Annotated in this window: 114 protein-coding genes and 1 tRNA gene (2 of these 115 cut by a window edge); 44 read left to right on the top strand and 71 right to left on the bottom strand. The window is 67.6% G+C overall.

Translation table 11 applies throughout. The annotated features are described in order from the left end of the window. Positions 1–305, bottom strand: the 5' portion of a protein-coding gene (locus DSHI_RS04000; protein ID WP_245533045.1) for a tetratricopeptide repeat protein. It extends 259 nt beyond the left edge of the window; 305 of the gene's 564 nt are visible here — the first part of the coding sequence; the start codon lies at positions 303–305; its stop codon lies beyond the left edge, outside the window. Between the two features lie 76 nt (positions 306–381). Here DSHI_RS04000 and DSHI_RS03995 point away from each other — a divergent pair, with 76 nt between their 5' ends. Both DSHI_RS03995 and DSHI_RS03990 read left to right on the top strand, forming a co-directional pair. Then, positions 382–669, top strand: a complete 288-nt coding sequence (locus DSHI_RS03995) for an SCP2 sterol-binding domain-containing protein (protein WP_012177458.1) — start codon at positions 382–384, stop codon at positions 667–669. 4 nt (positions 670–673) lie between these two features. Next, positions 674–1,618: an alpha/beta fold hydrolase gene (locus tag DSHI_RS03990; protein ID WP_012177457.1), complete on the top strand. Its 945-nt coding sequence runs from the start codon at positions 674–676 to the stop codon at positions 1,616–1,618. An 18-nt stretch (positions 1,619–1,636) separates the two neighbouring features. Here DSHI_RS03990 and DSHI_RS03985 read toward each other — a convergent pair. Beyond that, positions 1,637–1,713 (bottom strand) — tRNA-His (locus tag DSHI_RS03985). Positions 1,714–1,788: 75 nt separating this feature from the next. Further along, positions 1,789–2,745: a GNAT family N-acetyltransferase gene (locus DSHI_RS03980; protein WP_012177456.1), complete on the bottom strand. Its 957-nt coding sequence runs from the start codon at positions 2,743–2,745 to the stop codon at positions 1,789–1,791. A 120-nt stretch (positions 2,746–2,865) separates the two neighbouring features. On the opposite strand from DSHI_RS03980, the gene DSHI_RS03975 reads away from it, so the two are divergent. Beyond that, positions 2,866–3,054: a DUF6324 family protein gene (locus DSHI_RS03975; RefSeq protein ID WP_012177455.1), complete on the top strand. Its 189-nt coding sequence runs from the start codon at positions 2,866–2,868 to the stop codon at positions 3,052–3,054. 128 nt (positions 3,055–3,182) lie between these two features. Continuing rightward, positions 3,183–5,147, top strand: a complete 1,965-nt coding sequence (gene thrS / locus DSHI_RS03970; RefSeq protein WP_012177454.1) for a threonine--tRNA ligase — start codon at positions 3,183–3,185, stop codon at positions 5,145–5,147. Here the strand turns inward: thrS and DSHI_RS03965 are convergent. Both DSHI_RS03965 and DSHI_RS03960 read right to left on the bottom strand, forming a co-directional pair. Further along, positions 5,132–5,917: a cobalamin B12-binding domain-containing protein gene (locus DSHI_RS03965; protein ID WP_012177453.1), complete on the bottom strand. Its 786-nt coding sequence runs from the start codon at positions 5,915–5,917 to the stop codon at positions 5,132–5,134. The two genes, thrS and DSHI_RS03965, sit on opposite strands and share 16 nt — an antisense overlap. A 278-nt stretch (positions 5,918–6,195) precedes the next feature. After that, entirely contained in the window at positions 6,196–7,275 is a 1,080-nt protein-coding gene (locus tag DSHI_RS03960; RefSeq protein ID WP_012177452.1) for a tartrate dehydrogenase, read from the bottom strand. Between the two features lie 548 nt (positions 7,276–7,823). Here DSHI_RS03960 and DSHI_RS03955 point away from each other — a divergent pair. The 4 genes from DSHI_RS03955 to DSHI_RS03940 all read left to right on the top strand — a co-directional run bounded on the left by DSHI_RS03955 (position 7,824) and on the right by DSHI_RS03940 (position 10,407). Further along, positions 7,824–8,111, top strand: coding sequence for a BufA1 family periplasmic bufferin-type metallophore (locus DSHI_RS03955; protein ID WP_012177451.1), 288 nt, complete (start codon positions 7,824–7,826; stop codon positions 8,109–8,111). Between the two features lie 126 nt (positions 8,112–8,237). After that, positions 8,238–9,104 carry an MNIO family bufferin maturase gene (bufB, locus tag DSHI_RS03950; RefSeq protein ID WP_044027626.1) on the top strand — a complete coding sequence of 289 codons (867 nt, stop codon included), beginning with the start codon at positions 8,238–8,240 and terminating at the stop codon, positions 9,102–9,104. Further along, entirely contained in the window at positions 9,101–9,847 is a 747-nt protein-coding gene (locus DSHI_RS03945) for an HvfC/BufC N-terminal domain-containing protein (RefSeq protein WP_012177449.1), read from the top strand. Before bufB ends, DSHI_RS03945 begins: the two co-directional genes overlap by 4 nt. After that, a complete protein-coding gene (locus tag DSHI_RS03940) occupies positions 9,841–10,407 on the top strand; it encodes a DoxX family protein (RefSeq protein WP_012177448.1) in 567 nt (188 codons plus the stop codon). The genes DSHI_RS03945 and DSHI_RS03940 overlap by 7 nt, the downstream gene beginning before the upstream one ends. On the opposite strand, the gene DSHI_RS03935 is transcribed toward DSHI_RS03940, so the two are convergent. Beyond that, positions 10,365–10,676: an ArsC/Spx/MgsR family protein gene (locus tag DSHI_RS03935; protein WP_012177447.1), complete on the bottom strand. Its 312-nt coding sequence runs from the start codon at positions 10,674–10,676 to the stop codon at positions 10,365–10,367. The two genes, DSHI_RS03940 and DSHI_RS03935, sit on opposite strands and share 43 nt — an antisense overlap. Before the next feature lie 220 nt (positions 10,677–10,896). Here DSHI_RS03935 and DSHI_RS03930 point away from each other — a divergent pair, with 220 nt between their 5' ends. Next, a complete protein-coding gene (locus DSHI_RS03930; RefSeq protein ID WP_012177446.1) occupies positions 10,897–11,106 on the top strand; it encodes a cold-shock protein in 210 nt (69 codons plus the stop codon). Positions 11,107–11,193: 87 nt separating this feature from the next. On the opposite strand, the gene thyX is transcribed toward DSHI_RS03930, so the two are convergent. Then, positions 11,194–12,111, bottom strand: coding sequence for an FAD-dependent thymidylate synthase (gene thyX / locus DSHI_RS03925; RefSeq protein ID WP_012177445.1), 918 nt, complete (start codon positions 12,109–12,111; stop codon positions 11,194–11,196). A gap of 176 nt (positions 12,112–12,287) precedes the next feature. On the opposite strand from thyX, the gene DSHI_RS03920 reads away from it, so the two are divergent. Together DSHI_RS03920 and DSHI_RS03915 are read left to right on the top strand one after the other, a co-directional pair. Continuing rightward, positions 12,288–12,716, top strand: coding sequence for a VOC family protein (locus tag DSHI_RS03920; protein ID WP_012177444.1), 429 nt, complete (start codon positions 12,288–12,290; stop codon positions 12,714–12,716). A gap of 4 nt (positions 12,717–12,720) precedes the next feature. Further along, positions 12,721–13,455 carry a DUF1194 domain-containing protein gene (locus DSHI_RS03915; RefSeq protein ID WP_050757874.1) on the top strand — a complete coding sequence of 245 codons (735 nt, stop codon included), beginning with the start codon at positions 12,721–12,723 and terminating at the stop codon, positions 13,453–13,455. A gap of 77 nt (positions 13,456–13,532) precedes the next feature. Here the strand turns inward: DSHI_RS03915 and DSHI_RS03910 are convergent, their stop codons facing one another. The 3 genes from DSHI_RS03910 to DSHI_RS03900 form a co-directional block, all read right to left on the bottom strand. Beyond that, positions 13,533–14,030, bottom strand: a complete 498-nt coding sequence (locus tag DSHI_RS03910; RefSeq protein ID WP_012177442.1) for a MarR family winged helix-turn-helix transcriptional regulator — start codon at positions 14,028–14,030, stop codon at positions 13,533–13,535. A gap of 112 nt (positions 14,031–14,142) precedes the next feature. Beyond that, a complete protein-coding gene (locus DSHI_RS03905) occupies positions 14,143–14,442 on the bottom strand; it encodes a succinate dehydrogenase assembly factor 2 (RefSeq protein WP_012177441.1) in 300 nt (99 codons plus the stop codon). After that, positions 14,439–14,831: a helix-turn-helix domain-containing protein gene (locus DSHI_RS03900; protein ID WP_012177440.1), complete on the bottom strand. Its 393-nt coding sequence runs from the start codon at positions 14,829–14,831 to the stop codon at positions 14,439–14,441. The genes DSHI_RS03905 and DSHI_RS03900 overlap by 4 nt, the downstream gene beginning before the upstream one ends. 90 nt (positions 14,832–14,921) lie before the next feature. Between DSHI_RS03900 and DSHI_RS03895 the strand changes: the two genes are divergently transcribed. The 3 genes from DSHI_RS03895 to DSHI_RS03885 are packed head-to-tail and all read left to right on the top strand — an operon-like array spanning position 14,922 to position 17,057. After that, positions 14,922–16,124, top strand: a complete 1,203-nt coding sequence (locus tag DSHI_RS03895) for a pyridoxal phosphate-dependent aminotransferase (RefSeq protein WP_012177439.1) — start codon at positions 14,922–14,924, stop codon at positions 16,122–16,124. 7 nt (positions 16,125–16,131) lie between these two features. Beyond that, positions 16,132–16,548 carry a hypothetical protein gene (locus tag DSHI_RS03890; protein WP_012177438.1) on the top strand — a complete coding sequence of 139 codons (417 nt, stop codon included), beginning with the start codon at positions 16,132–16,134 and terminating at the stop codon, positions 16,546–16,548. 26 nt (positions 16,549–16,574) lie between these two features. Then, positions 16,575–17,057 (top strand): hypothetical protein, encoded by a 483-nt coding sequence (locus DSHI_RS03885; protein WP_012177437.1) that lies wholly within the window; start codon positions 16,575–16,577, stop codon positions 17,055–17,057. A 501-nt stretch (positions 17,058–17,558) separates the two neighbouring features. Here DSHI_RS03885 and DSHI_RS03880 read toward each other — a convergent pair. Continuing rightward, the gene (locus tag DSHI_RS03880) at positions 17,559–17,927 is read right to left on the bottom strand and encodes a hypothetical protein (RefSeq protein ID WP_012177436.1); all 369 of its coding nucleotides are present in this window, start codon (positions 17,925–17,927) and stop codon (positions 17,559–17,561) included. 118 nt (positions 17,928–18,045) lie between these two features. On the opposite strand from DSHI_RS03880, the gene DSHI_RS03875 reads away from it, so the two are divergent. From DSHI_RS03875 to DSHI_RS03865, 3 genes are all read left to right on the top strand, one after another. Further along, the gene (locus DSHI_RS03875) at positions 18,046–18,498 is read left to right on the top strand and encodes a MarR family winged helix-turn-helix transcriptional regulator (RefSeq protein WP_044027625.1); all 453 of its coding nucleotides are present in this window, start codon (positions 18,046–18,048) and stop codon (positions 18,496–18,498) included. Positions 18,499–18,662: 164 nt separating this feature from the next. After that, the gene (locus tag DSHI_RS03870; RefSeq protein ID WP_012177434.1) at positions 18,663–20,063 is read left to right on the top strand and encodes a selenium-binding protein SBP56-related protein; all 1,401 of its coding nucleotides are present in this window, start codon (positions 18,663–18,665) and stop codon (positions 20,061–20,063) included. Between the two features lie 3 nt (positions 20,064–20,066). Further along, positions 20,067–20,726: a hypothetical protein gene (locus DSHI_RS03865; RefSeq protein WP_012177433.1), complete on the top strand. Its 660-nt coding sequence runs from the start codon at positions 20,067–20,069 to the stop codon at positions 20,724–20,726. On the opposite strand, the gene DSHI_RS03860 is transcribed toward DSHI_RS03865, so the two are convergent. The 6 genes from DSHI_RS03860 to DSHI_RS03835 form a co-directional block, all read right to left on the bottom strand. After that, on the bottom strand, positions 20,712–22,082 hold the full coding sequence (locus DSHI_RS03860) for an MATE family efflux transporter (RefSeq protein WP_012177432.1): 1,371 nt from the start codon (positions 22,080–22,082) through the stop codon (positions 20,712–20,714). The two genes, DSHI_RS03865 and DSHI_RS03860, sit on opposite strands and share 15 nt — an antisense overlap. Positions 22,083–22,123: 41 nt before the next feature. After that, positions 22,124–22,720: an SAM-dependent methyltransferase gene (locus DSHI_RS03855; RefSeq protein WP_012177431.1), complete on the bottom strand. Its 597-nt coding sequence runs from the start codon at positions 22,718–22,720 to the stop codon at positions 22,124–22,126. Between the two features lie 9 nt (positions 22,721–22,729). Next, positions 22,730–23,686 (bottom strand): nickel/cobalt transporter, encoded by a 957-nt coding sequence (locus DSHI_RS03850; protein WP_012177430.1) that lies wholly within the window; start codon positions 23,684–23,686, stop codon positions 22,730–22,732. Beyond that, positions 23,674–24,354, bottom strand: coding sequence for a DUF1007 family protein (locus DSHI_RS03845; RefSeq protein ID WP_012177429.1), 681 nt, complete (start codon positions 24,352–24,354; stop codon positions 23,674–23,676). The genes DSHI_RS03850 and DSHI_RS03845 overlap by 13 nt, the downstream gene beginning before the upstream one ends. A gap of 42 nt (positions 24,355–24,396) precedes the next feature. Further along, the gene (ppk2, locus tag DSHI_RS03840; protein ID WP_012177428.1) at positions 24,397–25,341 is read right to left on the bottom strand and encodes a polyphosphate kinase 2; all 945 of its coding nucleotides are present in this window, start codon (positions 25,339–25,341) and stop codon (positions 24,397–24,399) included. A gap of 180 nt (positions 25,342–25,521) precedes the next feature. Then, the gene (locus tag DSHI_RS03835; protein ID WP_012177427.1) at positions 25,522–26,316 is read right to left on the bottom strand and encodes a hypothetical protein; all 795 of its coding nucleotides are present in this window, start codon (positions 26,314–26,316) and stop codon (positions 25,522–25,524) included. 658 nt (positions 26,317–26,974) lie between these two features. Between DSHI_RS03835 and parE the strand changes: the two genes are divergently transcribed. Beyond that, a complete protein-coding gene (gene parE / locus DSHI_RS03830; protein WP_012177426.1) occupies positions 26,975–28,939 on the top strand; it encodes a DNA topoisomerase IV subunit B in 1,965 nt (654 codons plus the stop codon). A gap of 1,293 nt (positions 28,940–30,232) precedes the next feature. Here parE and DSHI_RS03825 read toward each other — a convergent pair. The 6 genes from DSHI_RS03825 to DSHI_RS03800 all read right to left on the bottom strand — a co-directional run bounded on the left by DSHI_RS03825 (position 30,233) and on the right by DSHI_RS03800 (position 36,637). After that, positions 30,233–30,916, bottom strand: coding sequence for an ABC transporter ATP-binding protein (locus DSHI_RS03825; protein ID WP_012177425.1), 684 nt, complete (start codon positions 30,914–30,916; stop codon positions 30,233–30,235). Beyond that, positions 30,909–32,195 carry a lipoprotein-releasing ABC transporter permease subunit gene (locus tag DSHI_RS03820; RefSeq protein WP_012177424.1) on the bottom strand — a complete coding sequence of 429 codons (1,287 nt, stop codon included), beginning with the start codon at positions 32,193–32,195 and terminating at the stop codon, positions 30,909–30,911. The genes DSHI_RS03825 and DSHI_RS03820 overlap by 8 nt, the downstream gene beginning before the upstream one ends. 92 nt (positions 32,196–32,287) lie before the next feature. Next, complete coding sequence (gene aqpZ / locus DSHI_RS03815; protein ID WP_012177423.1) at positions 32,288–32,974, bottom strand: aquaporin Z; 687 nt, start codon at positions 32,972–32,974, stop codon at positions 32,288–32,290. A gap of 97 nt (positions 32,975–33,071) precedes the next feature. After that, complete coding sequence (locus DSHI_RS03810; protein ID WP_012177422.1) at positions 33,072–33,647, bottom strand: peroxiredoxin; 576 nt, start codon at positions 33,645–33,647, stop codon at positions 33,072–33,074. 188 nt (positions 33,648–33,835) lie between these two features. Further along, a complete protein-coding gene (gene proS / locus DSHI_RS03805) occupies positions 33,836–35,173 on the bottom strand; it encodes a proline--tRNA ligase (protein ID WP_012177421.1) in 1,338 nt (445 codons plus the stop codon). A gap of 81 nt (positions 35,174–35,254) precedes the next feature. Next, a complete protein-coding gene (locus DSHI_RS03800) occupies positions 35,255–36,637 on the bottom strand; it encodes a mechanosensitive ion channel family protein (protein WP_012177420.1) in 1,383 nt (460 codons plus the stop codon). A 162-nt stretch (positions 36,638–36,799) separates the two neighbouring features. Here DSHI_RS03800 and DSHI_RS03795 point away from each other — a divergent pair, with 162 nt between their 5' ends. The 4 genes from DSHI_RS03795 to DSHI_RS03780 all read left to right on the top strand — a co-directional run bounded on the left by DSHI_RS03795 (position 36,800) and on the right by DSHI_RS03780 (position 42,399). Next, positions 36,800–37,885, top strand: coding sequence for an AI-2E family transporter (locus DSHI_RS03795; RefSeq protein WP_012177419.1), 1,086 nt, complete (start codon positions 36,800–36,802; stop codon positions 37,883–37,885). After that, positions 37,882–38,571, top strand: a complete 690-nt coding sequence (locus DSHI_RS03790; RefSeq protein WP_012177418.1) for a P-loop NTPase family protein — start codon at positions 37,882–37,884, stop codon at positions 38,569–38,571. Before DSHI_RS03795 ends, DSHI_RS03790 begins: the two co-directional genes overlap by 4 nt. Before the next feature lie 39 nt (positions 38,572–38,610). Continuing rightward, positions 38,611–40,785, top strand: a complete 2,175-nt coding sequence (locus tag DSHI_RS03785; RefSeq protein WP_012177417.1) for an RNA degradosome polyphosphate kinase — start codon at positions 38,611–38,613, stop codon at positions 40,783–40,785. 93 nt (positions 40,786–40,878) lie between these two features. Next, on the top strand, positions 40,879–42,399 hold the full coding sequence (locus DSHI_RS03780) for a Ppx/GppA family phosphatase (RefSeq protein ID WP_012177416.1): 1,521 nt from the start codon (positions 40,879–40,881) through the stop codon (positions 42,397–42,399). Positions 42,400–42,415: 16 nt separating this feature from the next. On the opposite strand, the gene DSHI_RS03775 is transcribed toward DSHI_RS03780, so the two are convergent. The 11 genes from DSHI_RS03775 to mbhE all read right to left on the bottom strand — a co-directional run bounded on the left by DSHI_RS03775 (position 42,416) and on the right by mbhE (position 50,271). After that, positions 42,416–42,733 (bottom strand): hypothetical protein, encoded by a 318-nt coding sequence (locus DSHI_RS03775; RefSeq protein ID WP_012177415.1) that lies wholly within the window; start codon positions 42,731–42,733, stop codon positions 42,416–42,418. A gap of 60 nt (positions 42,734–42,793) precedes the next feature. Further along, positions 42,794–43,477, bottom strand: coding sequence for a molecular chaperone DjiA (locus DSHI_RS03770; protein WP_012177414.1), 684 nt, complete (start codon positions 43,475–43,477; stop codon positions 42,794–42,796). Between the two features lie 63 nt (positions 43,478–43,540). Continuing rightward, entirely contained in the window at positions 43,541–44,026 is a 486-nt protein-coding gene (locus DSHI_RS03765) for a GNAT family N-acetyltransferase (protein WP_012177413.1), read from the bottom strand. Then, positions 44,023–44,637, bottom strand: a complete 615-nt coding sequence (locus tag DSHI_RS03760; RefSeq protein ID WP_012177412.1) for a VOC family protein — start codon at positions 44,635–44,637, stop codon at positions 44,023–44,025. Before DSHI_RS03760 ends, DSHI_RS03765 begins: the two co-directional genes overlap by 4 nt. Beyond that, complete coding sequence (gene mnhG, locus DSHI_RS03755; protein WP_012177411.1) at positions 44,624–44,971, bottom strand: monovalent cation/H(+) antiporter subunit G; 348 nt, start codon at positions 44,969–44,971, stop codon at positions 44,624–44,626. The genes DSHI_RS03760 and mnhG overlap by 14 nt, the downstream gene beginning before the upstream one ends. Further along, positions 44,968–45,324 carry an MrpF/PhaF family protein gene (locus DSHI_RS03750; RefSeq protein WP_012177410.1) on the bottom strand — a complete coding sequence of 119 codons (357 nt, stop codon included), beginning with the start codon at positions 45,322–45,324 and terminating at the stop codon, positions 44,968–44,970. Before DSHI_RS03750 ends, mnhG begins: the two co-directional genes overlap by 4 nt. Next, entirely contained in the window at positions 45,317–45,670 is a 354-nt protein-coding gene (locus DSHI_RS03745; protein ID WP_012177409.1) for a Na+/H+ antiporter subunit E, read from the bottom strand. The genes DSHI_RS03750 and DSHI_RS03745 overlap by 8 nt, the downstream gene beginning before the upstream one ends. Continuing rightward, positions 45,667–47,202 (bottom strand): Na+/H+ antiporter subunit D, encoded by a 1,536-nt coding sequence (locus tag DSHI_RS03740; RefSeq protein ID WP_012177408.1) that lies wholly within the window; start codon positions 47,200–47,202, stop codon positions 45,667–45,669. The genes DSHI_RS03745 and DSHI_RS03740 overlap by 4 nt, the downstream gene beginning before the upstream one ends. After that, complete coding sequence (locus DSHI_RS03735) at positions 47,199–47,618, bottom strand: Na+/H+ antiporter subunit C (protein WP_012177407.1); 420 nt, start codon at positions 47,616–47,618, stop codon at positions 47,199–47,201. Before DSHI_RS03735 ends, DSHI_RS03740 begins: the two co-directional genes overlap by 4 nt. Next, entirely contained in the window at positions 47,618–48,070 is a 453-nt protein-coding gene (locus tag DSHI_RS03730) for an MnhB domain-containing protein (protein ID WP_012177406.1), read from the bottom strand. The genes DSHI_RS03735 and DSHI_RS03730 overlap by 1 nt, the downstream gene beginning before the upstream one ends. Next, positions 48,067–50,271 (bottom strand): hydrogen gas-evolving membrane-bound hydrogenase subunit E, encoded by a 2,205-nt coding sequence (gene mbhE / locus DSHI_RS03725; RefSeq protein WP_157865240.1) that lies wholly within the window; start codon positions 50,269–50,271, stop codon positions 48,067–48,069. Before mbhE ends, DSHI_RS03730 begins: the two co-directional genes overlap by 4 nt. 389 nt (positions 50,272–50,660) lie before the next feature. Here mbhE and DSHI_RS03720 point away from each other — a divergent pair, with 389 nt between their 5' ends. Further along, positions 50,661–51,590, top strand: a complete 930-nt coding sequence (locus DSHI_RS03720) for a hydrogen peroxide-inducible genes activator (protein WP_012177404.1) — start codon at positions 50,661–50,663, stop codon at positions 51,588–51,590. 178 nt (positions 51,591–51,768) lie between these two features. On the opposite strand, the gene scpA is transcribed toward DSHI_RS03720, so the two are convergent. After that, complete coding sequence (gene scpA / locus DSHI_RS03715; RefSeq protein ID WP_012177403.1) at positions 51,769–53,907, bottom strand: methylmalonyl-CoA mutase; 2,139 nt, start codon at positions 53,905–53,907, stop codon at positions 51,769–51,771. Then, complete coding sequence (locus tag DSHI_RS03710) at positions 53,879–54,811, bottom strand: hypothetical protein (protein WP_044027624.1); 933 nt, start codon at positions 54,809–54,811, stop codon at positions 53,879–53,881. The genes scpA and DSHI_RS03710 overlap by 29 nt, the downstream gene beginning before the upstream one ends. Before the next feature lie 171 nt (positions 54,812–54,982). Between DSHI_RS03710 and DSHI_RS03705 the strand changes: the two genes are divergently transcribed. Next, on the top strand, positions 54,983–55,432 hold the full coding sequence (locus DSHI_RS03705) for a DUF4174 domain-containing protein (protein ID WP_012177401.1): 450 nt from the start codon (positions 54,983–54,985) through the stop codon (positions 55,430–55,432). Positions 55,433–55,496: 64 nt separating this feature from the next. Here the strand turns inward: DSHI_RS03705 and DSHI_RS03700 are convergent, their stop codons facing one another. The 6 genes from DSHI_RS03700 to DSHI_RS03675 all read right to left on the bottom strand — a co-directional run bounded on the left by DSHI_RS03700 (position 55,497) and on the right by DSHI_RS03675 (position 61,055). Next, positions 55,497–57,542, bottom strand: coding sequence for an acetyl-CoA carboxylase biotin carboxylase subunit (locus DSHI_RS03700; RefSeq protein WP_012177400.1), 2,046 nt, complete (start codon positions 57,540–57,542; stop codon positions 55,497–55,499). Positions 57,543–57,900: 358 nt separating this feature from the next. Further along, complete coding sequence (locus DSHI_RS03695) at positions 57,901–58,275, bottom strand: hypothetical protein (RefSeq protein WP_044027623.1); 375 nt, start codon at positions 58,273–58,275, stop codon at positions 57,901–57,903. Further along, entirely contained in the window at positions 58,275–58,646 is a 372-nt protein-coding gene (locus tag DSHI_RS21270) for a DUF6497 family protein (RefSeq protein ID WP_012177398.1), read from the bottom strand. Before DSHI_RS21270 ends, DSHI_RS03695 begins: the two co-directional genes overlap by 1 nt. Next, the gene (locus DSHI_RS03685; protein ID WP_012177397.1) at positions 58,643–59,032 is read right to left on the bottom strand and encodes a RidA family protein; all 390 of its coding nucleotides are present in this window, start codon (positions 59,030–59,032) and stop codon (positions 58,643–58,645) included. Before DSHI_RS03685 ends, DSHI_RS21270 begins: the two co-directional genes overlap by 4 nt. Continuing rightward, positions 59,025–59,501 carry a hypothetical protein gene (locus DSHI_RS03680; RefSeq protein WP_340213945.1) on the bottom strand — a complete coding sequence of 159 codons (477 nt, stop codon included), beginning with the start codon at positions 59,499–59,501 and terminating at the stop codon, positions 59,025–59,027. Before DSHI_RS03680 ends, DSHI_RS03685 begins: the two co-directional genes overlap by 8 nt. Positions 59,502–59,522: 21 nt before the next feature. Next, positions 59,523–61,055, bottom strand: a complete 1,533-nt coding sequence (locus tag DSHI_RS03675; protein WP_012177395.1) for an acyl-CoA carboxylase subunit beta — start codon at positions 61,053–61,055, stop codon at positions 59,523–59,525. A 349-nt stretch (positions 61,056–61,404) separates the two neighbouring features. On the opposite strand from DSHI_RS03675, the gene DSHI_RS03670 reads away from it, so the two are divergent. Together DSHI_RS03670 and DSHI_RS03665 are read left to right on the top strand one after the other, a co-directional pair. Then, on the top strand, positions 61,405–62,631 hold the full coding sequence (locus DSHI_RS03670; RefSeq protein ID WP_012177394.1) for a multidrug effflux MFS transporter: 1,227 nt from the start codon (positions 61,405–61,407) through the stop codon (positions 62,629–62,631). 60 nt (positions 62,632–62,691) lie between these two features. Continuing rightward, positions 62,692–64,086, top strand: a complete 1,395-nt coding sequence (locus tag DSHI_RS03665) for a helix-turn-helix domain-containing protein (RefSeq protein WP_012177393.1) — start codon at positions 62,692–62,694, stop codon at positions 64,084–64,086. 13 nt (positions 64,087–64,099) lie between these two features. Here the strand turns inward: DSHI_RS03665 and DSHI_RS03660 are convergent, their stop codons facing one another. From DSHI_RS03660 to DSHI_RS03645, 4 genes are all read right to left on the bottom strand, one after another. Then, complete coding sequence (locus DSHI_RS03660) at positions 64,100–64,342, bottom strand: HP1242/YdcH family protein (protein ID WP_012177392.1); 243 nt, start codon at positions 64,340–64,342, stop codon at positions 64,100–64,102. A gap of 84 nt (positions 64,343–64,426) precedes the next feature. Continuing rightward, positions 64,427–65,329: a DMT family transporter gene (locus DSHI_RS03655; RefSeq protein WP_044027622.1), complete on the bottom strand. Its 903-nt coding sequence runs from the start codon at positions 65,327–65,329 to the stop codon at positions 64,427–64,429. A 46-nt stretch (positions 65,330–65,375) separates the two neighbouring features. Further along, the gene (locus DSHI_RS03650; protein ID WP_012177390.1) at positions 65,376–66,239 is read right to left on the bottom strand and encodes a CE1 family esterase; all 864 of its coding nucleotides are present in this window, start codon (positions 66,237–66,239) and stop codon (positions 65,376–65,378) included. Between the two features lie 105 nt (positions 66,240–66,344). Continuing rightward, positions 66,345–66,971, bottom strand: a complete 627-nt coding sequence (locus tag DSHI_RS03645) for a LysE/ArgO family amino acid transporter (protein ID WP_012177389.1) — start codon at positions 66,969–66,971, stop codon at positions 66,345–66,347. 90 nt (positions 66,972–67,061) lie between these two features. Between DSHI_RS03645 and DSHI_RS03640 the strand changes: the two genes are divergently transcribed. Further along, positions 67,062–67,988 (top strand): LysR family transcriptional regulator ArgP, encoded by a 927-nt coding sequence (locus DSHI_RS03640; RefSeq protein ID WP_012177388.1) that lies wholly within the window; start codon positions 67,062–67,064, stop codon positions 67,986–67,988. Here the strand turns inward: DSHI_RS03640 and DSHI_RS03635 are convergent. Next, positions 67,934–68,581 carry a DUF2306 domain-containing protein gene (locus DSHI_RS03635; protein ID WP_012177387.1) on the bottom strand — a complete coding sequence of 216 codons (648 nt, stop codon included), beginning with the start codon at positions 68,579–68,581 and terminating at the stop codon, positions 67,934–67,936. The two genes, DSHI_RS03640 and DSHI_RS03635, sit on opposite strands and share 55 nt — an antisense overlap. Positions 68,582–68,646: 65 nt before the next feature. Continuing rightward, positions 68,647–70,593 carry an acyl CoA:acetate/3-ketoacid CoA transferase gene (locus DSHI_RS03630; protein ID WP_012177386.1) on the bottom strand — a complete coding sequence of 649 codons (1,947 nt, stop codon included), beginning with the start codon at positions 70,591–70,593 and terminating at the stop codon, positions 68,647–68,649. A gap of 212 nt (positions 70,594–70,805) precedes the next feature. Here DSHI_RS03630 and DSHI_RS03625 point away from each other — a divergent pair, with 212 nt between their 5' ends. Beyond that, positions 70,806–71,018: a hypothetical protein gene (locus tag DSHI_RS03625; protein ID WP_044027621.1), complete on the top strand. Its 213-nt coding sequence runs from the start codon at positions 70,806–70,808 to the stop codon at positions 71,016–71,018. 46 nt (positions 71,019–71,064) lie between these two features. Here the strand turns inward: DSHI_RS03625 and DSHI_RS03620 are convergent, their stop codons facing one another. From DSHI_RS03620 to DSHI_RS03600, 6 genes are read right to left on the bottom strand one after another with little or no spacing between them, the layout of a single operon-like run. Beyond that, entirely contained in the window at positions 71,065–72,045 is a 981-nt protein-coding gene (locus DSHI_RS03620) for a glycoside hydrolase family protein (protein WP_044027620.1), read from the bottom strand. Further along, on the bottom strand, positions 72,042–72,710 hold the full coding sequence (locus tag DSHI_RS03615; RefSeq protein ID WP_012177384.1) for an acetyltransferase: 669 nt from the start codon (positions 72,708–72,710) through the stop codon (positions 72,042–72,044). The genes DSHI_RS03620 and DSHI_RS03615 overlap by 4 nt, the downstream gene beginning before the upstream one ends. Beyond that, positions 72,707–72,877, bottom strand: a complete 171-nt coding sequence (locus tag DSHI_RS03610; protein WP_157865237.1) for a hypothetical protein — start codon at positions 72,875–72,877, stop codon at positions 72,707–72,709. Before DSHI_RS03610 ends, DSHI_RS03615 begins: the two co-directional genes overlap by 4 nt. Next, positions 72,877–74,058 carry a glycosyltransferase family 61 protein gene (locus DSHI_RS21265; protein WP_050757810.1) on the bottom strand — a complete coding sequence of 394 codons (1,182 nt, stop codon included), beginning with the start codon at positions 74,056–74,058 and terminating at the stop codon, positions 72,877–72,879. Before DSHI_RS21265 ends, DSHI_RS03610 begins: the two co-directional genes overlap by 1 nt. Continuing rightward, positions 74,055–75,485, bottom strand: coding sequence for a glycosyltransferase family 61 protein (locus DSHI_RS03605; RefSeq protein ID WP_012177383.1), 1,431 nt, complete (start codon positions 75,483–75,485; stop codon positions 74,055–74,057). The genes DSHI_RS21265 and DSHI_RS03605 overlap by 4 nt, the downstream gene beginning before the upstream one ends. Beyond that, on the bottom strand, positions 75,482–76,633 hold the full coding sequence (locus tag DSHI_RS03600; RefSeq protein WP_157865234.1) for a DegT/DnrJ/EryC1/StrS family aminotransferase: 1,152 nt from the start codon (positions 76,631–76,633) through the stop codon (positions 75,482–75,484). The genes DSHI_RS03605 and DSHI_RS03600 overlap by 4 nt, the downstream gene beginning before the upstream one ends. Before the next feature lie 291 nt (positions 76,634–76,924). Here DSHI_RS03600 and DSHI_RS03595 point away from each other — a divergent pair, with 291 nt between their 5' ends. From DSHI_RS03595 to DSHI_RS03585, 3 genes are read left to right on the top strand one after another with little or no spacing between them, the layout of a single operon-like run. Then, positions 76,925–77,845, top strand: coding sequence for a glycosyltransferase family 2 protein (locus tag DSHI_RS03595; RefSeq protein WP_012177381.1), 921 nt, complete (start codon positions 76,925–76,927; stop codon positions 77,843–77,845). Then, positions 77,845–78,492, top strand: coding sequence for a WbqC family protein (locus DSHI_RS03590; RefSeq protein ID WP_012177380.1), 648 nt, complete (start codon positions 77,845–77,847; stop codon positions 78,490–78,492). Before DSHI_RS03595 ends, DSHI_RS03590 begins: the two co-directional genes overlap by 1 nt. Next, positions 78,489–79,142: a class I SAM-dependent methyltransferase gene (locus tag DSHI_RS03585; RefSeq protein WP_012177379.1), complete on the top strand. Its 654-nt coding sequence runs from the start codon at positions 78,489–78,491 to the stop codon at positions 79,140–79,142. The genes DSHI_RS03590 and DSHI_RS03585 overlap by 4 nt, the downstream gene beginning before the upstream one ends. A 52-nt stretch (positions 79,143–79,194) precedes the next feature. Here the strand turns inward: DSHI_RS03585 and DSHI_RS03580 are convergent, their stop codons facing one another. The 7 genes from DSHI_RS03580 to DSHI_RS03550 are packed head-to-tail and all read right to left on the bottom strand — an operon-like array spanning position 79,195 to position 86,509. Beyond that, entirely contained in the window at positions 79,195–80,712 is a 1,518-nt protein-coding gene (locus tag DSHI_RS03580) for an AMP-binding protein (protein ID WP_012177378.1), read from the bottom strand. Between the two features lie 59 nt (positions 80,713–80,771). Continuing rightward, positions 80,772–82,085, bottom strand: a complete 1,314-nt coding sequence (locus DSHI_RS03575) for a TRAP transporter large permease (protein WP_012177377.1) — start codon at positions 82,083–82,085, stop codon at positions 80,772–80,774. Then, a complete protein-coding gene (locus tag DSHI_RS03570; protein ID WP_012177376.1) occupies positions 82,086–82,592 on the bottom strand; it encodes a TRAP transporter small permease in 507 nt (168 codons plus the stop codon). Positions 82,593–82,635: 43 nt separating this feature from the next. Further along, complete coding sequence (gene dctP / locus DSHI_RS03565; protein WP_012177375.1) at positions 82,636–83,646, bottom strand: TRAP transporter substrate-binding protein DctP; 1,011 nt, start codon at positions 83,644–83,646, stop codon at positions 82,636–82,638. Between the two features lie 15 nt (positions 83,647–83,661). Further along, the gene (gene leuD / locus DSHI_RS03560) at positions 83,662–84,321 is read right to left on the bottom strand and encodes a 3-isopropylmalate dehydratase small subunit (RefSeq protein WP_012177374.1); all 660 of its coding nucleotides are present in this window, start codon (positions 84,319–84,321) and stop codon (positions 83,662–83,664) included. Further along, positions 84,318–85,712 (bottom strand): 3-isopropylmalate dehydratase large subunit, encoded by a 1,395-nt coding sequence (gene leuC / locus DSHI_RS03555; protein WP_012177373.1) that lies wholly within the window; start codon positions 85,710–85,712, stop codon positions 84,318–84,320. The genes leuD and leuC overlap by 4 nt, the downstream gene beginning before the upstream one ends. Beyond that, positions 85,709–86,509 (bottom strand): GntR family transcriptional regulator, encoded by an 801-nt coding sequence (locus DSHI_RS03550; protein ID WP_012177372.1) that lies wholly within the window; start codon positions 86,507–86,509, stop codon positions 85,709–85,711. Before DSHI_RS03550 ends, leuC begins: the two co-directional genes overlap by 4 nt. 157 nt (positions 86,510–86,666) lie before the next feature. On the opposite strand from DSHI_RS03550, the gene DSHI_RS03545 reads away from it, so the two are divergent. The 6 genes from DSHI_RS03545 to DSHI_RS03520 are packed head-to-tail and all read left to right on the top strand — an operon-like array spanning position 86,667 to position 93,837. Next, entirely contained in the window at positions 86,667–87,242 is a 576-nt protein-coding gene (locus tag DSHI_RS03545) for a nuclear transport factor 2 family protein (RefSeq protein WP_012177371.1), read from the top strand. Beyond that, positions 87,239–88,936: a hydantoinase B/oxoprolinase family protein gene (locus DSHI_RS03540; protein WP_012177370.1), complete on the top strand. Its 1,698-nt coding sequence runs from the start codon at positions 87,239–87,241 to the stop codon at positions 88,934–88,936. Before DSHI_RS03545 ends, DSHI_RS03540 begins: the two co-directional genes overlap by 4 nt. Beyond that, entirely contained in the window at positions 88,933–91,002 is a 2,070-nt protein-coding gene (locus DSHI_RS03535; protein WP_012177369.1) for a hydantoinase/oxoprolinase family protein, read from the top strand. Before DSHI_RS03540 ends, DSHI_RS03535 begins: the two co-directional genes overlap by 4 nt. Then, the gene (locus tag DSHI_RS03530) at positions 90,999–91,601 is read left to right on the top strand and encodes a cysteine hydrolase family protein (protein WP_012177368.1); all 603 of its coding nucleotides are present in this window, start codon (positions 90,999–91,001) and stop codon (positions 91,599–91,601) included. Before DSHI_RS03535 ends, DSHI_RS03530 begins: the two co-directional genes overlap by 4 nt. 47 nt (positions 91,602–91,648) lie before the next feature. Further along, positions 91,649–92,476 carry an isocitrate lyase/PEP mutase family protein gene (locus DSHI_RS03525; RefSeq protein WP_050757872.1) on the top strand — a complete coding sequence of 276 codons (828 nt, stop codon included), beginning with the start codon at positions 91,649–91,651 and terminating at the stop codon, positions 92,474–92,476. After that, the gene (locus tag DSHI_RS03520; protein ID WP_012177366.1) at positions 92,473–93,837 is read left to right on the top strand and encodes an FAD-dependent oxidoreductase; all 1,365 of its coding nucleotides are present in this window, start codon (positions 92,473–92,475) and stop codon (positions 93,835–93,837) included. The genes DSHI_RS03525 and DSHI_RS03520 overlap by 4 nt, the downstream gene beginning before the upstream one ends. A gap of 141 nt (positions 93,838–93,978) precedes the next feature. Here DSHI_RS03520 and DSHI_RS03515 read toward each other — a convergent pair whose 3' ends face one another. Further along, complete coding sequence (locus DSHI_RS03515; protein ID WP_012177365.1) at positions 93,979–94,755, bottom strand: ABC transporter permease; 777 nt, start codon at positions 94,753–94,755, stop codon at positions 93,979–93,981. Between the two features lie 107 nt (positions 94,756–94,862). Here DSHI_RS03515 and DSHI_RS03510 point away from each other — a divergent pair, with 107 nt between their 5' ends. Both DSHI_RS03510 and DSHI_RS03505 read left to right on the top strand, forming a co-directional pair. Next, on the top strand, positions 94,863–96,953 hold the full coding sequence (locus DSHI_RS03510) for a 4Fe-4S binding protein (protein WP_012177364.1): 2,091 nt from the start codon (positions 94,863–94,865) through the stop codon (positions 96,951–96,953). After that, positions 96,950–97,846, top strand: a complete 897-nt coding sequence (locus DSHI_RS03505) for an FAD:protein FMN transferase (RefSeq protein WP_012177363.1) — start codon at positions 96,950–96,952, stop codon at positions 97,844–97,846. The genes DSHI_RS03510 and DSHI_RS03505 overlap by 4 nt, the downstream gene beginning before the upstream one ends. A gap of 7 nt (positions 97,847–97,853) precedes the next feature. Here DSHI_RS03505 and DSHI_RS03500 read toward each other — a convergent pair whose 3' ends face one another. Together DSHI_RS03500 and DSHI_RS03495 are read right to left on the bottom strand one after the other, a co-directional pair. After that, the gene (locus DSHI_RS03500) at positions 97,854–98,081 is read right to left on the bottom strand and encodes a DUF1150 family protein (RefSeq protein ID WP_012177362.1); all 228 of its coding nucleotides are present in this window, start codon (positions 98,079–98,081) and stop codon (positions 97,854–97,856) included. Beyond that, positions 98,078–98,521, bottom strand: coding sequence for an Hsp20 family protein (locus tag DSHI_RS03495; RefSeq protein ID WP_012177361.1), 444 nt, complete (start codon positions 98,519–98,521; stop codon positions 98,078–98,080). The genes DSHI_RS03500 and DSHI_RS03495 overlap by 4 nt, the downstream gene beginning before the upstream one ends. Positions 98,522–98,703: 182 nt before the next feature. On the opposite strand from DSHI_RS03495, the gene DSHI_RS03490 reads away from it, so the two are divergent. The 3 genes from DSHI_RS03490 to DSHI_RS03480 all read left to right on the top strand — a co-directional run bounded on the left by DSHI_RS03490 (position 98,704) and on the right by DSHI_RS03480 (position 100,550). Next, complete coding sequence (locus DSHI_RS03490; protein WP_044028304.1) at positions 98,704–98,922, top strand: YdcH family protein; 219 nt, start codon at positions 98,704–98,706, stop codon at positions 98,920–98,922. Positions 98,923–98,998: 76 nt separating this feature from the next. Next, positions 98,999–99,484 carry a 5-(carboxyamino)imidazole ribonucleotide mutase gene (gene purE / locus DSHI_RS03485; RefSeq protein ID WP_012177359.1) on the top strand — a complete coding sequence of 162 codons (486 nt, stop codon included), beginning with the start codon at positions 98,999–99,001 and terminating at the stop codon, positions 99,482–99,484. Next, the gene (locus DSHI_RS03480) at positions 99,477–100,550 is read left to right on the top strand and encodes a 5-(carboxyamino)imidazole ribonucleotide synthase (RefSeq protein ID WP_012177358.1); all 1,074 of its coding nucleotides are present in this window, start codon (positions 99,477–99,479) and stop codon (positions 100,548–100,550) included. Before purE ends, DSHI_RS03480 begins: the two co-directional genes overlap by 8 nt. A 119-nt stretch (positions 100,551–100,669) precedes the next feature. On the opposite strand, the gene DSHI_RS03475 is transcribed toward DSHI_RS03480, so the two are convergent. Together DSHI_RS03475 and DSHI_RS03470 are read right to left on the bottom strand one after the other, a co-directional pair. Next, positions 100,670–101,041, bottom strand: a complete 372-nt coding sequence (locus DSHI_RS03475) for a histidine triad nucleotide-binding protein (RefSeq protein ID WP_012177357.1) — start codon at positions 101,039–101,041, stop codon at positions 100,670–100,672. Between the two features lie 8 nt (positions 101,042–101,049). Beyond that, positions 101,050–102,627, bottom strand: coding sequence for a DUF5928 domain-containing protein (locus DSHI_RS03470; protein WP_012177356.1), 1,578 nt, complete (start codon positions 102,625–102,627; stop codon positions 101,050–101,052). A 113-nt stretch (positions 102,628–102,740) separates the two neighbouring features. Here DSHI_RS03470 and DSHI_RS03465 point away from each other — a divergent pair, with 113 nt between their 5' ends. After that, positions 102,741–103,556 (top strand): sulfotransferase family protein, encoded by an 816-nt coding sequence (locus DSHI_RS03465; RefSeq protein ID WP_012177355.1) that lies wholly within the window; start codon positions 102,741–102,743, stop codon positions 103,554–103,556. A gap of 12 nt (positions 103,557–103,568) precedes the next feature. On the opposite strand, the gene DSHI_RS03460 is transcribed toward DSHI_RS03465, so the two are convergent. The 3 genes from DSHI_RS03460 to hemF all read right to left on the bottom strand — a co-directional run bounded on the left by DSHI_RS03460 (position 103,569) and on the right by hemF (position 108,645). After that, positions 103,569–105,668, bottom strand: a complete 2,100-nt coding sequence (locus DSHI_RS03460; RefSeq protein ID WP_012177354.1) for a serine hydrolase domain-containing protein — start codon at positions 105,666–105,668, stop codon at positions 103,569–103,571. 138 nt (positions 105,669–105,806) lie between these two features. Further along, positions 105,807–107,597 carry a gamma-glutamyltransferase gene (ggt, locus tag DSHI_RS03455; RefSeq protein ID WP_012177353.1) on the bottom strand — a complete coding sequence of 597 codons (1,791 nt, stop codon included), beginning with the start codon at positions 107,595–107,597 and terminating at the stop codon, positions 105,807–105,809. Between the two features lie 154 nt (positions 107,598–107,751). Next, complete coding sequence (gene hemF, locus DSHI_RS03450; protein WP_012177352.1) at positions 107,752–108,645, bottom strand: oxygen-dependent coproporphyrinogen oxidase; 894 nt, start codon at positions 108,643–108,645, stop codon at positions 107,752–107,754. Positions 108,646–108,704: 59 nt separating this feature from the next. On the opposite strand from hemF, the gene DSHI_RS03445 reads away from it, so the two are divergent. Beyond that, a complete protein-coding gene (locus DSHI_RS03445; RefSeq protein ID WP_012177351.1) occupies positions 108,705–109,082 on the top strand; it encodes a hypothetical protein in 378 nt (125 codons plus the stop codon). On the opposite strand, the gene DSHI_RS03440 is transcribed toward DSHI_RS03445, so the two are convergent. Together DSHI_RS03440 and DSHI_RS03435 are read right to left on the bottom strand one after the other, a co-directional pair. After that, the gene (locus tag DSHI_RS03440; RefSeq protein ID WP_012177350.1) at positions 109,063–109,869 is read right to left on the bottom strand and encodes an SDR family NAD(P)-dependent oxidoreductase; all 807 of its coding nucleotides are present in this window, start codon (positions 109,867–109,869) and stop codon (positions 109,063–109,065) included. The genes DSHI_RS03445 and DSHI_RS03440 overlap by 20 nt on opposite strands. 30 nt (positions 109,870–109,899) lie before the next feature. Further along, positions 109,900–110,125: the end of a class I SAM-dependent methyltransferase gene (locus tag DSHI_RS03435; RefSeq protein WP_012177349.1), read on the bottom strand. It continues 776 nt past the right edge of the window; the window shows 226 of its 1,002 coding nt (coding positions 777–1,002); its start codon lies off the right edge, out of view — the gene reads right to left on this strand; its stop codon occupies positions 109,900–109,902.

The following is a 110,125-nucleotide window of genomic DNA, read 5'->3' as shown; positions in this document are numbered from 1 at the left end:
TCGGCGAAATCGGGCGCATGATCGGTCAGCGCGGTCAGATGCTCGATGGCCGCATCGTAATTCTGGGCCTCCATCGCATCGCGCCCCCGGTCCAGCAGCAGGTCCGCCGCCGGAGAGCCGGATTGCGACCAGGCGTCGTAGATGCGCCGCTCCACCGCCTCCCAGTTCTGCAGGTCCGGCGCCTGGAGCCGCTCCATCAGCGTCTCGACATCGGCCGATTGGGCCTGCACCGCACCGCCCGCCAGTGCGACGCAGAGAAAACCTGCCGCGAAGGCAGCGTTGAGGCGTTGAACAATCCCGGTCATCATGGCTCTTATGGTAACGCAGCCGCCGGAAAAAGCGAGAGCCCGGCAGTCACAACTTGGAGCGACAGGGAAATCCATGAGCGAAGTGATCGAGAAGGCCGTCGAGGCCCTGCAGCAACGTCTACCTGACGGGTTCGATGGCACGGTGAAATTCGTCATCGAAGACGAAGGCGCCGTGATGGTGGACGAAAACGGCGTGCGCGCCGGCGACGAGGACGCCGAATGCATCCTGACCGCCAGTTCGGACACTTTCCAGGGGATCATGTCCGGCGACGTCAATCCCACGGCGGCTTTCATGACCGGCAAGCTGAAGCTGGACGGTGACATGGGGATGGCGATGAAACTCGGCAGCGCGCTGAGCTGATCGCTTGACGGACCCTGCCCCCTATCGCGCGGACCTCGCACGGGCCCCGCAGGACGCGCGCGCCGTCTGGGTGCGCGCCGATGACGGCGTGCGCTTGCGGGTGGCGCTCCATGCCACGGGCGACAAGGGCACGGTCCTGATCTTCCCCGGTCGCACCGAGTGGGTCGAGAAATACGGGCGGGTCGCCGGGGATCTGGCGTCCGCGGGCTACAGCGCGCTGGTTATCGACTGGCGCGGACAGGGTCTGTCGGACCGCCTGCTGGATGATCCGCTCAAGGGCCATGTGGCCGATTTTCCGGACTACCAGATGGATGTGCAGGCCGCGCTGGATTGCGCCCGGGATGCAGGGTTGCCGGAGCCCTATTTCCTGATCGCGCATTCCATGGGCGGCGCCATCGGCCTGCGTGCGGTGATGCAGGACCTGCCGGTGCGCGGCGCGGTGTTCTCCGGGCCGCTCTGGGGGGTGAAATTCCCGCTCTGGGCGCGGCCCGTGGCGGGGCTTCTGGGCACGCTGTCTTCGTGGTTCGGGCTCGGCGAGGGATACGCGCCCAGCACCAGCCCGGAGCCCTATATCCTGACCGCCCCCTTTCACGACAACCTGCTGACCACCGACCGGGCCGAGTATCAGGACATGGCCGACCAGATGCGGGCCGAGCCGGGCTTTGCCCTGGCCGGGCCGACGATGATCTGGGTGCACGAGGCCAATTGCGAATGCAAATGGCTCGCGACGCAGCCCTCCCCCGCCCTGCCCTGCCTGACCTTGCTGGGCACGAACGAGCGGATCGTGGATGTGGGCGTGATCCACGAGCGCATGGCGCGCTGGCCCGGCGGCGAGCTGGTCTTGGTCGAGGGCGGCGAACACGAGGTGCTGATGGAATCACCCGACAAGCGCGACCCGCTGATCGCGCGGATGATCGCGTTCTTCGACGCGCATCGCGGCACCGCGTAGACTGGCAAAGGAGGGGGGTGGTACCACCGCCCCGGCTCGAACGGGGGACCTCCTGATCCACAATCAGGCGCTCTAACCAACTGAGCTACGGCGGCACGCTGCGAGGGTTTAGCCCCGAGATTTCCCGAATGCAAGAGGCGGAACCGGCCCGCGCCGTGCTTTTTCGACCCTCAGAGCGTCATCTCCCAGTGCTGTTCTACCACATCCCGCCCGAAGTTTCGAGTTGGCTTGGTCCCGGTGATCTCGAACCCGGCGGCGGCGTAGAGGCGCCCGGCCGCTGCATGGCTTTCATGGGTCCAGAGCGCGGCGCGCCGGTACCCGACCGCGCGGGCGAAGCCGAGCCAGTCGGCCAGCATCCGCCGCCCCAGCCCGGTGCCGCGCAGGGACGGCTCCAGCCAGAACAGGCGCAGCTGTGCCATGTTCGGCGCGGGCCCCTGGACGCAGAACACCGAGCCCAAGGGCAGACCGTCGCGCACCGGGATGAACGCGCGCTCCCGCGCCGGGTCGCGGGTCTTGAGGTACTCCACGAGGACTTCCGCCACGAGCCGCTCGAAACTCGCATCGAAACCCGCCTCGATCCGGTAAAGCTCTGCGTGACGCTGGATCAGCCAGCCGAGATTCCCCGGCGCCATGTCCCGGATCGTGATCGCGGAGGCCGCGAGCCCAGGATCGCCCAGCGCCGTCCGTACCCGCGCGATGGCCCGGTCGAGCGCGGGGCGCTCGGCATCGCTCAGGCCCGCAAGGCTGTCGCGGACCTGGCGCCGCGCCACCTCTTCATGGGCCGCACGGCGGGCCGCCCCGGTCTCGGTCAACTCCAGCAGGGCGACGCGCCCATCGTCCGGGCTCGCCGTCCGGCGCAGCCAGCCCTGCGCGGCGAACCGTTTCAACACCCGGCTGACATGGCCCTCGTCGAGCGCGAGGTGCCGGGCAAGCTGCCGCGCGGTCCAGGTCGCCAGCCCCAACTCATGCAGGATCCGCATCTCGGTCAGGCTCATGTCGCCGTCCGAAGCCGTGCGCCTAAGCACGCCCGACGCCCGCGTCACGATGCGATTGAGCGCCCGCATGTTCTCGACCGTTTCCGGCGGCAGGGCCGCTGCGGCGGTGCCGGGGGACGGATCATGCGGCATGTTGGCCTCCCATTTACTTGCATGTTGCAAGCTATTTCCATGCTTGTGTCAAGCGATCTGCATCTTGCCCCCTCGCCCGTGGCGGAGTACCTGCGGGCCGCGCAACCTCAGGAGCTTCCCATGGGCATCGACAAGCAAAGCGACATTGCCGCCAATCTTCAGATCGGCCCGACCTCGCTCGGGATGGTGCGGATCTATGTGGAGGCCGAAGGCGTCGACCTGCCCCTGGATTTCGACCCCGACGAGGCCCTGGAGATCGCCGAGGAACTCAGGGCCGCCGCCGAGCGCGCGCGCCGGGTCAAGCCCTGAGCCGGGGCCTGCGGCCCCCCGCCGCCCGACTGCGCCCTTGACGCGCCCGCCCCCGGGCGGCATGTGAGCGGCACACATATTCCCGCAACCGGGCGTTCCGTGGGCGCCAAACCGACGAGGCAGCCGATATGGCCCAGATCTCTCTCACCTTTCCCGATGGCAATGCACGCGATTTCGACGCAGGGGTCACACCGGCGGAGGTCGCCGCCAGCATCTCCACCTCCCTTGGCAAGAAGGCCATCTCCGCCACCGTGAACGGCGCGCATCACGACCTGCAATGGCCCATCGACGCCGATGCCAGCATCGCGATCCACACGCTCAAGGACGACGCCCAGGCGCTGGAGCTGATCCGCCACGACTGCGCCCATATCATGGCCCGCGCCGTGCAGGAGATCTGGCCCGATGTGAAAGTCACCATCGGCCCGGTGATCGAGAACGGCTTCTATTACGATTTCGACCGGGCGGAGCCCTTCACCCCCGAGGATCTCGGCGCAATCGAGGCCAAGATGAAAGAGATCATCAACGCCCGCGATCCCGTCCGCACAGAGGTCTGGGACCGTCCCCGCGCCATCGCCCATTACGAGGCGAATGGCGAGCCCTACAAGGTCGAGTTGATCGAGGCGATCCCGGGCAACGAGCCGCTGCGCATGTACTGGCATGGCGATTGGCAGGATCTCTGCCGCGGCCCGCACCTGCAACATACCGGGCAAGTGCCCGCGGACAGCTTCAAGCTGATGTCCGTCGCGGGGGCCTATTGGCGCGGGGACAGCTCCCGTCCGATGCTGCAACGGATCTACGGCGTGGCGTTCCAGAACCGCGACGCCCTGAAAAAACACCTCCACATGCTGGAGGAAGCCGCCAAGCGCGATCACCGCAAGCTCGGCCGCGAGATGAACCTGTTTCACATGCAGGAAGAGGCCCCCGGGCAGGTCTTCTGGCACCCTAACGGCTGGACCGTCTACACCACGTTGCAGGACTACATGCGCCGCCGTCAGCGCGAGAATGGCTATGTGGAGGTCAACACCCCGCAGGTCGTCGACCGCAAGCTGTGGGAGGCCTCCGGCCACTGGGACAAGTACCAGGAAAACATGTTCATCGTCGAAGTGGACGAAGAACATGCCCGCGAAAAGGCGATCAATGCCCTGAAACCGATGAACTGCCCCTGCCATGTGCAGGTCTACAACCAGGGCCTGAAATCCTACCGCGACCTGCCCCTGCGCATGGCCGAATTCGGCGCCTGCAACCGCTATGAGCCCTCGGGCGCGCTGCACGGGCTCATGCGGGTGCGCGGCTTCACCCAGGACGACGCCCATATCTTCTGCACCGAGGACCAGATCCAGGACGAGACCGCCCGCTTCATCCGGATGCTGAGCACGATCTATCGCGACCTGGGTTTCGAGAGCTTCGACATCAAGTTCTCCACCCGCCCCGAGGTCCGCGCAGGCTCCGACGCGGTCTGGGACAAGGCCGAGGCCGCGCTGGAGGCCGCGATCCGCACGGTGACGGACGATTTCGAACTCGATCCGGGCGAAGGCGCGTTCTACGGGCCGAAGCTCGACTTCAAGCTCACCGACGCCATCGGCCGCGAATGGCAGCTGGGCACCTTCCAGGCCGATTTCGTGCTGCCGGAACGGCTCGATGCCACCTATATCGGCGAGGACGGCGCGAAACACCGCCCCGTCATGCTGCACCGCGCGATCCTGGGCTCCTTCGAGCGGTTCCTCGGCATCCTGATCGAGAACTTCGCAGGCAAGCTGCCCTTCTGGCTCGCCCCGCGCCAGGTGGTCGTCGCCTCGATCATCTCCGAGGCCGATGATTACGTGCGCGAGGTGGTGGCGGCCCTCACCCGGGCGGGCATCCGCGCCGAGGCCGACATCCGCAACGAGAAGATCAACTACAAGGTGCGCGAGCACAGCGTCGGCAAGGTGCCCGTGATCCTCGCCGTGGGCCGCCGCGAGATGGAGGAACGCACCGTCACCCTGCGGCGGCTGGGCGAAAAGCAGACCTCGGTCGTGGGCCTCGATGCGCTGGTGGCGGATCTTGCCGCCGAAGCGACCCCGCCGGACCAGCGCCCGGATCAACCCGCCGTCTGAACCGCGCGCAGGGCCGAGTCGATATCGTGCACGACCTGCACGGGCGTTCCGGGCTGGAGCGTCCCGTGCAGGTCCGCCGCCCCGGCCCCGCCCAGCAGGATCGGGACATTGAAAGGCAGTTTCTGGATCTGACCGATCAGCAGTCTTAGCGGCTGAACCGGGTCGAACTTGCTGGCCGTGAGCCCGACCGCGTCGGGTCGCAACCGCCGGATACGGTCGACGATCTCCTTGGGCAGCATCTCGAGCTGCAGGTCCACCTGCCAGCCTGCCTGCCGGAACGCCTCCGCGGCGAGGATGATCCCGAACGTGTGGGTCTGCCGCGGCAGCGTGGCGAAGACCGCGTGGGACTCGTCCGCCTTCCGGATCAGCGGCACGTACCGCCGCCCGACCCGCTGGTGCAGCCTGTGCAACTCCGTCACGGCGATCGCTACGTCCGCAAAGGACAACCTGTCCTCCTCCCACCGGGTTCCGAGACGACGCGCACAGGCGGCGAAAATCCCGTCGGCGAGATCCGCATAGCCCTGGCGCTGCCCGATCCGGCTCCGCACCATCGCCTCGGAGGCCTCGATGTCGCGCGCCACGAGCAGGGTACACAGGCTTTCGATGAAATCTTCGGAGGCGGGCACCTCCGGTCGGGCCACGCGGGTGGCGACGTTCTCAAGCGCGAGCTTGACCACCGTCATCAGCGTGTCTTCCGAAGGGGACGCCCCGATGCCTGTCTCTGTCTCGGTCTCGGTTTTGCGGGGCTCGGCGTCGTCCGATGCAGGCATGTCCCGGCCCTTTCATGCAGTTCCTCAGACAGATGGTCTGGGCCTCCCAACTGTCAAGAAAATCTGACAGGATGATCCCCGACGGACGAGACATTCCGCCTCCATGCGCGAGAAACCCGCCCGGTCCGGTCTCCCGAGGGCCCGCGGCCCCGCGAAGCGCCACGCCGCCACGGCGTTCGGCCTCACCCGGACAAGACGGACCGCGGGGCAGAGCCGCGCCCAGGCGGGAACGCGCCAGCAGGCTCACACCGCCCCGTCACACCACGCCGGATCGCGGTTCACAGCCTTTCGAGGGCCGCGACGATCGCATCACCACAGGCCACCGTTCCCGCCTGTCCACCGAGATCGGCGGTCCGACGCACCGGGTCCGCGAGCACCTCTTCGAGGGCCGCGACGATCGCGGCGGCGGCCTCGCCCTGCCCGAGATGATCCAGCATCATCGCCCCCGCCCAGACCTGGCCCACCGGATTGGCGATGCCCTTGCCCGCGATATCCGGGGCAGAGCCGTGGACCGGTTCGAACAGCGACGGGAAATCGCGCTCCGGGTTGATGTTGCCGGAGGGCGCGATGCCGATGGTCCCCGTGCAGGCCGGGCCGAGGTCCGACAGGATGTCTCCGAACAGGTTCGAGGCGACGACCACGTCGAACCAGTCGGGGTGCAACACGAAGTGCGCGGTCAGGATATCGATATGATACTTGTCGACCGCGACCTCCGGATATCCCTTCGCCATCTCGACCACCCGCTCGTCCCAATAGGGCATGGTGATGGAAATGCCGTTCGACTTGGTGGCCGAGGTCAGGTGCTTCTTCGGCCGGCTCTGCGCCAGTTCGAAGGCAAAGCGCAGGACGCGGTCCACACCGACACGGGTCATCACCGTTTCCTGCATCACGGTTTCCCGCTCTGTGCCCTCGAAGATGCGCCCACCGATGGACGAGTATTCTCCTTCGGTATTTTCGCGCACCACCCAGAAGTCGATCTCACCCGGCGCGCGACCCGCGAGAGGCGAGGTCACCCCGGGCATGAGCCGCACGGGGCGCAGGTTGACATACTGGTCGAACTCCCGCCGGAACTTCAGCAGGGATCCCCAGAGCGACACATGATCCGGCACCATGTCGGGCCAACCCACAGCCCCGAAATAGAGCGCATCGCTGTCGCCGATCCGGGATTTCCAGTCATCGGGCATCATCTGGCCATGGGCCTGGTAATAGGCCGCGGACGCGAAATCATGGGTCTCGAACTCGAGCCCGATATCGAACTTGCGCGCCGCCGCCGTCAGAACCTTCAGCCCCTCGGGCACGACCTCGGTCCCGATCCCGTCGCCGGGAATGACTGCGATGCGGTAGGCGTTGCGGCTCATGCGGGGTGATCCTCCGGTTGCGGGCCATGGCGCGCGGCGGCGCGTGTCGATGCGCGGCGGATCGCCCTGAGACAGAGCGCAGTATCCGCGACGCCTTGCCCGACGATGGCATGGGCACGGGGGAATGGCCACGGCCCATGATAAGGGCCCTGACGCGGTCCTTGTGTGGGAGACCAAAATCCCACGCGTCCACCGAGGGGTACAGGGCGCAGCGCTCACATGTCCTCACGACCCGCCCCATGGTGCGCCACGGGACGGCAGCGCCCCTTTTGTCTTTGTTTCAGCCGCAGCGCAGCAATCCCGCGGGCCTCCTCACGAAAAGCCCCAACCCGCTCGCGCGCCCAAACATCCCCGTGAACAGACCACGCGAAACCGGGGGCATTTTTGAAACAATGTTTCTCCGCAACACGGCTCCGTGACACACGCGCCGGTGAGTAGGGCGTGAGCGCCCCCTTGGCCTACGGTCAGGGCATCGCAAGACGCGAGCCCCGCATCCCCGGACACAGACCGGAGCGGGGGATGGACAACCCAAAACGAAAGAGAAATCCATGTCGAAATCCATTACCGCCGTCGCTCTCGCCGGGGCCGTTGCCGCCGCTCTGACCGGTCACGCCACCACCGCCGAGGCCCAGGCACAAGAGAAATGCTTCGGCGTGTCCCTGGCGGGCGAGAACGACTGCGCTGCCGGCCCCGGCACCACCTGCGCGGGCAGTTCCACCGTGGACTACCAAGGCAACGCCTGGACCCTCGTGCCCGCTGGCACCTGCGAGACCATGGAAGTGCCCGGCGACCGCATGGGCTCCCTCGAAGCCCTCGACCGCGACCTGCCGGCCTGAGCGCGCCGCACCACGCGCCCGGTCTCCGCGGGGACCGGATGCGTGCAGCCGGGGTGCCGGACGGGGGTCGATCCCCCGACCGGCACCCATGCCTTTCTTCCCTGCCCGAGACCTGAAAGACGCGCCATGTTCGACCACTCTCCCGACCGCCCCCTGCCCGCCGCCCCCGGCGTCGGCTACAAGGCGCAGCACTTTCAGGACATCCTCGACGCCCCCGCCCCCGTCGCCTGGCTGGAGATCCACGCCGAGAACTACATGGGCGCCGGCGGACGCCCCATCGCCCAGCTCAAGGCCTTGGCCGACCGCTTCCCGATCTCGGTCCATGGCGTCGGGCTGTCCATCGGCGGCGAGGGCCCGCTCAACGCCGACCACCTCGCCCGGCTCAAGCACCTGGTGAAATGGCTCAACCCCGCCAGCTTCTCCGAACATCTCGCCTGGTCCACCCATGACAGCCACTTCCTCAACGACCTGCTGCCCCTGCCCTACACGCAGGCCACCCTCGCCCGGGTCTGCGCCCATATCGACCAGGTCCAGACGACACTGGGCCGCCGGATGCTGCTGGAAAACCCCTCCACCTACGTGGCCTTCACCGACAGCGAGATGTCCGAGATCGACTTTCTGACCGAGATTACCCGGCGCACGGGCTGCGGCCTGCTGCTCGACGTCAACAACGTCTTCGTCTCCGCCACGAACCAGAACTGGGACCCCCGCGCCTATATCGACGCCTTCCCGCTCGCCGCCGTGGGCGAGATCCATCTCGGCGGCCATGAAGAGGACGCCGACGAGTACGGCGCGCCCCTGCTGATCGACAGCCACGGGGCAGAGGTCGTGGACCCGGTCTGGGCGCTCTACGCCCACACCCTGGCGCGTTCCGGGCCCCGCCCGACCCTGATCGAATGGGACACAGATGTGCCGGACTGGCCGGTGCTCGCCGCCGAGGCCCGCCGGGCCGCCGACCTCTTGGCCCCGCTGGCATCCCCGGTCGCACCATGAGCCAGACCGCCTTCACCGACGCCCTGCTGCGCCCCGACGCTCCGGTCCCCACGGGCATCACCGACCCGCAGGGCCGCATCTCGACCAAACGCTTCAATATCTACCGCAACAACGTCGCGGCCTCTCTCACCGAGGCGCTGGAAACCGGCTTCCCGGTGATCCGCAAACTCGTCGGCGACGCGTTCTTCAAGGCCATGGCGGGCGTGTTTCTGCGCGCACACCCGCCGCGCTCCCCGGTGATCAGCGGCTATGGCACCGCCCTGCCCGCGTTTCTCGAAACCTTCCCGCCAGTGGCCCACCTGCCCTATCTCGCCGATGTCGCGCGGCTGGAGCTTGCCCTGCGCATCAGCTACCACGCCGCCGACCACCGGACCCTGCCGCCCGCGCGCTTCGCCGCGCTGCCGCCCGACACCCTGGTGCAGACGCGCTTTGCCCTCGCCCCGTCCCTGATCCTGCTGCGCAGCCCCCTTGCGGCTTTCGACATTTGGCGTGCCAACACCGCGGCCGACGCGCCGCCCCCGGGCCCGGGTCCACAGGATATCGCGGTCACGCGCCCGGGCTTCGATCCCGCGCCGCAAACCCTCGCCCCCGGCGCCTTCACCTTCCTCAAGACCCTGCAAGCAGGCGAGCCGTTCGGCACGGCCCTGACCGCCGCCACCGCCGAGGCCCCCGCTTTCGATCTGACCACAACCCTGTCGCTCGCCTTTTCCGAGCAACTCTTCTCGGAGGAGACCCCATGCTGACGCTCTACGCCCGTGTCACCGATGTTCTCGACGACATCGCCCACTGGCTGACCCCGACCGCCGCGCGCCTGCTCTTCGCGGCCGTGCTCTTCGTCTATTACTGGAATTCCGGCCTGACCAAGCTCGGCGACGGAGTCTTCGGCTTCCTCTTCCCCTCCACCGGCGCCTATATCCAGATCTTCCCCAAAACCGTCGAGGCACTCGGCTACGACACCTCGCAACTGGGCGTCTTCCACTGGGCCGTCGCCGTGGCGGGCACCTGGGCCGAATTCATCCTGCCCGTCCTGATCGTGCTCGGCCTCTTCACCCGTCTGGCCGCGCTCGGCATGATCGGCTTCGTGGTGGTGCAAAGCTGGGTCGACGTGACCGGTCACGGGCTCGGGCCGAAAGATATCGGCGCGTTTTTCGACGGCGACCCCTCGTCGCTGATCCTGGATCAACGGGCGTTCTGGGTCTTCGTGCTGGGCTACCTCGTGCTGCGCGGCGCCGGACCGGTCTCGGTCGACGCGCTCTTGCGTCAGAGCAGCCGCGCCTTCACATCCGCCCCCCAGCCGAGGTGAAGCGTGCCGTCCGGGGTCTCGATCACCGGGCGTTTCATCAAGGTTGGATGCGCCGCCAGCAACGCCTCGGGCGCCTGCGCCCGCGCCGCCTCGTCCAGCCCCCGCCAGGTGGTCGAGCGGGTGTTGACCAGCGCGTCACCGAAGGCCGCCAGGAACCTGTCGATCTCCGCCGCCGTCAGGCGCTCGGCGCGGATATCGCGCAGTTCCGCGCCCAGCGCACCCACGGCTTTCCGGCACGTGTCGCATGTCTTGATCCCGTAAACCCGCATCCAGTCCTCCCCGGTTCCTCGCAGAAATGAACACCGCCGGACCGCGCGGCTCAAGCCCAAATTTTCTTTGACTTATGAAACGGGCGACCCACGTGTAATTTTGTAAATGACCTTGGTTTCAAGGCGCATTTGCACCCTGCCCGGGGCGCGGACCCGGATACGAAAACCAGCAAAACGATGCCTTCGGCATCTGAGGACTACCGAGAAGGGAGACGCGGACATGCCGACTGGCACCGTGAAGTGGTTCAATACAACCAAGGGTTACGGGTTCATCGCACCCGACGAAGGCGGCAAGGATGTGTTCGTGCATATCTCGGCCGTGGAACGGGCCGGCCTGACGGGCCTGGCCGACAATACCAAGATCGAATATGAGCTCAGGGAAGGCCGAGACGGCAGGTCCTCCGCGACCGAATTGAAGGTCGTGGGCTGACACGACCCTCCCCCTCCAGCCCCGCATGCACCAAGACCCGAAGCGTCCGCGCTTCGGCCCAAGCACCTGTCCAGATCGCCGGCGGGCTCAGCCCCAGACGGCCTCGAACTCGCGCCACTCACCCTTGCTCATGCCGGAATTCTCCTGGGTGACGGTTTCGCCTGCAAGCCGCCGCTTCAGGCAATCGACGCCCCTGGCGCTCAGCTGCACCGCGCCCATCCGGTAATCCTCGAACGCGGCATAGGCCGCCGGGACCCAGTCCTTCACCATCTCGCAAATCGCATCCGCATAGACCCGTATCTCGTACTGCGCATGGGCATCGGCCCGCAGCCGCAGGAAATGGAACAGGTTGTGCAGGTCCACCTTCCAGTACCACTGGGTATAGACATTGGCCGGCAGGTTCATCCGCGCCAACTCCCGCGCCAGGCCCTGCTGGCCGTCCTGGCTCAGCATTTCTTCGTAATGGTCATAGGCCCGCATGCTGTCTTCCTTCAGAAGCCGCAGCACCCGCTCGGCCTCCGCGCCCTGCAGGGTCTCGCCGCGCCCCTGGTTGTTCACCCGGGACTGGGCGGCGAGCTGTTCCGGCGCGGGGATGTAGAACTCCCGGTCAAGCACCGAATACCGCGCGGAATACTCGTTCACATTCGCCGTGCGGTGCCGGATCCACTGGCGCGCCACGAAGACCGGCAGCTTCACATGCAGCTTGATCTCGCACATTTCGAACGGCGTCGAATGCCAGTGCCGCATCAGGTACCGGATCAGCCCGCTGTCGTCGCGCGCCTTCTTGGTGCCCGCGCCGTAGCTGACCCGCGCCGCCTGCACGATCGCCGCGTCGTCGCCCATGTAATCCACCACCCGCACGAAGCCGTGGTCCAGCACCGGCTGCGGCGTATAGAGATGCGCCTCCATCCCCGGGGCGACCGCCCGAAGGGTCGGCTGCGGGTTGGAGCGCAGGGCCGCGATCTCGGCCTCGGGTGTCTGGGGCGTGTCGGCCTGGTCGTTCATGGGAAGCGCCTCTTTTCCTGACATATCTACATTCTGTGGATTCGGGCCGGGATTTCTACCACAAAATGTGTTCGTGCGGGCCGCACCCCACAGAATCTTGTGGATAACCCGGGTCCGGCTTGCTCCGCCCCCGGTTCCGGCTACCTGTTGGGCACCGGAACTAACGGACAAGACTCATGCTGGAATTCTATCACACCATGGTCCGCGTAAAGGACCTGGACACCTCCCTCGCCTTCTACAAGCTGCTCGGCCTCGAAGAGGTCCGCCGCCGCGACAGCGAACAGGGCCGCTTCACCCTGGTGTTCCTGAAGGCCCCGGGCGACACCGGCGCGCCGCCGCTGGAGCTGACCTATAACTGGGACGGGGATGAGGGCCTGCCGAGCGACAGCCGTCATTTCGGGCATCTCGCCTTCCTGACCGACGACATCTACGGGCTGTGCCAGCGCCTGATGGACGCGGGCGTGACCATCAACCGCCCGCCGCGGGACGGGCACATGGCCTTCGTGCGCTCGCCCGACAACGTCTCGATCGAGCTTCTGCAGAAAGGCGATGCCCTGCCCCCGGCCGAGCCCTGGGCGCAAATGGAAAACACCGGGCACTGGTAGGATGATGCGCGCGGTGGCCCTGGCGCTCGCCGCCCTTGTCGGGCTCGGGCCGGGCCTGGCCCGGGCCGAGACCCCCTGTCGGCAGGCGTTGGCGCTCGGGATGGATGTGTCGGCCTCGGTCGACGCCGCCGAATACCGCCTGCAACGGGATGGCCTCGCCCATGCCCTGCTCGACCCGGCGGTGGTCGCGGCCTTCACCGCCCTGCCCGATGCCCCCGTGACGCTGATGATCTTCGAGTGGAGCGGCTATCGCAGCCAGACGGTCCTGCTGCCCTGGACCCCGATCCGGTCCCGGGACGATCTGCGCGCGGCGGCCTCGGTGCTGGCCGGTCCCTCCGGGCCGCGCAACGAGAACGCCACGGCGATCGGCGGGGCCGCGCTCTTTGCCGCCCGCGCCTTCGGGCAGGTGGGCGATTGCTGGCGCAAGACGCTGGATCTGTCGGGGGATGGTAAGAACAATGACGGGCCGACCCCGGGCATGCTGGCGCAGGATCCGCGCCTCGACGGGATCACCATCAACGGTTTGGTCATCGGCGCGGGGTCCGGCACCGACGCCACCCGGCGCAATGCCCATATCGGGGAGATGGTCGCCTATTTCCAGCGCCACGTGATCCGGGGTCCGGGCGCGTTTACCGAGGTTGCCCTGGGCTTCGAAGGGTTCGAGATGGCGATGCGTCGCAAGCTGCTGCGCGAGATACGCGTATTGCAATTCTCGGAGCTGGCCTCCGGGCCGCGCTGAGCGCGAGGGCAGCCCCGAGGCACGCAACCGCGCCCAGCCAGAGCACACCGGTCATCACCAGGTCCATTCCGCGCCCCTCAGTAGATGTAGCGGATCTGGTCGGCCCAGTACCGCTCCATCCGCCGCAGGGCGGTGTTGATCTCTTCGAGACTTTCGCGCCCCAGAACGCCCTTGCTTTCCAACCCGCTTGCATGGCGCGCGAACAGGTCGCCGACCACCCGGCGCACCTTGTGCCCCTCCTCGGTCAGGCGCACCCGGACGGACCGACGGTCGATCTCGCTGCGCTGGTGATGCATGTAGCCCATCTCCACAAGCTTCTTGAGGTTGTACGAAACGTTGGAGCCCTGATAATAGCCGCGGGATTTCAGCTCCCCCGCCGTGACCTCGTTATCGCCGATATTGTAGAGCAGCAGCGCCTGCACCGCGTTGATCTCCAGCACACCGACCCGCTCGAACTCGTCCTTGATCACATCGAGCAGCAGACGATGGAGACGTTCCACAAGCGACAAGCTTTCGAGATACCCGGTCAGAACACCGAGATCGGGGGCGTCTTCCAGTCGCGCGTGCAAGCTCATGTCATTCTCCGAGTATCAGTACCTGAGGCCGACACTCGGGGAATTTCCCCAACAATCCCTTAATGCAAACGCATCTATTGTCGGATAAATCGAAAAAACCTGTCCGGGTCCGTCAACGGCCGGTCTGCCCCAACCGCGTCACCAGTGCCGCGAACCGCTCCGGTGGCGCGGCCTGCCCGGAGACCCATTGATAGAGATCCTGGTCGTTTTCCTTCAGCAGCGCGTCGAACGCGTCGAGCTCGGCCTCGCTCATCCCGGCGAGGTGCGTGTCCGCGTAAGGCCCGAGGATCAGGTCCATTTCCTTGATCCCCCGGCGCCAGGCGCGGATCTTCATGCGCTTGATCCGGGCCTCCGGGGTCTCGTTGGGGGTGACGACCCCCATGGCGGCTTCGGTCAGGTGAAATTCGCTCATGGCGCATTCTCCAGGCTCTTGCGCAGCCGTTTTTCCAGCCGGGCCATGCGCCCGCTCAGGCGCGTCATCTCCGCCTGCACCTGGCGCAGCTCGGTCAGGGCGGCGCGCACATCCCCGGGCATGTCGCTGCCGAGATCGGGCGCGTCGATCCCCTCGCCCTCTCCGGTCATCAGCCAGCTCAGGGACACGTTGAGCAGCCCCGAGAGCATCTGGATCCGGTTCGCCCTCGGCTCCGACAGATCCTCTTCCCAGTCGCGCAGGGTCTTGGCCTTCACGCCCAGCCGCTTGGCCAGTTGCGCCTGGGTCAGCCCCACCGCCTCCCGGGCCCCGGCGAGCCTGTCCCCGAAGGTGGCCGTCGCTTCGGAATACCAGTCCTGGTCTTCGGGCATTGCGCTCCGCTCCCTTGCGTTTCAGCTTGATTGGCAGATGCCGCAAGCCTAAGACATGGACCCGGGTTATGCAAACCGGAGTCCCCTGAAATGTCCTTCCTTTCGACCTCTCTCGCCCGTGTCAAACCGTCGCCGACCATCGCGGTGACCAACATGGCAAACGAGCTCAAGGCCGCCGGGCGGGACGTGATCGGTCTCGGCGCCGGTGAACCCGATTTTGACACGCCCCAGAACATCAAGGATGCCGGAAAAGCGGCCATCGATGCCGGGAAAACGAAATACACCGCAGTGGACGGCATCCCCGAGCTGAAAAAGGCGATCGTCGCGAAGTTCAAGCGCGACAATGGCCTGGACTATGACACCACGCAAGTGACCGTGGCCAATGGCGGCAAGCAGATCCTGATCAACGCGCTGATGGCGACCATGAACCCCGGCGACGAGGTGATCATCCCCGCGCCCTACTGGGTGAGCTACCCGGACATGGTGCTCCTGGCGGGCGGCGAGCCGGTGATCGCGGAGGCCTCGATCCAGACCGGCTTCAAGCTGACCGCCGACCAGCTGGAGGCGGCGATCACGCCCCGCACCAAGTGGTTCATCTTCAACTCGCCGTCGAACCCCACCGGGGCGGGCTACACCGCCGCCGAGCTCAAGGAACTGACCGATGTGCTGCTGCGCCACCCCCATGTCTGGGTGATGACCGACGACATGTACGAGCACCTGGTCTATGACGATTTCGAGTTTGCCACCCCCGCCCAGGTGGAGCCGAAACTCTACAACCGCACCCTGACCTGCAACGGGGTCTCCAAGGCCTATGCCATGACCGGCTGGCGGATCGGCTATGCCGCGGGCCCCAAGGAGCTGATCGGCGCGATGCGCAAGATCCAGTCCCAGTCCACCTCCAACCCCTGCTCGATCAGCCAATGGGCCGCGGTCGAGGCCCTCGACGGCACCCAGGACTACATCCCCGAGAATAACAAGACCTTCAAACGCCGCCGCGACCTGGTGGTCGGCATGCTCAACGACGCCCAGGGGATCAGCTGCCCGAAACCCGAGGGCGCGTTCTACGTCTATCCCTCCATCGCGGGCTGCATCGGCAAGACTTCCGCCGGGGGCACCAAGATCACCGATGACGAGGCCTTCGCCAAGGCCCTGCTGGAGGAAAAAGGCGTCGCCGTGGTCTTCGGCGCGGCCTTCGGGCTCAGCCCCAATTTCCGGGTCAGCTACGCCACCTCCGACGACGCCCTGACCGAAGCCTGCACCCGCATCCAGGACTTCTGCGCAGGGCTCAGCTGAGGCGGCGGTGTCCCTGTCCCTACCCAACCTCTTCTTCCGGGTGAAGGAGAACGGCGCGACGGTGTTTCGGGTGACCGCCGAAACCCGTCAGAACCGGCTCGACATGACGCAGGTCGCCACGGTGAACATCCGCAATGGCGACATCAAGGTGCAGAACAACAAGGACATCTCCGACACCGAGCGCACCGAGATCGAAGCCTGGATCGAGACCCGCCGCGCCGTGCTCGATGCGCGCCACATGGACGACGTGCACCGAACGGTGGATTTTCTCAACCACACTGCGCAATGGGTCCAGTCCCGCGCCACGGATGACCAGCTCGAAGAGATCACCGACATCCTGCTGCTGACCATGCACGACCTGCGCAGCCTGCTGGTGCGCAAGAAGGCCGACCGGGTGATGGCGGCACGTCCCAAGGACGACTGACACCGCCCCCGCCGAAGGAGACCGCCATGTCCACCCCGCCAGCCCCGGCACCCGCCGCAAGCCCCCGCAAACTCGTGGCCGGCATGATGGCCCTGAGCAGCGCGCTGCTCTTCATCGTCTTTCTGGCCGAGGATTTCGGCGGTCTCATGGCAACGCTGCAGGCCGAACTGCCCTGGGGGCTGGTGCTGCGCTACCTGGTGGCGATGGCGGCGGGCGGCGCGCTCTGCGGGGCGCTGCTGTCGGGGCTGTTCGGGCGGCAGGGGCTCGGCGGCTGGCTGCTGGCCGGGCTCGGCGGGATCGTCACCGCAACCATCGCCGGGATGCTGGGCAGCCTTCTGGGCCTGCTGCCGGACCTGTTGGCCGATGGCTGGCAGACCCGCGACCTGGTCGCGGTCGGGGCCGGTGCGCTGGTCCTGCCCCTGGCCGCAACCGGCTGGACACCGCTGCTGGCGCTCTGGGCCGCCGTGGTCGGCGGCACCCATATCCGGGTCCGACGACTGCGCAGCTAGAAGCCAGCGCGTGCCAACCCTCCACCCGGTGGCGCGCACATGTCCCACCACGCCGCACGGGGGGCAACAATTCCGCCCTCTCCCGAGACTGGCGCCTTATCCGTGACATCCTCACCTGTGTCTGACGCGTCTCCCAAGGGCCGCCATGAACGCATTCTGACAGGCGCCGTGATCGCGGGTGTCCTTCGCAGCCAGCGGCGCGGCACCGACGACGCCAAGTTCGTCGAGATCGGCGCCGTCAGCACCATTGACCCGACCTCCGGCGACGGATTCGACATCGGCTCCGTGCGTGTCACGGCCCTGCGTTCGGCCCTGCCGCCGCGGGGACCACCACCGGCGAGCGCCCTTTTGCCGGGCTCCGGCCTTCTGGGTGCGGCCGCGCTGCGCCGCCGCAAGCGCAAGAGCCGATCTCGCCCAACACCTGCATGTCAAAGGCCGATGCAAGCGCATCGGCCTTTTTCATGGTCCCGCTTCGAAGGCACCGCGGCGACCCGGGCCGGCTCAGGCCCAGCGTTCGATCGCCGCCCTGGAATCGGTCGGCCCGGTGTTGAAGGCGATCCGGGCTTGCGGCGCATGCTCATGCACCACGTTCACTAGGGTCTCGAATACCAGGAAATGTTCGTCATCCCGGCGCACGCCCGCCCCGATCATCACCACGTCATAGGCTGTTTCGCGCAGCTGCGTGGCCACCTGGTCGGTGGCAGTCTCACCACTCCGGATAAATCCGATCTCCGTCTCATACCCGGCCGCCTCCAACGCCGCCGCATCGGCCCGCAACCCGGCTTCGAGCTTCTCCGGCGTCAAGCCCGGCCACTTGTCATACGCCACCACGCTCGGGTGCCAGCCCACCATCAGAACCTTCTTTGCCATCCATGTCTCCTCCGTGCCTTGTGCCGCCCCCGGACCGGTCGAGGCAAACCAGGATTGCTCCCGGATCCGAGGCGGCCTATGAATGTTTACGCGTAAACTAAAACACAGAATAATTTACATGGCAAACAAAAATCCGAACCCGCCCTCCCTCGGGCGCCAACTGAACTTCACCACGGGCCAGATGAACGCGCTCTGCCAGGCCTGGCTGGCGCCCCACGGGCTGTCCTTGCCGCAATGGGTGGTGCTCTCGTGCCTGTGGCGGGAAGGCGAGATCAGCATCGGCCTGCTGGCCGAGCGGGTCGGCACCGGCCTGCCAGCGACCTCGCGGATCGTCGATCGCATGGAAGACCGCGGCCTGCTGGTCAAGCGCAAGGACCCCGAAGACCGGCGCAGCGTCCTGATTGCCGTGACCGCGGCGGGGCAGGCTCTGGACCCCCTCGCGCGCTTCTACGACCATATCAACGAGGCCCTGCTGGCCGGGTTTACCCCCACGGAGCGCAGCCTCGCCTTCGACCTGCTGGCCCGGATGGAACACAACGCCCGCGCCGCCCAGGAGCGCGACGGCCCCTGACCGGACCAATATTGCGCCAGACCGCAGAAAACCGGAACAACGGCCCGATCCGCGCCCTGATACAAAACTGTTTCCCAGAATCCCCCATCCATGGCACGCTTTTGGCCTGATGCGGAAGTAACGGTCAAGACTTGCACCGCATCCGGACATGGGAGGAGACACATATGAACCTGAGACCGGACCCGACATTCCACGCCACCCCCAAGCTCGCCATGGAGGCGCCGCCCGAAACCCTGGCCTTCACCCTGATGCTCAGTCCCGATGGCGCGCAACCGGACGGGCTCGCGGTGGTCGACGTGAACCCCGCCTCCGAAACCTACGGTCAGATCGTCCACCAGGTGATCATGCCCAATACAGGCGACGAGTTTCACCATTTCGGCTGGAACGCCTGTTCCTCGTCGCTCTCCCCGCTCAGCGGGCACGCCTTCCTCGAACGGCGCTACCTGATCATCCCGGGCATCCGCTCCAGCCGGATCTACATCATCGACGTCAAGGAGCCGCTGAAGGCCAAGATCCACAAGATCATCGAACCCGAAGAGGTCTTCGCCAAGACCGGCTATTCCCGCCCCCACACCATCCATTGCGGCCCCGAAGGCATCTATGTCTCGACCCTGGGCGGCGGCGGCGCGGACGGCATGGACGGCCCGCCGGGCATCTTCATCATGGATTGCGAAACCTTCGAGATCCTCGGCCGCTACGAGATGGACCGGGGCAAGCAGGACAAGCACTATGATTTCTGGTGGAACCTGCCGCGCGACTACATGGTCAGCTCCGAATGGGGTCTGCCGCCGCAATTCGAGAACGGCATCGTCGCCGAGGACCTGCTGGCCAACAAGTACGGCCATTCCATCCATTTCTGGAACCTGCGCCAACGAAAGAATGTCCAGACCATCGACCTGGGCGCCAATCACCAGATGGCGCTGGAAATCCGCCCCGCCCACGACCCGTCCCGCGATTACGGCTTCTGCGGCGTGGTGGTGGACACCACCAACCTGCAAGGCGCGATCTTCACCTGGTGGCAGAAGGACGACGGCAGTTTCGAGGCGAAGAAAACCCTCACCATCGACCCCCGCCCCGAGGACGCAGCGAACCTGCCGCCGCTCCTGCAAGGCTTCGGCGCGGTCCCGCCGCTGATCACCGACATCGACCTGAGCCTCGATGACAAGTACCTCTACGTCTCCTGCTGGGGCCTGGGCGAGATGCACCAATACGACGTCTCCGACCCGATGCACCCCAAGCTCGCGGGCAAGGTCGCACTGGGCGGCATCGGGCGCGGGACCACCCACCCGAACGGCAAACCCTTCGTCTTCGGCCCGCAGATGGTCGAGATCAGCCGCGACGGCAAGCGCGTCTACTGGACGAACTCGCTCTATTCCACATGGGACGAGCAGTTCTACCCGGGCGAGGAGGGCGGCCAGATGGTCATGGCCCATGTGGGCGAGAACGGCGGGCTGACGCTGGACAAGGATTTCTACGTGGAGTTCCCCAAGGGCTACCGCAGCCACCAGATCCGCCTCGAAGGCGGGGACTGCTCCACCGACAGCTTCTGCTACCCCTCCGTCTGAGGCGTGGACGCGCTGACCACCGCAACGGCCCTCTGGGGGGCCGTTGTCGCTTCGGGCCTCTACCACGGGATCAACCCGGGCATGGGCTGGCCGCTGGCGGTGTCCGCCGCCCTGATGGACCGCACGCCCGGCGCTTTGTTCAGAGCGCTGGTCGCCCTCGCGCTCGGCCACCTGGTGGCCATGGTCGCGGTGCTCTTTCCCTTCGCGGTGCTGATGTTTCTCGTGGACTGGCAGCGCCAGATCCAGATCGGTGCCGCCTGCCTCGTGATCGGGCTCGGGATCTACCTGCTGATCAACCGCCGCCATCCGCGCTTTCTCGCCCGCGTCCCGCCCAGCCGCCTGGCGCTGTGGTCCTTCCTCGCGGCCATGGCCCACGGGGCGGGCCTGATGCTGGTGCCGATCTATCTCGGCATCTGCCAGACCCTCGACAGCGATGCAGGCCACGCCGCCGCCGCCACGCTGATGCAGGGCAACCTCGCCGTCGCCGCATCCGTCGCCGTTGCCCACACGCTGGCCATGACACTCGCGGGCGGCGCGCTCGCCCTCGGGGTCTATCACTGGCTGGGGCTGAAATTCTTGTCGCGCAGCTGGTTCAACCTCGACGTGGTCTGGGCGCTGAGCCTGATCCTCGTGGGCGGCCTGTCCCTGCTACTCCCGCACTAGGCCCCGCGCCTGCCAGCCGCGACGCCCCCAGAACCGCCACATCAACAACATCGCCGCCAGCGCCAGCCCGACCACCAGCCCGGCCCAGATCCCGACCCCGGCCAGCGGCGTGTAGAACCCCAGGACAAACCCCACGGGCAAGCCCACCCCCCAATAGGCCAGCGCCGCGATCACCATGGGCACCCGCGTGTCCTGCACCCCGCGCAACAGGCCCAGCGCCATGATCTGCGCCCCGTCCGCGAACTGGAACAGGGCCGCCATGAACAGCAACGCAATCCCGATGCCCAGGATCTCGGCCCGCGCGGGCTCATCCGGCGACAGGAAAGCCCCGATCAGAACCTCCGGCATGGTCACGAACACCACCACCGTGCACAGAGAGAACCCCGCCGACAGGGCGATCGCCACCGCCCCGCCGCGCTTGAGTGCGGCCGCATCCCCGAGCCCCAGCGCCCGGCCCGCCCGCACGGTCGCGGCCTGGCTTAGGCCGACATGCACCATGAAGGTGATCGCCACCATCTGCAGCGCGATGCCATGGGCCGCCAGGTGCAGGGTCCCGATGGCGCCCATCATCATGGCCGAGGCCGCGAACATCCCGCTCTCGGCGAAACTCGTGACGCTGATTGGCCAGCCCAGCCGGTACACCGCCCGGAACGCCGACCAGTCCGGCACCCAGAGCCGCCGGAACAGGTCATGCTCGGGCAGCTTGCGCCGGGCATAGATCACCAGCGCCACCAGCGACACCAGATGCAGGCTCAGGGACGCCAGCGCTGCACCCCGGATCCCCAGCTCCGGCATCCCCAGCCGCCCGAAGATCAGCACGTAATTCAGCCCCGCGTTCAGCACCGCCGCCCCGATCGTGACCCAGAGAACGACCTGCGTCCGCTCCAGCGCCGAGAGATATCCCTTCAGCACCATGACCAGCAGCCCCGGACCCAGCGCCAGCCCCGCGATCCGCAGGTACTCCTGGGTCAGCTGCGCAGTGCCCGGGTCCTGCCCCAGCGCGACCAGCCAGGGCGCCGACCACAGCATCGGCGGCGTGACCACCGCGGCAAAGATCAGCACCAGCCAGAAGCCCATCCGCGTCACCCGCCGGATCTGCACCTCGTCGCCCTCGCTCGCGGCCTTGGCCACCATGGGCATCACCGCCCAGGCAAAGCCCGAGCCCACGATCAGCAACGCAAAGAAGATCGAGGACGAACCCAGCACCACCGCCGCCAGCGCCTCGGCGGAATACCAGCCGAGCATCACCGTATCCGTGGCCGAAATCGCGATCTGCGCCATGTGACTGCCGATCAACGGCAGACCCAGTTTCAGGATCGCGCGGGCATGGCCGAAGGAGGTGAGCGTCTGCGACATGATCCGGCCTTAGATCACGGCGCCCCCCCGGGCAAGGCCGCTCAGCCCGGCTTGCGCGCCACGAAGTCGATCAGCCCCGAGCGCCCGGAATGGCCCGGCCCCTCGTCGATCTCCGCGTCGTAATCGGCCGCGTGCAGCACCGCGTAGCCCGGGAAGGCCGCGCGCAGCATCTCCAGCTCGTACATGTTCGCCTCCGCCGGGGGCCCGCCGGTGCCGTAGCCCACCTGCCTCGGCGCATAGCCATGCAGCAAGAGCACCCCGCCCGGCTTGAGCGCCGCATCGAGCCCGGCGAACACCTCTGCCCGCGGCCCCGGCCCCATGAACTGGATGAAGATCGCGACCACCGCATCCACCGGCGCCGCCGCCCAGTCCCAGGCGAAGATGTCCGCCTCGTGGAAATCCACCGCCACGCCCTTCTCGGCGGCCAGCTTGCGCGCCTTGTCCACCGCGTTGGGCGCCGCATCGAAGGCGGTCACCTCATGGCCCAACCCGGCCAGGTGCACCGAATTGCGCCCCTCGCCATCGGCCACCACCAGCACCCGCGACGCGTCCGGGATATGGCCCGCCTGGGCCACCAGAAACGCCGCCGGGTCGCGCCCGAACAGGTAATCGGGCCGGTCGTAGCGCGCGTTCCACATGGGCCTCTCCTACATCCCCGCCTGCAACAGGCCCCAGGCCAGCAGCGCCACCAGCACCCCCGCCCCGATCTCCAGCACGCTGCCCAGGTGCCGCGCCTGGCTCCAGCCGCCGGAGGCCAGCGCGCTGCTCTCGCGCAGCCCCGTCGCCGCCACGGCCACCGCCACGGTCACGCTCGCCGTGCCCAGCGCCATGGCGACCACACCGGCCACCGCCGCCGCCTCGATCTGCAACCGCAGCCCCAGGATCAGCACGAAGAGCGCGCCGGTACAGGGCCGGATCGCCACCGCCCCGATCAGGGCCAGGATCTCCCGCGGGCCCCGCGCCGCCAGCACCGCGCTCGCGTCGGGCGCATGGGCATGACCGCAGGTCTCGCAAGCCCCGTCGCCGTGGCCATGGTCGTGATCGTGGTCGTGATCGTGGTCGTGCCCATGGTGATGGTCGTGATGGTCATGGTGATGGGCCTCGACCCGCCGCGCCGCGCGCAACCGCGCCACCCCGCGCCAGACCAGCCACAGGCCCAGCACCAGGATCGCCGCCGCACTCGCCGGCGCGAACCAGTCGTCGGCCACGCCCGTCAACTGCGCCGTGCTCGCCTGGAACACCCAGGCGCCCACGCCCACCAGAACGATCGCCGTGGCCGCCTGCCCGAGGCTCGCGATCAACGCCACCCCCGACAGCCGCAGCATCGAGATCCGCCGCGCCACGCCGTAGCCGCCGATCACCACCTTGCCGTGCCCCGGCCCAGCCGCATGAAAGAAACCATAGGCGAAACAGACCCCCAGGAACCCCGCAAGCGCGCCCGCCTCGCCGACCCGCAGCGCGCGCAACTGCCCCGCCAGCGCGTCCTGCACCTCGCGCTGCTGGCTCGCGGCCCAGCGCGCGATCCCGTCGCCGCCCCCGCCCCAGAGCAGGAAGGCCAGACCCCCCAGCAGCAGCAGCGCCGCGCCCGCGCCTAGGGCCCGCATGTGACACGCACCTCATGGGCAAAGAGATCCCCGACCGCCGGAAAATCGTCCTCGAACAGCGGATCGTCGCTGCCCGCGAATTCCTGCAAGGCCGCCACCAGCTGCTCCGACGCCGCCTCCGGGTCGGGCACGTAAACCTCCGCCACGCAACCCTCCGGCGCGTTCTCCAGCCGCACGGGCAGGTCGATCTCGTAGGACGTGTAATAGGTCGGATCGTAGATCTGCAAAATCACCGGCTCCGCCCCCACCGCGACCCGCGTCTCCAGCGCGCGCAGATGGGTGGACACGACCCGCCCCTCCTCATAGGCCGCGTCATACTCCAACGGTCGGGTCAGCGGCACCTCCGCGCCCCCGGCCAGCAGATAGCTGTCCCCGGCAAAACCCTCGATCCAGTTCATGTCGAAGCCCGACAGCTGCTCCGCCTCGCCGGGCTCCAGCACACCGTCGAAATCCGGGTCGAGGCCCCGCTCCTCCACCACCACCAGCGAGAACAGCGAATCGTAGGCCCACACGATCCGCACGGCCCCCAACCGGCCTTCCTCGTCGAACACGAGCGTCGCGCCCGCATCGATGAAGATATGCGGATGGGCAAACGCAGGAAGGCTCGCCGCTGCAACCCAGGCAGGGGCGAGCCAGGACACCGCACAAAAGGCGCGCAAAGCTTTCATGGGGCGAAGATAGTCGCTCCACCCCGCAACCTCAATCGCCGCTCAACTGCTGCGGCGGGTATCGGGATGCAGCGAGGCGCCGAGGATATGCTCGGCCGAATGCACCACATGCCCCGCCCCGCCCACGATCAGCGGATCGGCCGGGGTCACGATGTCGTAATCCTTGTCCGGATAGTCCAGCGTCGACAGGAAATGCCGCATGCAGTTGAGCCGCGCGCGCTTCTTGTCGTTCGACTTCACGATGGTCCAGGGCGCGTCGGCGGTGTTGGTGTAGAAGAACATCGCCTCCTTGGCCTCGGTGTACTCGTCCCACTTGCTCAGGCTCGCCTTGTCGATCGGCGACAGCTTCCAACGCTTCAGCGGATCGGTCGCGCGACTGTCGAACCGGCGCTTCTGCTCGGCCTGGGTGACCGAGAACCAGTACTTGTAAAGCCGGATGCCCGACCGGGTGAGCATGCGCTCGAATTCCGGGGTCTGGCGCATGAATTCCAGGTATTCCGTGGGCGAGCAGAACCCCATCACCCGCTCCACACCGGCGCGGTTGTACCAGGACCGGTCATAGAACACCATTTCGCCCGCGGTCGGCAGATGCTCGATATAGCGCTGGTAATACCACTGGCCGCGCTCTTCGTCCGTGGGCTTGTTCAGCGCCACGACCCGGGCCGCACGCGGGTTCAGGTGCTCGGTGAACCGCTTGATCGTGCCGCCCTTGCCGGCGGCATCGCGCCCCTCGAACAGCATCACGAATTTCTGTCCGGTCTCCTGCGCCCAGAGCTGCACCTTCAGCAACTCCGCCTGCAATTGCGCCTTCTCGGCCTCGTAGGCCCGGCGCGCCATCTTCCGGCGATAGGGATATCGCCCGGTCTCGAAGGCCTGCCGCACGGCCTCGGGGCTCGGCGACGGGCTCCGCGCGGGCGCCGCGGCACTCTGACCGTTGGACTTGGTCTCGGACTTGGGAAGATCGGCGATCGGGGTCTGGTCGGTCATAGGCGCTCCTTGAGGTTCCCCGACGGCCTAGCAGGTTCGCGCAGCGCCGACTTTGACACGAGTCAAGAACTCCTGCCACGCCCTGACAAGGCGCGCAGGTCCCCCGACCACGGGGCACAAGACATGAAAAAGCCGCCCACATCCCTGTGAGCGGCTCTATATTTTTCAAAAGGCCGAAGCTCAGCCGCGGGCTTTGCGTGCCCGCAAGGCCACCGCTCCAAGCGCCCCGATCAGCAACAGACCAGACGCCGGCAACGGAACCGGCGCGGGCGGCGCCCCGAAGCCCGGACCACCGATGCCCACTCTCATACCGTCAAGCGAGAAACCGTCGTCTTCGCGAAAGGTCACGCCATCCGACTCGAAGTTGAAGAAATCGATATCCGCAGCGGTCACTGCGCTACTGAATTCGATCACGACGATGCTGGAATTCCCATCGGGCAGTTTTCCACCGACGCGTTGCTCGAACGTGTTGCCGCCACCCGCGTCGATCCGAAGGAATGCGCCCTGGTCGCTACCATCGGTCAGGGTGAAAAAGATCGCGTCGAAGGAAGCTCCCCCGAGGGACACATCCCACTCGATCCCGTGGGTATCGTTGCTGTCGAGGAACCACGTCCCGGTCGTGGGAATCTTGTTGGTACGTCCGAACACGGTCCCGTCGCGCAGGGCGAGCCCGGTCCCGTCATTCGGAAAGCCGCTTCCCGTCACGGTCCCGCCACCGCCTGTGCCGCCGACCGTTTCGAAGTTGCCCACGGCGGTGGACAATGGCGAGCCCTGGAAGCCGACCTGACCCTCGACGGTCGCTCCACCGCCCGGCCCGAGGTTCTCGAAGTCCTCTTCGGTGAACGTGCCGAGCCCCTCGATGAAACCAAAGTTGGTCGCGTCGAATTCCTGCACCGAAATCGAAACCGCCCAGACCGGTGCCGCCCCGAGGGCCAGCGCCGTTGCGGTCGCCAGTAGTCCTGTCTTGAATGTCATCGTCACACTTCCACTCGTTGTAGTCCAAATACCAAATTTCACTATCACATCTGCGCCCGCGGAAGTCAAACTTTGTAAAGATTGTCTTAACACCGCGCCAAATCGGCAGTCTTCACGCGCAGGCGGTCGAAAGTTGCACAAATAAGCAGCAGTCTCGACCGCGTTCCCAGCGCAGGGCGCGTTAGCGGCCCGCGCGAACCGCCGCCCTCGCACCAGCCTGGAGGCCGTGCTTCGTCCCCTCCGGCCCTGCGCCCCGCGCCCTGCACGCCCCGCCCGGCCCGGGCTTTACGTGGCCGGCACGGACTTGTCGCGACCAATCGCACATGCGGCGGGCACGCCACCCCGCGCACGCGATTGCCCCGCCAGCGGCACCTGAACTCGGCGTCCACCGCCACACCCGGCGCGCAAACCGCAGACCGCCCCTGGTCGCGCACCGCGTCACGACCGGCGGACTCACCGCTCTCGCTCCGGGCGGCGATCATCGCCCCCGCGACGAATGATGCCCCCGCGCTCACCCGACGCACCGGCCTCAGCCCCCAAGGTCGTGCGCCTGCCCGCCCGGGCGGCGACATCCCCGCCCCCCTTCGCCCCTCGCGGCCACTTCCCACCTCCCCCCCGCCCTGCCATACTGGCGCAAACACCAAGAATGAGCAGTCCCATGGCCAACGACCTTCTCTCGGGCGCGCGCGCCGACACCGCCGCCACCTATGACGCCTCCTCGATCCAGGTGCTGGAAGACATGGAACATGTCCGCCTCCGCCCCGGCATGTATATCGGCGGCAAGGACGACCGCGCGCTCCACCACATGGTGGCCGAGATCATCGACAACTCCATGGACGAGGCGGTCGCGGGCCACGCCACCTGGATCGAGGTCGAGCTGCACGCCAACGGCCATGTCTCCGTACGCGACAACGGCCGCGGCATCCCCACCGACCCGCACCCGAAAACCCCCGACAAATCCGCGCTGGAGGTGATCTTCTGCACCCTCAACGCGGGCGGCAAGTTCTCCGGCGACAGCTACGAGACCTCGGGCGGCCTGCACGGCGTCGGCTCCTCGGTGGTCAACGCGCTCAGCGACCACCTCCGCGTGGAAGTCGCCCGCAACCGCGAGCTTTACGCCATGGAATTCTCCCGCGGCGTCCCCCAGGGCAAACTGGCGAAAATCGGCGCCGCCCCCAACCGCCGCGGCACCGCCGTCACCTTCCACCCGGACCCGGAGATCTTCGGCTCCCTCGCCCTCAAACCAGCGCGCCTGTTCAAGATGGCCCGCTCCAAGGCCTACCTCTTCTCCGGGGTCGAGATCCGCTGGAAAACCGCCATCGACGACGGCGACACGCCCGAGGAGGCCACCTTCCACTTCCCCGGCGGGCTCAGCGACTACCTCAACGAAACACTCGGCCAGGCCGCCACCTATGCCGACGCGCCGTTCTCCGGCACCGTGTCGTTCGAGAAATTCGGCCGCCCCGGCAAGGTCGAATGGGCCATCAACTGGACCCCGGCCCGCGACGGCTTCATCCAGTCCTACTGCAACACCGTCCCCACGCCGGAGGGCGGCACCCACGAGGCGGGCTTCTGGGCCGCCATCCTCAAGGGCATCAAGGCTTACGGCGAGCTTGTCTCGAACCGCAAGGCCAGCACCATCACCCGCGAGGACCTGATCACCGGCGCGGGCGCGCTCGTGTCCTGCTTCATCCGGGAGCCGGAATTCGTCGGCCAGACCAAGGACCGCCTCGCCACCGTCGAGGCCCAGCGCATGGTCGAGAACGCCGTGCGCGACCACTTCGACAACTGGCTCGCCGCCGACACCAAATCCGCCGGCGCCATCCTCGACTTCCTCGTCCTGCGCGCCGAGGAACGCCTCCGCCGCCGCCAGGAAAAGGAAACCGCCCGCAAATCAGCCACCAAGCGCCTGCGCCTGCCCGGCAAGCTGGTGGACTGCTCCGCCACCAACCGCGCGGGTACGGAACTGTTCATCGTCGAGGGCGACAGCGCGGGCGGCTCCGCCAAGATGGCCCGCGACCGCAAGACCCAAGCCCTCCTACCCCTGCGCGGCAAGATCCTCAACGTCCTCGGTGCCGCGTCCTCGAAACTCGGCTCCAACCAGGAGATCAGCGATCTGACCCAGGCCCTCGGCGTCGGGCTCGGCAGCAAATTCAACATCGAGGATCTGCGCTACGACAAGATCATCATCATGACCGACGCCGACGTGGACGGCGCCCATATCGCGTCCCTGCTGATGACCTTCTTCTTCACCCAGATGCGCCCGATGATCGACGCAGGCCACCTCTATCTGGCCTGCCCGCCCCTCTTCCGCCTGACCCAAGGCGCGAAACGGGTCTATTGCCTCGACGAGGCCGAACGCGACGCCTGGCTGGAAAAAGGCCTCGGCGGCAAAGGCAAGATCGACGTGAGCCGCTTCAAGGGCCTGGGGGAGATGGACGCCAAGGACCTCAAGGACACCACCATGAACCCCGAAACCCGGAAGCTGATCCGGGTGTCCATCGACGAGGACGAGCCGGGTGAGACGGGGGATCTGGTCGAGCGGCTGATGGGGAAGAAACCGGAGAAGCGCTTCGAGTATATCCAGGAGAACGCCCGGTTCGTGGAGGAGTTGGATGTTTGATTTGATAAAGAAACTGAGATATCCGCAAAACACGGTCGCGTGCGCGGCCGCTTTATTCGTCTTAACAGCTTGCGACCCAATACTTTACACTAGCTATAGCACCCTGATCGAGGACACCTCCCAAGAACAGATTGATGAGTTGCGCCGATTACCAACCTTCAAAGAAGCTTCCGCTTTTGATGCAACACTCTGCGAGTATTTGAGGAACCAGAAACGGATCGGTCTGTCTCCCGGAACATCCAGATTTCTCAGGCAAGAACTCGCCTCTAGAAAGGCATTCAATAGCAGAGACTTAGAAATCCTCACTGATCCAAGCTCAAACCTCGGAACAGGAATGTCTCTAAACGGTCTAAAGTGTTCATATGGTAGTGATATACGGATAGTGAGCAGATCATTTTATGGCCGTACACACAATTGGCAGGTACAGTTGTCAGAAGACTATTTATACACAAAAAACTTTGCCTATCTCGAAGGGAATGGGCAGGAGGCTGGGATGAGAGTAGTTTCCTGGAACTGACGATTGAATTGCAAATCTGCTCGGTCGCCAGACCGGGCCGCGTCCGATCCGCCCCCACGGGCGGACGCGCTGCGCGCTAACCGCCCTCGGATCGGCCGCAGCCCTTCACCAGCCGTTCCACAAGCGTCCTCTCCGCCAAACGCCAAGCCGCGCGCTCGCCGACCCGCGGGGTGGCGATCAGCGGTCGAGCGGCGCGCTTTATGGCAGCCAAGCACACGCCCCGCTCCGATCTCAGCACCAACCCCAACCAATCGCCGCCCCGGGGGGCGGGTCGGCGATCGCGCGGCGGCCTCCGGCCTTGATTCCGCGCTAGGGGATAAGCTGAAATGAGGGAATGTCGGCCCCTCTCGGGCATTGCTGCGCAATACCCTGCCGGGCTACGCGCGCGCCAAAGGCGCACGCTTGGATCACGCGGCGGCCTGCGGCCTTGTCCCGCGCTGGGGCGCTTGGCGCCACCGGAGCAATGTCGGCCCCTCCCGCACGGTGCATTGCATCGTGCAACCGACCTGCGCACGCCTGCGGTGCACGCCCCGATGCCGGGGTGAAACCCCGGCCTGCACCTGCGCAGGAACCCCCGCACCAAGCGGCGCGCGGAGCACACCGCCCGCACCGCCCGTAGGCCGTGGGTCCACCCCGGCGCGCCCCGAAGCGGCCTCCCCAGGCCCCACCCTCAAAGATAAACCAATCCCTAACCTACCGTGCGAAGGTGCCCGACACTTGCCCGACACATAGCCGACGTAAGGCCGACGCCGATCCGACCCCTGTCGGGCGCCCCTCTAGCCCTCCGACAGGACCCCGTTTTCCATCCGCACCACCCGGTCCATCCGGCCCGCCAGCGCCATGTTGTGGGTCGCGATCACCGCACTCAGCCCGGTCTCCCGCACCTGCGCCATCATCGCGTCGAACACCGTGTCCGAGGTCGCGGGATCGAGGTTCCCCGTCGGCTCGTCGGCCAGCAGAACCTTGGGTGCATTGGCCAGCGCGCGGCAGAACGCGACCCGCTGCTGCTCCCCCCCCGACAGCGCCGCGGGACGGTGCGTCAGCCGCGCGCCAAGGCCCACGGAGGCCAGCAATCCCTCGGCCCGTGCCCGTGCGTCGGCCTCCGGCACCCCGTCTGCAAGCTGCGGCAGGATCACGTTCTCGGCGGCATCGAATTCCGGCAGAAGATGATGAAATTGATAGATAAATCCCACCTCGCGACGGCGCAGCGCGGTGCGCGTCCGGTCCGGCAAACCCGCGACCGCCGTACCCGCCAGCGTCACCGTCCCCGCATCCGGCACATCCAGCAGCCCCGCGATATGCAAGAGCGTCGACTTGCCCGACCCCGAGGGCGCAACGAGCGCCACGACCTCCCCCGGCGCCACGCTCAGGGACGCGCCGCGCAGCACTGCGATCTCCCCCGGCGTGCCTGCGTTGTAGGTCTTGGTGATCCCGTCGAGGACCAGCACCGGCTCACTCATAGCGCAGCGCCTCCACCGGGTTCATCCGCGCCGCCCGCCGCGCCGGAAAGAGCGTCACCACGAACGACAGCCCCAGCGACAGCGCCACCGCCGAGGCGACATCCCCAAACTCCAGCTTGGCCGGCACATTGTAGATCCCCCGGATGCTCGGATCCCAGACACCACCCCCCAAGGCCCAGTTCACAAAGGAAAAAACCTGGTCGATATAGATCGCGAAGAGGCAGCCGAGCACCACGCCAAGCGCGGTTCCGATCACCCCCGTGGCCGCGCCACACAGGAAAAACACCCGCAGCACCGCGCCCTCGCTCAGCCCCATGGTGCGCAGGATCCCGATATCGCGGCCCTTGTTCTTCACCAGCATCACGAGGCCCGAAATGATGTTCATTGCCGCGATCAGCACGAGGATCGACATGATGATGAACATCACGTTGTCCTCGATTTCCAGCGCCCGCAGGAACCCGCCCGACGCGTCCTGCCAGGTCCACAGGAGCGCCCCCTGCCCCGCCGCCTGCATCAGCCCCAGCGTATAGCGGTCGAGGTTTTCGGGATCGGCCACCATCACCTCGATCTCGTCCGCCCCGCCCTCGCGGTTGAAAAACGCCTGAGCTTCGGCGAAGGGCATGTAGACCCGGGTCCGGTCGATGTCGAACCGGCCGAGCGAAAACACGTAGACCACCTCATAGGCCTTGACCCGCGGGCTGGTGCCGAAGGGTGTCTTCACCCCGTCGGGCGAGATCAGGCGGATCATGTCGCCTACTCCCGCGCCCAGCTCCCGCGCCACGCCGGAGCCGATGGCGATCCCGTCGGAGAACCGGTCGAGGTCGCCCCGCGCGGTCTCATCCGCCGCGATCCCGGGCAGGGAACGCAGGTCGCCCTCGGACAGCCCGAACACCTCCACCCCGGAGGTGCGGCCCTCGTGGGTGGTGATGACCTGCCCCCGGATCAGCGGCGCGGCCCGGGTCACGCCGGGCACTGCCGCCAGCGCCTCGGTCCGCGCCGCGTACTCGGTCAGCAGACGGGAGGTCGCCCCGGTCTCGGCGTCATAGATCGCGCCGTAAACCGTGACATGGGCGTTGGCGCCGAGGATCGTGTCGACGAACTCCGCCCGGAACCCGCTGCGCACGGCAAGCGTCGCGATCAGGGCGAAGACCGCGAGCGTGATGCCCACCAGGCTGATCCAGGTCATCACGCTGACGCCCCCTTCGGAGCGGCGCGCGCGCAGGTAGCGCCAGGCGATCAGCCATTCGAAGCGGGCGAAGGGCGGCGGGGAACGGACCACGGGCGGGCTCCTGTCTGGGTGCCCGCCCGGTTTAGCCTGCCCACGGGCAGGGTCAATCGCCAGCGGCCCGAGCGGCGCCTTTCCGTCTTCGCTCAGTCCTCGTCGAGCGCCGCCCAGATCAGCGCCCCGATCACCGCGCCCGCGAGGGGTGCGGCCCAGAAGAGCCAGAGCTGGCCCAGGGCCGGGCCGTCCGCATAGATCGCCATGGCGGTGGAGCGTGCCGGGTTCACCGAGGTGTTGGTGATCGGGATCGAAATCAGGTGGATCAGCGTCAGGCACAGCCCGATGGCGATGGGCGCGAAGCCTTCGGGCACCATATGCGAGGTCGCCCCGAGGATCACGATGACGAAGACCGCCGTCAGCACCACCTCGGCGATCATGCCCGACATCATGCCGAACCCGCCCGGAGAGGCCACGCCGTAGCCATTGGAGGCAAAGCTGCCGACGCTGGCAAACTCCGCCTGGCCCGACATGATGACGAACAGCGTTCCCGCCGCCGCCGCCCCGCCCAGAAGCTGCGCGATCCAGTAGGGCGGGATGTCCTTGGCCTCGAACCGACCCGCGATGGTCAGCCCCAGGGTCACGGCCGGGTTGAAATGGCCGCCGGAAATGCCGCCCACTGCATAGGCCATGGTCAGGACAGACAGCCCGAAGGCGAGGCTGACCCCGACCCAACCGATGCCCACCTCGGGGACGCCGGCCGCAAGCAACGCGGCACCGCAGCCGCCGAAAACCAACCAGTAGGTGCCGATGAATTCGGCCAAGGTGCGTTTGAACATGTTTATCCCCCGTGTCGCGCGCCGCCATCCGGTCGGCGCAATCCGGGGCAGAGTGCGGCAAAACCACGCAACTGCAAAGAGATTTTTCCGCCCGTGGTCAGCGGTTTGGCGCGGCCTTGAGCCAGCTTTCGACCTCCGCCGCGTTCCGGTCCGGCGGAAAGACCGGGTAGAAACACGTGGCGATCCACCCGTCGCGTGCGATCAGGGTCAGCCGCTTGAGGCAGGTGATCCCATCGGCCTCGAACGTGGGCAGGCGCAGGGCGCGGGTCAGGGCACCGGCGGCATCCGACAGCAGCGGGAACGGCAGGTGCAGCCGCGCCGCAGCCGCCGCCTGATCCACGGGCGACTGGGTGCAGATCCCGAAGACATGGGCTGCGCCAGCGGCCTGGAGATCCGCGAAATGGTCGCGAAAGGCGCAGGATTGCGGGGTGCAGCCCCGGGCGCCGGGGATGTCGTTCCACCCTTCGGGCAGGGCGACGCCGGGAGTGCCGGTCATGGGATAGACATAGAGCACCGCGGTGCCCGTCAGCCGGTCCAGCGCCACCGTGCCGCCGCCCGTCGAGGGGAGCGCCACGGCAGGCAAGACCATGCCCGGCAGATGCGCCGCCGCCCCGTCATCGACGGGTTTGGGCAGTTCCGACCACTCGATTTCAAAGCCGTGCTGACCTGTCATGTCTTCCCTTCCCTCCGAGCCGGGCCAAGGATTTTCGAAAATCCTTGGCCGGGACCATCCCGCGGTCTGTTGCACCGGGCCGCCGGATCAGGCTCAACCGCCCCCCGCGCGTGTCTGTCTCGCACTCGGTCGGGCCGGGACCAAGGATTTTCGAAAATCCTTGGCAAGGCTCTTGCAAGAGCCTTGGCTCAGGCCCCTGCGTAGCGCGCCACGACCTTGGCCACCGCAGCTTCGGGCGACAGCTCCTCGCTCTCGCCGGTCTTGCGGCTGGTCAGCTCGACCACCCCGGCCTTCAGCCCGCGCGGCCCCACGGTGATCCGCCAGGGCAGGCCGATGAGGTCCATGGTGGCGAACTTGCCCCCCGCCCGCTCGTTCCGGTCGTCATAGAGCGGCTCCAGCCCCGCCTTGGTCAGCGCGTCATAGAGCCCTTCGCAGGCCGCATCCGCCGCGGCATCGCCTTGCTTGAGGTTCACGATCCCGCAATGGAACGGCGTCACCCCTTCGGGCCAGATGATCCCCTTGTCGTCATGGCTTGCCTCGATGATCGCGCCCAGCAGGCGGCTGACCCCGATCCCGTGGCTGCCCATGTGCACCGGCACCTGATTCTGGTCCTTGTCGATCACCGTGGCGCCCATGGCGTCGGAATACTTGGTGCCGAAATAGAAGATCTGCCCGACCTCGATCCCGCGCGCGGAGCGGCGTCGCGCCTCCGGCACCTTGGCGAAGGCGTCCGGGTCATGGGTCTCGTCCGTGCGGGCGTAGCGGGAAGTGAACTCCTCCAGCACCGCCTGGCACTGGCCCACATCGTCATAGTCGATCTGTCGGTCGCCGAAGCTGAGATCCGTGATCTCGGCGTCGTAGAAAACCTCGCTCTCGCCGGTCTCGGCCAGCACGAGGAATTCGTGGGTATAATCCCCGCCGATCGGGCCGCCATCAGCGCGCATCGGGATCGCCTGCAGCCCCATCCGTTCATAGCTGCGCAGGTAGCTGACCAGGTGACGGTTATAGGCGTGCAGCGCCGCCTCCTTGGTTAGGTCGAAATTATACCCGTCCTTCATCAGGAACTCGCGCCCGCGCATCACGCCGAACCGGGGCCGGACCTCGTCGCGGAATTTCCACTGGATGTGATAGAGCGTCAGCGGCAGGTCCTTGTAGCTTCCCACGTTCGACCGGAAGATATCGGTGATCAGTTCCTCGTTCGTGGGCCCGTAGAGCATGTCGCGCCCGTGCCGGTCGGTGATGCGCAGCATCTCCTGGCCGTAATCGTCGTAGCGTCCGCTCTCGCGCCACAGGTCGGCCGATTGCAGGGTGGGCATCAGCATGGGGATATGGCCCGCGCGCTGCTGTTCCTCGTGCACGATCTCTTCGATCCGGCGCAGCACCTTGTAGCCCAGCGGCAGCCAGGAATAGATCCCCGCGCTGGCCTGCTTGATCATGCCCGCCCGCAGCATCAGCCGGTGGCTGACGATCTGGGCCTCGGCGGGGGTTTCCTTGAGCACGGGCAGGAAGTAGCGGGACAGGCGCATGGCGGTACCTTTGCAGACAGTTCACGGGGTTTTGCGCCACGGCGGCGGGCTTGGCAAGAGTGCCCGGACCCGGCGGGCCGGTCAGCCGCGCAGCAGGTTCTCTTCGCCGCTGCCTTCGACCTCCGCCGCCATCTGGGCGTCAAGGTCCACGAGGTCGGTTTGCAGATCGCCTTCGGCCTCCGACACGTCGGTCTCCCGCGCCGCGGGGGCCGGGCGCGGCGGGGCGGGGGCGGCGGTGGGGGGCGCGTCGGCCTGGTGGATCGGAATGCCTTGCGGGAAGATCACCTCGCGGGCCTCGTCGGGCATGGACACGCCGGCCTCGGTCAGCGCCTGCTTGACCCGGCGGATCAGGGCCGAGCGCAGCTTGATCGGCGAGACCCGCGCCCCGTCGAACCAGAAATAGACCATGACATTGACCGTCGCCGCCCCCAGGCTGTCGGCCAGGACCATCGGCTCGGGGTCCTGCACCACCGCCTCGTGCCCGCGCAGCACCTCCAGAATGATGTCCTGCACCTCCGAGATCGGCACGTCGTAGCCCACGCCCACGGTGAAGGTCTCCCGCCGGGAGGCGCTGGTGGTGTAGTTTTCGATGGTGGTCTTGAAGACCTGCGCATTGGGGATCTGGATATGGTTGCCCTCGGGCGAGACCAGCACGGTGGAGCGCGTGTTCATCGAATGCACCACGCCCAGATGCTCGCCCACGCGGACAACGTCGTTGCGGTGGAAGGGCTGGCGGATCGACAGCAGCAGCGAGGCGAGGAAGTTCTCGGCGATGTCGCGGAAGGCGAACCCGATGACGATGCCCACGATCCCCGCGCCGCCGATCAGCGACAGCGCCAGCTGGGTCAGGCCCGCCACCTGGAGCACCACGTAGACCCCGATCAGGAAGACCGGCAGCGCGATCAGGCGGGCGAGCACATCGCCGAGAAAGGGCGAGCGCACGCGCCCGCGCAGCATCCAGCGCGCCAGTCGCCCGACAAGGCGCGACAGCAGCAGCGCCAGCGGCAGGATCAGCACCGCCGCCAGGATCGACGGGGCCGCCGCGACCGCCTGGTCCCAGAGCGCGCGCATCTCGGCCTCGATCGGGTCGAGGGTCAGCTGCACCTCCTGGTCCAGTTGCAGCCGGTTGACGATGGCCACCACCCCGTCGGTCTTGGCGGCCAGATCGCGCAGCCAGTCGCGCCGTTGTTCGGTCGTCACGGTGCCGTCGAGGAACACGATGCCGTCCTCCACGCGCAGGGTCACGTCGTCATACCAGCCGGTGGTCTCGAGGATCTCCGTCAGGCGGCGCGCGATCTGCGTATCGGCAATGCCCGCATCCACGGACACGGTCTGGTCTGTGTCCACCACCTCTTCCGAGGGCGCGGGCGCGGATGCGGTCTGGGCCACCGCCTGGGGGAGGCGGAGATCCACGAGGATCAGCGCCAGAAGAACAAGGCAGGGCAGCAGACGGGACAAACGCATGGGGCATCCTTGGCCAAGACCCCGGCACAGGCCGCACCCGGAGCAATCGCCGGGTCAACCCCCCGAGGATGCAATCCGTTCCCGCCTCGGGGCCGGAAACTGCCTGCGCGGGCTTGAAACTGCGCTCCGGGCGCGCGATGAACACTCCAAAGGAGCACGCCCTTGGCCTTACCTGTTCGACAACAAGTCCTGTCCTGGAGCATCGCAGCGCTCGTCTTCCTGGCGCTGCTGTGGCTTCTGGGCGATGTCATCCTGCCCTTCGTGGTGGGCGGCGCGATCGCCTATTTCCTCGACCCCGTGGCCGACCGGCTGGAGGCGATGGGGCTGAGCCGCACGATTTCCACCGCGATCATCGCGCTGGTGGCGGTGTTCGTGTTCATCATCGCAGCCCTTCTGATCATCCCGACGCTGATCCAGCAGACGATCGCCCTGGGCGAGGCCATCCCGCAGATCCTGTCGCAATTGCAGGCTTTCCTGTCCGAACGCTTTCCCAGCCTGAACGATCCCGAGAGCACCATCCGGGAATCCCTCGCCACCCTGGGGGAGATGATCCGCTCGCGCTCGGGCGAGCTGGTCAACAAGGTCTTCGCCTCGGCCCTCGGGGTGATCAACGCGGTGATCTTCATCATCGTCTGCCCGGTGGTGGCGTTCTACCTGCTGCTGGACTGGGACAACATGGTGGCGCGAATCGACGATCTGCTGCCGCTCGATCACAAGGCCACGATCCGCAAGCTGGCCGGCGAGGTCGACGGGGTCATGGCCGGGTTCGTCCGGGGCCAGCTGACCGTGTGCCTGATCCTGGGCACCTTCTATTCCATCGCGCTGATGCTGGTAGGGCTGCAATTCGGCCTGGTGGTGGGCGCGGTGGCGGGGCTGCTGACTTTCATTCCCTATGTCGGATCGCTGGTGGGCGGAACGCTGTCCATTGGCCTGGCGATCTTCCAGTTCTGGGGTGATCCGGGCTGGATCGTGGCGGTGGCGTTGATCTTCATCCTCGGCCAGATGATCGAGGGCAACTACCTGACACCAAAGCTGGTGGGCGACTCGGTCGGGCTGCACCCGGTCTGGCTGCTCTTTGCGCTGTCGGCGTTCGGGACGGCCTTCGGCTTCGTCGGCATGCTGGTCGCGGTGCCGGTTTCGGCCATGATCGGGGTGCTGGTGCGCTTCGCCATCGGGCAGTATCGGGGCGGGCTGCTCTATCGCGGCCTGTCGGGCAGTCGTCCACCGCCGGATGAAGAGGCCCGATGAGCGCGCCGCAACAGCTCGCCTTTCCCCTGCCTGCCTGGCCCGCCCTGGGCCGCGCGGACTTCATCGCAGCGCCCTGCAACGCCGAGGCCCTGGCACGCATCGACGCGTGGCCCGACTGGCCCGCGCCGCGGCTGGTGCTGTGCGGCCCGCCGGCCTCGGGCAAGACCCACCTCGCGCAGATCTGGGCCGCCAAGGCCCGGGCGGAGATCCTGCCTGCCCGGCTGCTGACGCTCGACATGGTGGCGGAGCTACCCGCGCAGGTGGCCATCGAGGATGCCGATCAGCTTTTCGGGATGGGTGAGGCGCAGGAGGCGCTGTTTCATCTGCACAACCGGCTTGCGGCGGAGGCCGAGGGCGCGCTGCTGATCACCGGGGCCGCGCCGCCCGCGCGCTGGTCCATAGCCCTGCCCGACCTGGCCAGCCGCTTGCAGGCGATGCCGCTGGCGCAATTGTCGGCCCCGGACGACGCGCTGCTGGGCGCGCTGCTGGCCAAGCTGTTCGAGGATCGGCAGATCGCGCCGCCGCCCAACCTGATCCCCTTCCTGCTCATCCGGATGGAGCGGTCCTTTGCCGCCGCCCGCGCGGTCGTGGCCGAACTGGACCACCGCGCCCTGAGCGAGCGCCGCGCCATCGGCACCGCGCTGGCGGCGGAAATCCTGACCTCTCTCGACCGCGCGCCCGGCTAGGGTGATCCCACCGTCACATCACGAGGCGACAGACAGCCCATGACATACGCCAATTTCCTGACCGACCCCTTTCCGCCCGCGATCACCCTGCCCGACGAAGAGCGCATGGGCCCCGGCCGCTTCTTCAACCGCGAGCTGAGCTGGCTGGCGTTCAACTTCCGCGTGCTGGAGGAGGCCGCGAACCCCAGGGTGCCGTTGCTGGAGCGGGTGCGATTCCTGTCGATCTCGGCCACCAATCTGGACGAATTCTATTCCGTGCGCGTGGCCGGGCTGCGCGAGCTGGCCCGCGAGGGCAATCACACCCCCGCCGCGGACGGCCGCACGCCCGAAGAGCAGCTGGTGCTGATCAACGCCGATGCGCGCAAGCTGATGGAGACCCAGCAGACGACGCTGGATGCCCTGCTGAGGGAAATGCATGACGAGAAGATCGACGTGCTGACCCGCGACCAGTTGACCAAGAGCGATCTGGCGCGGATCGACGCGGTGTTCATGTCCCACGTGTTTCCGGTCCTGTCGCCCCTGGCCATCGACCCCGCGCACCCGTTCCCGTTCATCCCCAACGAGGGCTTCTCGCTCGCCCTGCAGCTGGAGCGCAGCCGCGACAAGCGGGGGCTTCAGGCGCTGCTTCCGATCCCGGCGCAGATCGACCGATTCCTGCAACTGCCCGAGGTGGACGGCACCCAGCGGTTCCTGCCGCTCGAAGAGCTGTTGTTGCAGAAGATCCCGGACCTGTTCCCGGGTTACCGGGTGAAGGGGCATTGCGCCTTCCGGGTGCTGCGCGACAGCGACCTGGAGGTGGAGGACGAGGCCGAGGACCTGGTGCGCGAATTCGAGGTGGCGCTGAAACGCCGCCGCCGGGGCGAGGTCGTGCGGCTGAAACTGTCGGCCAACGCGCCGAAATCCCTGCGCGACGTGATCGTGCAGGAACTGCGCGTCACCGAGGAGGAAATCATCGAGATCGACGGGCTGATCGGGCTGTCGGACCTCAACGAACTGGTGTTGGACACCCGCCGCGACCTGCAATGGCCCTCCTTCACCCCGCGGGTGCCAGAGCGGGTGCAGGATTTCGACGGCGACATGTTCGCCGCGATCAGCCAGAAGGACATGCTGCTGCACCATCCTTACGAGACCTTCGACATGGTGATCCGGTTTCTCGCTCAGGCCGCGCGCGATCCCAACGTGGTGGCGATCAAGCAGACGCTCTACCGCACCTCGAACGAGAGCCCGATCGTCGACGCGCTCTGCGAGGCGGCCGAGAACGGCAAGTCCGTCACCGCGCTGGTCGAGCTCAAGGCCCGTTTCGACGAGGCCGCGAACATCCGCCAGTCGCGCAAGCTGGAACGGTCGGGTGCGCATGTGGTCTACGGGTTCATCAATTACAAGACCCACGCCAAGATCAGCACCGTGGTCCGGAGGGAGGGCGACAAGCTGGTCACCTATACCCATTACGGGACCGGCAACTACCACCCGATCACCGCGCGGATCTATACCGACCTGAGCTTTTTCACCTGCGACGACGCGCTGGGGCGCGATGCCACCAAGGTGTTCAACTATATCGGCGGCTATGCCGAGCCCGAGACCCTGGAAAACCTCGCCATCTCGCCCACGATGATGAAGGCCCGGCTGATCGAGCTGATCGGCGCCGAGGCCGCCCATGCGGAGGCCGGGCGCCCGGCGGAGATCTGGGCCAAGATGAACGCGATCATCGAGCCGGACGTGATCGACGCGCTGTACGATGCGTCGAACCGCGGCGTGAAGATCAACCTCGTGGTCCGGGGCATTTGCGGCGTGCGGCCCGGTGTCGTGGGCCTGTCGGAGAATATCCGGGTGAAATCCGTGGTGGGCCGGTTTCTCGAACACTCCCGCATCGTCTGTTTCGGCAACGGTCACGGCCTGCCGGCCAAGAAGGCGCGGGTCTTCATCTCTTCGGCGGACTGGATGGGGCGCAACCTGACCCGCCGGGTCGAGACCCTGGTCGAGATCAAGAACGCCACCGTGAAGGCCCAGATCGTCAGCCAGATCATGGCCGCCAACCTCGCCGACACCGCGCAGAGCTGGGTTCTGTCGCCCGATGGCTCGTTCCAGCGCGAGACCGAGCGCCCGGACGAGCCGCTCTTCAGCTGCCACCGGTTCTTCATGGAAAACCCGTCGCTGTCCGGCCGCGGGTCCGCCGGGGCGTCGGATGTGCCGGAACTGACCCATTCCAGGGACTGACCGGCGCGCAAATCGGCGGAAAAGGAATTGACGGAACTGCGCCTGTTTGACTACGGTCACCCAGCGAGCGAGTGGGGAGCGAGCGGAGATCCCGTGCAAGACGAAGACTGGGGACCGTTCGGAAAGGCGTTGTTCGAAGACCCGTCTGCTCAGGCCTTGGGCCGGGTGGGTGTCATCGACGTCGGATCAAACTCGGTCCGGATGGTGGTATTTGACGGGGCGGCGCGGTCGCCCGCGTATTTTTATAATGAAAAGGTGATGGCGGGCCTCGGGGCCGGCCTGAGCCAGTCCGGGCGGCTCAATCCAGAGGGCCGCATCCGGGCCATGGATGCGATGAAGCGGTTTGTCCTGCTGGCGCAATCCATGAACGTGTCCCCGCTGGTAGCTGTTGCAACAGCTGCAATGCGGGAGGCGGAGGACGGTCCTGCGTTCAGGGAGGAGTTGACGCAGGAGACCGGCCTCCGCCTCTGGGTTATCGACGGTGCCGAAGAAGCCCGCCTCAGTGCGCAGGGCGTGTTGCTGGGCTGGCCCGGGGCCACGGGGCTGGTCTGCGATATCGGCGGCTCGTCCCTGGAACTGGCGGAGCTGTCGGAGGGGCAGGTCGGCAAGCGCGAGACCTCGGCCCTCGGCCCGCTGAAGCTGCGCGACGTGCCCGGGGGCAAGAAGGGGCTGAAGGCCCATATCCGGTCCGAACTCGACACTCTGCGCGCCCGGATCGACGGCAGCTACGACCGGCTGTTCCTGGTGGGCGGCTCCTGGCGGGCCATCGCGCGGCTGGACATGATCCGCCGCGAGTACCCGCTGGCCGTGCTGCATGAGTACCGCATGAGCCCGCGCGCGGTCTCCGAAACCATCGCGATGATCCAGAACAACACGCCCGAGGCGCTGCGCGCCATGTCCGGCATCGGCGAGGCGCGGATGTCCCTGCTGCCGGAGGCGGCACAGGTGCTCGGGCCCCTGATCCGCACCTTCCGACCCAAGGAAATCGCGGTCTCGGCCTACGGGATCCGCGAGGGTCTGCTTTACGAGCAGATGCCGCAGAAGCTGCGCAACCGCGATCCGCTGATCGAGGCCTGCCGCTACATGGAGGCGCAGTCCTCCCGCATTCCGGGCTTCGGCAGGGGGCTGTACGAGTTTCTCAAGCCGCTGTTTTCGTCGGAAAAAGCCAGCGGGCGGCGGCTGATCAAGGCGGCCTGCCTGCTGCATGACATCAGCTGGCGCGCGCATCCGGACTACCGGGCGGAGGTGTGCTTCGACACCGCCACGCGGGCCAATCTCGGCGGGCTGTCCCATTCGGAGCGGATCTTCCTCGGGCTTGCGCTGCTGCACCGCTACAAGAACAGCCGCTCCGGCAGCCGGTTCGAGCATTTCTTCGAACTGCTACCGGAAAAGGACCAGAAGAAGGCCGAGGTGCTGGGCAAGGCCATGCGGTTCGGCGCGATGCTGGCCGCGCAGGATCCCAGCAAGATGGGCCGGCTGAAGCTTTACCCGAAAAAGAAGGTGCTGGAGCTGCGCATGCCGGTGGAGACCCGCGATCTGTTCGGGGAGGTCGCCCAGGCCCGGTTCAAGTCCCTCGCCGCCGCGCTCGAAGCCGAAGCGCGCGTGCTGATCTGAGCCTCGCCGGGCCGGATCAGAGGTCGATTGGGGCGTCTTCGCCCTCGGGGGCGGGCTCGGGCGGCGTGGGCACGCCCTCCGGGTCGGGCTTGCGGCGGATCAGGATGTCGCCATTGGGCAGGATCTCGGGCGCCTCATAGGCCTGCAACTCGTCGAGCTGCATCTCCAGTTGCCGCAGAAACGGCGAGAGCTCCTCGGTCAACTCTTCGAGCAGACGACGCGCCCCCTCGGTGAGCAGGTCGAGCCCTTCCTGCACCTCGTCGGACTCGGTTTGCGCCGCGACGGGCATCGGCGCGGCCAGAAGCAGGGCGAAGATCACGACAAGACGGCGCATGGGGACTCTCCTTGGCTCAAGTCTAGCGCAGGCCGCGCCGCGAGGCCACCGGGGCGGGCCTCAGGCGGATTTCACCTGCTGGATTTCTTCCCAGGCGCGGTTGATCGCGATGAGCTTGCGCTCGGCGAGTTTCACCGCCTCTTCGGGCACGCCTCTTGCCATCATCCGGTCGGGATGGGTTTCGCGCACCAGCGCGCGCCAGGCCTTGCGCGCCTCTGCCAGCGGTGCATCGGGGGCGATCCCGAGGATGTCATAGGGGTCCGGCACCGCGTCGGGCACATGCTGCGCGCGCAGGCGGCGGAAACAGGTCTCGCTCAGCCCGAAAATCTCGCCCACCTCGGCCAGAAAGGCGTTCTCCGCCGGGTGGTAGGTGCCGTCGGCCATGGCGATGTGAAAGAGCCCCTCCATCAGATCGGTCAGCGTGTCGGGATCGTCGGCGAACATCTCGGCGATCCGGCTGGCGTAGATCTCGAACCCGGTGACGTCCTGGCGCGCCAGGTTGAACACCTTGGCGGCGTGGGGCTCGTCGGCGGGCGCGATGGTGAACACCTCGCGGAAGGCCGTCACCTCGTCCCGGGTGACCAGCCCGTCGGCCTTCGCCATCTTGGCGCTCAGCGCGATCACCGCGATGGTGAAGGCCACGCTCCGCTCGGGTGGAGAGCGCAGTTTCTCGAACACCGAAGACAGGTTTTCGCCGGAGCGATAGGCCGAAATGGCGTCAGCGATGCGGGTCCAGAGTGACATGGGGCGCAGGCTACCGGAAGGACGGGGCGACCGTCAGGGGACAAGTGTCGCACCCCGCCCGGATCACAGCCGTTTGCACATCAGCACAAGGTCGATCCAGCGGCCGAACTTGTAGCCGACCTCCCGGAGGGTGGCGACCTCGGCAAAGCCCAGATGACGGTGGAAGGTGACGCCCGCGGGGTTCTCGCCGCTCACCCCGGCCCAGAGCGTGTGCATGCCCCGCGTCCTTGCGTGATCCTCCAGGGCGGACATCAACCCGCGGCCGAGCCCCTGCCCGCGCGCCGCGGTGTCGAGCAGGATCGAATGCTCGATCGTGCGGGCGTAGCCGGGGCCGTTGCGGAAGGGGCCGTAGGTGGCAAACCCCGCGACCCGGCCTGCGTGGAGGGCCACGAGGAAGGGCTGGTCGGCGGCGGCCTTGTCGGCCAGCAGCGCTGTGATGTCGGCAGCGGTCTTCTCGTGGCTGTTGAAGGTGACCGTCGTGTCCCGGATCAGGGCGGACCAGAGGGCCGCGATCTGCGCCGCGTCGTCCTGCGTCGCCGGGCGGATCACAGCAGGATCTCGCCTCGCGGGCCGGACAGGCGCGCGCTGAGACCGGGCGCACCCGTGGTCAGGGTCACGCGCGGCTCGCCAAGGGGGGCGAGCGTGGTTTGCAGGGTCGCGGCCTCCGGGTGCGAGACCGTGAGCGAGGTGAGCCGAAGGCCCTGGTCGGCCAGGCGCGGTGCGGGATGGCCCGCCCCCTCCCACGCGATCACGGCGGGATGCACCCCGTCGAAGGGCAGCGCGCCCGCCTCCGGCACCGCCATCTGCCAGCGCAAGTCCCCGCGGGCCAGGGCGAGGGGGCGGCCCGCAGCCGCGGGCGCATGGGCGATATCGTCCACCGCCACGACCCAGGCATGCAGCCGGGGCGGGCCGGTAAACCGGTCCAGCCCGAACCAGCGCGGATGGGGCGGCCGCGGGGCCTCCGGGTCGATGGCGATCACTTCGAGATAGAGGTCCGGGCCGAGCGACAAAAGACGGTTATGGGTGCCCATGGCCGCATGGGCCCCGCCCCCGGCCAGCGCGCAGCCCAGCCGCGCCTCTGCCCAGGCCACGCCCTCGGCCAGCGTCTCGGCGGCGATGGCCAGGTGGTCGAGCCGATATGTCGGCTCAGTCCTGGCCATTCTCGCATTTGAAATTGTCGCGGTTGATGTCCTCCGGCTTCTCACCCCAGAGCGGCACCCGCGACTGAAAGGCCGCGCGCGCGATCACATGGGCGCCGATGGGCGCGGTGAAGAGCAGAAACAGGATGATCACGATTTCCTTGGCCACGGATTCGCCGCTGGTCAGCAGGGCGACCGCGCCGGCGATCATGCCCACGCCCAAGGTGCCCGCCTTGGTCGAGGCATGCATGCGGATATACACATCCTGCATCCGCACCACGCCCAAGGCCGCGATCAGCGAGAAGAACCCGCCCCCCACCAGCAGCGCCGCGACGATCCATTCAAGCACGGTCATGGCCGCTCCTCCCCCGGGGGCATCGGCGTACCGCTCTTGTAGTTGCGCCCCGAGCGCAGCACGAACCGCGCCAGCGCCACGGTCCCGAGAAAGGCGACCAGCGCCAGCACGATGGCGGCGTCGAGATAGGCATCCACCTGGCTGGAGATCGCGAACAGCGTCAGCAGCGCCACCAGAAGGATCGAGATCAGGTCGAGGGCCACCACCCGGTCGGGCAGGGTCGGGCCGCGCAACAGGCGGATGGTCGACAGCACCAGGGCCGCGACCACCATCACGAAAGACAGCAGCACCGCCACGCCCAGCGGCCCGGTCTGCCGGGTCTCGATCAGCAGCGAACTGAAGAACTCAAGCAAGATGCACCCCCCGTGTCGCGCGCAGAACGCGCCGTTCGATCCCGTGTTTCATGGCCGCGATCTCGCCCTCCGGGTCCTTGGCCCCGAACATCGAATGCACGAGCAACTCGGTGCGATCGGCGCTCAGGTCGATCGACAGCGTTCCGGGCGTGAGCGAGATGATATTGGCGGTCAGCATCAGTTCCAGGTCTGTCTTGGCGTCGAGCGGGACGACGACCAGGATGGGCCGCGCCTTCATCTCGGGCGTCAGCACGTCCCAGGCCACCTGCACGCTGGAAACCAACAGCTCGTAGAGGAAATAGACGAAGAGATTGATCGAGTAATAGATCCGCAGCACCAGCTTCATTGCGACACCTCCGCCAGTTGGGTCGCCGCCCGCTCGGCCCGGGCGGTCTCGGCCACCTCGGGCCCCAGCACGACCTCGACATAAGCCAGCGGATCCAGCAGCGTGATCGCCGCCTCCTCGGCCACGGTATAGAGCGGCCCGGCGCCGAGACCGATGATCACCGTCATCACCGCCAGTACCGCGATCGGGGCGGTCATGCTGCGCGGCATGACGGGGCCCTTGGCGAAGGCCGCGTCCGGATGATCCTTCCAGAAGGCCGCGAGCCAGATCTTCGTCATCGAGAAGAGCGTGATCAGCCCCACGGCCAGGGCTGCCAGCGCCACCCACCAGTCGCGCGCCTCCAGGCTCGCCTGCACGATGATAAACTTCGCCCAGAAACCCGAGAGCGGCGGGATGCCCGCGAGGCTGAGCGCGGGGATCAGGAACAGGATGGCCAGAAAGGGCGAGGCTTTCAGCAACCCGCCGATCTTGTCGAGCTCCTCCGACCCGGCCTTCAGCTTGATCAGGCCCGCCACGAAGAACAGGTTGGCCTTCACGATGATATGATGGAACAGGTAGAAGATCGCCCCGATGATCGCCAAAGGCGTGAAGAGGGCAAGGCCCAGCACCATGTAGCCGATCTGGCTGATGATGTGGAACGACAGGATGCGACGCACATCGTTCTGCGCCGCGGCCCCGAGCACGCCGATCACCATGGTCAGCACCGCACCGATCAGCAGGATCGGCTGAATGAAGCCGCCGCCGCCGTCATAGACCACCGTGAACACCCGCAGGAGCGCATAGACCCCCACCTTGGTCAGCAGCGCCGCAAAAAGCGCCGAGGTCGCAAAGGCCGGCGTGTGATAGGACGCGGGCAGCCAGGCAAAGACCGGGAACATCGCGGCCTTGGCCCCGAACGCGAACAGCAAGAGCGCCGCGGAGGCCAGCACGGCGGTCTCGGACTGCCGGTCCGCGAGCACCAGGTGCAGGTCGGCCATGTTCAGCGTGCCCGCCGCGCCATAGAGGATCCCGACGCCGGTCAGGAAGGCGAGCGTGGCCACCAGGTTCAGACCGACATATTTCACCGCCGCATCGATCTGGTCCCGCCGCCCGCCGATCACCAGCAGGCCGAAGGACGCGATCAGCATCACCTCGAACCAGACATAGAGGTTGAAGATATCGCCGGTCAGGAACGCACCGCAGACCCCGACCAGCAGGGCATGGCTCAGGGCATGAAAGCCCACGCGTTTTTCATCCTCGGTCACGTCGAACCGGCTGTAGACGATCACCGCGACCGCCACGATGCCCGCGATGACCACCATCGCCGCCGACAGGATATCGGCAAAGAGCGTGATGCCGAACGGTGCCTCCCAGCCGCCCATCTGCGCGGCCATGGGGCCACCGGTCAGCACCGCCCGCAACAGGATCAGCCCGGAGCCGAGCAGCGCCACGGACCCCAGAAGGGACACGTGATAGGCCAGCGCGGTCTTGCGCAAGAGCAGCGTGATCACCGCCGTGATCATCGGGATGACGATGGGCCAGACGAGGATCATTCCGCGGCCTCCCTGCGACTGCCCGTGACCGGGGTCGGCGTACTGGCCACGGGCGGGGTCGGCGGCTCCAGCGGTTCACAGGCGCGCATCGCGTCCATCTCCACCGTCCCGAGGCTCTGCCAGGCGCGGAAGGCCAGCGCCAGCGCAAAGGCCAGCAGGCCGAAGCCGATCACGATCGCCGTCAGGATCAGCGCCTGCGGCAACGCGTTGGCCGCCGTCACGGCGGTCGCGGTGGACCCCTCGGGCACGAAGGGCGGTGTCGCGTAGGTCAGCCGCCCGGAGGCGAAAATGCCCAGGTTGGCCGCGTTGGACAGCAGCACCAGTCCGAACAGGAACCGGATGAGCTGACCACTCATCATCAGGTAGGCGCCCCCGGCCACGAGAAAGCCCACAAGGGCGGCAATGACCAGTTCCATCAGCGCTGGTCCTCTTGCGGCTCGGCATCGACCGCGTCTTCGAGCGCGAACAGGATCGCGCAGACCGCGCCCAGCACGGTCACGAACACCCCCGTATCGAACAACAGGATCGACCCCACCGGCCAGCCCGACGTGCCTTCGCCGGGCACGTAACCGTAGAATGGCCAGACCCCTTGCAGAAAGGCGCCGCCCACCGCCGCACCCCAGAGCCCGCCCGCGATGGACATCGACAGCCCCAGCCCCGCCAGCGACAGCGCGTCGAGCCGCAGGAACCGCCGCGCCTCGGCCACGCCCTCGGCCAGCGCATAGAGCGCCACGGCGATCACCGCCATCAGGCCACCGATGAAGCCCCCCCCGGGCGCATTGTGGCCGCGCCACAGGATCAGCAGCGACATCAGCAGGAACAGCGGGACAAGCACCCGCGTCGCGGTTCTCAGGATCGTGGAATTCATTCTTCTTTCTCTTTTCGCCCGGCACGCAGCCCCGCGGTCAGGGCCGCCGCCGCCGAGATCGCGGCGACCAGCACCACGGCCACCTCGCCCAGGGTATCCAGCGCCCGGAAGTCCACCAGGATCACGTTGACCACGTTGCGGCCCAGCGCCTCGGGGTAGCTTGCGGCGTTGAAAAACTCGTTGATACGCGGATCGAAGGGCTGCATCAGCACCGAGGCGACCACGAAGGCCACGCCCAGCCCGAGCGCCGTGGCGATCAGCGCGTCACCGGCGCGGAAATTCGGCTCCCGTGGCATGTTGGGCAGCTTGACCAGCGCCACGGCGAGGATGATCACCACCAGCATCTCGACCAGCAGTTGGGTGATGGCCACATCGATGGCCGAATAGAACACGAACAGGATCGCGATCCCGGCCCCGGTGATGCCCAGGGCGGTGAGGCCGTAGAGCCGCGAGCCCGTGGTCAGCACCACCGCCGCCGACACCGCGATCAACAGGCAGATCACCATGGGGATCAGCGCGATGCCCTCGACCGGCGGGTTGAACGCATCCCGCGAGGCCAGGTGCGCGCCCCACATCAGAAGTGCCAGCACCGCGAAGGCCGTGCGCAGATAGACCGTCATCTTGCCGCCCTGCACGGTCCGCGCCGACCAGGCCGCGAAGCGCTTGAAGGAGGTCAGAAGCAGATTGTAGGTGTCGTTGGCATCCAGCCCGCCGGTGAAGTTCGCGCTCTGCAGCGAGCCGCGGATCTTGTCCCGCCCGTAATAGAGCGCAAAGCCCAGGGCAAAGGTCAGGATCGACAGCATCAGTGGCAGATTCACCCCGTGCCAGAGCTTGAGATACACCGCCTCCTCGCCCGGCAGGATGGACTGCACCACCGGGGTGATGATCGGACCATCGATCAAGGCCGGCACAAGCCCGAAAGCAAGGCCCAGCGCCGCCAGGAGCGCCGGACCGATCCAGAGCCACGGGGTCGGGTCCGCGGGTGACTTGGGCGGCGCAACGCGCGCGCCGAAGAAGGGCGAGATCGCCACGAGGGCCGCCGCCGCCACCATGTTGGCATTGGCAAGGAGCGCCGCGGTCACCACGAAGAGCGGCTCGGTCTCGACCCCGAGGGCGGCCTCGTACATCAGCTCCTTGCCGATGAAGCCGACAAAGGGCGCCATGCCGGCCATGGACAGGGCCGCCAGAATGGCGATCCAGAAGGTGATCGGCATTTCCCGTCGCAGCCCGCCGAGTTGCCCGACCTCCCGCGTGCCGGTGCCCTTGTCGATGAGCCCCACGGTGAGAAACAGCGCGGCCTTGTAAAGTGCGTGCACCACCAGGAAGACCGAAACGGTCATCACCGCGTAACGCGTCCCGCCACCCAGCATCATGGTCAGCGCGCCAAGTGCCATGACCGTGGTATAGGCGAGCATCAGCTTCAGGTCGGTCTGCTTGAGCGCGAGCACCGAACTCCAGACCATGGTGATCGCACCGACGATGGTCAGGATCCAGAACCACACTTCCGTGCCGCCCAAGGCCGGGGTGAACCGCGCCAGCAGGTAGATCCCCGCCTTCACCATGGTTGCCGAGTGCAGATAAGCGCTCACGGGCGTCGGGGCCGCCATGGCCCCCGGCAACCAGAAGTGGAAGGGAAATTGCGCGGATTTCGTGAACGCCCCGATGAAGACCAGCACCAGGATCGGCACATACATGGCCGAAGCCTGGATCGCGCCCGCCGCCGCGTTCATCTCGGAGATCCGGAAGGTGCCAGCCTCAGCCCCCAGCAGGATCAGCCCCGCCAACAAGGCCAGACCACCCAGCCCCGTGACCAGCAGCGCCTGCAGAGCGTTGTCGCGCGCCTTGGTTTTCTCGTGGTCGAAACCCACGAGCAGGAAGGACGTGATCGTCGTGCCCTCCCAGAACACGAAGAAGGTGACCATGTCGTCGGCCAGCACCATGCCCAGCATGGACACCGCGAACAGGAACAGAAGCGTCAGAAGCATGGTCAGCTTCGGATGCCCTTTGAAATAGACCGCGGAATAGAGGAAGATGATCGCACCGATCCCCGTCACCATCAGCGCGAACAGCATCGACAGGCCATCCAGCAGGAAGGCGACCTCGATGTCGAGGCCGGGAATCCAGGGCCGCGACCAGGTCAGGATCTCTCCGGAGGCGACCTGGGGGATGAACTGCGCGAACCACGCCGCGGTCAGAGCCATCAGAGCTGCGGGAACAAGAGTCAGGAGCCGGGGCATGGGCACACGTTCTATAGTTGGGGTACAGGGCTGCACCGCGTCTGGTTAGTACCTAGCTGTGTAGGCAGCTGGGGCAATCTAAATAAAAGGGTCGCGCCACGGCCCCGGATGTGGCGCGACCCTCAGCCGTCCAGAGGACGGCACAGGCCTAGAGGAAAGGAACTCTCCTCTGGTCGTGGCCCGTATCTCGGCTCCAATCCTGCCCGACATGAGGAAACATGAAGGACGTGGACAAGATCGTTACCTCCCGTGGCGTTGCCGCCTTCGATGAATAGCAATATGCGACCCGTATTGAAAATAAAAAGCCGATGGCTTAAGAAATTTCGATAGTTTATTCCTATCAAAGGCATCCCATGGCCGGCCCCACCCTCAGACAGTTGCAATTCCTCGTCGCGATCGAGGAAACGGCGCATTTTCGGCGCGCCGCCGAACGGGTGGGCGTGACCCAACCGTCCCTGAGCGCACAGATCCAGAACCTGGAAGACACCTTGGGCGTTGCCCTGGTGGAGCGTGGGCGCGGCGGCGTGCGCCTGACCCAGGTCGGCCGGGAGGTCGTGTTGCGCGCCCGGCGCATCCTCGACGATGTCCAGAGCCTGGTCGATTTCGCGGGCACCGCGCGCGACGGGGTGGTCGGCACCATCCGGCTGGGGGCCAAGGCAACGCTGGGGCCCTACCTGCTGCCCCATGTGGTCGGCGCGCTCCACGCGGCGCACCCGGACCTGCGGATCTACATTCGCGAGGATGCGCCACGGCTGCTGGAACAGGACCTCGCGCGCGGCGAGCATGACGTGATCCTGACGCAGCTGCCGGTGACCGGGGCCGATTACACCACCGCGCGGCTGTTCCGCGAACCGTTGCTGCTGGCCCTGCCCGCCGATCACCCCCTGCTCGACAAGGAGGTGCTGCGGCCGCGGGATCTGGCGGGCGAGCAGGTGCTGAGCCTCAGCCCCGCCTACCACCTGCACGACCAGATCACCGCGATCTGCCAGCAGACCGGCGCCCAGCTTGCGCGCGACTACGAGGGCACATCGCTGGATGCCCTGCGCCAGATGGTGGGAATGGGAATGGGGATCACGTTTCTACCCGCGCTCTATGTCCGGTCGGAGATCGAGGGCCGCGGGGCGGAGGTGGTGGTCCGCCGTCTCAGCGGCGCCCCCATCGCGCGGTCTGTTGGCCTTGTCTGGCGCACCCGGGCGGGACGCACCGGAGCGAATTTACAAATCGCGCAGGTGATCCGCGACGTGGTGCGGGCGCGCTGGCCGGAGCTGGTGGTCGAAAGCTGAACGCAGGTCTCACCCGGCGGACCGTGCCAGACGGCGCAAGGGGCGCGCCCGCCCTTTCCCGGGCTTGAGCCCGGACATGGCTGCGGCGCGCGGTCGGTTGCGGCTACGGACGCGGCCGGGCCGCGCCGCGCAGACCCGGCGGGCGCCCACCCCCCCCCCCCGACACAGATCGGCCCGATCAGGCCGCTTCGGCCCGGGATTCCCGGATCAGGCGCAGGATGTCCTGGGCCGCCTCGGGGATGTTCGTACCCGGCCCGAAGATCGCCTTCACCCCGCGGTCATAGAGGTACTGGTAGTCCTGCTGCGGGATCACCCCGCCGCAAATCACCAGGATATCCCCCGCGCCCTGGGCCTTCAGCGCATCGACCAGCTTGGGGGCAAGGGTCTTGTGACCGGCGGCCTGGCTGGAGATGCCGATGACGTGCACATCGTTGTCGATAGCGTCCTGCGCGGCCTCTTCCGGGGTCTGGAAGAGCGGCCCCACATCCACGTCGAACCCGATATCGGCAAAGGCGGTGGCGATCACCTTGGCGCCCCGGTCATGGCCGTCCTGGCCCATCTTGACCACGAGCATCCGGGGCCTGCGCCCTTCCTCGGCGGCGAAATCCTCCACCGATTTCTGGATGGCGGCGAACCCGTCATCGCCCTCGTAGGCCGCGCCATAGACACCCGCGAGCGTCTTCACCTCTGCCCGGTGGCGTCCGAACACCTTTTCCATGGCCATGCTGATTTCTCCCACACTGGCCCGCGCGCGAGCCGCTTCCACCGCCGCGGCCAGAAGGTTGCCCCCCTCAGCCGCGCACCGCTCCACCTCGGCCAGGGCCGAGTCGCAGGCCGCCTCGTCCCGCTCCGCGCGGATCTTCGCGAGCCGGGCCACCTGCCCGTCGCGCACCTTGGCATTGTCGATCTCCAGGATGTCGATCGGGTCTTCCTTGTCCTTGCGGTACTTGTTGACCCCCACGATCACTTCCGTGCCCTTGTCGATCATCGCCTGGCGTCGGGCCGCGGACTCCTCGATCCGCAGCTTGGGCATGCCAGAGGCCACGGCCTTGGTCATGCCGCCCAGTTCCTCGACCTCCTCGATCAAGGCCCAGGCCTTTTCGGCCAGCTCGTTGGTCAGGCTTTCGACGTAGTAAGAGCCCGCCAGCGGATCGACCACGTTGGTCACGCCGGTCTCCTCCTGCAGGATCAGCTGGGTGTTCCGGGCGATGCGCGCCGAGAATTCCGTCGGCAGGGCAATCGCCTCGTCCAGCGCGTTGGTATGCAGCGATTGCGTCCCGCCCAGAACCGCGCTCATCGCCTCGTAAGCGGTGCGGATCACGTTGTTGTAGGGGTCTTGCTCCTGCAAGGAGACACCGCTCGTCTGGCAATGGGTGCGCAGCATCATGGAGCGCGGGTTCTTCGGCTCGAACTCGGACATGATCTTGTGCCACAGCATCCGCGCCGCGCGCAGCTTGGCGGCTTCCATGAAGAAGTTCATGCCGATGGCGAAGAAGAAGCTGAGCCTGCCTGCGAACTTGTCCACGTCCATGCCGCGCGCGATGGCGGCGCGGACATATTCGCGCCCGTCCGCCAGGGTGAAGGCCAGCTCCTGCACCAGGTTCGCGCCCGCCTCCTGCATGTGGTAGCCGGAGATCGAGATCGAGTTGAATTTCGGCATCTCGGCGGAGGTGTATTCGATGATGTCCGCGATGATCCGCATCGAGGGCTCAGGCGGATAGACATAGGTGTTGCGGACCATGAATTCCTTGAGGATGTCGTTCTGGATCGTGCCCGACAGGACAGACCGGTCATGGCCCTGCTCTTCGCCGGTGACGATGAAATTCGCGAGGATCGGGATCACGGCGCCGTTCATGGTCATCGAGACCGACACCTGATCGAGCGGGATGCCGTCGAACAGGATCTTCATGTCCTCGACACTGTCGATGGCCACGCCGGCCTTGCCCACATCGCCCTCCACCCGGGGATGGTCGCTGTCATAGCCGCGGTGGGTGGCCAGATCGAACGCCACCGACACGCCCTGCTGCCCGGCGGCAAGGGCCTTGCGGTAGAACGCGTTGCTCTCCTCGGCGGTGGAGAAGCCCGCATATTGCCGGATCGTCCAGGGGCGGCCCGCATACATCGTGGCCTTCACCCCGCGCGTGAAGGGCGCCTGACCGGGGACCGATCCCAGATGGTCGAGCCCCTCCAGGTCCTCGGCGGTATAGAGGGGTTTGACGTCGATCCCCTCCAGCGTCTTCCAGGTCAACGTCTCCAACGGCTTGCCGCGCAACTCCTTGGCGGCGAGGTCAGCCCACGCGTCTTTGCCTTTCGTCATGGTCCACTCCTCTTTCTGGTCCTGTCAGGCCCGCGATGCACTCGGGGCTCTCTATGTAGGTGACCGCGCCGGCGGCACCTGAGCGCAGCCATGCGATCTCGTCGTCATAGGCCGCCCGCATCCGCGCGATCTGCGCCGCGGAGAAGGGGCGCCAGGGCCCTGCCTCCGGCAGGCGCGCTAGGTGATGCGGGCACGGGCCCTCGGCCACCACCTTGCGCAGGAGCGCCACATCCGGCGACGCGTTGTGGATGCAGGGCACAGGCTCGAGCGGGGCGGGCAACACCCGCCGCGTCAGCCCCGGGACCAGCAGATGTGGCACATCCACCAGCGCCTCGAAGGGCCAGACCACCAGTTCGGCCCTGGGGAACACCACCTGCAACTCCCGGATCACGTCGCGCCAGCGGCGAGGCTGGTCCACCAGCGCGCCCAGACGGTCGCGGTCGGGCACCCGTCCGCCATGCTTGACCGTGAAGCCGAGCATCGAGGTCCAGTGCCGTTCGTAATTGCGGATGGCGAGGCCGATCCGCGTGCATTGCGCGCCGAAGGCCGGGCGGAAGCGCGCCATACGCCGTGCCGCATCCGGGTAAAGCTGCCCGCTGGCCACGCACGCCGGGATCGCGCCCAGCATGTTCTCTTCGCTCACGATCAGGGTCCGCATTCCGGTCCCGCGCAGCCGGTCGATTTCGCCGCGCACCCGCGCGCTGGATACCCGGGCCTGCGCGGCCACCTGCGGCGTGACCCGGTCGGCAGCCTTGACCAGCCCATCGAAGAGCGCCGCACGGGTGACATTCGGCTCCCATACCGCGACCGAACTCGCCCGCAACCGCGAGGCATTGCGCCGCAGCGTCTGTTGCAAACTTGTCGTGCCCGTCCGATGGGCGCCCACATGCAAAATAACGTCCAAGATACGCCTCATTATCCCTCGGTCCGGCGCAAAACGCGCAGGATATGTCATCGCGAGAGACATTAGGCAGCGACCCTTCCGGACGAATTAACGTTACCGGGCGGCAAAAAGCGCATCGAGGGCTTAGAAATCCCGTTTGCACGGCATATATTCGGAGCAACCGGAGGCACCATGAAACGACTGATACCCTTTGTAATTGCTGGACTTCTCACGACGGCGTCAGGCGCGGCAGCGGCGGACGACATCCCGGTGATCTGGCCGCCGCTCGAGGCAAGTGAAGTCAATTTGAACGATTTTCTATGGGTTGCGCGCCCGGTCGTGGTGTTTGCGGACACACCCGCCGATCCCCGCTTCGTCGAGCAGATGACCCTGCTCGAGGCCCGGATCGAGGATCTCGCCGTGCGCGATGTCGTCGTGATCGTGGATACCGACCCCGACGCGAAGTCCGAATTGCGCACCAAGCTGCGCCCGCGCGGCTTCATGATGGTGATCGTGGGCAAGGATGGCGGCGTGAAGCTGCGCAAACCGTCCCCCTGGACCGTGCGCGAGATCACCCGCCAGATCGACAAGATGCCCCTCCGGCAGGAAGAGATCCGCCTGCGCAAGGCCACCGCGGGATAACCCGCGCAGCCGCCAGGCGCGCCTGCATCAGGCGTCCTGGCGCTGGTATGGCAGGCGGTGCGGATCACTCGAACTCCATGATCACGTCGTCCACCGCGAGGCTGTCGCCGGCACCGGCGTTGATCTTGGTGACCGTGGCGGTCTTTTCGGCGCGCAGGATGTTCTCCATCTTCATCGCCTCCACGGTACAGAGCGCCTGGCCCTCCTGCACCTCGTCGCCGACCTCCACGTCGATCTTCACCACCAGCCCCGGCATCGGGCAGAGCAGCATCTTCGACGTATCCGGCGGCAGCTTCTCGGGCATCAGGTCATTCAGTTCGGCCTGGCGCGGGGTGCGGACATGGACCTTCACATCCGCTCCGCGGAACCGCATCCGGAAACCGCTGGTGATCTTGTCCACCTTGAGCACCATTGGCGCACCGTCGATCTCGACCGTGGCGAGGCTGTCGCCCGGGGTCCAGCGGCTGGTCACCCGGTGGGCGGTCCCGTCGGCGAAGCGCACGGTGGAGCCGCCCGGATCCGCGTCGATGGTCACATCGAACCGGGCATCCTGGGCGGTCACGACCCAGTCGGTGCCGACCATCCGCTCGTGGTTGTCGAGCGTACCGGAAATGCGGGTGCGCCGGATCTCTGCCACCCGGAACATCGCCGCCGCCGCCGCCGCAAGCCGTGTCAGGTCGGCCGCGCCGAGGGTCACGCCCTCGAAGCCGTCGGGGTACTGCTCTTTGATGAAGGCGGTGGTCATCTCGCCCTTGATGAAGACCGGGTGGTCCATCACCGCCGCCACGAAGGGCAGGTTGTGGCCGATCCCCTCGACCTCGAACCCGTCGAGCGCGTTGCGCATCGCCTCGATCGCCGCCGGGCGGTCCGGCCCCCAGGTACAGAGCTTGGCGATCATCGGGTCGTAGTACATGCTGATCTCGCCGCCCTCGTAGACGCCGGTATCGTTGCGCACCGCCGTCGGGCCGCTGGGGGCATCGCCATGCCATTTGCCATTGGCCTCCAGAGGTCCTGCCGCGACCTCGACCGGCGGGCGGTAGCGCGTGAGCCGCCCGATGGAGGGCAGAAAGTTGCGATAGGGGTCCTCGGCGTAAAGCCGGTTCTCGATGGCCCAGCCGGTCAGGGTCACATCGTCCTGGGTCATGGGCAGCTTTTCCCCGGCCGCCACGCGGATCATCTGCTCCACCAGGTCGACGCCGGTAATCAGTTCGGTCACCGGGTGTTCCACCTGGAGCCGCGTGTTCATCTCGAGGAAATAGAAATTCCGGTCGCCATCGACGATGAATTCCACGGTCCCGGCGCTGGCATAGCCCACGGCCTGGGCCAGGGCGCAGGACTGCTCCCCCATCGCCTTGCGGGTTGCCTCGTCGAGGAACGGGCTGGGCGCTTCCTCGACCACCTTCTGGTTGCGGCGCTGGATCGAACACTCCCGCTCGCCCAGGTAGATGCAGTTGCCATGGGTATCGGCCAGCACCTGGATCTCGATATGGCGCGGTTGGGTGACGAATTTCTCGATGAAGATCCGGTCGTCGCCGAAAGAATTCGCCGCCTCGTTCTTGGAGCTCTGGAAGCCCTCGCGCGCCTCGGCGTCGTTCCAGGCGATCCGCATCCCCTTGCCGCCGCCCCCGGCGGAGGCCTTGATCATCACCGGGTAGCCGATCTCGCCCGAGATCTTCACCGCCTCGTCCGCATCCGCGATCAACCCCATATAGCCCGGGACGGTGGAGACGTTCGCCTCCTGCGCGATCTTCTTGGAGGTGATCTTGTCGCCCATCGCCTCGATGGCATTCGCGGGCGGCCCGATGAAGGCCACGCCCTCTTTCTCCAGCGCCTCGGCGAAGAGCTTGTTCTCGGACAGGAAGCCGTAGCCCGGATGCACCGCCTCGGCGCCGGTCTGCCGGATGGCGTCCATCACCTTGTCGATCACGATATAGGACTGGTTGGCGGGCGACGGGCCGATATGCACCGCCTCATCGGCCATCCGCACATGCAGCGCATTGCGGTCCGCATCCGAATAGATCGCAACCGTCTGGATGCCCATCTTGCGCGCGGTCTTTATGACCCGGCAGGCAATCTCGCCACGGTTGGCAATCAGGATTTTCTTGAACATGGCCTCTTCCTTCTTCTTGTCAGTCACGCGGCACGCGACCGCGGTCCCGGAACCGCGCGGGTCCGGGCATTGCAGGGCCCCGCTGCGCGCAGCACGCAGGGGGCCGGGTGTGGGGCGGGGCGCGCAGCGGGCCTGCGCGGGCGATATGTCGGGGGAGCGGTCCGCCATGCACGCGCCATCAGAGGGCTGCCAGGTCTGGTGGCGGCCCCCTGAAGCGTTCCAGTGCGTAGGGGTGGTGTTTGGGGCGACCAAAATACGTTCGCCACAACCTTGAGGAGAACACACTCTTGACGTTGGGGAAAGAGAATTTTGTGCCCACTGGCCGAAATCCGCCGGTCCGGGCCCTGTACCGCATGTCTCACTGACCGCCCTCCCCGTCGAACAGGTCCGGAAAGCTGCGCCGCGCCACCGCCACATCGATCCGCAGAAGCGCCTGGTAGGACGCGGGATCGAAAGGGGTTTCCGCAGGAACGACCTCCCGCCCGAAGAGCCAGTTGAGCCGCCCGGCATCGAGATTGCCACGCTCGAAAGGCTGGTCGCCGAAATGGGTCCAGAGCGCCTCCATGAACCCTTCATCTGCCCGGCGATCGGCGGGGCGGCGGTCGGCATAGCGTTCCCGCGCCACCAGCGGCGTGGCGCCCTTCTTGCTGGCCCGGCGCAGGACGAACTGGAAATCCGTACCCGGCAGGCGTCCGGGAAACCCGCGGTGCTTGGTCATCTCCGGCAACGGCATCAGAACCCCTCCCAATCGCAGCCCGTGGCGGTGCGGCGGAAACTCTCGACATACTGCGTGGCGTCCGGGTTGGCCTGCCCCCGGGGCACGGCGCGGTCCTGCAGCACGACGATGACCTTCTCCGGCCCGTCCGCTTCCGCATCGCGCGCGCAGAGCGCCAGGAAATCCTCGGCCAGCGCGTCGTAGTCGTATAGCCCGCGCGCCCGCGCAATCTCCGGCGCGACATAGCGCAGGACCAGCACCGGCTCGCCCGCCTGCTCCTCCACCAGCGCCGGCAGCGCGATGGGGCGCAGGCCGCTGGGCAGGTCCTCGACCAGACCCGCCAGATGCGCGGGGGGGCGCGGTCCGGGATATGGCGCAAGCCCGATCATGGGCGCCGCGCCACCATGTCGACCTCGACCAGCGCACCGACCGCCAGCGCAGTCACCCCGATCGTGGTGCGCGCCGGGCGCGCGCCTTCGGGGAAATAGGACATGTAGACCTGGTTGAACGCGTCGAAATCCCGTTCGAACTCTGTCAGGTAACACCGGCACTGCACCACGTCGCCCAGGCCCAGCTCCGCCCCCTCCAGCACAAGCACGAGGTTGTCCATCACCCGACGCGCCTGCGCCTCGATCCCCTCGGGCAGGGGCGCGTCCGCGTCACCGGGGTCCGTGGGCATCTGGCCGGTCAGGAACACCCAGCCATCGGTCTCGGTCGCATGGCAGAACGGGCCGACCGGGGTCGGGGCCGCATCGATGAAATGAAATTCAGGCATGGACAACTCCGGCATGGCGCAGCCACCGGGCGCGGTGCTGCGGGTCTTCGAGCAGGGCGGCGATCCGCGCCTCGATCTGGGCCTTGGGGGCGCGCGCCGCGGCCAGCTGCCCCCCGGCGATCACCTCTGTGCCCTCCGGGCCCGCCGTGACCTGCACCACGGGCGAGAACCCCCGCAGTCCCCGCAGCGCCCGCCACAGATCCTGGCGGATCTGATGCGCCAGGCGCCCGCGCGCCGCCACGGGCGGCATCCGGGTCGCGGCGGCGAGATCGAACCGCGCCCCGGGACGCCGCGACAGGGTCAGAACCGCGCCCGCGCGCCGCTCGATCCAGCCGCGCCGGCGATGGCGCGAGGGCTGGCGACCTGCGCCGCCAGCCCCGGGATCAGACACGCGTCCCCCACCGACGAAGGCCGCATCTGCGATCCCCTCGCTCCTCCCGGTGTCGTGGTCGTGTATGTGCCGATCCATCTCGATACGCTCGTTCAGAGGTCAGAGCGGAATGTTGTCGTGCTTCTTCCACGGCTTGACCGCGCGCTTGTTGCGCAGGGCGGCGAAGGCCCGGGCGACGCGGCGGCGGGTCGACTGGGGCATGATCACCTCGTCGATGAAGCCGCGCTCGGCCGCCACGAATGGGTTGGCAAACCGGTCCTCGTATTCCGCCGTCCGCGCCGCGATCTTCTCGGGGTCGCCCAGATCGGCGCGGTGAATGATTTCCGTCGCCCCCTTGGCCCCCATCACGGCGACTTCGGCCGTCGGCCAGGCGTAATTGATGTCGCCGCGCAAATGCTTGGAGCTCATCACCACATAGGCCCCGCCATAGGCCTTGCGCGTGATCACAGTCACCTTGGGCACCGTCGCCTCGCCATAGGCAAAAAGCAGCTTGGCCCCGTGCTTGATGACGCCGTTATACTCCTGCCCGGTACCAGGCAGGAAGCCGGGCACATCCACCAAGGTCAGGATCGGGATCTCGAAACAGTCGCAGAACCGCACGAACCGGGCGGCCTTGCGCGCACTGTCAATATCCAGAACGCCCGCCAGAACCATCGGCTGGTTCGCCACCACGCCCACGGTCTGCCCCTCCAGCCGGATGAAACCGGTGATGATGTTGCCTGCGAAATCCTTCTGGATCTCGTAGAAATCCCCCTCGTCCGCGACCTTGGTGATCAGCTCTTTCATGTCGTAGGGCTGGTTGGGATTGTCGGGGATCAGGGTGTCGAGGCTTTCCTCCACCCGCGCCGGGTCGTCGAAGAAAGGCCGGACCGGCGCCTTCTCGCGGTTGTTGAGCGGCAGGAAGTCGATCAGGCGGCGGACCTCGGCCAGCGCCTCGACGTCATTCTCGAAGGCCGCATCGGCGACGGAGGATTTCCGGGTATGGGTGCTCGCGCCGCCCAGTTCCTCGGCGGTGACGACCTCGTTGGTGACGGTCTTGACCACGTCCGGGCCGGTCACGAACATGTAGGAGCTGTCCTTCACCATGAAGATGAAGTCGGTCATGGCGGGGCTGTACACCGCACCACCCGCACAGGGCCCCATGATCATGCTGATCTGCGGGACCACGCCCGAGGCCTCGATATTGCGCTGGAACACGTCGCCATAGCCCGCGAGGCTGTCGACCCCTTCCTGGATCCGCGCCCCGCCGGAATCGTTGATCCCGATCACCGGCGCGCCGTTTTCGATCGCCATATCCATGATCTTGCAGATCTTCTTGGCATGGGTGGCCGACACCGACCCGCCCAGAACCGTGAAATCCTGGCTGAAGACATAGACCTGCCGCCCGTTCACCGTGCCCCAGCCGGTCACCACGCCGTCGCCCGCGGGCTTCTGCTCCTGCATCCCGAAATCGGTGCAGCGGTGGGTGATGAACATGTCGAACTCTTCGAAAGAGCCCTCGTCCAGCAGAAGCTCGATCCGCTCCCGCGCCGTCAACTTGCCCTTGGCGTGCTGGCTGGCGATCCGTTTCTCGCCGCCGCCCATCCGGGCATCCAAACGCCGCTGGTCGAGCTCGTGCTGAATGTCTTTCATCTGGTCATCTCCGTCGCGATTTGTGGCGGACCCTACGGAGGCCCCCGCGCGGCGGAAAGAGGAATTCCGAAAATTTGCAAACTAAGTGAAAAGATATGAGTGCATATCGCAAATATGCAAACACAACTGTCCCTGGACTGGTAAAATGCCGGGATATCAAGCCCGAAGCACCCCGCGCGGCGTGGATCAGGGCCGTCCCAGCCCCGCCAGAGACCGCCCCGCGCCGCGGCAGACCCGACCAGAACCGCGACCATGGTGCCGGGCGTGACAATTAGCCCGCGCTTTGAGCGGCATGCACAACAGCTGTGCAGGAGTGGACTTTGCCCCCGCGCCCGCATAGCTCTGGCCCATGACAAAACGCCCCGCCAGCCGCTTTCTTGACCGCAATACCCCCCCGCATCTGGCCACGCTGGTGCTCATGGCGGGGGTTGCCGCGCTGTCGATGAACGTGTTTTTGCCCTCCCTGCCGGGCATGGCGGTCTATTTCGATGCCGAGTACGCGGTGATGCAGCTGTCGGTCTCGCTCTACCTGATGATGACCGCCGTCTTGCAGCTGCTGGTGGGGCCGCTGTCGGATCGCTACGGGCGGCGGCCGGTGATGCTGATCTCTACGGCGCTGTTTGCCCTGGCGACCCTCGGGGCGATCTTCGCACCGACGGTCGAGGTCTTCCTGGCCTGCCGCATGGCCCAGGCGGTGATCGCCTCGGCCCTGGTGCTGAGCCGGGCCATCGTGCGCGACATGGTGGGGCAGGCCGAGGCGGCCTCGCTGATCGGCTATGTCACCATGGGCATGGCGATCGTGCCGATGATCGGCCCCGCCCTCGGCGGCCTGCTGGATGAAACCTTCGGCTGGCGGGCGAGCTTCTGGCTGCTCTTTGCCGCTGCCGTCGCGATGCTCTGGCTGATCTGGAGCGACCTGGGCGAGACCGCACCCAACCGTTCGGGCGGCTTCCGGGCGCAGGTCGCGGAATATCCCGAACTGCTCAAGGCCCGGCGTTTCTGGGGCTATGTCGCCGCGGCCGCCTTTGCATCGGGCGTCTTTTTCGCCTTCCTGGGCGGTGCGCCCTATCTCGGCTCCGAGGTGTTCGGGCTCAGCCCCGCCATTCTCGGAATCTATTTCGGGGCGCCTGCGCTCGGCTACGTGCTCGGCAATTTCCTGTCGGGCCGGTTCTCCATCCGCATCGGGATCAATCGCATGATCCTCTGGGGTTCGCTCATCACCTCGGTGGGCATGGCGGCGTCGATCCTGATCTATGCCGCCGGTCTGACCCATCCGCTGAGCTTTTTTGCCCTGACCGCCACGGTGGGGATCGGCAACGGCATGATCATCCCCAACGCCACCGCGGGCAGCCTGTCGGTGCGTCCGCACCTGGCCGGCACCGCCAGCGGGCTGGGTGGCGCGATCATGGTGGGCGGCGGCGCGGCCATGTCGGTGCTGGCGGGCATCCTTCTGCCGCTGGGCACCGGGCCCTACCCGCTGCAGGCACTGATGCTTCTGACCTCGCTCGGCTCCACTGTCGCGGTGATCTACGTGATGCGCCGGGAGCGCGACCTGACCGCCCAGCCCAGCGCCTGACCCTCTGGACCCGCCTGTTTGCAAACCCTAGAACAGGGTTAGCAAACAAGCGGGGCACCCATGGCCACCCAGAAACTCTATGCCGGCGCGAAGCTGCGCGAGACCCGCACCGGGCTCGGCCTGACCCAGAAGCTCTTTGCCGAGAAACTGGGCGTGTCCCTGCCCTATCTGAACCAGATGGAGAACAACAATCGCCCGGTCTCCAGCACCGTGCTGCTGGCGCTGGCGCAGGAGTTCGGCTTCGACGTCACCCAGCTCAGCACCGGGGAGGCGGAGCGGCTGGTGTCGGACATGCGCGAGGCGCTGGCCGATCCGGTCTTCGGGGAAACGCCGCCACCGCTCGCCGATCTGCGGCTCGCGGCGTCCAACGCCCCGGCCCTGGCGCGCGCCTTTCTCGAACTGCATCGCCACTACCGCCAGACCCATGAACGGCTGGCATCGCTCGATGAGGCGCTGGGGCGCGAAGGCTCCAGCCTGCAACCCTCGCCCTGGGAAGAAGTGCGCGACTTCTTCCACTATTGCGACAATTACATCGACGCCGTGGACCACGCCGCCGAGCATATCGCCAACCAGATCGACGGAGAGTTGGAATCCGGCGCCCGGCGCCTGCTGTCGCGCAAGGGGCTGGCCGTGCAATACAGCGATAGCGCCGATCTGCGCCATTTCAACCCGCAATCGGGGGTGCTGACCCTGTCCACCCGGGCGGCCGCGCCCACCCGCCGGTTCCAGCTGCTGGTGCAACTGGGGCTGGTGACCCAGAACGACCTGCTGGAGGCGACGCTGGATCTCGCACGGTTCCAGACCGACGAGGCCCGCGCCATCGCCAAGCTGGGCCTGGCCAATTACTTCGCCGGTGCGGTGCTGCTGCCCTATCGCGCATTCCAGGCGGCGGCGGCCGAAACCCGCCACGACCTGGAACGGCTCGCGGACCGGTTCGGCGCCTCGATCGAACAGGTGGCGCATCGCCTTTCGACCCTGCAACGCCCGGGTGCCAAGGGCATCCCCTTCTTCTTCGTGCGGGTGGATCAGGCGGGCACGATCACCAAGCGGCACTCGGCCACCCGGCTGCAATTCGCCCGCTATGGCGGGGCCTGCCCGCTGTGGAACGTGCACCAGGCGTTCGAGACACCGGGCCGGTTCCTGCGCCAGCTGGCCGAGACCCCGGACGGGGTCCGCTACCTGTGCCTGGCGCGCGATGTGTCGAAATCCGGCGGCAGCTGGGGCGCGCCCACCCGCCGCTATGCCATCGGCCTCGGCTGCGAGGTGCGCCATGCCCCGGCGCTGGTCTATGGCGACGGACTCGACCTCAGCCAAGGGTTCGAGCCCATCGGCATTTCCTGCCGCATCTGCGAGCGCAGCGCCTGCCACCAGCGCTCCGTCCCGCCGCTGGAGCGCAAGCTCAGCGTCGATCCGGGGCTGCGCGGTGTGCTGCCCTACGAGGTGGATACCGGCTGATGCCGCGCGCGGCTCAGGCCGCGGCCGTCAGCATCCCGTAGATTTCGTCCTTCAGGCGCATCCGCTGGCGGCGCATCTCTTCCTCCGCCTCGTCCGAGACAGGCTCGATCCGCGCCTCGGCCCGGTGCACGGCCCGGTTGACCTCGTGATACTCCGCGCAGAGCTTGGCAAAATGCGCGTTGCTCTCGCGCAGCTGCGCGATCAGTTCCACCTTGTCCGGAAATTCCTCGGCCAACTCATGGGGCGTATGAGACATGGACCTCTCCCTCTCTTGTTACGTCCCCACCCTAGGGCCGTTGCCGCGCACCACCTTGATCCGGGTCAAACACCCCACGGATTTTCAGGTTTTCGGCTCCGAAACCGACGGGGTGATCACCCCCCGGCGCAACCGCGCCTCGCGCCAGGACAGAAACGAGATCGCCGCCACGATCAGACCGCCGCCCAGCACCACGAATCCGTCCACCGCCTCGCCGAAGACCAGCGCACCCAGCGCCGTGGCCCAGACCAGCTGCAGGAAGGTCACCGGCTGGGTGACCGACATCGGCGCGGCCTGAAACGCACGGGTCATGGTGTAATGTCCCAACGTCGCGAAACAGGCGACGCCGAACAGCACCACGAGGTGCCAAGGGCTCGGCGTCACCCAGACGGCAATCGCGAAGGGCGCCAGCCCGATGGACACGAAGATCGACAGCCACGCCACCACCAGCCCCGGCGACAGGTCCCGCACCAGCCGCTTGGCCAACAGATAGCTGATCGCGAAGCCAAGCGCCGTGCCGAGCATGGCGAAATGGCCCGGAGACAGCTCCCGAAACCCCGGCCGCAGGATGATCAGCGCCCCGAGCAGCGCGACGCAGATCGCCGCGATCCGCCTTGCGGCCAGCTTCTCGCCCAGAAACAGGGCCGCCCCGATGGTCACGTAGACCGGCGAGAAATAGTTCATCGCCGTCACCTCGGCGATGGGGATCTGGGTCATGGCGAAGAACCAGGCGATCACCGCGCCGGTGTGGATCAGCCCGCGAAGGGCAAAGATCGACAGGTTGGCCCGCGACGGCAGCGTCCGCAGCAGCGAGGCCAGCACCGGCAAAATGAACACCAGCCCCAGCACGTAGCGCAGGAAGGCCGCCTGGGCGGCTGGAATGTCACTCCCGATGGATTTGACCAGCGCCGTGACCGCCACGAAGCTCACCCCCGTGGCGACCATCCAGAGCATCCCCGCCAAGGGCCGTGATTGGCTGTCCGTCATGGCGTTGGCGTGCCACGGAATGCGCGGGCTGTGCAAGAGCCGCGCGCTACCGCGTGGCCGCCACAACCTCCGCCACCGTGGTCAGAATATCGGCCCCGTACTGATCGCGCAGCAACCCGTCGAGCGTGTCGATCCGGTGGCCGCCCCCCTCCACCAGCCGCACCTGGATCTCGGCGCCCGCGCGCTGCATCATCTCGACCGTGTCGGCGACCGAGCGCGCATTGTGCCCCGACACGCCCTTCGGCCCGACCCCGCCCTGGGCGGGCTGGTTCTCGTCCTCGGTGCCGTGGATATGCAGGATACGCAGCCCCCGCAGCGGCCCCATGCACCGATCGATCGCCGGGGTGCCCGAGATCGCGATCACCGTCTGCACCAGCCCGGGCCGTTCGCAGACCAGCCGGTAGGCCATCATCGCCCCGTTGGAATGGCCCACGACGGTGATCCGGTCCGGGTCCGCCAGCCCCTGCTCGACCAGCGCGAGGATGATGTTCTCCAGGTAGGCGACATCCTGCACCGTGGTGTCGATGGCCCCGCGCCCCTCCATCCCCGCGTTCCAGGCGTTCATGCCGCCGCGCGCCTCCATCATCGGCCCGCTGCGGTTCAGCTTCAGGGCCGTGCCCGTGGGATAGACCAGGTTGAAGCCCACCCGCTCCGCCGCCTCGGCCAGGGGCAGGGTCTCGTACATCTTCTCACCGCTCTGAAACCCGGCATGGAGCACCATGACCAGCGGCGCGGCCTGCCCCTGCACGCTCTCGGCGCGGTAGAGCAGAAATTCACGCCCCTGCAGCGCCATCTCGTCGAGGCCCCGGGCCGGGGCGGCGGACGTGCCGAAGCTGAGCAGACCGAAGATCGACAGGAGCGCGGCCTTCAGGGCCTGCCAGATCCTGGACAGGAAGGAATGGTCTGACATGATCCGCGCCGCCTTTGCCTCTTGCCCTCAGCGACCTAGGCACCGCCGAAGGCAAAGTCTAGCGCGCAGATGCCGACAGCTTGCGACAAAGCCGTGGCGCGCGCTTTATCCCGGCACGCCCCGGATCAGCAGCTTTGCTGCCAGCGCCCACATGGTCACCGCGATGATCAGGTCCAGAACCTGCCACGCCCGGGGGCGGGCAAAGACCGGGCTGAGCGCCCGCGCGCCGTAACCGAGGGCAGCGAAAAATACCAGGCTCGCCGCCGCCGCCCCGACCCCGAAGGCGCCCCGTGCCTCGCCGAACTGCGCCGAAAGCGCCCCGATCACCACCAGCGTGTCGAGATAGACATGGGGGTTGAGCCAGGTCAGCGCGAGACAGGTCAGCACCGCGGCGCGCAGGCTCTCGGCCCCGGACCGCGCCGGGTCCAGCGCCGCGCCGCCCCGCCAGGCCGCCAGCGCATGGGTCGCCCCGTACCAGACCAGGAACGCCGCCCCCGCCCAGAGTGTGACCGGCGCAAGCCACGGCATCCGCGCCTCTATCGCGGCAAAGCCCGACACCCCCGCCGCGATCAGGATCGCATCCGACAGGGTGCAGATCACCACCAGCGCCCCCACATGGCTCCGCCGCAGCCCCTGGCGCAGCAGGAACGCATTCTGCGCCCCGATCGCCACGATCAGTTGCAGCCCGAGGGCAAAGCCGGACCCGGCCGCGAGAAGAGTGGGGGAAAGCATGGGCAACACCTGCGCGATTGACCCGCCCGGGCTAACTTCCCAAACGATTTGCGTCCAGTTAAACTTCTTGGACTATCTTAAGGAGTTCTAATGCTAAGCGACCCGGCCCTCATCGCCCTTTCGCAGGTGCTGCGCACCGGCAGTTTCGATGCCGCCGCGCGCAGCCTTGGCCTCACGCCCTCCGCGATCTCGCAGCGGATCAAGGGGTTGGAGGATCGGCTGGGCACACCACTGGTGCACCGCACCCAGCCCTGCACCGGCACGGCGGCGGGCCAGCGCCTGCTGCGCCATGCCGACGAGGTCGCCCTGCTGGAGGCCGCCCTCGCCCGCGATCTGCCCGCCCTCGGCCCCGCCGCCCTGCCGCACCTGCGCCTCGCGGTGAATGCCGACAGCCTCGCCACCTGGGTGATCCCGGCGCTGGCGGCCTGCGCGGACATGCTGTTCGATCTGGTGGTGGACGACCAGGACCACGCGGCCGACTGGCTCCAGCGGGGGGAGGTGCTGGCCGCGCTCAGCACCCGGGGCACCCCGGTCACCGGCTGCGACGTCACCGCCCTGGGGCGCTTGCGCTACCGCGCCACGGCCAGCCCCGCCTTCATGGCGCGCCACTTCCCCGCGGGCGTGACCGCCGACGCCCTGGCACGGGCCCCCTGCATGACCTTCAACCCCAAGGACCGGCTGCAGCGGGACTGGATCGCGCAGGTCTGGGGCCGGCCGGTCCTGCCGCCCACCCACCTGCTGCCCTCCACCCACGCCTTTGTCGACGCGGCCCTGGCCGGGCTCGGCTGGGGGATGAACCCCGAACCGCTGGTGCGCGACCACCTCGCCGCCGGACGCCTGGTCGAACTGGTGCCCGACACCCCGCTCGACACCGCGCTTTTCTGGCAGGTCCGGCGCCTGTCGGCCCCTGCCCTCGCCCCGCTCACCGCGGCCCTGCGCCAGGCCGCCCGCGCGGGCCTGCATCAGCACGCGCCCGCCCCGCGCCGCAGCCGCCAAAGCTCCACCAAGAGCAGATAGGGCAGGAAGAACGCGAACACCTGCACCCGGTCGAACGCCCCGGTAAACGCCTCGTTCGACCCCAGCCCGCCGGTCAACGCATACCACAGCCCGTAATGCACCCGGTACGCCCAGGAAGCCATGGCCAGCACCGCCAGCCGCAGCGCCCAGATCTGATGCCCCGCGAGATCCCGCGCCCGCGCGTGCCGGACCGCCTGCACCGCCGCCAGCAACATCAACGCCCCGTAAAGCCCGAAGCCCAAATCCATCACCGCGCCGCCGATGGTCCCCTGCACCGCGATGAAGGCCAGCCCGCCCAGCGCGGCCATCCCCGCCGCCCCGGCGATCACCCGGCCCGCGGCCCGGTGCAGCCCCGGCCAGCGGCGCCGCAAAATCGGCAAGACCTGGATCGGCACCAGGGCGGTGATCAGCGCACCGGCCAGCATATGCGCCGCCAGCGCCACTTCCGCCCCCCGCGCGCCGGTGTCGAACAGGTAACTCTCCGCCCCGGGATCCGCGACGAGCCCGCGCCAGCCGAACGCCGCGGCATAGGCCACGAAAGGCAGCGCCAGCAGCCAGACCGCCCCCAGCCCAAGATATCCCGCCCGTCCCATCCCGCGCACCTCAATGCCAACTCAAGTCCGCAAATGCCCCGCCGCAGGCACCCCGCGCCGCAGGTTCACAGAAACGATCCACCCCGCGCCGCCGACAGGAAGGCGCGCGCCTCGGTCGCGGTCTCGAACACATGGGGGCGCACCTCCCGGGCGAAGGCCGCGCCGAGCTTCATCCGCATGAAGGCGGAGCCCGAATACCGCGTCACCGTCCCGTAGAAGCGGTCTTCCATCTGCTGCACCATCGCCACCCAGGCGTCCTCGACCTCCTCGTCGATCCGCGCCCCGTCGTAATTGGCGACCACGTCCACCCGGTGCCCCAGCGGCGCGCAGACCGCCTCGACCCGGGCGCGGACCTTGTTCACGTCGCCGGGCGCGCGCACCCGCATCTTCTCGAAATTCAGGAACAGCTGCGCCTTGTCCGCCGACAGCGCCACGCGGTCATCGAGGTCCAGATGCAGCAGGTCCACCCGCAATCCCATCGGCCCCTCGGCAAAGAGCCGCGCGTCCATCTCGGCAATCTCCGGGGCCATTTCCGGCGCGAAAGCCATGTGGGCCAGTACGTCCCGCTCCAGGTCGATCCCCGGCGCGATCTCGACCAGTTCCACCCCTTCGGGGCGGAGCCGAAAGACCGCGCGCTCGGTGACATAGAGCACCTTCTTGCCCGCCGCCGCCGCAAGCGGGCCGGAAAAGGTCACCTGCTCCACCGCCTCGACGAACTTGGTCACCCGGCCCTCGGACCGGATCTCCACCCCCGCCTCCGACACGGCCAGGTCCAATCCAACGGAGGTGAAGGTGCCCGCGAACACCACCGCCCGGGCGTTCTGGCTGATATTGATGAACCCGCCCGCCCCGGCGAGCTTGGGCCCGAAACGCGAGACGTTCACATTGCCGCGCGCGTCCACCTGCGCCATGCCCAGCACCGCGATATCCAGCCCCCCGCCATCGTAGAAATCGAACTGCGCCGATTGCGGCACGATCGCGTCCGTATTCACCGCGGCTCCGAAATCCAGCCCCGAGGCCGGCTGCCCGCCGATCACCCCCGGCTCGGCGGTCAGGGTCAGATGCGGCAAGAGCTTCTCCTCCCCGGCCACGGCGGCCACCCCCTCGGGCATCCCGATCCCGAGGTTCACCACCCCGTTGATCGGCAACTCGAAGGCCGCGCGCCGGGCGATCACCTTGCGCGGGGTCAACGGCATCTCGGGCACGGTGTCCGCCTCCACCCGGAACTGACCGGAAAACGCGTGGCTGTAGGGCGTGGCGAAGGTCTGGTGGTGGTTCTCGGGGGCGGCCACCACCACCGCGTCCACCAGCGCCCCGGGGATCACCACGTCGCGCGGGTTGAGCCCGTGGCGCGCCACCATGCGCTCGACCTGCACGATCACCACCCCGCCGGAGTTTTTCGCCGCCATGGCTTGTGCAAGGTTGTCGATCACCAGCGCCTCGCGCTCCATCGAGATATTGCCCGCCGGGTCGGCGGAGGTGCCGCGCAGCAAGGCCACATGCACCGGCAGGGCGCGGTAGAACAGGTGTTCCGCCCCGCCTACCTCCATCACCGAGACGATCTCGTCATGGGTGACATCGTTGATCTTGCCCCCCTCCAGGCGCGGGTCGACGAAGGTGCCCAGCCCCACCCGGCTGAGCGTGCCGGGCCGGCCCGCGGCGATGTCGCGATAAAGGTGACTGATCACCCCCTGGGGCAGGTTATAGGCCGCGATCTTGCCCGCCGTGGCCAGGGCCGCCACCTTGGGGATCAGCCCCCAGTGGCCCCCAATCACCCGCGCCAGCAATCCTTCGTGGCCCAGACGGTTCAGCCCCCTGTCCTTGCCGTCCCCTTGGCCCGCCGCAAAAAACAGCGTCAGGTCCCGCGGGTGCGCGGTCTCGACGAACCGGGTCTCCAGCGCCACGAGCAATTCCTCCGGCACACCGATCCCAACGAAGCCGGAGGTCGTCACCGTATCCCCGTCGCGGACCAGCTCCGCCGCCGCCGCGGCCGAAATCTGTTTGTTCGGCATGCTCGCCCCCTCGTTTACCCCGCCGACAATGTACAGCCGCCCCGCCCCATGACCAGCGCCCAGAGCACATGGCGCGCAAGGAGCCTGAGAAGGGCGCGGCCCGGCCCCGCGGTGGACTGTCACGGTCCGGTCACTTTGGACTCGCCCGAAGCGGCGGTTTTCTGCTACGCGATGGCAGGGGAGCGGGAACAAACTTTCTGCAAGGTGCTGCCATGATCCATGAGAACTTCCACACCGACGCAGCCGCCGTTCTGGCGCTCAAGGACGACGATATCGGAGAGTTTCTGCGCGAGCAGATCGCCCGCAAACGCCTGAGCCAGTTGGTGCAATCGCTCAACAACGATGTCCTCGACGGCAGTGCCGAAGCCGCCCAAGCGGCGCGCCGCGCCCTGTCGCGACTGGGCTTCGTCGACGACCGCGCCTGAGCCGCGCGCGCGAATCGCACCCTGACGTCCCATCACGCCCTGCAGGTCACAAACCGCAGGTCGCCCAGCCGAATCCGGCCTGCCCGAACCCATCGCCGTTGTAGAACATCACATGGCCCTCCCCGAGCGGGAGCACCGCCGGATAGGCCTGCATGAACCCGTCCCAGTCCTCGGGTTCGGGCGGGTTTGCAAAGTGCATCGGCCGCGGCACGCTGGCCGGTGTGCCCGCCGGGTCCAGCGGCCCCGCCATGATGCGATAGGCGGCATCGCGCTGGGACCGGAACCCCGCGCTCTGGCGGCGCGAAAAAAACAACCAGTCCCGACCGTTGACCCGCGCCACCCAGGGCCGCGCGATGCCCCCGCCCCGGGGCAGCAGCCCCTCGCCCAGCGCCAGCGTCACGTCGGTCCCCCGCCATGCCACGCCGTCCTCGGAAACCGCGCGCCGCAACCCGTACTCCGCATCCCAGGGCCCGTCCGACCGCGCCTGCCAGCCGGTGGCACTCATGTACCACCCCTCCCAACCCGCGCCCGCAGGCCGGGCATGGAGAAGCGACACGAAATAGGGATCTCGCGGCCCGACGGACAGGATCGGGCCATCCGCAACGCGCTCGAAAGCCGCGCCATCCGTACTCCGCGCCAAGCCGATCGCCAGCCCATAGGGCACATCGCGCCGCCGATGCATCCCGAGGTAATAGAGCCACACCGCCCCGTCGCGCCGCACCGCCAGGCTCGCCCCCTGCCCCGCACTGTCGAACAGCCCCGGCGCGCCCAGCTCCAGCAGTGGCGCGGTGCTCTGGTACAGCACCCGCATGTCGTCCAGCGGATCGAGATCGACGAACAGGATCCGGGAGCGGTTCTCCGGATCCCGAACCGAGAAATACACCCGCCAGAGCCGCTCGCTCAGGATCAGCGGCGTCGGGCACTGGGCATGGCTCGCCCAACCCGGCACCGACGCGTCAGGCGCCGTGCGGATCAGCCCGCGCCGGGTCCAGAGCGCCCCGAGGTCGCCTTCCGCCACCGCGCTCACAGCAACCTGTGCATCTTGTCGCTGCCAAAGGGCTTTATCTCGGAGCTCTGCCCCATCACCACCGATCCCGGCGCCAGGTCGCGCGACACGAACGCCCCGTTGACCAGTGCGCAGCCCGCCCCGATGGTCAGCCCGTGCGTGATCCCGACCTGGCCCGCGATATGGCACGCGTCCCCGATCACCGTGGAGCCCGCGATGCCCACCTGCGAGGCGATGAACACATGGTCCCCGATGGTGACATGGTGCCCGATATGGTTGCCGCTCCACAGGATGCAGTTGTTCCCGACGCGCGAGAAGGGTTGCAGGACATTGCGCTCCAGAATCACGCAATTCTCACCGATCTGATCGGTATAGATGTTGCAATCGGGATGGATGAACCGCGCGAACGCATACCCCCGCGCCTTGCCCTCCAGGTACCGATCCCGACGGATCGTGTTCATCCGGCGGTAGGTCAACGGGCCAAGCAGATCGAACATGTCGGGCGGAAAGCGCGTCTCAAGCTGGCTCCAGGGGACCAGCGGCAAGCCATCATGGGTGTCCCCCTCGCAATAGGCATCATCGAGGGTATACCCGACGATCCGCAACTCCGGCGCATGGGCACGCAGATAGACCGCCACCACCGCCGCCATGTCGCCGGTTCCGAAAATCACCAGATCGCGACTCATCGCCCGCCTCCGGTGTCGGGCCAATCCGACAGAACCTGCTGCACCCGCGCCAGGGGCACCTCGTAGTCGGAACGGTCAAGATAGGCCCCGTGCCGCTGCACGAAGGGTCCCGTGGCAATGGTCAGATCGATGCTGATCCGGTCGATGCAGCTGGAATAAAGCGTCATCAGGTCGATCGCTCCATGGCTGAGCAGGCACATCCGCGTGCCGGGACGGGCGAAGAACATCCCGTGACTGGCCGACCCGGCCATGCAGACCACGTGCTCCGCGGCCCGGATGATCCGCACCTACTCCGCGAAACTGTGCGTCTCGAGGCGGAAATCGCGGTAGCCCAGCGCACCGAGATAGCCGTCGATCTCCCGGTGTTGACCAGCTTGCGATAGCGCGGCGGCGTGCGCCGGATAAAGAGCCGCTTGGCGTCCTCCGGCTGCGGCGTCAGCACCGTGTCGGCCCAGGCGCCTGCGTCGCGAAAAAGCCGTGCCAATTTTGGCATATGGGCACCAAAGATGTTCAGATCCCGCACGACCCCGTCCTCGGACAGATGGTCGCCGCGCACGAACTGCGGATTGTCGAGCCACGAAGTCTGGGCGAACAGCGTCCCCACTTCAACCCGGTGGCGCCGCGGCACGCGGATGATCTCGTGCCGCCCGCCCGAGAACAGGGCGATGGACTGCCGATGCTGCCCGGGCATGTCCGCGTCGATCAGGACCGGCACGCCCTCCAGCTCGGGATCGTCCCGCAGGGTCAGGCACAGCCGCAAGAGCCCGTACAACCAGTGACCGAAAGCCTCCGCGCTCAGACCCATGACCGAAATCGCGCGATCCAGCCGCATCACCCGATCCTCGGCGCGATCCTCGATATGGTACACATGGTCGCCGTCCTGCTGGTAGAACGCCGGATCGAGCCCCAACTCCACCGGCACCCTGGCCAACTCGTCCCCCTGCCGATCGAGGATCAGCCGGTCCCCCTTGCGGATCGCCGGGCTGCGCTTAAAGAGCGTCACATCCTTCAGCCACCCGCCCGCCACCACCCGGGGCACCCGGGGCACGGGCATCGGCTTGCCAGGGCCCGGCACCCGGGGCGGCTCCAGCGTGCAGGGCGCCGTGGGCCGGTCCACGATCCGCAGCACTGTGCCCTCCGCCTGCAACACGTCCCACAGCTGCGGGATCAGCATCCCCCGCAACCGCGCGAACCCGTCCTCGGGCGCGCAGTGCCGGTGCAGGATCGTCTTGGTGTGCACCTCATGGACCAGGCTCGGCAGCTTGCCGGGCGTGATTTTCGGAAGCTCTGCATGCACCGGCCCGAGGGCCGCATCCAGCCCTTCGGGCGTGTGATCGAGCTGGCTCATGGGCGCGGTCTCGCGGTCTGCATCGCACGGCCGCGCCCGTGCGGTAGGTCCGCCTCCATCCAGGCGAGCGCGGCTTCCGCGACCGGCATCTCGATCTCGTAGTTCGACTGGTCCACCCAGGGCTGTGACCTTTCGGTGAACGGCCCCGACAGCACCCGCAGGTCGAACCCGAGGCAGGCGAAGGCCTCCGACTGCCAGGCAAAGCGCGACATCTCCGGATGACTGAGATAGAGCACCCGCGTCCCCGGCCGGGCCAGCGGCAGCCCCAGCGACCCGGACCCGTTCTGCACCACGATCCGATCCGCCGCACGCAAGGTGGCAACCTGCGCGGCAAAGCCCATTTCCTCGGGAAAGACCGTGACATAGCCGAGCTCGTCCAGCCTGTCGCGCAGCGCTTCCCAGTTGGCGATGGACCGGTGGCGGGCAGGCTTTCGCGCCCAGAACACCCGACGCTGCGCCCGGATCTGCGGCGCAACCGCCACCCCGAGCTCGGCGATCCGCGCATCGGCCCGCGCGCCGGCCTGCGCGTAAACCCCGGCAACCCACGGGACCACCGCATGCACCTTCGAGACGTCGAGCCCCTCGTCCGTGGTGATCAGATGCGGCGCATAGGCCCAATCGAGCACACAGAACAGCCGGTCGACCCGGACCCGCAGGCCGCGCGGCACCTCGATGATCTCGGGGCCGTCTTCCCCGCCGAAGAAGCGCAACGCCTCCGCATGCTGCGCCGGGATATCGGCATCCACGAGCAGCGGCGGCGTTGCCGCGCCCAGAAGCGCCCGCGTCGCCAGAAACCGCGGCAGCTGCTCCAGCATCCAGTGCCCGAACGAGTCCGCGTTGATCCCCAGCAGCGAGAGCGCCCGGGGCAGATGCAGGCAGCGGCCCGGACCGGTATCCTCGATGAAGGCCACCTCCGCCGCGCCGGTCCTGCGAAAGACGACCGGATCGAAGGCCAACTCTTCGGGCAGACTGGTCAACTCGTCGTGCTGCGCATCGCGCAGCAATTCCTCTCCCCGCGCCACAAGCGCCGAGCGGGCAAAGACCGTCGCATCCTCCAGCCATCCCGCCAGGATCCGCCGCCCGGTGTTGCGCAGCTCGGGTACATGGCCCGGCCCATGGATCTCGGGCGCGCGGTTCACCCGCGGCTCACCGCCGGGATTCAGCACGATGACCGGCTCGGCCGCCTCCGCCTCCAGCACCGCACCGAGATCGCGCAGCGGGCGCCGGCGCAACGCATGGGCCGCATCCAGCTCCGACAAGGCGCAGAAAACCTCGAACGCCTCGTCCATCGGCAGACGCGCCGCCAGATCGCATTTGGCCCGCATCGCGTTCATCAGCGAGGTCGCCATGCCGTTCGGCCGCAGGGCACATCGTTTGACGGTCTGTCGCCAGAGCGGTTCGGGAACGGCTTGGGGGCGTTGGATCACGGGAAGGTCAGGACCTGCCCGGGAACAGCCGCCTGCAACGGGTCGTAGGCCCGCGCCGGGGGCAAGGCCCGGGACAGGGTCTGCACCACGCGCGCGATGTCGCCGGGGCTGAGATCAGGTGCCATGGGCAGGCCGATCAGCCGGGCGCTGATATCTGCCGTCACCGGCAACGGGTCGGCCCGACAGCCCGCGAAATGGGACATGGCGTGCAGCCCTTCCTCGTACCAGCGCCGCCAGCCGACGCGCGAGGCCTGCAGGCCGTCGCGCAGGGCCTGTGCCTCCGCCACGGTCTCCGCCAGGAACAGCGCATAGGCCGAACTGACCGCACCGCCGACGAACAGCGTGCCTGGCAGCGCTTGGGCCGCCACGGCCGCCTTGTAATCCGCGGCCACCGCCTCATAGGCGGTCAGACGCACCTCGAGCCGGTCCAGCATCGCATGACCCACGGCGGCGTGGTATTCGCTCATCTTGCCATTGAACCCCGCCATCCGGCATTCACGCGAATGGAGGAAGCCAAAATTCGTCGCCTGACAGATCAGCTCCCGACCTTCCTGGTTGCGCCACAGGACCGCGCCGCCCTCCCCGGTTGAAAAGGTCTTGGTGGCATGGAAGCTCACCGCGATCGGCACCACGTCCGAAATCACCTCGGGGCTGCCCAGCACCTGCTCGAAGGCCGCCGCCCCGTCGACCACGACCGGCACGCCGAGGCGGGCCTGCACCCGCTCCAGCGCGCGCATGTCCGGCAGGCGGCCATAGGGCGCCACCGCCACGATCACACCCGCCTCCGGCGCGGCGGGGTGGGTCAGCAGAAGGTCCGGGTCGAGCGCCCAGGTCTCGGGATCGATGTCGAGAAAGAAGGGCTGGTATCCGCAACGCTCGGCCGCCAGCGCGGTCGCCGCAAAGGTATAGGAGGGCAAGAGCGCCAGCGGCCTCTCCGCCGTCGCGCGGCCGCTTGTCGCCAGGATGGCCGCCTCCAGCGCCGCGGTACCCGTGGCGGTCGTGACCACCACATCCGGCGCGGAGGCCTGCGTTCCGAAACAGCGCGACAGCCGTGTCTCCAGTTCCTGAACCAGATGCCCGCGGTTGGTATACCATCGGGTCCGGTCCAGCGTCTCAAGATAGGATGCGATCTCGGACGCGCTCGGCAACAAGGGACTACAAACTTTGCGAAAATCTATCGACATGGACGATATTTATCACTTAGACCGGCCATGCGGAAACATTTTCTCAATTTGCACGGCATACCATTTGCCGGGGCGTCTCAATCCGGACACGGCCCGCTCCTGCCATCCGGCAAGAGCTTGCGCCTCGGAAAACATGCGGTCACAGCTGGACCGGACCCCGGCGCGCCCAGCGCTGCTTGAGCCATTTGGGACCTTGTGTATGATCTATCCGGGGCGACGGGGACACGCGCCGAGCGCGCCTGCAAGGGGAAACACATGAGAATTAGCGCCGTGCTGTGGTGCAAGGACGAGGTCGCGCTTTTGCCCTACGCGGTCGCACAATTGCTGCGCTCCGGGGTGTACTCGGTCTCGATCATGGATGACGGGTCCACCGATGGCACCGCGATCGCGCTCGACACCCTGCACGCCGTCCTGCCCAACGTGCATATCTGCCCAAGGGTCAAGAACCTGCAGGACGCGCTGTCCATGGACGGGCCGGTGTTCGGGCCGATCATCGCGCGGGACCGGCCCGACTGGCTGCTGGTGGGCGACCCGGACGAGTTCTGGATCCCCCGCACCGGGGACCTGCGCAGCCTGCCCGCCCTTCGGACCTGCGACGTGCTGGTGGTCGACCGGTTCAATGCTGCACTCTCCAGTGGTAAAATCGACCCGGGAATGATCGACAGCCAGGCTGCCCTGTGCAACCTGCCTCTCGTGGTGGAGCGCCGGCGCATGACCCGCGCGATCATGGCCGAGAATCCCGATCTGCGCTGGGTAGAGCATCACGACCCGCCCAAGGTGATGGTCCGCCCCGACATGGTCGCCAGCTTCGATCTGGGCATGCACGACGCTACCAGCGCCTCCGGGGCCGAGTTGCGGCGCGGCCAAGCGGGCGGCGTCCTGATCGCGCACCTGCCCTTCACCACCTTTTCCCGGTTCGAGCGAAAGATCCAGAACATCGCCAAGGTGTTCGATCGGTTCGACGCCGATCACTCGGGCGCACGGGGCTGGCACTGGCGCCGCTGGCTGGAGATCGCCGAGAACGGCGAGCTGGCCCAGGAATACGCCCGCCAGTTCTTCCCGCCCAAGACGCTGAACCAGATGCGCGCCAAAGGGCGGGTGGCCACCGCCAACGATATCTTCGCCCGCCGGATGGCCGAGGCCGCCGCCCACAAGGCGCAGGCGGCGGAAACCTGATGCGGCTGGCGGTGATGCAGCCCTATCTCTACCCCTACCCGCTTTATTTTCACCTGATCGCCTCGGTGGACCGCTTCGTGGTGTTCGACTGCGTGCAGTTCCCCCGCCGCGGCCGGGTCCACCGCGCGCCCCTGCCCGGTGCTGGCTGGCTGACCCTGCCGCTTGCGCCCCAGCCCCGGGACACGACGATCCAGGCGCTGCGCTTCGCGGATGCAGCACAGCGGCTCTGGTCCGACCGGCTCGCCGCCCTGCCCTGGCTCGGCCCGGAGCTTACCGCCCGGCTCGCCCCCCTCGGCGCGGATGTCACCGGCTACCTGGTCGACCAGCTGCGCGGGGTTTGCGCGCGGCTCGGGATCACGACGCCGCTCCTGCGCAGCTCGGCGCTTGACCTGCCCCGGGCCGCGCGCGGCACGGACCGGGTGATCGCCGCCGCCCGGGCCTTGGGGGCGGATCACTACGTGAACCTGCCCGGCGGGCGCCCACTCTATGATCCCGCCACCTTCGCCGCCGCGGGGCTGGAGCTGTCGTTTCTCGCCCCCTATGCCGGCCCGCACGCCTCCCTGCTTCATGCCCTCGCGACGCAGCCCGTCGCCACCCTGCAGGACGAGCTGGCCCGCCTGCCCGCCCCGGAAAGGGCCCTGCCGTGAGCTTGCGCAGCCCCGACGCCCTGCGGCGCTACTACGACAGCCGTCTCGCCGCCCATGGCGACACGGCCCAAGGCGCAGGCTGGCCGAACGAGGCCGACCGGCAGACGCGCTTCGCGGTCATGCGCGCCCTCGCCCCGGACGGAAGGATGGAGGATCTCTGTGATCTTGCCTGCGGCACCGGCGCCTTTCTCGACCACCTGCACGCGGCCGCGACGCCCCCGGCGCGCTATCTCGGACTCGACATCTCCGAGACCGCCATTGCGACCGCCCGGGCCAAGCACGGGGCCGACCGCTTCGCCGTCCACGACCTGCTGGCGGACCCGGCCCCGGGGCCGTTCGACTACGTGGTCGCCAATGGGCTCTTCACCGTGAAGGACAGCCTGAGCGCGGCGGAAATGTGGGATTTCCTGCGCACCGCCACCACCGCCATGTGGGACATGACCCGGGTGGGCATGGCCTTCAACGTGATGTCGGCGGTGGTCGACTGGCAACGCGAGGATCTCTTCCATGTGGAGGCGGATGCGCTCCTGCGCTGGCTCTACGCGCTGGCCGGGCGGCGGGTGATCCTGCGGGCCGATTACGACCTCTACGAGTACACGGCCTATGTCTACCGCGCGCCCCTCGCCACCCGCCCGGGCCAAGGATTTTAAGCAAAATCCTTGGCAAAATCCTTCCGCAAGGATTTTGCGCCCGGCGGCACGCTCAGCCTTTCGTCAACCGCGCGCGCAGCTCGATCTTCAGCACCTTGCCGTAATTGTTCTTCGGCAATTCGGGCAGCGCGATATAGGCCTTGGGCCGCTTGAACCGGGCGATCTGCGACAGGCAATGGGCATCCAGCACCCCCGGATCCATCTCCGCCCCCGGGGCCGGGACCACGAAGGCCACCACCTCCTCGCCCCATTCCGCGTGGGGCCGACCCACCACCGACACCTCCGCCACCTGCGGATGGGTCAGGAGCACCTCTTCCACCTCGCGCGGATAGACGTTCGAGCCCCCCGAGATGATCATGTCCTTGGACCGGTCCACCATGGTGACATACCCGTCCGCGTCCATCCGGCCCATGTCGCCGGTCCAGAGCCAGCCGTCCCTGATCGTCTCCGCCGTCGCCTCCGGCCGGTTCCAGTAGCCCAGCATCAGCCCCGCGCCGCGCACCGCGATCTCGCCGGTCTCGCCCGGGGGTACCGGCCGGCCCTCGGCATCGAGGATCGCGACATCGCTGATCGTCTGCGCCACCCCGACCGAGGCCAGCCTTGCCTGCCAATCCGGATGGCTGCGGTCCGAGACATCCGCGCGGCTGAGCGCGGTGATGCTCATGGGGTACTCCCCCTGCCCGTAAACCTGCACGAACCGGTCGCCCAGAACCTCCACCGCCTCGATGATATCGGCCAGGTACATCGGCCCGCCCGCATAGACGATCGTCTTGATGCCGTCGCCCGTGTCGCCCCGCGCCTTGGCCACATCGATCATCCGCCGCACCATCGTCGGCGCGGCGAACAGGCTCACCTGGCGCATCTCGCGGGCCAGATCGAAGATCTCCGCCGGGTCGAACCCGCCGCTCTCGGGCACCACGTGGCGCGCGCCGCGCAGCACATGCATGAAGTTGTAGACCCCGGCCCCGTGGCTCATGGGCGCCGAATAGAGGATCGCGTCCTGCGCCGTCACCTCGTCCACGTCCACGAAATAGCTCAGCGTCATGGCCGTCAGCGTGGCAAAGCTCATCATCACGCCCTTGGGCTTGCCGGTCGTACCCGAGGTATAGAACAGCCAGGCCAGATCGCCGCTGGCCCGTGCCACCGGTGCCGCCATGGGCGGGGCGGCCAGCATTTCGCCAAAGGCCGCACTGCCGGTGACCACGCAGGCGCAGTCGGGCGCAGCCTCCGCCAAGCCCTCGGCCAGGTCCGGGGTCACGAGGCACAGCGCAGCCTCCGCATCGGACAGGATCCAGGCCGCCTCCCGCGGGTGCAGCTTGGAATTGATCGGGATCGCGGCGGCCCCGCACCACCAGATGCCATAGAGCACGCGCAGGTAATCGGTGCTGTTCTTCATGAACACGCCGATACGGTCGCCCTTGCCCAGACCGCGCGCCGACAGGGCCGCGCCGATCCGGGCCGCCTGGTCCGCGAACCCGGCATAATCCGTCTCCAGCCGCGTGCCGGTGTAAAGCGCCGGCGCATCCGGGCAGCGCGCCGCAGTCCTCTGAAGCCAAAGCGCAAAGTTCATCGAAAGTTCCTCGTCCCCGTCCGGGTGCGCGCAGGCTAGAGCAGCCCGCGCAACACTGTCTAGCCGCCCAGCCCCGGCAGCCAGGTGGCCAGAGGCGGGAACAGGATCAAGAGCGCCACCAGCAACAGCGAGCACGCGATGAACGGGATCGCGGCGAGGTAGATCTCCCGCATGGTGGTGCTGGGCGGCGCCACCCCCTTCATCACGAACAGGAGCAGCCCGAAGGGCGGGGTGGTGAAGCTGATCTCCAGCGCCAGCAGCATGATCAGCGCGAACCAGATCAGATCAAACCCGAGGCTTTGCGCCAGCGGGAAGAAGATCGGCACCGTCAGCAGCATGATCGAGATCTGCTCCATGAACATCCCCAGCACCAGCAGAACCCCGAACATCGCCAGCAGCATCCAGATCGGGTCCAGGTCGAACCCCGTGGCCCAGCCGATCAGCCCGCCGGACGCCCCGGAGAACGCCAGAAGCTGGCTGAACGTGGCCGAGCCGAACACGATCATGTAGGCCATCAGCGTCACCTTCAGCGCGCCCACCACCGAGCGCCGCAGCGCCTCCACCGTCAGGCAGCGGAACGCCGCCGCGAGGATGATCACACCCAGCGCGCCAAAGGCCGCCGCCTCCGACGGGGTGACGATGCCGAAGATCATCAGCGACACGATCACCACCATCACCCCCACCATGGGCACCACGTCCCGCAACAGCAGCCCGAGCTTCGCGCCCAGCGACACCTCCGCCACCTCGTAGGCCGGGGCCGCACTCGGGTCGCGCCGGGTCTGGATCCAGATCGTGGCGATATAGAACCCCGCCAGCATCAGCCCCGGGATCACCCCCGCGATCAGCAACGCGCCCACATCGATCTGCGCCAGCGTCGCCAGCAGCACCGCAAGGGCCGAGGGCGGGATGATGATCGCCAGCCCCCCGGTCCCGAGGATCGGCCCGATGCTCATGTGCGACTTGTAGCCCCGCGCATTCATCTCCGGCACCATCAGGCTGCCCAGCAGCGCCGTGGACCCCATGGACGAGCCCGACAGGGTCGAAAACCCCGTCCCCCCCAGCACCGTGACATAACTCAACCGCCCCGGCAGCCGGCCCAGAAGCCGGTCGATGGCCGTGAACATCCGCCCCCCCAGCCCGGTATGAAAGAAGATCTCCCCCATCAGCAGGAACAACGGGATCGGCACCAGGGCATAGGTCGTCAACGCCCCCAACCCGTTGTTCAACAGCTGCACGATCCCCCGCTCGCCGCCCATGAACACCCAGGCCCCGAGGATATTGGCCGCCAGAAAGGCCAGTGCCACGGGCATGCCCAACGCCATGAGCGCCACGATCGCGCCCAGCAGCAGGGCCAAAGCCTCGAACCAGTCCATCTACTCGTGTATCCCCGCCTCGCCCGAATGCAGGATCTCGCGCCCGACCACGAACCGCGCGAATTCCACCGCCATGAAGCCGAACGCGACCGGGAAGGAAATCGTCAGCAGCCACCGGGGATAGAAATAGGCCCGCACGTCGAAGTCGTTGCGCTGCAGGTTGCGCAGGCACAGCTCCACGCCCTTCCACGCCAGCACCACGCAGACCAGCACACACAAGAGCGCCACGAACCGGCTCACCACCTGCCGCAGCCCCTCGGGCAAGGCGGCGGTGACCAGCTCGATATGCACATGCCCCTTCTCGCGCACCAGCCAGGGCGCGCCCAGCATGGTCAGATAGAGGATGCTGTACTCGGCCGAGGTGAACAGCCACGCGAAGGGCTGCATCCCCAGATTGCGCATCGCCACCGACGCGATGACCGACACCATCAACCACACCAGCCCCGCCCCGGCGAGCACCGCCATGGCGAGGATCATGAAATCATATGTCCGGCTGAGCACGCGCATCGCGGGCAAGGCGCGCCGACGATCCCGCCGGCGCGCCGCACACTCAGTCCAGCGCCGGATCGTAGTAGAGAGAGATCAGCGTGTCGTAATTGCCGTCGCCCGAAGGATGCTCCGCCATCAGGCCGCGCATCCGCTCCCAGGTCTTCTCCCGCGCCGCCGCGAGGTAACGCTCCTTGGCCTCGCCCTCCAGGCTGACGACCTGCATGCCGCCCTCTTCGAGCGCTGCGAAATCCGCGTCCCGCTTGGCGCGCAGGGCCTCGACACTGTCCCTCTCATGCTGGATCGCCACATCCTGAAGGATGGTTTTCGCCTCGTCGCTCAGGCTCTCCCATTTCTCCAGGTTCACGATCACGCCGAGGTCGGTGGAAAAGAAATTCGGCTCGATCCGGTAGTTCAGGAACTCGTTCCATTTCAGGTCGATCAGCCCGATCTGGGTCCAGCCCGTGGCATCCACCACGCCCCGCTCCAGCGCGGCATAGACATCCGTGGTCGGCAGGTCGATCACCTGCGCGCCCAGATACTCGGTGAAGAAGGCGTTGTAGACCGCGTTGCCGCGCAGCTTGATGCCCTCCACGCTCAGATCGCCGTTCTCCTCGAATTGCGGCTCATCCTTGGTCCACAGGTTGTAGGACACCCCGCTGTCGAACCAGCCGAGGTAATAGACCCCCATCTTCTCCTGGTGGATCTGGTTCATCAGGTCGGTGCCACCATTCTCGCGCGCCTCGACCGCCGTCAGGTTGGACGCCACCATGGCGTCCTTCTCGGGCACCGTGCCGCCGTAGAACGAGCCCGGCGTATAGACCATGTCCACGATCCCGTCGCGCACCGCGTCGGGCTGCTGGAACATGCCGATCGCCTCGGGCCCGCCGCGCACCTCGATCTGCACCACGCCCTCGCCCGCGGCATTCACCTTGTCCACGAACTCCAGGAAGCTCTGGGTATAGATCAGGGTCGTGGGGAAGGCGTGGACCGCCGTCAGCGTCTCGGTCGCCTGCGCCGCCCCGCCGAGGCCGAGGCCTGCGGCCAGCGCGCCGCTCAGTACGTAGTGTTTCATTCTGGTTTCTCCCTTTTATGCGGACCGCTCCGGGCGGCCCCTCCCTGTGGTCTTTTCTGTCATGTCCAGCGCCGCCCAGGGCCGCGCCGCGGCATCGGCCGCCCGAAACGCCGCAATCTCCGCCCCGTAGGCGCGGGTCAGGTCGATATCGTCCAGACCCTCGATCAGCTTGCGTCGCCACACGGGGTCGAGGGTGAAGCCCACGGTCCCCAGCGGCCCGCGCAGCGCGCAAGCCTCCAGATCCACGGTCATCTGCCGCGCCCCGCGTTCCAGCCCGCGCAGCAGGGCCGCGCCATCCTCGGGCCGCACCTGCACCGGGCAAAGCCCGTTATTCACCGCGTTGGCCGCGAAAATGTCCCCGAAGCTCGGCGCGACCACTGCCCGGATACCAAAATCCATCAGGGCATAGACCGCCGCCTCCCGCGACGAGCCGGACCCGAAATTCCGCCCCGTCACCAGGATCGTGGCACCCGCATTCTCGACCCGGTTCAGGGCGAACTCGGGCCGCGGCACACAGCCATCGCAAAAGCGCAGATCATGCAGCAGGTATCGCCCGTACCCTTCGGCCCGCGGCGTGGACATGAACCGCGCCGGGATCAGCTGGTCGGTATCGACCGCCTCCATCGGCAGGGCCGCCGCGCGCCCGGTGTGCCGGGTCCAGCCGCGCGCGCTCATGCCACCGCCCGCCCGGCCAGAAGGGGCCGCACATCGGTGATCTCGCCGGTGACGGCGGCGGCGGCGACCATGGCGGGCGACATCAGATGCGTCCGCGCCCCCGGCCCCTGCCGCCCCCGGAAATTCCGGTTGGTAGAAGAGGCACAGCGCTTGCCCGGCGCCACGAGGTCCCCATTCATGCCCACGCACATGGCACAGCCCGCCTCGGTCCATTCCAGCCCCGCGGCAATGAAGATCTCCGCCAGACCCTCCTGCTCCGCCTGCGCCTTGATCCGCGCGGACCCGGGGGTGACCTGCCCGGGCACCCGTGCGCGCCGCCCGGCCAGCACGGCGGCCGCGGCGCGCAGATCCTCGATCCGGCCATTGGTGCAGGAGCCGATGAAGACCTGATCCACGGGCGTGCCTGCAATCGGCGCCCCGGCCCGTAACCCCATATAAGTTAACGCAGAATTAACCTCGGAACCTTCCCCGCGGGGAAGGTTTTCGGTCACCGGAATGGCCTGGTCAGGCCGCGTGCCCCAGGTCACGACCGGCGCAATCGCCGCACAATCGAGGGTTTCTTCCCGGTCGAACACGGCGTCCTCGTCGCTGCGCAAGGCGGCCCAGTCTTCCACCGCGCGGCCCCAATCGGCCCCGTCGGGCGCATGGGGCCTTCCCCGCAGGTAAGCAAATGTCGTCTCGTCCGGCGCGATCAGGCCCAGCTTCGCACCGCCCTCGATCGACAGGTTGCAAAGCGTCATCCGCCCCTCCATCGACAGGCGCCGCACCGCCTCGCCGGTGTATTCGATGGCATGGCCGCGCGCGCCGTCCGAGCCCAGGGCCGCGATCCAGGCCAGTGCGAGGTCCTTGGCGCCCACCCCCGGCCCGAGCCGCCCGTCGAACCGCAGGCGCAAGGTCTTCGGCCGGGTCTGCCAGACTGTCTGGGTCGCCAGCACATGGGCCACCTCGGTCGCCCCAATCCCGAAGGCCAGCGCCCCGAACGCCCCATGGGTCGAGGTATGGCTGTCGCCGCAGTTGATCGTCAGCCCCGGCAAGGTCAGCCCCTGCTCCGGTCCGATCACATGGACGATCCCCTGATCGCGGTCGAAAAGATCGAAAAGCCGAATTTGGTGAATTTCCGCGTTCTCGCGCAGCCGGGCGATCATCGCCCGGATCTCCGGCGTCGCCCCCTCCGCCGCCCGGTCGCGGGTCGGCGCGTAGTGGTCCATCACCGCAAAGGTCTGCGCCGGGGCGGCCACGGACAGGCCCCGCTCGGCCAGCTTGGCAAAGGCATGGTGCGACCCCTCGTGCAGCAGGTGCCGGTCCACCCACAGAAGCGACGCGCCATCTTCCCGGCGGGTAACCTCATGGGCCGCCCAGAGCTTCTCCAGCAGGGTCCGCGGCGTGCTCATGGGTCGGTCTCCGGCGGCGCGCCGATCACCGGCTGCCAATGGCGATCCTCCCCCGCGCCGACCCGGCTCAGGGTCATGTCCAGCCGGTAAAGGTCCGGCCGGTAAAGCGCCGAGAGGTACTCCACCCACTGCCCCTGATCATCGGTCACGATCCGGGTCAGCGCCGTCAGGGCCGACCCGACGCTCACATCGAGCGCCGCGGCCACCTCCGGCGTGGCCAGGGTCGCGGTCACGGACTGGCGCGCGGACGCGATCCGCACTCCGCTGCGCTCCAGCAGGCGAAAGAGCGGCGTTGTCGCGAGATCCGCTTCGGAATAGTTCGTCGCGATCTCGGCGGGCACATGGGTCGTCAGGTGCGAGAACGGCACCCCGCGCAGCAGGCGCACGCGGACCGCGGTCTGCACCGTGACCGCCTCCGCCAGCCCCAGCGCCCGGACCACCGCCGCCGGCGCGGGACCATAGGCAAAGGACAGCAGCCGCGCCTCGGTGCGCTGGCCCATCTCCACGAGCTGCGGCATGAGTGAGGCGAGGTTGCCCGCCAGCGGCGTGTCCTGCGCGGTCTCCCGCACGGTGCTGCCCGCCCCCGCCCGCTTGTCGATCAGCCCGTCATCGGCCAGGGCCTCCAGCGCGCGGCGGATCGTGACCCGGCTGACGCCGTACTGGGCGGCCATCTTCTGCTCGCCCGGCAGGGTATCGCCCGGGCGCAACGCGCCACGGCTGAGCATGTCCCGCAGCTGCAGGTAGACCCGCCGGGCCTTGCCGCCTTCGGGCAGATGGGTGCCGCTGCCACCGTCCACTGAAACCCCTCCTTCTCCACGGTGAAGATTAGCCCGGTCCGCGCAAAGCGCAAGAAATGGCACGACACAGACTACACTTTTGCGGTTTTTGAGATACCATGACCTGTATTGCAAAGCAGACAGGTCACGATCTGCAAGAGGGGGAGGGACGACGCATATGCCGGTTATCGAGGTACATCTGATCGCGGGATACGGGGACGAGGTGAAGACCCGGCTGGGCAAGGCCCTGACCGATGGCGCACGGCTGGTCATCCCGGCCGACCCCGACGGGATCACCGTGCTGACCCATGAGGTCGCGGCCTCTGGCTACATGCGCGGCGGGCAGAACCGCTTCCCCGCGCCGCCCCTGCCCGACCCGGCCGAGACCGTGCAGGCGTACCTCGCGGCGATGGAGGCGCGCGATCTCGACACCGCCGCGGGGTATCTGGGCGCGGAGTTCGAGATGATCTTTCCGGGCGGGGTCCGCATGACCGATCTCGACGCGCTCGTGGCCTGGTCCGCCGAGCGTTACAAGCGGGTCACCAAGACCTTCGAGGGCATCGACACCGCCCCGTCCGAGACCGGCGCGGTGGTCCATTGCCACGGCACCCTGTCGGGCCTCTGGCCGGACGACACGCCGTTCGAGGGCATCCGCTTCATCGACCGGTTCGAGCTGACCGACAGCAAGATCACCCGCCAGGAGGTCTGGAACGACATGGCCGCCGCGATGCAGGCCCGGAAAGACCCTGCATGACCACGCCCGAGATCGACCCGATCACCCTGGCCGTGCTCGCCGGGCGGATGGAGCAGATCGCCGACGAGATGGACGCGACGCTCTTCCGCGCGGCGTTCAACCCGATCATCGCAGAGGCGCATGATGCCTCCCACGGGCTTTACCATGCAGAGACCGGCGACACGCTGGTGCAGGGCAAGTCCGGCCTGCCGATCTTCGTGGGTGTGATGGCCTTTGCGGTGAAGGCGGTGATCGAGAAGGCCGCGCGCGACGGCGACCTGGCCGAGGGCGATGTCTATATCTTCAACGACGCCCATATCGGCGGCACCCACCTGAGCGACATGCGGCTGGTGCGGCCGTTCTTCCGGGATGGCAAGCTGGTCTGCTACCTCGCCTCGGTCGGCCATTGGCACGATGTGGGCGGGGCGGTGCCGGGCAACTACAACCCCGCGGCCATGGAGGTGTTTCAGGAGGCCTTCGTCCTGCCGCCGGTGAAACTGGTGCGCGCGGGTGTGCTGCAACAGGACATCGTCGATATCCTGCTGCGCAACACCCGCCTGCCCGCCTCGGCCCAGGGCGATCTGAACGGGCAGTTGAGCGCACTGGATCTGGGCGCAAAACGGCTCGACGCCCTGCTGAACGACTATGGCACGGACACCGTGCAGGCGGCCCTGACCGCCCTGACCGACCGGGCCGAGACGCTCATGCGCGCCGAGATCGCCGCCCTGCCCGATGGCCGGTGGAAGGCGGAGGATTTCCTCGACAATGACGGGATCGACCCGGAGGCGCTGCCGATCCGGGTCGCGCTGGAGGTCACGGGCGACCGGCTGACGCTCGATTTCACCGGCACGGCGGGCGCGGTGAAGGGGCCGGTCAACATCGCCCTGCCCACAGCGATTGCCACGGCCTACGTGGCGATCAAGCATATCTTTCCGAACCTGCCCGCCAATGCCGGGGTGATGCGCCCGATCACGGTGACGGTGCCCGAGGGATCGCTGCTTGCAGCGGAATTCCCCGCACCCACGGGGGGGTATACCGAGACGATCCTGCGCATGATCGACGTGATCTTTTCCGCCGCCGCGCAGGCAGCGCCGGAGCGGGTGGTTGCCAATGCCTATGGCACGATCAACGCGCTGTCGATTGCCGGGACGCGGGCCAACGGGGCGCGCTGGGTGATGTTTTCCTTCTACGGCGGCGGGCATGGTGGCAGCCTCGAGAGCGACGGGCTGAACCACGGCAATGCACCGATTTCCACTGCCACAATCCCACCTGCGGAGATCCTGGAGGCGGCCTATCCCGTGATGTTCCGGCAATGGGCGCTGCGCCCCGACAGCGCGGGCGCGGGGGCGCAGCGTGGGGGCCTCGGCGCGGTTTACGAGATCGAGTTGCTGGAGGAGGAGGCCGAGGCGTTTCTGTTCGGCGAGCGCGGGCGGTTCGCGCCGCAAGGGGTCGCGGGCGGCGGGGCGGCGGCGCTCAATGTGTTCGCCCATGAGACCGACGCAGGCTGGCAAACCCCGGCGCTGGCCTCGAAAGCCGTGGGCATGAAGCTGCGGCGCGGGCAGCGGGTCCGGTTGGAGACGCCGGGCGGCGGGGGCTACGGCCCGGCGGCGGCGCGCGCGCCGGAACGTGTCGCGCGGGACGTGGCGCTTGGCTATCTGAGCCCCGAGGTGGCGACCGAAACCTACGGTCCCGCCTGGCAGGAGCTGCCGGTATGAGCGTTCTGGTGGGCGTGGATGTGGGGGGCACCTTCACCGATGTGTTCGTTCTCGACGAGGCGGCGGGCACCGCGCGGGTGGCCAAGGTGCCGACCTCGCGGCCCGACCAGTCGGGCGGATTTCTTGACGGGATCGGCGTGCATGTGGCGGATTTCGGCGCCCTGGGCGCGGTGGTCCATGGCACGACTGCCGGGACCAATGCCCTGCTGGAGCGCAAGGGCGCGAAGGTGGGCGTGATCACCACGCAAGGGTTCCGCGACGTGTTGGAGATGCGGCGCCGGGACCGGCGGCAGACCTGGGGGCTGCGGGGCGATTTCACGCCCGTGGTGCCCCGCGACCTGCGCCTGGAGGTGCCGGAACGGGTGCTGGCCGATGGCACGGTGCACACGCCCGTGGATCTGGAGGCGGTGCGGGCGGCGGCGGTGCAACTGCGCGAAGCAGGCTGCGACGCCATCGCGGTGCTGTTCGTCAACAGCTATGCCAACCCGGCCAACGAGGCGGCGGCGCTGGAGGCGGTGCGCGCCCTCTGGCCCACGCCCCATGTCAGCGGCTCGGCGGAGATCCTGCCGGAATTGCGGGAGTTCGAGCGGTTCTCGACCACCGCTTTGAACGCGTACCTTCAGCCCGAGGTGGCGGGGTATCTCGACCGGCTGGGCGGGGCGTTGGGGCGCGGCGGCTTTGGCGGCGAGTTCCTGATCGTGCAGTCCAATGGCGGTGTGATGAGCGTCGAGACGGCGTGTGCCCGGCCCGTGCGCACGGCGCTGTCGGGGCCCGCGGCGGGGGTGACGGCGGCGGCCTATATCGCCGAAAGCGCCGGGTTTCCGGACGTGATCACGGGCGACATGGGCGGGACCAGCTTCGACGTGGCGCTGGTCACCGGTGGCACCCCGGCGCTGAGCCCGCAGACGGCAATCGATTTCGGCATGGTCGTGCGCACCCCGATGATCGAGATCGCGACCATCGGCGCGGGCGGTGGCTCCATCGCCTGGGTCGACAAGGGCGGGCTCTTGCAGATCGGCCCGGAAAGCGCGGGCTCGACCCCCGGCCCGGTGGCTTACGGGCAGGGCAATACGCGGCCCACGGTCACGGATGCCAACGTGGTGCTGGGGCGGATCGATCCGGAGCGGCCGATTGGCGGCGCACTCGCGCGGCTGGACGTGGCGGCGGCGCGGTCGGCCATCGCGGCCCATGTGGGCGCTCCGCTGGGTCTCGACCCGTTGGCGGCGGCCGAAGCGATCCTGACCGTGGCGAATGCGCGGATGGCGGGGGCGATCCGGCTGGTGAGCATCGAGCGCGGGCATGACCCCAAGGATTTCGCCTTCATGCCCTTCGGCGGGGGCGGCGCGCTCCATGCCGGGGCGCTGCTGCGCGAGGTGGGGCTGGGGCGCGCGATCATCCCGCGCTATCCGGGCGTGACCTCGGCCATGGGCTGCGTGATCGCGGATATGCGGCAGGATTTCGTGCAGACCGTGGGCGGGATGCTGGGACCGGAGACGCCGGGGGTGCTGGCGCCGCTGCTGGAGGCCCATGTGGCCGACGGGATGGCGACCCTCGACGCCGCGCGGAGCCGGTTCGCCCGGCGCGAAGTTGAGGTCAGCCTCGACATGGCCTATCTCGGCCAGACCCATACGGTCGCGGTGCCGATCCCGGTGCGCCATGGTGCGGACGGGGTGGAGCCGCCCACGGTCGACGAGATCGCCGCGGCCTTCGATGCGGCCTACGGCGCGGCCTTCGGACGGCTCTTGCCCGGGGGCGTGCGGCGGGTGCTGAACCTGCGGACATCGGTGATCGGGCGGCGACCGAAATTCGACCTCGCCTCCCTCGCCCCGACGGACGCGGGCCCCGCGACCCCGCGCGCCACCCGCCCCGTGCATTTCGGCGACCGCTGGCACGAGACGGCCCTTTACGCCCGCCTCGCCCTGCCTGTGGGCACGGTGATCCGGGGCCCGGCCATCCTGGAGCAACCCGACACCACGATCCTGATCGAGCCCGGGCAGACCGGCACGGTGGACAGGTTCGGCAATCTCATCCTGACCTTCTCGCAGCCTGCGGAGCCCGCCCCATGAGCGCCCCCCTCGACCCCAAACGCACCGCCCTGCTGACCATCGATCTGCAGAACGACTTCCTTCACCCAGAGGGCGCCTACGGGCGCGCGGGCCAGACCGCGCCGCACCTGGTGGCCCTGCCCGACCGGATCGCCCCCCTGCGCGACCGGCTGCGCGAAAAGGGCGGAACCTTCATCTCGGCCCAGTTCACCCTGGTGCCCGACCGGGACGGAAATCCGCTGATCGCCGAGCATCTGCAACGCCTGCGCCCCTTCCTCGGGCGCGGGGATTTCCGCCCCGGTGGCTGGGGGCACGGCCTTGTGGACACGCTCGCGCCTGCGGATTTCACCATCGAGAAGGTCGCCTATTCAGCCTTCTACCAGACCCGTCTGGAATACATCCTGCGCGCGCTGGAGATCGATACGCTGATCATCGGCGGGATCGTGACCAATGGCGGCGTCGCCTCCACCGTGCGGGACGCCCATCTGCGCAACATCCACACCGTCCTGCTCGGCGATGGCAGCGGCGCCTTCGACCCGGCGGTGCACGACGCCACCCTGACCTCCCTCGGTACGGTCACCGAGATCCGCAGCTGCGCCGAGGCGGAGGCGATGCTGTGAGCGGCCCGGCCACCCCTTGCTGGGATTTCACCCGCCCCGGCATCGTGATGGCGCCCGGGGTCTATGACGCCCTGACCGCCTCGCTGGCCGAGGCCGCGGGGTTCCCCGCGCTCTACCTGTCGGGCGCGGCGGTCTCCTACACACGGCTCGGGCGGCCCGATATCGGCCTGACCTCGGTGACCGAGATGACCGAGACCCTGTCGCTGATCCGCGACCGGGTCAGCACGCCGATCATAATCGATGCGGACACGGGCTTCGGCAATGCGCTCAATGCCCAGCGCACCATGCGGCTCTATGAGCGCGCCGGGGCCAATGCGCTCCAGATCGAGGATCAGGCCTACCCCAAGCGCTGCGGGCATCTGGCCGACAAGACGCTGATCCCGGCGCAGGAAATGGCCGGCAAGATCCGCGCCATGGCCGATGCCCGCCACGCGGCGCAAACCCTGATCATCGCACGCACCGACGCGGTGGCGGTGGAGGGGTTCGAGGCCGCGCAGGAGCGGGCCGAGACCTACCTGGAGGCCGGGGCCGACATCCTGTTCATCGAGGCCCCGCAATCGGAAGCGCAACTGACCGCCATCGCCCAACGGTTCCGGGGTCGGGTACCCCTGCTTGCCAACATGGTGGAGGGCGGCGAGACCCCAATGAAATCCGCCCGGGAGCTCGAAGCGCTGGGATATGCGCTGGTCATCTTTCCCGGCGGGATCGTCCGGGCCCTCGCCCGCACAGCGGAAGCCTACTATCTGAGCCTGTCGGAGACCGGATCGAACGCGGCCTTCCGCGACCGGATGTTCGACTTCCAGGACCTGAACGCGCGGCTGGGCACGGCGGAGATGCTGGCGCGCGGAAAGGCCTATGAAGGACCGGGCACATGACCGTGACGGCCCCGCCAGAGGACGGGTTCGCGGTCACGGTGGACACGGTGATCGTGGGCGGCGGCGCGGCGGGCATGACCGCGGCCCTCGCCTGCCAGGAGGCCCGGCGCGCCTGCGTGATCCTGGAGCGGGACGCTGTGCAGACCGGGTCGACCGCGCTCTCGGCCGGGCTGATCCCGGCGGCGGGCAGTACCCTGCAGGCCGAGGCGGGGATCGACGACAGCGCAGAGCGTTTTGCCGCCGATATCCAGCGCAAGGCCGGGGGTGAGGCCGATCCGGAGGTGGTCGCGGCCCTGACCGCAGCCTCGGGTCCGACGCTCGACTGGCTGGCCGGGACCCACGGGATGCCGTTCTCGGTGGTGTCGGATTTCGACTACCCGGGCCATTCGCGCCGCCGGATGCACGGTCTGCCTAGCCGGGCGGGGCGGGAACTGGTGGACCGGTTGCGCAACACCTGCACCGCGCGCGGGATCGACATCCTGACCGGCGCCCATGTCACGACGCTCTTTGCCGATGCCGCGGGCCGGGTGCAGGGTGTCGGCTACGCGCGGCCCGATGGCGGGCTGGAAACCGTGGGCTGCGACCGCCTGATCCTGGCCTGCAACGGGTTCGGCGGCAATCCCGAGATGGTGGCCGCATACACGCCCGAGATCCGCGACGCGCTCTATTTCGGCCATGCGGGCAATACCGGCGACGCGATCCGCTGGGGGGAGGCGCTGGGCGCGCGGATGCGCCATCTGGGCGCCTATCAGGGCCATGGCAACGTCGCGCATCCCCATGGGGTCCTCGTGACCTGGGCGGTGCTTTCGGAGGGCGGCATCCAGGTCAACCGCGACGGCCGCCGGTTCTGGAACGAGCTGCAGGGCTATTCCGAGGCCGCGCGCACCGTCATCGCCCAGCCAGGGGGCGAGGCCTATGCCATCTTCGACAGCCGCATTGCCAGCATCGCGCGCCAGTTCGAGGATTTTCGCGCCGCTGAGGCCGCGGGCGCGATCGTGACCGCGGACACGCCCGAAGCGCTGGCCGCGCGGCTCGATCTGCCCGGGGGCGCGCTGGTGGAGACGATGGTGGAGATCGAAGGCACGACGACCTGCAACTTCGGGCGGGTGTTCGACCCGACCAAGCGGCTGCGCCCGCCCTATCACGGGGTGCGGGTGACCGGCGCGCTGTTTCACACCCAGGGCGGGCTCGACGTGACCGGCACGGGCCGTGTCAGGCGGGCGTCCGGCGGGCTGCTGCCGAACCTCTATGCGGTGGGCGGGGCCGCCTGCGGCGTGTCGGGGTCGGGCGATGACGGGTATCTGTCGGGCAACGGGCTGCTAAGTGCGGTGGTGCTGGGTCGGCTGGCCGGGGCGGCCTGAGCGCGCCCGGCGCTGCGCCTGTTCGACCTTACCCAGCGCAAGACCACCCCACCTTTCCCCGACCCCCGCAAAGCTCAAGTCTTCAAATATCCGCGCCGCAGGCCAGCGCAAAACCTCGTGTCCGGGGGCACCAACGGAAACTCAGGCTGGGGTCTGCACCCGCCGCCACTTGCGCGCCCGCGCCTCCCAGGGTTGGACCAGCGCGTATTCCAGCGCCAGCATCACCGCCACGAAACTCAGGGCATAGGCCAGCACGTAGCCAGTCTCGAAGAGCTGGAAATAGAGGTGGATCTGGAAGCCCACCCCGTTGGACCGGCCGAGGAATTCCACCACCAGCACGATCTTCCAGATGACCGCCAGCCCGTTGCGCACGGCGGTGGAGATGAAGGGCGCGAGCTGCGGGATCAGCACGTGGCGCAGGCGTTTCCAGGCCGAGAACCGATAGACCCGCGCCATTTCCGCCACGTCCGGGTCGAGCGAGCGGACCCCTTCGCGCATGATCACGATCACCATGGCGGTCTTGTTCAGCGCCACCGCCACGATCGCCGCAGTCTCGTTCAGCCCGATCCACAGGTAGCACAGCACGATCACCACCAGCGCGGGCAGGTTCAGGAAGAACACCACCCAGGGGTCGAGCCAGCGGTCCAGCGCGGGCATCTTGCCCAGCACCACGCCAATCACGCTGCCGATGCCCATGGCGAGGAAAAACGCGGCCGCGACCCGTTGCAGGGTCTGGGTGATGTGGAACACCAGCTCGCCGGAGCGCCACTCGCCCACCAGGATCGCCCAGACTTCCGCCGGGGGGGGCAGGACCGAGGAATCCGCCAGCCCCAACGCCGCGAGCTGCCAGGCGATGCCCAGCATCACCAGCGAGATCAGGGTCGTGCGCGTCTTCTCCGTCTTGGCCTTGATGTCCATGGGCGCAGTCTGGCACCTCGGCGGGCGCAGTCAAACCCTTGTGCGACATCCGGCTTTGCGACCTTGGTCCAATTCGCCCCCGCCGGGCGGGCTCCTAGGGTCGCGGAATGATGTCGGTCCTGATGCGTCTGGCCCTCGTGGCGCTCCTGTTCCTGCCCCTTGCCGGGCGGGCCGAGCCCCTGAGCCGCGAGGAGATGGCCGCGCAGATCCTGCCGCCCTTCACGCTTGGCGAGCCGCTGGGCGAGAACGGGGTGTGGTCGTTGCTCAATGCCGGAGGCACCCAGGCAGGCTACGTGTTCGAGACCGAACCCATGGCGCCCCTGCCGGGCTTTTCCGGCGCGCCGATCAACCTGCTGGTGCTGCTCGATCTGGAGGGGCGGTTCGAACATGTGGTGCTGCTGGAGCATAACGAGCCGATCTTCGTCTCGGGGCTCGGCGAGGCGCCGTTCCATGCGTTTTTCGAGCAGTACCGGGGGCGGTCGATTTCCGACAGCCTCGTGGTCGGCACGCCTTACGGGGGCGGCGATGCGGGGGGCGGGTTGATCTATCTCGACGGGGTGACCAAGGCCACGGCGAGCGTGCGGATCGCCCACGAGTCGATCCTCGCCGCGACGTTGCAGGTCGCACGACAGAAGATGCAGGGCGTGGCCACAGGCCCGCCCGCCTATCCGGACCCGAACAACGCCGAGATCCTGAGCTTTCAGGATCTGATCGATCAGGGCCTGCTAACGCGCACAGTGGTGAGCAACGCCGAGGTACAGGCGCAGTTCGCGGACACGATCTGGGAAGATGACGACCCCGCGGCGCTGGACGAACCCGAGGCGCCCTATCTCGACCTGTGGATCGCGGATCTCGGCCCGCCCGCCGTGGCGCGCGCGCTGCTGTCAGAGGACGGCTATGCGGAGTTGCAGGATTTCCTTGAAATCTCGGGCTCCGACGAGCCGATCCTGATGATCGAGACCGGACGCCACGGCCTTGTCTCGGAAGATTTCGTGCGCAACACCGCGCCTGCCTGGCTGTCGGTCACGCAAGACGGGTTGCCCGTGGCCCTGCGCGACAGCGATATCCTGGTGGAGCTGCACCCGGATCTGCCCGACGCCCTGCAGGACGGGGTGGCGATGATCCTGCGCACGGACCGGCGGCTGGGCTTCGATCCGACCCGCGAATGGACCCTGGGAGTGGAGGCCGTGCGCAGCCACGGCATGCTGCAGCCCGAAATCGGCAGTGTGACCCTGACCACCACCTATGCCTCGGACCCGCGCTTCTTCCTGCGGCCCGAGATCACCGGCCCCCTGCCGCCCTGGCAGGAGGCGCTGCTGAACCGCCAGACCGACCTGATCGTGCTGGCGGTGTTCCTGGCGGGGCTGCTGGCGCTCTTGGCGGCGCGGATGAACTGGCTGGCGGGGCTGGCGCAGTTCACGCCTGTCCGGCTGGGCATCCTCGCCTTCGTGACGGTGTTCATCGGCTGGTGGGGACAGGGGCAACTGTCCATCGTCACGGTGCTGGGCGTGCTGCGCACGACGCTGGAGGGGGCGAGTTTCGCCTTCCTGCTTTATGATCCGTTCTCGCTGGTCATCTGGGGGGTGACGATCCTGGGCTTCGTGCTCTGGGGGCGGGGGCTGTTCTGCGGCTGGCTCTGCCCGTTCGGGGCGCTGCAGGAGTTTGCCCACCATGTCGGACGCAAGCTGCGCCTGCCCCGGATCGAACCGACAGAGGCCTGGGACCGCCGCCTCAAGGGGCTGAAATACGTGGTCCTCGCCGGGCTGATCGCCACGGTCCTGATCGCGCCGCAGCATGTGGACACGGTCGCCGAGGTGGAGCCGTTCAAGACCGCGATCACGGTCTTCTTCGTGCGCGAATGGTATTACGTCGCCTATGCGGTGCTGTGGCTGGGGCTCGCCCTGGTGCTGTTCAAGGGGTTTTGCCGCTATGTCTGTCCGCTGGGGGCTGTGATGGCGCTGGGCGGATTGGTCCGCGGGCGCGACTGGATCGCCCGGCGGGCGGAGTGCGGCTCCCCCTGTCAGCTGTGCCGGGTCAAATGCGAGTACGGCGCCATCCAGCCCACGGGCGAAATCGCCTATTCCGAGTGTTTCCAATGCCTCGATTGCGTGACGATCCATGACAGCAAGCAGATGTGCGTGCCTTTGATCCTGGAGGCGCGCAAGGACCAGCGTGTGAAGGGGGTGGCCGCGAAATGAACCTGCATCGACGTCGGTTTCTCAGCATCAGCGCGGCGGCCATGGCCGCGGGCCCGGTTGCGGCGGCGGGCGCGGGCTTCACCCGTTGGCGCGGCGAGGCGCTGGGGGCGGAATGCGAGATCACCCTGCACGCCCCCCCGGGCAAGGCACAACCGGCGCTGGACGCGGCCCGCGCCGCCCTGCGCGCGGTGGAGACGCAATTCAACCTCTATGATCCCACCTCGGCGCTGGCGCGGCTGAACGCGACCGGGCGGCTGGAGGCGCCGGAGCCGATGTTCCTCGCGCTGATGGAGTTGTCGCGGCAGATGTACGAGGCCACGGAAGGACGCTTCGACCCGAGCATCCAGCCGCTCTGGTCCGCATTGGCCCGGGGCCTCGATCCCGAGACCGCACAGGCGCAGGTGGGGTGGTCCCGGGTGCGCTGGGACGCGGGGGCGGTGCGGCTCGCCCCCGGTCAGGCACTCAGTTTCAACGGGGTCGGACAGGGCTTTGCCACGGACCGTGTGGCCGAGACGCTGGCCGCCCATGGCATGGGCCGGTTGCTGGTCAATATCGGGGAGTTTCGCGGCGCTGGCGGGCCCTGGCGCGTGGGGCTTTCGGACCCGGCGCATGGGCTCGTCGGCACGCGGCAGATCACCGATGGGGCGATTGCCACCTCCAGCCCCCGGGCGCTGTCCCTCGGCGGGACGGCACATATTCTCGACCCGCTGGGGCGGCGCGTGCCGCGCTGGTCCACGGTGTCGGTGGAGGCAGAGACCGCGACGGTGGCGGATGCGCTCTCCACGGCGCTGTGCCTGATGCGGCGTGAAGAGATTGGCGCGGTGCAGGCGCGGGTGCCCGCCCTGCGGCGGGTCACCCTGATCGATCATGCGGGCGATCTGGTCACCCTGTGAGCGTCGCTCAGTGGACGTGGACCGGCGACATTTCGTTCTGGCGCGCGAGCAGGAAGGCCGCGTCGCGGTCCGTCACCAGCGCCAGCCGCGCGCCGGAGGCGTCGTGCACGGCGTAAAGTTCGGACACATCTTCGAGCTGGGCGCGCACATTGGCGGGCAGCTCGCTCTGATCCACGGGGCGGACATAGACGATCGGGGCCGCCCCGGGGGTGTCGATATCGAAGTCATGGGTCATTTCGCACGTTCCTTCTTCTGGGGGTCCCGGGAAGGGGTGATCTGGATGGTCTGCACGACCGGCTCGGGCACGTCGCGCTTGAGGTCCACATGGAGCAGGCCGTTCTCCATGGTAGCCCCGCTGACATCGACGCCATCGGCCAGCACGAAGCTGCGCTGGAACTGGCGGGTGGCAATGCCGCGGTGCAGGAAGATCCGACCGTCGGTCTCATCGCGCTGACGGCCGCGGATCACCAGTTGCCGGTCCTCGACGGTGATCGAAAGGTCGTCTTCGTGAAAACCCGCAAGGGCCAGCGTGATGCGGTAGCGGTTCTCGGAGGCCTGTTCGATATTGTAGGGCGGATAGCCGTCATTGCCGGTCTTGGCGGTCCGCTCCACCAGGCGTTCGAGTTGATCGAAGCCCAGCAGGAAGGGGTGCGCGCCCAGGGTCATCTTCGTCATGGTCTATGTCCTTCGAAAAGCGACGTGGCGCCCCGGGCCCCGAAAGGCGACCCGGGGGCTGCGTTTGAATATGGGGAGGCGCGGCGCGGGCTGCAAGGGTTTGACGCAGGCGCCCGGCGGGGCTTCCCCGGGCCCTGCAAACGCAGTAGACCTTGGAGCGTGGGCGAGAGGGAGTGATGGGCATGAATGGCACCGGCGCGATGAGCCGTGAAGAAGTGCTCAAATACGAGCTGGAGGTGCTGCGGCGCGAGCATCGCGATCTGGATGAGGCGATCGAGGCCCTGGGCGAGCGCCCGGCCCCGGATCAGCTGACCCTCAAGCGGCTGAAGAAGCGCAAACTGGCCCTGAAGGACCAGATCGCGCGGATCGAGGACGAGCTTTTTCCCGACATCATCGCCTGAGCCGGACGCCCGAGCCTCGCGATTGCCAATGGGGCGGGCATGGGTATAGTGCCGCTTCCCGAAGATGGAGAGGGATATGACCGTACCTGTCGGTATCATCATGGGTAGCCAGTCGGACTGGGCCACCATGCGCGAGGCCGCCGCCCTGCTCGACGAGCTGGGCATCGCCTACGAGACGAAGATCGTCAGCGCGCATCGCACGCCGGACCGGCTGTGGGAGTATGGCAAGACCGCGGCAGGCCGCGGGCTGAAGGCGATCATCGCCGGGGCCGGGGGGGCGGCGCATCTGCCGGGGATGATGGCCTCCAAGACCCGGGTGCCGGTGATCGGCGTGCCGGTGCAGACCAGGGCGCTGTCGGGGGTCGACAGCCTCTATTCCATCGTGCAGATGCCCAAGGGCTTTCCCGTGGCGACCATGGCGATCGGCGCGGCGGGCGCGGCCAACGGGGCGCTGATGGCGGCGGCGATTCTCGCCACCTCGGACGAGGCGGTGGCGGCCCGGCTGGAGGATTGGCGCGCGGCCCTTTCGGCGGCGATCCCCGAGGAGCCCAGCGATGACTGAGCCGCTGGCCCCCGGGGCGGTGATCGGGATGCTGGGCGGCGGGCAGTTGGGGCGGATGCTGTCGATGGCCGCGGCGCGGCTGGGGTTTCGGTGCCATATCTTCGAGCCGGGGGCCGCCCCGCCTGCGGGCCAGGTGGCCGAGGCGGTGACCACCGCCGGCTATGACGATCTGGACGCGCTGCGACGCTTCGCCGAGGTCGTGGACGTGATCACCTACGAGTTCGAGAACATCCCCACCGCCGCGCTCGACGTGCTGGAGGCGCTGCGCCCGATCCATCCCGGCCGACGCGCCCTGGCCGTGAGCCAGGACCGGCTGACGGAGAAGGAATTCCTGCGCGGGCTCGGTCTGCAAACCGCGCCCTTCGCGCCCGTCGACGACGCCGCGGGGCTGGAGGCCGCCCTTGCCGCCATCGGCACGCCCGCGATCCTCAAGACCCGGCGACTGGGCTATGACGGCAAGGGCCAGACGCGGCTGACTGCGCCCGGCGACGCGGCGGAGGCGCTCGCGGCCATGGCCGGGGCGCCCGCGATCCTGGAAGGGTTCGTGGAGTTCTCCCACGAGGTGTCGGTGATCGCGGCGCGCGGGCAGGACGGGGCCGTGGCCTGTTTCGATCCCGGCGAGAACGTGCACCGGGACGGCATTCTGGCCACGACCACGGTGCCCGCGCGGCTCAGCCATGCCCAGCGCACGGATGCAGTGCTGCTGGCGGGGCGGATCCTGAACGCGCTCGATTATGTCGGGGTGATGGGGGTGGAGCTGTTCGTGACCCGCGGCGGGCTGATCGTGAACGAGATCGCGCCGCGGGTGCACAATTCCGGCCACTGGACCCAGACCGGCTGCGTCATAGACCAGTTCGAGCAGCATATCCGCGCCGTGGCGGGCTGGCCCCTCGGCGACGGGCAGCGCCATGCGGATGTGGTGATGGAGAACCTCATCGGGTCGGACATGGACCGGGTGCCGGAGCTGGCCGCGGCGCGCGACGTGGCCCTGCATCTCTATGGCAAGGCCGAGACCAGGGCGGGCCGCAAGATGGGCCACGCCAACCGGATCATGCGCCCGGGCTGAGCCGGGCCCAAGATCCTTCCAAGGATCTTCCCCCCCCCTCGCGCATCCGCCCCGCCCCGGGCGCAAAAGTCTTGAGCAAGACTTTTGCCAAAATCCTTGCTCAAGGATTTTGGTCCCGGTCAGGCGGGCGGGTTCAGCATCCGCCCCAGTGGACGGCCCGACAGGATATGGACATGCAGGTGCGGCACCTCCTGCACACCGAGCTCGCCCGCATTCGAGATCAGCCGGAACCCCTTTTCGCCCACCTCCAGCATCTCGCAGACCTTCGAGATGGTGCGGGTGTAATCGAGCACCTCTGCATCCGACGCCTCGGCGGCGAAATGATCATAGCTGACATAGGGGCCCTTGGGGATCACCAGCACATGCACCGGCGCCTGGGGATAGATGTCGTGGAAGGCCAGGGTATGCGCGGTCTCCAGCACCGTCTTGTTCGGCAGCTCGCCGCGCAGGATCTTGGCGAAGATATTCTCGGGATCGTAGGTATGGGCCATGGGCGTCCTCAGTCGGTGAAAAGATGGTCGGTGCGGGCAAGGCTCTCGGCCCGTATCTCCGGTACGCCGAAGAAGCCTGCAAGGGCCACGGCGTTGGTTTCGGCGGAATGGCTCTCGGACATGCGGTAGACCTCCGAGAAGCCCGCGTCGCGGATCCGCTCCCGCTCGAACGCGATCTCGGCGCGGATCGTGGGCACCAGTTCGCGCAGCACCGTGTCCGGGCTGTGATCGCTGGCCAGGCCCACGCGGCGGGCATGCCCGATCAGGTAGCTGTCGGAAAAGCCGCACTCGATCTCCAGCAGCTTGGTCCGCGACCGGTCGGTGAAGAAGTCCTGCATCAGGTCGATCGCACTGGGATCGATGCAGAGCGCCAGCCGGTCGGTCTGGTAATAGTCGAACAGCATCCGCACCAGGGCGCGGCGATGGCGCGCGCGCTTTTGCAGGGTTTTCTCGATCCCGCCCAGGTCCGGCAGCACGCAATCCTCTTCGTGAAAGGCGAAAGCCACGCCCTGAACGTCCAGCTCTTCCTGCGCGCGAGCGAGCACCCGCTTGGCCACATGCCACTTCTTGCACGCGATCAGCAGCAGCTCCCGCTCCCGGCCCAGACTGCCCTCGGCCTCCCAGAAGCGCGGGACGTAGCGCCGCCCGACCCGGCCCTGCCCGGTCAGGAAGGCATGGAGCCGCTTGCCTTCCCCCGAGATCGCGAAGCTGCGGCCGGTCTCGGCCCAGAGCGCGCCGAGCCGGTCCTTGAGCTCCTGCGCCTCGGCGGAAATCTTGCGGGCGAAAAGGAAATCCTGCCCCAGCAGCAGGTCGTAGTGGTCGTTGTAGAAGGTCACCGGCATCCCGTAATCGGAGAACATCAGGAAGGTCGGCGTGCGGCTTTCGATCTCCGCCTCGGGGATCAGGTGACGCACAAGGGTCTGGAAGAAGGTTTCGTCCGGAATCCAGGTGGTCGAGAAGAAGCGCACCACATCCGGACGCTCGGCGCAGAAGGCCAGCAGGGTTTCGACCGTGGCGCGGCGCAGGCACCACCACTGCGAGCCGATATGCACCTTGATCCCCTCGGGCACCTCGCGGGCAAGCTTGAGCGCGCGCTGCACCCCGAGGGAGGCGTAGAAGAGCCGCTTTTGCTCGCGTTCGTTGAACCAGTGACGATAGTAGAGCCGGTCTTCCTGCATCCCCGTCCGGATCCAGCCGGAGGTGAAGAAATCAACCGCCTCGATATAGTCGCAGTCGCGCTGGTCCAGAAAGGCGTGGGCATATTCCGCGGTCTTGATCGGCATGCAGTCGCCGGAGACCATGTAGAAATGGGTGGCGTCGGGCCAGGTGGTCACGGCGGCACGCAGAGCCTCCAGCGTCGCGGCCACGAGCGACCATTCCCCCCAACCACATTTGATCCGTCGCCGGGCGAAGACCACGTTGGGCGAGTCCTGCAAGGCCGCATGAATGGCGGTGAAATCGACCTCCGGGGCGCGCGCGTCGAAATGGATCGCCACGTAGTCGCCGGCCGAGACCAGGCGCCGGGCCTGGGCGATGACCGCGTCCGGGTCCTTGTGACAGAGCAGGATGAAGGCAATTCTTGCCAAGCGCGCGACCTCGGGTTCGCTGTTTTTCCGCTTTCATAGACCGCAAGAGTCCTTGATAAATCAATGATACATTCACGGTTTTCTGCAACCGTGGCGCGCAGAGCGGAGGCAAGATGGGATTTCCCGGGACCTGGATGACCGAAAGCGGCACCCTGATCTACAGGGTGGTGCCGAAATGCGCCTGCTCGACCATCGGGCAGATCATGTATTACTCCGACAACGGCGCGTTTTTCGATGGCGACATCCATGACAGCAAGGACAAGCTCCACAAATGGGGCCAGGAGGACAGCCGCCCGGTGATCGAGGCGGGCATCCGCGCCCATGAGGCGCGCATCTTCACCTGCGTGCGCAACCCCTACACCCGCATCCTGTCGGCGTTTTTCGACAAGATCGCGGGGATACAGCGCAACGGCAACCGATACCGCGGCAAGCTGGTGCCGATGCTGACCCAGAAATATGGTGTCCAGGTGGAGGGCGATTTCGACCAGATCGCGAGTTTCCGGCGATTTCTGCTCTTTGCCCGGGACACGATCCAGTATCGCCGCCCGATGGACCCGGATATTCATTGGTCGGCCATGTCGGGGCATGTCTCGACCCTGGTGACCAATGGCGGGCGCTACGACCAGATTTTCTTCACCGAGAGGTTCCAGGACGGGATGGGCCGCGTGCTGGAAGGGATCGAGACGCCCCATCCGGTCGACCTGCCCCGGATCCCGCGGTTCAACGAATCCGAAGGGCACGGGCCCAAGCGGCTTCATCCGGTGGAGGATTACTTCGACGATCTGTCGATGCACCTGATGCTGGAGATGTACAAACAGGATTTCGAGTTGTTCCGCTATGATTTCGACACCCCCGCGAACAAGATGCCCACGGGAGAGATCGACCTCGACGAAGTGCACGCCAAGCTCGGGCCGCGCGCGGTGGCCTGAGCCGCGCTCAGCCTATTGCGGGGTCAGGGCGTTCTGATAGGCCCGCTGCAAAAGGGCGCGGGCGCTGCCGGGTCCGCCATCGGCGTCCACGTCGGAATTCAGGAACAGCACACCGACCATGGCCGGACCTGCCCCGTTGCCCGCCCCGCCCAGGAAGATCGCCGCCGAGGTACCGGTCTGGCCGCAGCCATTGTCGTTGCACCCGCCCCAGGCGCCGTTCTTTTCCATCCAGAAGCTATTGGAATTGTCGATGCCGAGGCCGCGCATCTGCATCTGTTGCGCCATGGGCGGCGTGATGTCCTCGCGCAGGATCCGCCCGTCCCGTTGCAGCACCGAGGTCAGCACCGCCGCCATGTCCGCCGCCGACACGTACCAGCCCGCGGCTCCGCACGCGTCACGCACATCGCCCCAGTCCATGCCGCCACCGGTCTCGCCGCGATTGTAGCCGAAGGCGTGATCCCCCGTGCCCGGCGGGCGGCAGCCTGTGCCGGTGGCCCCGACGGGCCGGAACACGAAAGTGTTGATCAGGTCCTCGTAGGCGGTGTCATAGGCCTCGGGTGCCGCGATGCCGGTCACCGCCCCGGCCACCCGCGGCAGGAGCACGCGCATGAGCGCGGTGTTGTAGTTGGAATAGCAGGGCATCTGTGCAGTGTTCACCGGGTTCGGCGGGTTTTGCACGTTCGCGGGCTGGCAGGCGGTGGTCCAGCCTGGATCGACCTGCTGCTCCATGAAGGCGCGCAGGGCGGCGAAGTCCTGCTTGATATTGCCGTAATCCATGATGCCCGAGCGTTGGCCGAGCAGGTCGTCGAAGGTCAGGCCCTGGAAATACGGGTCCACGTCCCAGTCGGGCGGAAAGAACGGGCCGATCTGGTCGAAGATGTCCATCCCGTTATCGACCAGCACCGCGAGGGTGCCGAGCGCCGTGATCCATTTGCTGACACTGGCCACGGTGATCTTGGTCTCGCCGGTGAAGGGCAGACGCCCATCCTCCGACCGCCGCGCCAGCCCGCCGCCACCCGAATGGGGGTACTGACCCAGCGCGAAGCCGTAACCCTGCACCCGCCCGTCCGTGAGCCTGCGCAGCTCTTTCTCCACCGCGCAGCTGGAGGTGCATTGCCCGCCGCTGCACTCGCGGCGATTGGGCGGGATCAGGGCCACGTTCTGCCAGGCGGCCGGCACCAGTGGCATGATCCGCGTGGGCGAGATCGGGCTCTGGCTGGCGGGGCCTTTCCAGTCCAGCTGCACCCGCAGTTCGGCCCCGCACATCTGCCCGTGGCGCGCCCGCCATGTGCGCACCTGCTGGCGCGCGGGCAGTTGGCTCTCGGCCGGGGGCAGGATCGCGTGCAGCCGAATCTCGCGGACCGTGGCATCGCCGGGCTTGAGCACGGGGATCTCGACCACCTGCTGCTGGCGGTAGAGCAGGCTGTTGTCCTGCACGCGCAGGAACATCGGGTCGGTAGGCTGGGAGCCGGCGTTTTCCGCAAGGATCGTGACGTCCATATGGGTGTTGTAGAGCTGGGTCAGGCGGATCTGCCCGATACTCTCGGTCTTGCGTTCCAGCGTGACCGTGGGAAACACCGCGCCCGCGCCGAAATCCGTGGGCGGCGCGATGTTGTCCGGGCTGAGCTGGGTGATCCGCACCGGACTGGCGCCGCCACCGATCCTGGCCCCCTGTCCGTCCAGCGGCCAGAGGCGGATCTCGAACTCCACGTTCTGTGCAGGCGGGCTGGGCAACAGGAAGGTGTTTGCGGCAAGGGTGAAGCTGCGCGTGCGGCCCTCGTCGGGAACCGGGGTGAGGATGCCGCTGGCCACCAGTGCGGCGGTATCGCTGCGCATCACCTCCCAGCGGGCAGAGACGGCGGTGTCGACCCGGACGCCCCATTCGAACCGCAGGGCTTGCGGGGCCGTGACCGACAGGTCCTTGCGCAGCTGGACGAATTCGCCCGAGCCGACGATCAGGTCGAGATCCGCCGACAGCAGGGCGATCGGCCGGTTCGGCAAAAGATCAGGGCGAATTTGCAGGCCCGGTTGCAGTTGCAGGTTAGATTGGGCTTGGACCGGGACGGCGCAGACAATACCAAGACACACGGTCAGAATGCGAAAAATACGCATGACGGTCTCCATCAGAATAAATTGGGCGGGTACGAAAAGTACCCTGGAAATCAGTTCTTCAATGCAAGCGTTGTAGCATGAAAAAGCCCCGGACGCATCCTTGCGGCGCCCGGGGCATTGACAGTGGCGCGGCTTTGCCTATTGGCCGAGCGCGATGCCTTCGCGGCGCGGGTCGGCGCCGCCGATCAGGGTCTCGCCCACCGCGATGGCGTGCAGACCGGAGGTCAGGCCCCGGGCATTGACCTCGAACCCCAGCTCGGTGAGCGGGGTGGCGAGATCCTCGGCGGTTGTGCCTTCTTCCACATCATAGGTGCCGAAGCGGTTGACCAGGTGCGGCAGCGCCACGGCGGCCTGCGGGTCCATGCCCCAGTCGAGATGGGCGATGATCGTCTTGGCCACGTAGCCGATGATGCGGCTGCCGCCCGGCGAGCCCACGACCAGCACCGGCGCGCCGTCCTGCATCACGATGGTCGGCGCCATGGAGGACCGCGGCCGCTTGCCCGGCTCCAGCCGGTTGGCGATGGGCACACCGTCGCTGTGGGTGCGGAAGGAGAAATCCGTCAACTCGTTGTTGAGCAGGAACCCCCGCACCATCAGCCGCGAGCCAAAGCCGTTCTCGATGGTGGTGGTCATGGACAGGGCGTTGCCGTGGCTGTCCACGATGGAGATATGGGAGGTCGAGGGCAGCTCGATACTCTCGTCATCGGCCCAGTTCAGCGCATGGTCGAACTCCGGCGCGCCCGGGGCGACCTCTGCCAGGGCCGCGTCGGTGTCGAGCAGGGCCGCGCGCTCCGCCAGGTAGGCGGGGGCGACGAGCCCCTCGGTCGGGACGGGCACGAAATCGCTGTCGGCCATGTAGCGACCCCTGTCGGCGAAGGCGAGCCGCGAGGCATCGCCGATCAGCCGCCAAGCCTCCGGGCTGTCGGCGCCCAACGCGGCCAGGTCATAGCTGTCGAGCATCCCGAGGATCTGCCCCACGGTCAGCGCCCCGGAGGACGGCGGGCCCATGCCGCAGACATCATGCGCGCGGTAGACCACGCAGACGGCGGGGCGTTCCTTGACCTCGTAGATGCCGAGATCGGTCATCGACAAGACGCCGGGATTGCCCGGCGCGGTGCGGACCGTGGCGACGATGTCGCGGGCGATCTCGCCGGTGTAGAACGGGGCCACGCCCAGGGCCGCGATCTGACGCAGGGTGTCGGCATAGGCCGGGTTGGTCAGCGTAGCGCCCTCGGCCAGCGGGGTGCCGCCGGGCAGGAAATAGTCGCGCGTGGCCTTGAAGCGCGACAGCCGCTCGGCGTCGTTGGCCACCAGCGTGGCCAGGCGTGGCGAGACCGGGAAGCCGCCCTCGGCCAGGTCGATCGCCTCGGAAAACAGGCTCGCCCAGTCCTGGTTGCCCCATTTCGCATGGGCCTCGGCCATCAGCGCGGGCGTGCCCGGCGTGCCCACCGAGAGCCCGCCGACCACCGCGTCGAAGAACTGAAGCGGCTCGCCCGCCTCGTCCTGGAACAGGGTCGGCGTGGCCGCCAGGGGCGCGGTTTCGCGCCCGTCGAGCGTGGTGATCTCGCCCGAGGCGCCATCGTACCAAACGAGGAACGCACCGCCGCCGAGGCCGGAGGATTGCGGCTCCACCAGCCCCAGAACGGCCTGCACCGCGACCATGGCGTCGGCGGCGGTCCCGCCCGCGGCCAGAACCCGCGCCCCGGCCTCAACCGCATGGGGGTTGGCGGCGGCAACCATCCAGTCCTGCGCTTGGGTCGGCGTGCCTGCCGCCTTGGCGTCCAGCGCGGCCCGGGCCGCGTCCGAGACCGTGGCGAAAGGCCCGGTGGCCGCAGCCCCCTCGGGGGCGACGGCATCGGCGGCCTCCTGGGCGGAGACCGCGGTCGCGCCAAGGATCAGCGCGGCGATCACTGCTGTCAGATGTGTCATGGTTCCCTCCCGTTTCGACGCAAAGGTACGCGCGGAAGGGTCTTGTGCCAACCGGGATTACCCCGGCGTTAACCAGTTCTTTGCCTTTTGCCGCGAGGCTCGGGCCGAGTTGAGCCCGGGAGTCATCGTGCCACGCGCAAACCTTCGTCGCCGGTTATGGCCATTTCGCTTCGGGCGGCAGGCTCATGAGCACGGCCGTGGCGTCATGCCCGGTCTCAAGCCCGAACTTGGTGCCCCGGTCATAGACCAGGTTATACTCGGCATAGAGGCCGCGATGGACCAGCTGCGCCTCCTTGTCGGCGTCGGTCCAGGGCAGGTTGCGATTGCGCTCGGTCACCGGCAGGAAGGCCGGCAGGAAGGCGCGGCCCACGTCCTGGGTGAAGGCGAAATCCGCCTCCCAGTCGCCGGTATTCCGGTCGTCGTAGAAAATGCCGCCTACGCCGCGCGCGCGCCCGCGATGGGGCACGAAGAAATACTCGTCCGCCCAGGCCTTATACTTGGGGTAAAGCGCCGGGTCATGCTTGTCGCAATAGTCCTGCAACACCTTGTGGAAATCCGCCGTATCCTCGGGTTTCTCGATACAGGGGTTGAGGTCCGAGCCGCCGCCGAACCACCAGGTCTGCGGGGTCCAGAACATCCGCGTGTTCATGTGGACCGCCGGGGCATGGGGGTTGCGCATATGGGCGACAAGGCTGATGCCCGATGCCCAGAAGCGCGGGTCGGTGTCCATGCCCGGCACGCCCTTGCGCGCGGCCATTGCGGCCTGGGCACGCGGGGCCAGCGCGCCATAGACGGTGGAGATGTTGACGCCGACCTTCTCGAACACGCGCCCGCCGCGCATCACGCTCATCAGACCGCCGCCCGCATCCGAGCCATCGTCCGAGGCGCGGGTCGTTTCCGTGACTTCGAACCGGCCCGGCGCAAGATCGGCGAAGGGGCCCTCGGTCTGGGTGTCCTCCAGCGCTTCGAAAGCGGCCACGATCTCGTCCCGCAGGGTGCGGAACCACGCAGAAGCGCGGGCTTTGCGCTCGGTGAAGTCTTCGGTCATCTCGGTCTCCTTGGTCTGGCTCTTTGGCTAGCAGATTCAAAAATCGGTGTCAGGTGGAAATGACAGCACGAATTTTCCTGCTCGCGCCCCTGCTCGCGGCCTGCACGGTGCCGGTCGAAGACGCCTGTTTCGCGCAAGCCACGCGGGAGCTGGCGACGGTTCACGCGCTGATCGCGCAGGCCGAGGATGCCGCTGCGCGGGGCTACCGCCGGGTGGACGAGACCTGGGTCGATCTGGACGTGTCGGATTGCTACGCGACCCTGTCGCCGCGCAGCATCTGCACCACGCAATACGAGACCCGGCGCGGGCGGGCCGTGGCGGTGGATGTGGCCGCGGAAGAACGGATCGCGGCCGACCTGCGCGCCCGGCTGCCCGGCCTGAAGGCGCGGGCACGCACGGACTACGACGCCTGCATGGCTAGTGCGCAGGCTCCGTGACCGGGTCGAGCAAGGTGCGCCCGCCATCGATGGTGATGACCTGCCCGGTGACGAAGCCCGACCCGGCGGAAGCGAGGTATTGCACCGCGTCGGCCACTTCGGACGACTTGGCGATCCGCGACATGGGTGTGCAATCCACGATCTCGCCGCGCAGGGACTTGTTGTCCTTCAGAACATCCTTGAGGCTGGCACTCATCACGCTGCCGAAGGCCACCGCGTTCACCCGGATGCGGTGCCCGGCCAGCGCCACTGCCATGGAACGCGTCATCTGGTCCAGGGCCGCCGAGGCGATGGAATAGCCCAGCAGTTGCGCATGGGTCTGGCGCGCAGCGATGGAGGACAGGTTGACGATGGCGCCCGCGGGCTGTTCCTCGTCCTCGTCCTCGGACTGCTTGATCATCCGTTTCGACACCAGCTGGCTGAGCCGCAGGGCAGTCATCAGGTTCTGCTCCAGCATCTCCTCGACATTGTCGTGGTCCGGGTCGAGCGGGTCCGAACTCATCATCTGGCGACTGGCATTCACCAGGATATCGACCCGGTCGAAGGCGTCGATCGTGGCCGAGAGCAGGTTGGCCTGGGTCAGCCGTTCCCGCAGATCCCCGGCATAGTAGCGCGCGCTGCCGCTGTCCTCGCCCATCTTGCCGACCTCGTCCTTCAGCCGCGTCTCGTCGCGATCCGCGAACATCACGTTCGCCCCGTGATCCACGAATTGCCGCGCGATGGCGAGGCCCACCCCGTTCGCCGCCCCGGTCACGATGGCGGTTTTTCCGGAAATAGAGAAGGACATCGGTCGTCTCCAAGCAGGGTGTGAGGGGGGTCAGGAGGCGCGCGCGGCGCCGGTCTGGCGCGGCTTGCGCGCATGGAAGATCTTGTAGCCCTGCGCCTCGGTCACGGGCTGGGCTTCGCCGAAACACTCGGCGAGGGTGTGCTCATAGGGCAAATGCCGGTTTGCGACAAGCCCGAGCACGCCGGAGGGCTTCAAGAGCCGCGCGGCCGTGCGCAGAAACATCTGGCCGATCGCCGGGTCGGCCTTGCGCGAGGTG

Source organism: Dinoroseobacter shibae DFL 12 = DSM 16493 (genome assembly GCF_000018145.1).
GTDB lineage: Bacteria > Pseudomonadota > Alphaproteobacteria > Rhodobacterales > Rhodobacteraceae > Dinoroseobacter > Dinoroseobacter shibae.
Note: the sequence above shows the minus strand (reverse complement) of the source record. Positions and strands in the feature narration are given on the sequence as shown.

Bases quoted from the DNA above. Each gene is read 5' to 3' on its own strand.
- DSHI_RS03995 (WP_012177458.1), top strand. From the start codon at position 382: ATGAGCGAAGTGATCGAGAAGGCCGTCGAGGCCCTGCAGCAACGTCTA.
- DSHI_RS03980 (WP_012177456.1), bottom strand. From the start codon at position 2,745: ATGCCGCATGATCCGTCCCCCGGCACCGCCGCAGCGGCCCTGCCGCCG.
- DSHI_RS03975 (WP_012177455.1), top strand. From the start codon at position 2,866: ATGGGCATCGACAAGCAAAGCGACATTGCCGCCAATCTTCAGATCGGC.
- thrS (WP_012177454.1), top strand. From the start codon at position 3,183: ATGGCCCAGATCTCTCTCACCTTTCCCGATGGCAATGCACGCGATTTC.
- DSHI_RS03965 (WP_012177453.1), bottom strand. From the start codon at position 5,917: ATGCCTGCATCGGACGACGCCGAGCCCCGCAAAACCGAGACCGAGACA.
- DSHI_RS03960 (WP_012177452.1), bottom strand. From the start codon at position 7,275: ATGAGCCGCAACGCCTACCGCATCGCAGTCATTCCCGGCGACGGGATC.
- DSHI_RS03955 (WP_012177451.1), top strand. From the start codon at position 7,824: ATGTCGAAATCCATTACCGCCGTCGCTCTCGCCGGGGCCGTTGCCGCC.
- bufB (WP_044027626.1), top strand. From the start codon at position 8,238: ATGTTCGACCACTCTCCCGACCGCCCCCTGCCCGCCGCCCCCGGCGTC.
- DSHI_RS03945 (WP_012177449.1), top strand. From the start codon at position 9,101: ATGAGCCAGACCGCCTTCACCGACGCCCTGCTGCGCCCCGACGCTCCG.
- DSHI_RS03940 (WP_012177448.1), top strand. From the start codon at position 9,841: ATGCTGACGCTCTACGCCCGTGTCACCGATGTTCTCGACGACATCGCC.
- DSHI_RS03935 (WP_012177447.1), bottom strand. From the start codon at position 10,676: ATGCGGGTTTACGGGATCAAGACATGCGACACGTGCCGGAAAGCCGTG.
- DSHI_RS03930 (WP_012177446.1), top strand. From the start codon at position 10,897: ATGCCGACTGGCACCGTGAAGTGGTTCAATACAACCAAGGGTTACGGG.
- thyX (WP_012177445.1), bottom strand. From the start codon at position 12,111: ATGAACGACCAGGCCGACACGCCCCAGACACCCGAGGCCGAGATCGCG.
- DSHI_RS03920 (WP_012177444.1), top strand. From the start codon at position 12,288: ATGCTGGAATTCTATCACACCATGGTCCGCGTAAAGGACCTGGACACC.
- DSHI_RS03915 (WP_050757874.1), top strand. From the start codon at position 12,721: ATGCGCGCGGTGGCCCTGGCGCTCGCCGCCCTTGTCGGGCTCGGGCCG.
- DSHI_RS03910 (WP_012177442.1), bottom strand. From the start codon at position 14,030: ATGAGCTTGCACGCGCGACTGGAAGACGCCCCCGATCTCGGTGTTCTG.
- DSHI_RS03905 (WP_012177441.1), bottom strand. From the start codon at position 14,442: ATGAGCGAATTTCACCTGACCGAAGCCGCCATGGGGGTCGTCACCCCC.
- DSHI_RS03900 (WP_012177440.1), bottom strand. From the start codon at position 14,831: ATGCCCGAAGACCAGGACTGGTATTCCGAAGCGACGGCCACCTTCGGG.
- DSHI_RS03895 (WP_012177439.1), top strand. From the start codon at position 14,922: ATGTCCTTCCTTTCGACCTCTCTCGCCCGTGTCAAACCGTCGCCGACC.
- DSHI_RS03885 (WP_012177437.1), top strand. From the start codon at position 16,575: ATGTCCACCCCGCCAGCCCCGGCACCCGCCGCAAGCCCCCGCAAACTC.
- DSHI_RS03880 (WP_012177436.1), bottom strand. From the start codon at position 17,927: ATGGCAAAGAAGGTTCTGATGGTGGGCTGGCACCCGAGCGTGGTGGCG.
- DSHI_RS03875 (WP_044027625.1), top strand. From the start codon at position 18,046: ATGGCAAACAAAAATCCGAACCCGCCCTCCCTCGGGCGCCAACTGAAC.
- DSHI_RS03870 (WP_012177434.1), top strand. From the start codon at position 18,663: ATGAACCTGAGACCGGACCCGACATTCCACGCCACCCCCAAGCTCGCC.
- DSHI_RS03860 (WP_012177432.1), bottom strand. From the start codon at position 22,082: ATGTCGCAGACGCTCACCTCCTTCGGCCATGCCCGCGCGATCCTGAAA.
- DSHI_RS03855 (WP_012177431.1), bottom strand. From the start codon at position 22,720: ATGTGGAACGCGCGCTACGACCGGCCCGATTACCTGTTCGGGCGCGAC.
- DSHI_RS03850 (WP_012177430.1), bottom strand. From the start codon at position 23,686: ATGCGGGCCCTAGGCGCGGGCGCGGCGCTGCTGCTGCTGGGGGGTCTG.
- DSHI_RS03845 (WP_012177429.1), bottom strand. From the start codon at position 24,354: ATGAAAGCTTTGCGCGCCTTTTGTGCGGTGTCCTGGCTCGCCCCTGCC.
- ppk2 (WP_012177428.1), bottom strand. From the start codon at position 25,341: ATGACCGACCAGACCCCGATCGCCGATCTTCCCAAGTCCGAGACCAAG.
- DSHI_RS03835 (WP_012177427.1), bottom strand. From the start codon at position 26,316: ATGACATTCAAGACAGGACTACTGGCGACCGCAACGGCGCTGGCCCTC.
- parE (WP_012177426.1), top strand. From the start codon at position 26,975: ATGGCCAACGACCTTCTCTCGGGCGCGCGCGCCGACACCGCCGCCACC.
- DSHI_RS03825 (WP_012177425.1), bottom strand. From the start codon at position 30,916: ATGAGTGAGCCGGTGCTGGTCCTCGACGGGATCACCAAGACCTACAAC.
- aqpZ (WP_012177423.1), bottom strand. From the start codon at position 32,974: ATGTTCAAACGCACCTTGGCCGAATTCATCGGCACCTACTGGTTGGTT.
- DSHI_RS03810 (WP_012177422.1), bottom strand. From the start codon at position 33,647: ATGACAGGTCAGCACGGCTTTGAAATCGAGTGGTCGGAACTGCCCAAA.
- proS (WP_012177421.1), bottom strand. From the start codon at position 35,173: ATGCGCCTGTCCCGCTACTTCCTGCCCGTGCTCAAGGAAACCCCCGCC.
- DSHI_RS03800 (WP_012177420.1), bottom strand. From the start codon at position 36,637: ATGCGTTTGTCCCGTCTGCTGCCCTGCCTTGTTCTTCTGGCGCTGATC.
- DSHI_RS03790 (WP_012177418.1), top strand. From the start codon at position 37,882: ATGAGCGCGCCGCAACAGCTCGCCTTTCCCCTGCCTGCCTGGCCCGCC.
- DSHI_RS03785 (WP_012177417.1), top strand. From the start codon at position 38,611: ATGACATACGCCAATTTCCTGACCGACCCCTTTCCGCCCGCGATCACC.
- DSHI_RS03775 (WP_012177415.1), bottom strand. From the start codon at position 42,733: ATGCGCCGTCTTGTCGTGATCTTCGCCCTGCTTCTGGCCGCGCCGATG.
- DSHI_RS03770 (WP_012177414.1), bottom strand. From the start codon at position 43,477: ATGTCACTCTGGACCCGCATCGCTGACGCCATTTCGGCCTATCGCTCC.
- DSHI_RS03760 (WP_012177412.1), bottom strand. From the start codon at position 44,637: ATGGCCAGGACTGAGCCGACATATCGGCTCGACCACCTGGCCATCGCC.
- mnhG (WP_012177411.1), bottom strand. From the start codon at position 44,971: ATGACCGTGCTTGAATGGATCGTCGCGGCGCTGCTGGTGGGGGGCGGG.
- DSHI_RS03745 (WP_012177409.1), bottom strand. From the start codon at position 45,670: ATGAAGCTGGTGCTGCGGATCTATTACTCGATCAATCTCTTCGTCTAT.
- DSHI_RS03740 (WP_012177408.1), bottom strand. From the start codon at position 47,202: ATGATCCTCGTCTGGCCCATCGTCATCCCGATGATCACGGCGGTGATC.
- DSHI_RS03735 (WP_012177407.1), bottom strand. From the start codon at position 47,618: ATGGAACTGGTCATTGCCGCCCTTGTGGGCTTTCTCGTGGCCGGGGGC.
- DSHI_RS03730 (WP_012177406.1), bottom strand. From the start codon at position 48,070: ATGAATTCCACGATCCTGAGAACCGCGACGCGGGTGCTTGTCCCGCTG.
- mbhE (WP_157865240.1), bottom strand. From the start codon at position 50,271: ATGGCTCTGACCGCGGCGTGGTTCGCGCAGTTCATCCCCCAGGTCGCC.
- DSHI_RS03720 (WP_012177404.1), top strand. From the start codon at position 50,661: ATGGCCGGCCCCACCCTCAGACAGTTGCAATTCCTCGTCGCGATCGAG.
- scpA (WP_012177403.1), bottom strand. From the start codon at position 53,907: ATGACGAAAGGCAAAGACGCGTGGGCTGACCTCGCCGCCAAGGAGTTG.
- DSHI_RS03705 (WP_012177401.1), top strand. From the start codon at position 54,983: ATGAAACGACTGATACCCTTTGTAATTGCTGGACTTCTCACGACGGCG.
- DSHI_RS03700 (WP_012177400.1), bottom strand. From the start codon at position 57,542: ATGTTCAAGAAAATCCTGATTGCCAACCGTGGCGAGATTGCCTGCCGG.
- DSHI_RS03695 (WP_044027623.1), bottom strand. From the start codon at position 58,275: ATGCCGTTGCCGGAGATGACCAAGCACCGCGGGTTTCCCGGACGCCTG.
- DSHI_RS21270 (WP_012177398.1), bottom strand. From the start codon at position 58,646: ATGATCGGGCTTGCGCCATATCCCGGACCGCGCCCCCCCGCGCATCTG.
- DSHI_RS03685 (WP_012177397.1), bottom strand. From the start codon at position 59,032: ATGCCTGAATTTCATTTCATCGATGCGGCCCCGACCCCGGTCGGCCCG.
- DSHI_RS03680 (WP_340213945.1), bottom strand. From the start codon at position 59,501: ATGGATCGGCACATACACGACCACGACACCGGGAGGAGCGAGGGGATC.
- DSHI_RS03675 (WP_012177395.1), bottom strand. From the start codon at position 61,055: ATGAAAGACATTCAGCACGAGCTCGACCAGCGGCGTTTGGATGCCCGG.
- DSHI_RS03670 (WP_012177394.1), top strand. From the start codon at position 61,405: ATGACAAAACGCCCCGCCAGCCGCTTTCTTGACCGCAATACCCCCCCG.
- DSHI_RS03665 (WP_012177393.1), top strand. From the start codon at position 62,692: ATGGCCACCCAGAAACTCTATGCCGGCGCGAAGCTGCGCGAGACCCGC.
- DSHI_RS03660 (WP_012177392.1), bottom strand. From the start codon at position 64,342: ATGTCTCATACGCCCCATGAGTTGGCCGAGGAATTTCCGGACAAGGTG.
- DSHI_RS03655 (WP_044027622.1), bottom strand. From the start codon at position 65,329: ATGACGGACAGCCAATCACGGCCCTTGGCGGGGATGCTCTGGATGGTC.
- DSHI_RS03650 (WP_012177390.1), bottom strand. From the start codon at position 66,239: ATGTCAGACCATTCCTTCCTGTCCAGGATCTGGCAGGCCCTGAAGGCC.
- DSHI_RS03645 (WP_012177389.1), bottom strand. From the start codon at position 66,971: ATGCTTTCCCCCACTCTTCTCGCGGCCGGGTCCGGCTTTGCCCTCGGG.
- DSHI_RS03640 (WP_012177388.1), top strand. From the start codon at position 67,062: ATGCTAAGCGACCCGGCCCTCATCGCCCTTTCGCAGGTGCTGCGCACC.
- DSHI_RS03635 (WP_012177387.1), bottom strand. From the start codon at position 68,581: ATGGGACGGGCGGGATATCTTGGGCTGGGGGCGGTCTGGCTGCTGGCG.
- DSHI_RS03630 (WP_012177386.1), bottom strand. From the start codon at position 70,593: ATGCCGAACAAACAGATTTCGGCCGCGGCGGCGGCGGAGCTGGTCCGC.
- DSHI_RS03625 (WP_044027621.1), top strand. From the start codon at position 70,806: ATGATCCATGAGAACTTCCACACCGACGCAGCCGCCGTTCTGGCGCTC.
- DSHI_RS03615 (WP_012177384.1), bottom strand. From the start codon at position 72,710: ATGAGTCGCGATCTGGTGATTTTCGGAACCGGCGACATGGCGGCGGTG.
- DSHI_RS03610 (WP_157865237.1), bottom strand. From the start codon at position 72,877: ATGACGCTTTATTCCAGCTGCATCGACCGGATCAGCATCGATCTGACC.
- DSHI_RS21265 (WP_050757810.1), bottom strand. From the start codon at position 74,058: ATGAGCCAGCTCGATCACACGCCCGAAGGGCTGGATGCGGCCCTCGGG.
- DSHI_RS03595 (WP_012177381.1), top strand. From the start codon at position 76,925: ATGAGAATTAGCGCCGTGCTGTGGTGCAAGGACGAGGTCGCGCTTTTG.
- DSHI_RS03590 (WP_012177380.1), top strand. From the start codon at position 77,845: ATGCGGCTGGCGGTGATGCAGCCCTATCTCTACCCCTACCCGCTTTAT.
- DSHI_RS03580 (WP_012177378.1), bottom strand. From the start codon at position 80,712: ATGAACTTTGCGCTTTGGCTTCAGAGGACTGCGGCGCGCTGCCCGGAT.
- DSHI_RS03575 (WP_012177377.1), bottom strand. From the start codon at position 82,085: ATGGACTGGTTCGAGGCTTTGGCCCTGCTGCTGGGCGCGATCGTGGCG.
- DSHI_RS03570 (WP_012177376.1), bottom strand. From the start codon at position 82,592: ATGCGCGTGCTCAGCCGGACATATGATTTCATGATCCTCGCCATGGCG.
- dctP (WP_012177375.1), bottom strand. From the start codon at position 83,646: ATGAAACACTACGTACTGAGCGGCGCGCTGGCCGCAGGCCTCGGCCTC.
- leuD (WP_012177374.1), bottom strand. From the start codon at position 84,321: ATGAGCGCGCGCGGCTGGACCCGGCACACCGGGCGCGCGGCGGCCCTG.
- leuC (WP_012177373.1), bottom strand. From the start codon at position 85,712: ATGAGCACGCCGCGGACCCTGCTGGAGAAGCTCTGGGCGGCCCATGAG.
- DSHI_RS03545 (WP_012177371.1), top strand. From the start codon at position 86,667: ATGCCGGTTATCGAGGTACATCTGATCGCGGGATACGGGGACGAGGTG.
- DSHI_RS03540 (WP_012177370.1), top strand. From the start codon at position 87,239: ATGACCACGCCCGAGATCGACCCGATCACCCTGGCCGTGCTCGCCGGG.
- DSHI_RS03535 (WP_012177369.1), top strand. From the start codon at position 88,933: ATGAGCGTTCTGGTGGGCGTGGATGTGGGGGGCACCTTCACCGATGTG.
- DSHI_RS03530 (WP_012177368.1), top strand. From the start codon at position 90,999: ATGAGCGCCCCCCTCGACCCCAAACGCACCGCCCTGCTGACCATCGAT.
- DSHI_RS03525 (WP_050757872.1), top strand. From the start codon at position 91,649: ATGGCGCCCGGGGTCTATGACGCCCTGACCGCCTCGCTGGCCGAGGCC.
- DSHI_RS03520 (WP_012177366.1), top strand. From the start codon at position 92,473: ATGACCGTGACGGCCCCGCCAGAGGACGGGTTCGCGGTCACGGTGGAC.
- DSHI_RS03515 (WP_012177365.1), bottom strand. From the start codon at position 94,755: ATGGACATCAAGGCCAAGACGGAGAAGACGCGCACGACCCTGATCTCG.
- DSHI_RS03510 (WP_012177364.1), top strand. From the start codon at position 94,863: ATGATGTCGGTCCTGATGCGTCTGGCCCTCGTGGCGCTCCTGTTCCTG.
- DSHI_RS03505 (WP_012177363.1), top strand. From the start codon at position 96,950: ATGAACCTGCATCGACGTCGGTTTCTCAGCATCAGCGCGGCGGCCATG.
- DSHI_RS03500 (WP_012177362.1), bottom strand. From the start codon at position 98,081: ATGACCCATGACTTCGATATCGACACCCCCGGGGCGGCCCCGATCGTC.
- DSHI_RS03495 (WP_012177361.1), bottom strand. From the start codon at position 98,521: ATGACGAAGATGACCCTGGGCGCGCACCCCTTCCTGCTGGGCTTCGAT.
- DSHI_RS03490 (WP_044028304.1), top strand. From the start codon at position 98,704: ATGAATGGCACCGGCGCGATGAGCCGTGAAGAAGTGCTCAAATACGAG.
- purE (WP_012177359.1), top strand. From the start codon at position 98,999: ATGACCGTACCTGTCGGTATCATCATGGGTAGCCAGTCGGACTGGGCC.
- DSHI_RS03480 (WP_012177358.1), top strand. From the start codon at position 99,477: ATGACTGAGCCGCTGGCCCCCGGGGCGGTGATCGGGATGCTGGGCGGC.
- DSHI_RS03475 (WP_012177357.1), bottom strand. From the start codon at position 101,041: ATGGCCCATACCTACGATCCCGAGAATATCTTCGCCAAGATCCTGCGC.
- DSHI_RS03465 (WP_012177355.1), top strand. From the start codon at position 102,741: ATGGGATTTCCCGGGACCTGGATGACCGAAAGCGGCACCCTGATCTAC.
- DSHI_RS03460 (WP_012177354.1), bottom strand. From the start codon at position 105,668: ATGCGTATTTTTCGCATTCTGACCGTGTGTCTTGGTATTGTCTGCGCC.
- ggt (WP_012177353.1), bottom strand. From the start codon at position 107,597: ATGACACATCTGACAGCAGTGATCGCCGCGCTGATCCTTGGCGCGACC.
- hemF (WP_012177352.1), bottom strand. From the start codon at position 108,645: ATGACCGAAGACTTCACCGAGCGCAAAGCCCGCGCTTCTGCGTGGTTC.
- DSHI_RS03445 (WP_012177351.1), top strand. From the start codon at position 108,705: ATGACAGCACGAATTTTCCTGCTCGCGCCCCTGCTCGCGGCCTGCACG.
- DSHI_RS03440 (WP_012177350.1), bottom strand. From the start codon at position 109,869: ATGTCCTTCTCTATTTCCGGAAAAACCGCCATCGTGACCGGGGCGGCG.